Source organism: Mesorhizobium sp. WSM3868, from assembly GCF_002294785.1.
Lineage (GTDB): Bacteria > Pseudomonadota > Alphaproteobacteria > Rhizobiales > Rhizobiaceae > Mesorhizobium.
In genome coordinates this window covers 1-83287 of the sequence record NZ_NSGB01000023.1, presented here as the reverse complement: position 1 = coordinate 83287, position 83287 = coordinate 1, and the positions used below count along the sequence as shown (strand labels likewise).

The following is an 83287-nucleotide window of genomic DNA, read 5'->3' as shown; positions in this document are numbered from 1 at the left end:
TATAAACGTTTCATTCGCCGTCCCCAAAGGCTTCTCCCATGGAGCCCAACGCGTCCCAGACGCGATGCTCCCTTTCTTGAACCGCCATGGCCTCCTGCCGGATGCGGAAAAGCCGGAATGGAACTACGAGATCAAAGGCCACGGAAACACCGCCGAGAGGCCGGAAGGGCGCAACGACTTTTGGCTGGTCGATCGGGGTCGGACGAATGAAGCTGCAGCGGCAGCAGTACCGCCAAGGGGGCCCGCCTCGCCAGCGACCGCCAGACTGTCAGACACCTATCGCGGTGTTCCGTTGGTCGATCTGACCACCTCCTCCGATGCTCGGATGGGAGCGCTTCCGTCAGCTTCGTCCAACTTCCCCCCGGGGGCGGTGCTCGGCCCCGAGCTGCTGGATGACGCCCATATCAGCAGGGATTACCAGTTGCTGGAGCAGAACCTGCAGGCGGCCCACCCAGCTCTCGCCGCCCGAACGCGACTGGTTGATCCCTTGGTCTCCCAGCAACTGCGCCGTCCCGACCGGGACCCACAACTTACATTGCGGTCCATCTATCATCACAGCGACGTCGCAGCCGACTTCGTGTTCCTGCCCGTGAACAGTGGCAATCCCTTGGCTACAGTGGAGAATGAGGGACCCCCTGAGCATTGGTCGCTGCTTCTCGTTGATCGCCGCGACCCGGAAAGAGCGGTCGCCTATCACTACGACTCGATCCCTCAGCGCGATGGACGGGGGTACAATGACGCACCTGCACGAGAGCTCGCAGCAAGACTGGACGCGACCACCTTGGTGACACCCGCCATGGCCCGGCAGAACAACGGTGTTGATTGCGGCGTCTTCGTGGTGGACGGTACGCGCGCGCTGGTTCAGAGATTGGCGAACCAAGAGTGGCCGGAACGGCAGCGGCCGCTGCATCTTGACAACCTCATCGCCGATCGGCAGGCGCTGCAAAACCGACTGAGGCAGGGCCGCTTGCCGCACGAGCTTGCCGCAGTCCGCGCGGAGGCTCTTGGAGTAGTCGGGTCGCAGGTGCAACACGCCGTGTTGCAAGAGCAGCAAGCCCGACAAGTCGCGTCAGCGCCGTTTGACCAGCACTTGAGCAAGTCGCGCGGGGCCAAGAACGAGATGACGAGTACACTTGACAGGAGCAACCGCGTGAACAGCGGGGGCGTCATCATCAACAATGAACATTACACAGCGCTTTTGAGACCAGGGGAGAGGCAGAAGACCGATAATCGGCAAAGCCTCGCCATCGGGCAGCTGGGCGAAGCAACCGCAACGTCCATCAGCCAAGCCCCCGATCAAGCCCGAGCTGACCTGATGGCTTCCTCCAGAAGCAGAGAGCGCTCCGACGCGGGACGTTGAGCTCCATGGGTGGGTCAAGCAGAACAGCTCTTTCGACGACAGAGGCGCTGACGCAATCTCCAGACCGGAGCTCTTGCCGAATTTTTTCAGGCTGGCACTGTTGGAAGGCGATGTAGGCTTGGAACCCGCCAACGGCAGTCAGGAACTTGCGCATGTTCGCTAGACTAGCCTGCTTCGAGATGCTGGTCAGCGAGTTCGTCACGGGCAAGTAGACGTTATGATGCCAGAGATGCCATTTGATCCTGCGCAAGGTTTCAAGCAGGTCCTGTCCGGCCTGCTCGTCGTGGTCTTCGAGCCCTTGCACGAACTGGCGAAGGATCGTGATGCGCATGCTGATAAGGAATCAATCGAGGGCATGCTCGCTCGCCGGTGCAATCATTTCCGCGAGCGAGCAGACTTCTTCCCACCGTCGGTGATGAAGGTATGATGAAGGTAAGCCTGGACGCCTGCTTGTTGGATGGTCGAGAATGCGCCGTTGCAGCTCGCGATCATCGCCGTGGACGAAACCGATGTAGCGCGAAGCGCCGTCTTCAGGTAGCGAGCGGCCGGCGATCAGCTTGATTTTTCTTCCGATCACCACGGTGGCGGATGTACTCGGGAAACTCCAGAATAGCTCCCGGTCAAGCGGCCGAGGTGCCTCCGTAGCTGACATCCACGTCAGCGTTGAAGAAGTACCCTGCACCACGGGATGTTTTGACCAGGCGAGGATTGGCCGCGTCAACCTCCAGCTTTCGGCGCAGGCGCATGATCATGACATCCACACTTCGATCAAAGACCTCTTCTCCACGCACACGGCTCGCGAGCAAAAGCCGTTCTCTGGATAACACGTTGCGTGGGTTCTCCAGGAACGCCATCAAGAGATTGAACTCGCATGCGGTAAGCTTGACCTCGCCACGCACCTCACAGATCAGTCGCCGCTGCTTGACGCTGAGCTTCCAGGCCCCAAAGCGAAATGAGCGCTGATCTCTGGTTCGCGGAATGCGCTCGCGTAACGCTACGCGAATGCGGGCCAAGAATTCGCGCATTCCGAAAGGCTTGGCAATGAAATCGGTTGCGCCGAGCTCCAGTGCAACCACTTTTTCCGCCTCATCTAGCCGGTCGCCGCTAATCACTATGATCGGAACGTCCGACTTTGTCGCCAGATTGCGGACGATCGCAAGTCCATCCTCCCGGCCTAGGTTAAGGTCAACAATCACGAGATCGACTGGCTCATGTGCAAGAACATAGTCAAACTGCTTGCTATCGCGCACCACGGTTACTTTCAAGGCATGCATCGTGAGGTACTCGGCGATGAGGCGCCGCATTGCGGCATCGTCATCGATGACAAGAACATGTTTCAACGGCTCACCTTCAATCTCGAATCACTGGTCTAAGCTGTTTGCCGAGCAATTCTAGGGCACCGACATACAACAGCTGCCCCTTGGTCCCACCCGCGGCTGCAGGCGGCCAGCAACGAGGGCCTCGGTCGTCCAAAATCGGTAACAAAGCTGGTCTTGTCGATCGCGAATTGGCGACATGCATCCAGCCGTGAGGCCAGACAGGTTCAAGCGCCGTGATTCCCCGTTTTGTCAGTTTGGATACGGGCCTGCTCACACTATTCGGGTTCGACGGTGCCGACTCGCCTCCAATGTGGTTGCATGATCGTCACGTTATGTGGCGCTTGCGGCCCTAATCGACATCGTCCGACTCGTGTGAGTCCGATGTGGTTGAGCAGCGCCGCGTTCTCCCTGAAAGGTCGTCGGCGTAAGGACCAACGTGATTCGCTATAGCGGTTTTGTGCCAAATAGCATGTCGCCTGCCAAGCCGGGTTCTTCCGAGATGGCCGGCGGCATCGCATCTTTTTTTGGCAGAGAACGATCACCGTCCGACCTAACATTTCTCATCTTACGCGAGACCTCCACATTGAGCCTGTCACGTTACGGGCAGCACCTCGAACTCGATAGCGCCAAAATCGAATCTCGTGATTGAGGCTGGCGATAGCCCGTCGGATTCCGTCAAAGGCCTGCGGTTTTCTGCCGATGGGATCTTGTATGATCACCTCATTTCAGAGCACCGCCGAACAGCTGAACGAGGTTCCCCAGCGTCACTCTGTGACCTTGGGCATGGACGGCCTTTATGCCCACCTCGGCTGCGATTGTTCCGGCTCCTTCCAGAAGTTCCGCATGCTCATCATACTGCTGCCAACTCAGCCCAGCGCCTTCGCCCTGAACAAATGTCTTTTGTTTCAATTGATACCAAAAGGCTTAACTTGAACATCACACAGTAACAAACCTCCCCGATAAGAGCGTGCCGGAAGGGCAAGAAGCTGTCCGGCGGCTTGGAAAGGTAGGTGAGAGGAAATGTTTATTGCAGTTTGGCCGCTGGCTATTGCCCTGTTGACGTCGATGTCACTTCCGGCCGAGCCCGCGCCACTTTCGCCCCGTGAGTTCCATCGCCTTTCGCGCGAATGCGCTCCCTGGGTTGCGCCGTCCACCCTTGCCGCGATTGCCAAGATTGAAAGTGGCTTTGAAACGCTGGTGGCTCATGACAACACCACAGGCGAGCAGCTTCGCTGGATAAATCACCTGGAAGCCACCCGGGGCATCAAGGACCGCCTCGAAGCACAACATTCTGTCGATGTTGGATTGATGCAGATAAACAGCAAGAACTTTCCCATGCTCAGTCTCACGCCGGAAAAGGCTTTCGAGCCCTGCGCCTCCCTTTCGGCTGCCGGCCACTTGCTTGAAAGCCGGTATGCCGGCGGCACGACTGCTCCGGCGCAGCAACTGGCGCTTCGCCGTGCCATCTCGGCCTATAACACCGGCGACGTCACGCGTGGCTTCGCCAACGGTTATGTACGCAAGGTAGAGTCGGCCGCAAAGGACATCTCAAGTCACTTTGAGCGAATGCTGGAGCCGACCGCCCGAGATGCGTCACATCTTGAGGCACCAGGTCGCAAAGCCGTGCCGTCTCTGCTCCAACAGAGCCAACAGGCCAATACAAAGCAGCCCAACCAAAAGTCCTGGGACATCTGGGGCTCCTATCAGCCAAACCGCTCCGGGGTCGAACCCTCCGGTCCGACCGGCAGGCAGGCTGCGGAAGAACTGGAAACCTCGAGCCCGAACAAGCTCGTATTCGATTGAATCGTGGAGTTACAATGATGAAGCCTCTCAGAATACTCCGTGCGCTTAAAGCGCGTGTTCCTTCTCCTTTTTCCATGCTGCGCATGACGGCTGAATATGTACCGGCCGCTGCTGCATGCGTGGCGTGGACGGTCTTCTCCAGCGGGCCAGCCGCGGCCCAGGTGACCGGAGGGACGGATCCTGCCAAGATGATCCAGAATATCTGCACCTTCATCCTTGGCCCCTTCGGACAATCACTGGCCGTGCTCGGGCTGGTGGCTATCGGTATCTCCTGGATGTTCGGTCGTGCTTCACTTGGCCTGGTTGCGGGTGTCGTTGGAGGGATCGTCATCATGTTTGGCGCCAGTTTCCTGGGCAAGGCGCTCATAGGCGGTGGCTGATGAGCGACGATTAGAAGTGAGCACCCTCTATGTGGCGGCGACACGCCCCGCACTGTTTCTAGGGGTGCCGCTCACGCTGGCCGGATTGCTGATGATGTTGGCGGGGCTCGTCATCATTATCCTCAAGAACCCACTTTATGAAGTCGTGCTTGTGCCACTCTGGTTCGGAGCACGGCTGATTGTTGAGCGTGACTATAACGCCGCAAGCGTCGCGTTCCTCTATTTGCAGACGGCCGGCAGAAGCGTGGACGGGCAGGTGTGGGGCGGCGCGAGCGTAAGCGCCAATCCGATCAGAGTGCCGAAACGCGGAAGAGGAATGGTGTAATGTTTGGCGCCAGTGGCCGGACCGAAAGATCTGGCGAGATCTATCTTCCATATGTCGGTCATCTAAGTGACCAGGTTGTCCTTCTGGAAGACGGGTCGATCATGGCCATGGCACACGTGAACGGGCTGCCCTTTGATTTGGAAGACGCTGAGATGCGCAACTCGCGCTGCCGCGCGTTCAACACTCTCTTGCGCAACATCGCCGATGACAATGTCACGCTATACGCTCATCTTGTGCGAAACAAGGATGTGCCGGAGCCGGGATCGCGCCAGTTTCAAAGTGCATTCGCTGGCAGTCTAAGCGAGGCCTACGAGAGCCGTGTGCTGTCGGGCAAGCTCTTTCGCAACGATCACTTCCTCACTGTCGTCGTGTTCCCCCGCACCGCAATCGGCAAGATCGGCTGGCGCATTGCCAAATCCGCCAGGCGCAATGACAACGATCTGGCCACACAAATGCGAAGCCTGGAGGACCTCTGGCAGATCATTGCTGGGTCACTCGGCGGTTACGGTCTGCGCCGGTTGGGTATTCGTGAGAAAGGCGACGTGCTCTTCACCGAAATCGGTGAGGCACTTCGGCTGATAATGACTTGCCGGTTTCTTCCGGTTCCGATGGTTACCGGCTCACTTGGCGCCTCGATCTACACTGACCAGGTCATCTGCGGGAAGCGGGCGCTTGAGATTCGAAGTCCCGGCGGTAGCTCGGTGGGGTCATTGTTTTCGTTCCGTGAATATCCGGCGAAGACACGGCCAGGCATGCTAAATCCGTTGCTGTCCGCCAATTTCCCGCTTGTCCTCAGCCAGAGCTTTTCCTTCCTCACTCGGCCACAAGCTCATGCGAAGCTTAGCCTTAAGTCCAGCCAGATGACGAGCGCCGGCGACAAGGCTCTCACCCAGATCAATGAACTGGCCGAAGCAGAGGACGCACTGGCAAGTAACGAGTTCGTCATGGGTTCACATCATTTGAGTCTGTGCGTCTATGCCGACAGCCTCAACAGCCTTGCAGATCGGGCAGCAAATGCCCGCGCAAGGCTGGCCGACGCGGGCGCCGTTATCGTCCAAGAGGGTATCGGCATGGAGGCCGCGTACTGGTCCCAACTTCCGGGGAACAACAAGTGGCGCACGCGCCCCGGCGCGATCACCTCGCACAATTTTGCCGGGCTTGTCTCTTTTGAGAACTTCCCAAGTGGTTCCATTTCCGGCCACTGGGGCAAAGCTGTTGCGCGCTTTCGCACCAACGGTGGAACTTCTTTCGACTACATCCCCCATGAGAATGACGTCGGCATGACGGCGATATTCGGGCCTGTCGGCAAAGGCAAGACGACGCTGATGACCTTTATCCTCGCGATGCTTGAGCAAAGCATGCTCGATCGCGATGGTGCCATCGTCTTTTTCGATAAGGACCGGGGTGGTGAACTGCTGGTGCGAGCCACCGGAGGGACATATCTAGCGTTGCGCAGAGGCGCTCCGAGCGGCTTGGCCCCTCTGCGTGGACTGGACAATACCTCCGCCTCGTTGGACTTTCTGCGCGAATGGCTGGTGGCTCTAATCGAGAGTGACGGCCGTGGCCCGATCTCGCCGGAGGAAAGCCGTCGACTGGAACGTGGCATTGTTCGTCAACTTTCGTTCGAACCCGTCATGCGCTCAATTGCGGGCCTGCGCGAATTCCTACTGCACGGCGCCTCCGAGGGCGCAGGAGCGCGGCTGCAGCGGTGGTGTAGAGGGAATGCGCTTGGATGGGCCTTTGACGGCGATGTCGACGAAGTAAGGCTGGATGCCTCCATTACGGGCTTCGACATGACACAGCTCCTGGAATTTGAGGAGGTCTGTGCGCCGGCCGCCGCATATCTTCTGCACCGCGTGGGCGCTGTTGTCGATGGCCGCCGGTTCGTCATGAGCTGCGACGAATTTCGCTTCTATCTGCTTAACCCCCAATTCTCGGCTGTTATCGACAAGTTCTTGCTCACAGTCCGCAAGAACAACGGGATGTTGATACTCGCAACGCAGCAGCCTGAACACGTGCTTGAATCGCCCCTCGGAGCCAGTCTCGTTGCACAATGCATGACGAAGATTTTCTACCCATCACCGACGGCGGATCGGGCTGCGTATGTCGATGGCTTGAAGTGCACCACGCAGGAGTTCGAGGCAATCCGCCAGGGAATGGCAATTGGCAGCCGCAAGTTTTTGCTCAAGCGCGACAGCGGGAGTGTCGTTTGCGAATTCGATCTTGGCCAGATGCGCGAATATGTAGCTGTGCTCTCGGGGCGGGCCAACACCGTGCGCTTTGCCGACCAGCTTCGTGACCAGCACGGAGATGCCCCAAGTGCGTGGCTCGACAAGTTCATGGCTCGTTATCACGAAGTTCAAGACTGACGGAGGAATATTCATGAGATTTGCCAAGCTTGCAGCAACGACGATTGCTGCTTCCTTTCTGCTGAGCACGCAGGCCCGGTCGCAATTCATTGTCAGCGACCCGGCAACAGAATTACAATCGGCCTTAACAGCGGGTTCCACTGCGGCGATCCTTATAAAGTCAGCCCAGACGCTCGCTACCACGATCGAAATGGTTGAGTTGCTGAAGTCGTCATTTGGCGTCACGGGACTGCTGGGTGCACTGAACCAAGGAAATCACTATCCGTCGAGCAACAAACTGGAGGGGCAGATGTTTGATGCTCGGGCGCCAGTTTCTACCATGGCGCGTAACATTGCGCAGGACCCAACTAGGATAGTCACCGGCACCGATGCGGAAGGGAAACTGTTAAAGGGGCAAATCACTGGTGCCGCCAATGCCGCAGCTCTTGCAGCCGACACTCTGGAAGTAATGGACAAGCGCCTTAAGAACAACGCCGACACGCTTGATCAGCTTTCCCGCTCTCGAAATATTGTGCAGGCCACAGTGACCAACGGTCTGGTCCTCAAGCAGATTCACGATGCGATCATCCAAAATGTCCAGGCCACGAGTCTGCTGACGATGGCCACTGCACAAGGGAGCCTTCACGCCGTGGAGGAGGCCGCAACGCAGCGTCGCGAACGCCAGGACACCGCCAAGATGTTCAACATCCTCCCGTGAACGACGCAGAGTTCATCCGGCTCAGTTGCGCTGATCAGGGACAAATCAGGCTCAGGCCATGAATTTCAAGATTCCCGCGCCATTCACGGCCATACACACGATCTTTCATCTGGCCTTTACGTCAGGGCTGCACAACGTGCTTAAAAAAATCCAAGAGGCGATCAGCGCGCCTCTGGTCGCGTGTGTGACGCTTTGGATAATAATCCAAGGCTGTCTGGTCATGCGGGGTCAAGTCGATGCGCGTGGAGGTATCACGCGCGTAATCATGGTGTCGATTGTCGTCAGCCTTATCCTAGGACAGGCCAACTACCAGATATACATTGAAACGGTCTTCGACGAAACGATTCCGAGATTTGCTCACGGCATCAGTGGCAGCAACTTGCCTTTCATCGATATTCCTCAGAAGCTCGACTGGATGTTTGCGTCAACTCAGTATGCCTTCCAGATGATTGCTTCCGAAATTGGGCCAATGAACAGCCAGGACATAATTGCTTTTGAGGGAGCGCAATGGATTTTCTACGGCTCGCTGTGGACAGCATTCGAAATCTATGATGCCGTTGGAATTTTGACGAAGGTGCTGTTGGCGATCGGCCCTCTGGTTCTTGTCGGCTACCTTTTTGATCACACTCGAGACATGGCCACCAGATGGATCGGCCAACTGCTCTCGTACGGGCTGCTGCTTCTCCTTCTCAACATCGTTGCGACTATAGTTATCGCGGCCGAAGCAGCCTCGCTGGTAGCCATGCTTTTGATGATCAGACTCTCGGGCACGACAGCAGCCAAGATCATCGGACTTTACGAACTCGACATGCTTTTCTTGGCTGGCGACGCTCTGATCATCGCACTTCCGACGATCGCCAGTAGCATCGCCGGCGGCTCTTGGGCAGGGGCGAACCGATCCTTAAACAACCTCAATCGCCACTTTGCCAAAACGGCGGGTCGTTAATCACTCAACAAGCGCGGTGCGAAAAACATGAAACGCTTTCTACTTTTGTCAATCCTCGCTTTGGCGGCCTGCAAGACAACCGATCGGCTTGCGACTTGCACGGGTACGCCATTCCAACTGAACGCGGGACAATGGGAAACCACCCCTGAGGATCTTCAGGTCGAGTGCGCGGAAGAGCCCAAGTGAAATTTCCTGAACATGCCCTTCTGGTGGAGAGAGAAACGCTAGCCGCTCACTACAAGAAGGTGGAAGCGTTTCAAACTACACGAGCGAAGTCTGCGCGTCGCCTGTCAAAGGCCCTTATAGCCTTTGCGGCGGTGGCGGTGCTAGGAAACGTTGCCCAAGCATTTACCATCGCTGCCATGGTCCCGTTGGCCAAGCTCGTACCTGTGTTCCTCTGGGTACGGCCGGACGGGACCATTGACAGCGAAGTGTCAATTTCTCAACTGCCCGCAACCCAAGACCGAGCCGTCATAAATGCTTCGCTGTGGGAATATGTACGCCTGCGCGAGGGCTACACGGCAGATACGGCCCAATACGCCTATGACCTCGTATCCAGTTTCAGCGCACCGGCCGTGCAACAGCAATATCAAGAGTTCTTCAACTATCCGAATCCCACTTCGCCGCAAGTCACGGTCGGCAAGCGCGGCAAGCTCGAGGTCGGGCATATTTCTTCAAACGACATCAGTCCCGACGTTCAGCAGATCCGATACAAACGTATGCTTGTTATCGATGGGCAGTCGCCGATAGTGACCACCTGGACAGCTACCATCCGCTACGAGCGCCTGACGGGTCTGCCGGGGCAATCCAGGCTCACCAATCCGGGAGGTCTACTGGTCACGTCCTATCAGGCCTCGGAAGATACCGTATCCAACCTGGGCAATGCGCAGCCATGACAAAAAGAGCGTTTCTCGCGCTGGCTTGTTCACTCTTCCTGACGATGCAGGCGTTTGCGGAAGACACACCACTTGCCGGCAAGCATGATGCCCGGATGCGCTACCTTGCTTACCGGCCCGACGAAGTGGTGCACCTATCTACCGCCGTGGGGGCAACGCTGGTTGTCACATTCGCGGCCAATGAGACCGTCGCAGCCGTGGCTGTGTCCAATAGCAAAGACCTGGCTGCGCTCCCACGTGCCAACTACCTCTTTTTTAAGGCCAGCCGGATCCTCGCGCCGCAGCCGGTCATTGTGCTGGCCGAGAGTGAGTCGGGTACACGGAGATACGTCTTCAGTATTTCAACCAGAGCGATGCCAAAACTCGACGAGAAGCAACCTGACCTATACTACAGTGTGCAGTTCACCTATCCTGATGATGAGGCTGCTGCTCAGAGAAAGGAAGCAGAAAGGCGCGCGAGTCTTGGTCAGGCCCGCGCGAAAGTGCTGCAGCAACAGAGAGTTCAGGATTTGTTCAATCGGCCTGCGGCAACGGCCAGTCCGGACGAAAGCAATTTCCACTACGTCGCAAAGGGCGATCGATCGCTGGCGCCGCTAGAAGTTTTCGATAACGGCTTTACGACCGTATTTGGCTTCGCAAGAAATTCCCGCATACCCTCTCTCTACGTAATTAATCCCGACGGCAAGGAAGCAGCTGCCAATTACACGGTCAAAGGGGATTATGTTGAAGTATCCGCAGTCGCCCGGGAATGGCGTCTGAGAGATGGAAATACGGTGTTGTCCATTTTCAACAGGGCTTATGATTCTTTGGGACGAGCGCCAGTGACCGGTACAGTGACACCCGACGTGTGGCGCGTTTTGAAAGGCTCGGGCCGATGAATGAAACCGGCCCACAGGCGGGACATGATGTCCATGCATCCGGATCGATGGTCTCGGAGCCGACCCGCCGGCATGTTTCGGGATCGCAAAAGTTGGCCGTCGCTGCTCTTGTTCTCGTCTCATCTCTATCGCTCATCTGGCTCGGAGGTCGTTCCAGCACACAAGACGAGCCATCTCAGCCAAAACCGCCAATTGTCGCCAACGCCGAGCCATTCCGCCCCGCGCCAATTGAGATTGCTCCCGAACCTCAAGCACCCGAACAGGCGGTGCAGGCGGCAGATCCTGCACCATCCACGTCGCCCCCAACGGCGCCAACTGATGCGCCGCCGGAGGAAACACCAATTTTCGCATACACTAGCAGCAGTCAAATGCCCAGTGACGGTCAGCGGAGCGAAGACAACCATAAGGATGCTCCCACGACACAGGATGAGATTTCAATCGATGGCGAGCTGTCAGGCCGATTGAAGCCCGATATACAGGAGCCGAGCCGGGCCACACTTTTGCCGCACCCTGATCTCGTGATCACTCAAGGAACGATCATTTCCTGCATTTTGCAGACGGCGGTCGATACAAATTTGCCCGGCTATGTGAAGTGCGTCTTACCTAATGACGTCCGCGGCACAACCAACAATGTCGTGCTCTTGGACCGTGGGACGACCGTGATTGGCGAGATCCAGCGCGGTCTCCAGCAGGGGGATACGCGTGTCTTCGTGCTGTGGACGCGCATCGAAACACCCGACCATGCCCTCGTTTCGATAGCATCGCCCGGCGCTGACGAGCTCGGCCGCTCCGGAATGCCTGGCACGGTGGACAGTCACTTCCGGGAACGCTTTGGCGGCGCGATTCTCATGAGCGTCATCCAAGGCGCGTTTCAGGCGGCCGGTCAATACGCGGCTAGCTCTGGCGGAGGAAGCGGCATCAACAGCTTCCAGAGCAATGGTGGACAAGCGGTCGAGGCGACACTGAGAGGGACGGTCAACATTCCGCCAACGCTGAAGAAAAACCAGGGAGATGCAGTATCCATCTTTGTGGCTCGCGACCTCGATTTCTCAGATGTATACGATCTTAGAGCCACTGCCGCGGCGCCAAGCCGCCAACATCGCGAACGCAGGAGAGACAACAATGCGATCGGAGGCTGACCCTCAGTTGCGTTTGCTTCTTGAGCCTGTTCTAAAATGGCTTGAGGAGCCAAGAACCGAAGAGGTCGCTATCAACCGGCCTGGGGAAGCCTTTGTCCGACAGGCCGGCGTTTTCACGAAACATCCGCTACCGCTATCTTATGACGATCTGGAAGACATCGCGATACTCGCTGGAGCGTTGCGCAAGCAAGATGTCGGACCCCAAAGCCCCCTATGTGCGACTGAGTTGCCGAACGGAGAGCGGCTGCAGATCTGTTTGCCGCCCGCAGTACCCTCAGGAACAATAAGCCTGACGATACGGCGTCCCTCAAGTCGTGTGACCGAACTCAAGGAAGTTTCTTCTCGCTACGAATACTCGCGTTGGAATCAATGGCGGTCAAGAAAAGAGCGCCAGGAGCGGCAGGACGAAACGATTCTTCAGCACTACGACCATGGTGACTTGGAGGAATTTCTGCGGGCCTGCGTTTGCGGGCGACTTACGATGCTGCTTTGCGGACCTACTGGAAGCGGCAAAACGACAATGAGCAAGACTCTGATCGACGCTATACCCCCGCAAGAGAGGTTGATCAGTATCGAGGATACGCTCGAACTTGCAATCCCACACGAGAACCATGTCCGGTTACTCTATCCGAAGGACCGAGCAGGCGTTGGTACGGTGACAGCCGAGCAGCTATTGCAAGCCAGCTTGCGCATGCGCCCTGATCGAATATTGCTTGGCGAAATGCGCGATGATGCTGCTTGGGCCTACCTTAGCGAAGTCGTCTCCGGCCATGCGGGATCGATATCAACGATTCATGGGGCTGATCCGGTCCAAGGTTTTAAAAAGCTCTTTTCACTCGTCAAGAGCAGCGCGCAAGGAGCCGCTGTGGAAGACCGCACGCTTCTGGACATGCTATCGGCTGCTATTGACGTCATTGTACCGTTCCGTACCCAAGGCGACGTGTATGAGGTGGGAGAGGTATGGCTCGCCGCCGATGCCCGTCGACGGGGAGAGACAGTAGCCGACCTTCTCAACAAGCACTAAGGCTGGAATAACGTAGATCCATAAGTCGGCGACGAGACGCGTCATTTGTTCTGCATCGATATCTCTTTTGACGGGGCTTGTCAGATTGCTTGGGTAGCCTGAACAAGTCGGCGGCATCATGCCATCATCATGGTACGAACCGCATGCTCCATTGTCCGGGACGAGACAGGCTGCGATAACCAAAAGACGAAGGCCTGATTATCAAATGTGACCGGCATGGGGTCGATCTCACCGACGACTATGACAGGCACCGCCATGAGGGTGGGGCATATGGGTTCGGCCTGTACTCGCTCGAGGAAAGGCGCTTTACCCAAGATCAGCAGGTCGGCTGCCTTCCCACTCTCGATCCAGCCGCAAAGGCTTTTGAAGGTCGCGAAGCCGACCGGCTTATAACCCAGCGCGGCGATTTTCTTCGTGTAGGTCTCCAACTCTGCTGGGTCGCGCTCCACGACTGCAATGATTTCTCCGCTGCCAAGTGATCCGTCGTATGGGCCGACCGCGATGTCAGCGCTGACTGGCTCCTCCTCGGAGGCCGGTAAGTAGATATCGAAGCGGGTACCTCGGCCAACAGCCGAGGTGACGTCGAGGCATCCTGCGAGCGCGCTCACGTGCCTGTCAACCGCAGCAAGACCCAGCCCGGTCCCGCCGACGCGAGAGCGGGTGGTAAAAAAGGGCTCAAAGACACGCGGAAGTATCGAAGTTGCAATTCCTGGACCATCGTCGCTGATGGAGAGGAGAACGTAATCTCCACGTCTCAAGGTGCCCTGAGCCAGCGGCTTTGTTTGGCACACCTGGGCGCGAGAAACGCTAATCTCGACACGGCCCTGGTTCAAGACAGCCTCCGACGCGTTCTTGCACAAATTCATAAGGATCTGCTGTATCTCGGTTGGGCTCCCCTCGACCACCGTTTGCCACTCGTCGATCTTGAAGTTCAACTGAATACCCGCACCAACTGTAACCCGCAGCAATGGCGCAAGACCCATAACAATCTCGGAGACGCTGATAGGCGCTGCCACGCGCTTTTGATTTCGGCTGAGTGACAAGATCTGGTCAACGATCAGCTTGGCTCGGTGTCCAGCTAAGATGATTTGGTCGATGTGGTTCCGAATTCTAGAGGGACGACGTACAAGACCTCGGGCAACCTCTGAATATCCGATTATTGCGCCTAAAATATTGTTGAACTCATGTGTGGCACCGCTTGCGATCGTGCCGACGGTCCTTAGCCTTTCCAAATGCTCACATCGACTCACCAGAAGGTCGCGTTCGGCATTTACACGTTGCATCTCAAGATGGTGGCTCAAACGCACAATAGCACTGCCAAGAACCCGGAGGTCGTCAGCTGAGGGGAGTGAGCGAGCTCGTTCAAAAACAAGGATGCAAACCGCAGCCTGCTGAGCGGAGGCCCTGCAAGCAACAATTTGACAAACACCGGAAGTGCCTATGGCGGTCCGAACCACTTCGGCCGCAGGAACTACGCGAAACACTGGCCGTCCGGCGCAGACAAGTGAAACGACTTCATCAATAAGGGCGAGGTTCCAGACGGGTATGCACGTGTTTGCCACAAAGCACTCAGTATGCATGCTGAGGCTCGGATCAACCAGAGCAAGCGCGCATTGATCCGCATCGAAAACGCGTTGAACGAATCTGAGCGCTGCTTCGGTGGAAAAGCGCGCCCCGTCGTTCGTTGCTCTACTGTCGTTGAAGCGAGCTTCGATCTCGCTCATCGCCTCTTCAAGCTCCAACCGCCTTTTCAGTCGGTTCGTCCGCAGACGCCGTCTGGAGGATCGAATGATCGCAAACAAGCAGATGCATATGGACAGCAAGCCAAAGAAAAGTCGCGCACGCTGCGCTTGCGCGCTGGCCAGGCTGTAGCCTTTCAGATGCTCTCGCTCCAGCTCGGCAGCCTTGGAGGACGTGTCGAGGAATGCGATCTGATTGGCAGCTTGGTCCAACCTCCATAAGGAAGACACCGCAGCGCCGGCCTTGCCCACAACATCCGCGGCAGCCCGGGCCTGCCTGGCAAATCGCTCGAGAGGATGATCCATATGTGATGCGAGGTTGAGCCACAGCACTAGCTTGGAAAGTTCAAGCCTGCCCTCTCCAGGGAGAAAAATCGAGCGAGCAAGGTCTGCGACAGAGCTTTTCATGAGCTGATTTTGCTTGACCCAGGCTGAGATGGCCGCCTCAGTGTTTTTGATCGAGTTTTTAAGCTGCGCGAGCAGTGCGGATTCCCTGGAGCTCTCATCTGGCGAAATCTCCAAATGGTGTTGCAAGTTTTCGACGTCGCTTTGCAGCGCCTGTCCCGCAGACGCAACCGAACGGAAGTCCAATGCCATATCGGTTCGCGCGCGAGCGACGTCCCGCTGGAGCAATGCATCGTTGATCTGAATAGTACGCAGCTGGCTTAGGACCGCGTCGTTGATCTCGGGAGCCTGCCACTGGGTTCCGACCAAGAGCGCAACCGAGGCGGCTAGGCCAATTAGAATTGCCTTATCGGAACTGAGCCATGTTTTCCAAGGAAACGGCGTTTGATCCGTCGTGCCCGCCTGGCGGCGGTCCGACGAGAATTCCGGCGCCACCCGGGTTCGGTATGCGGCCGGATGCTGCTGGAACAGGAAAGCCACACCTACCTCTCTCCTTGGACGGCTTAAACACCGTTGCCGAATTTGGTCATGGTCCGCTTCCAGGACCAGAATGAGCGCCCAACGGGCGCCTTACGATCTTGGAAGCAGATGAATCTCCGCGCAGGCGGCGCTTCGCTCCCTCACGGCGGCAGGGGCCTCAGGGGAGGCCCAGGATGAAGCGCCGATTGGGCGAACGGATAGGGCGCGCGTTCCGGGGATAGAGCGAGGTAAAGCGCTTGATGTCCGCTGGGTCGACCTCAACCGGTTCCGTCGCCACCATCCAGTCGACGTTTTCGGTGCATGGCGGCGTCGTTAAAGATCCTTCATATGTCCAGTAGCCAAGCGAAGCCGGCAGAAGCCCGTTCGGGTCGACCTCGTCGACGGCTGCCTCTTCGCCTGATGTTGCGGGAAATGCTGCAGCAAGCCTGGCAAAGCTGGCATTTGTGTCGCCTGGCACTAGAAAAACGCCCAGCACACCCAGAGTGTCGCTGTCGGTGTCCTTATGGACAAAATGCGCTTCCATCGGGAAGCTCTTGCCCGCGACGTGGTGCTCGCTTGGCGCATGGAAATGGAACTGGAGCAGCTCATACACACGATCCCCTCGAGTGAGCGTGCTGCCTTGCGGCAGGTTGATCTGAATGGTGTGGCCGTTGTTCACCATCCTGCCGCCGCCGCTGTGCCAACCTATGGCGATGCGCGGAATATCCGCTTTGACCGCGCCCTTGATATCGACCGGCGATTGCTGTGTGCCCGCCGAGCAGACGAAATTTGTCTTATCCAGATCGCCCCAGTGTTCGGGCCCGGCCGGGCCGGCATATCCCCAATGGGTGCTCGCCGCCCCCGCGGCATCAGCGCAAATGGGACACGCGCCGAGTGCAACGAACCCTTTGATCAGACTACGACGATGCATATTGCTTTCGCTCCTGGACGTGAACTAAGTTTATCATTTGCGGTTGGCATGGCGGGAACTGCGCTCGCAACCACCATGATGTGGCAACATGATCGCAACTACCCCGAACAACTCGGCATACGACCAGCGCGTCACGCAGCGCTTCATGTCGGCGCACAGACGACATCCTCGTCGGGACCGCCGCTGAGCTTGTCATTGTCCTCACCGGCGGTATGCGGTTGGTAGCGGCCATTCTCACCTGGTCCGAGCTATCTGCGCCAATACGTGGTTGTTGCTTCCCCGACCCTCTGGTGGCCTGGGTATCCAGATCGCATCCTCGGCCTCGTGACGCCTTCATATTCATCATCCGTCGACCAGAGAAATCGATTGCTTCAATTACGAACATTCACGTTTTGGATGCATTCACGCGCAATCCGCGGTACTGACCGCCTCACTTCGGCGGGTGCTATCGAACCTTCGCCCGCTCAAGCAGCTCAGGGCCGCCCCGTGTCGAAGCTGTTGACGGCGAGTCTCGATTCGGCACCCGTGACCGCATCAAGCGAGCACCCTGCCATTCTCGCTTCGGAGCGCACGATCCATTCGCGGATGTTGTGGATGTTGCGCCGGGTCAAGAGGTCCATCACCGTATCGGCGCCCCAGCGGATCGCCCACACCATCTTCTCGACCTCCTCGGCCATCGACGAGCTGACGGCGGAGTTGCCGATATTGGCGTTGATCTTCGACCAGGAAATTGCGGCCGATAATCTCATCGGCTCGCTTTCCGGGTGGTAAATGTTGGACGGGATGATGGCGCGGGCGCGCGCCACCTCGTCGCGCACGAATTCCGGCGTGACGAAGTCAGGGATCGCGGCGCCAAAGCTTTCGCCATCGCGTTGAAGTGTCGAACGCAACTGCTCACGGCCGAGGTTCTCGCGGATGGCGACGAACTCCATCTCAGGCGTGATGATGCCGGCGCGCATAGGCAATCTGCGTCACGGCCTTGGCGGACTTCGCTCGCAGCGGCCGGTTGCGCATCGGAAATTCCAGCGTCAGGCTTTCGCCCGTCGCAGATCCATTGTCCTCCGGCCTGACATGGCGGCCGTCATAGGCCTCGACATCGCCGCGCGCCATGATCCATTCCTGGCATGGGCGGGCAGGGCCCATTTCGATGCAGGTTTCGACTGCCGGGTCGGTGTACGGGCCGGACGGATCGTAAACGGCCACGGACGGCTCGCCGGCCGTCGGATGGAGGGAGATCTCCCGCATCGGCACCCTGATGTGCGGGTGGATGGCACCGGGCTTGTGGATTTTCGCGAGGTGGGCAGTGGTCCCGTCGACACGGCGGGGGTGAGGGCAATCTCTTGAGGCTCCTTTGCTCATGCATTGGAGACCCAGCTCTGTGCCGGAAGGATGAAAAGACGCTTTGGTCGCCCTGCTCGAAACAGGACCTCGGGCGTAAACCCCGCGAAGCGCTTGCACCATCCTACGCTAGTATGAACTGAATCAGGTTCAACGGGTCACTGCGCCGCGACCAGCAGTATCTCAGCCCTTGCCGGGACCCCCTGGTGACTGCCTCTGTTGGACAGGCGGGCCCTATCTCGTCAAGCGCAGTGAAGAGGAATCGGCTTACTTAACCTCATCGATCATCAACGCTTCCAATCGTCACTAAAGCCCTTACGCAAAATGCATCGCGACATTCCGGATCGCCTGGCTCAAAGACTATTTGTCCGCCCGGCGGCACTGAAGCGCTCGATTGTATAGGGTTCGAGTGGTATTGGCGGGTCACGCCCAGACAGCAGATCGCCAACCAGTTTGCCCGTGGTCGGGCCTTGTGTGAGGCCCAGGTGACCGTGCCCGAACACATACAGAATGTGAGCATCGGTCGCGGAGCGGCTGATGACCGGTAAGGTATCCGGGGTCGCGGGCCGGTGGCCGCTCCACACCATGCCGCCGGGACCATCCAGGGCCGGGAGATAAGCCTTTGCAAGCTCAACCAAGCCTTTCGAGCGAGCAAAATTCGGGCTGGCTCGCAATCCTCCGAACTCGGCCGCACCGCCGATGCGTAAACCGATAGAGAGAGGTGCTGCCACGAAGTTGCTCTCTGCAAAGATCATCGTCCGGTTGAGTGCGATCTGGGGTGCAGCGATTGTGGTGTTGTAGCCGCGCTCGCTTTCGAGCAAGGGCATGGTCGCCAAGCTGGCGAGAAAGTCTAGTCGCGCAATCGACCACCGAGAGTTCATTCAATTAGAATGACCGGTTGGAAACTGAGGATGCCGCCGAGGCAATCTTTTTTGTCAGCCTTCGTCGAATTCACGTTCGAAGGGTCGACCATGCCGATGCCGTAGTGGCCGTAGTCGATTTCGACCGTCGCCGTGAAACCGGCAACGAGCGTGTAGACGACGTTTGCGGCCACACCATAGTTCTTGAACTGACCGCCCGAGATCTGAAGGTTGAACGAAGTTTTCTCGTCGAGTGCGTGAGTGGAGCCGGCCCAGAAGGCCCAGTTGCCGCTCCAAGTTTTGTAGAAGCCGCGACCGTGAGCGGCGATTGCACTGGTTGGATCATCGTTGATAACGCCAATGGAGCCATAGCCGAACATTCCGAATAGCGACAGCACATCCGTGACATTGACATCGACGCGGATCTTGCCGCCCAAAGCATCGTAGTTGCTGTCACGAGCGATTACGCTGGTGATCGCGCCCCAGCCCTGCGTTTGTTTTACGCCGAAGACGACGTGCGGGACATGGCTGTGGTTAGTACCGACTACACCCGACCCTTGTTCAAGTGAAACCAGAGCCGAAAGGCCATTGTCGGCATCGAAGTAATACTGGGCCACGTTGGTATCGAAGTCGCCGTACGGAACGAGTACGTTGATGAGGTCCGGCGTAGCCTGTAAGCGTGTCGAAGGGCGAATGGTCCTTACCAACTCGGAGGCCACCAAGCTGGAACCAGGCGGAAGTCAATTTGACGCCGCTATTGAAGCCATAGTTTTGAGGACTGTCCGGGCCTGGATAAGCGTTGCGGTTGCCGAAATTCACGCGGTTTTCAGTGTAGGTCCTCAGTGCGCCGAGTTCGGTCTCCTGGCGCGTCCAAGTTTTGAACGTGAAACGCGTGTTGTGGTGCCCTGAACCTCGCCAGTTCTCACATCGGTGGTTCTTGCCCCGTCATACGATCGGACATCGCCGAAGCCGACGTCGTAACGGATGTAGCCCCCGATGCGCAGGCAGGTCTCGGTGTCGGTGCGCAGGGGGCGCGGCAGCGCAGGACCCATGCCCTCCTTCCGTCAAGCGCCGCCTCGAGGCCCGCCGCGGCATGGATATTCGCGAGAGAGGGACGTACGCATAGCCTCGCCTACCGGTGATGCGGGCTTCGCGCTGCTCGAAGTCGACCGGCGCGGCAGGTCCCAATGCACGATGGGTTCGTGATCACGTCACCTCGGAGGACGAGAAACGATTGCTGAGGCACGGGTTCGAGCTGCCTCAGTCGTTCGTTCGATCGAAAGCATTGTTTGTGGAGGACGCTCTCCATCATGCAGCGCCAGGAGACGCTGGCTGACTTCCTTATCCGCTGCCGTGAGCCGATGATTCAGGCGAAGAAAGTCCATCCAGGTTGGCGTGCGGAATGTCTCTGTCCAAATCGAAGGCGCTTGAAGATTGCGCTGCAGTGTCCAGTTTCGCGCCCCGGCACGGCTCTGAACATGGCGCCTTGCGCGCATGTAACCCAGAAAGGACTCGATATTGTCTTCCGATATAAGATACTCGACCTTGACCACTATGGGACCACTCCTGGGCTTCAACTCGAGTGCCAGCTCAGGCGGGTGAAAATCCGAACTCTCCTGATCCGTTTCTTCCCATGGACGGACCGGCAACACTATTCCCGCAGCAGCAACGAGCAACAGAGCGCCCGCGGCACTCTCCAAAGCGCAGCCTAAGGAGTAGTTCTGTGCGATAGTCCCCCAGATCCAGCTGCCGGCCGCCATCCCGCCTGCGCTCAAGGCGTAGTAGATCGATAGTGTGCGGCCCACCACCCACCTTGGGCTTGCCAGCTGAACCGACACGTCAATGCCCGTCCAGGTGATAAGCCAACCCGCGCCACCAAGTGCCAGCGAAATGGCCGCCACAGCGACTGACGATGTCAGGGAAAGGGAAAGGCAACATGCTGAACAAGCAACAGAGGCGAACGACACCAGCCTGTCTTGAGACGTGATCCGCCTTAGAAAGCTATTGCTCATGCCGGCCATGAAAGCACCCATGCCGAAGCCCGCCAGCAAGATGCCGTAGATGATTGGGCCGCTTTTCAGCTGGTCCCGGACGAATAGCGGGAGCAGCGCAAGGATGGAGATGCTTGCCAACCCGAAAAGGGCTGCACGGGCAATCGCTGCCCTGATTTCCAACGACATGAGCGTGAAGCGCACTCCGTCATGAATTGCCATCGTCATTCGCTCACGCGGGAGAGGTGACGTGCGAACATCCCATGTAGTACGCCATATTGCGGTTAGCGGCGCCAGGTCGCTCAGCGCTGCCAACGCGAAAGCGGCCAGCGGTCCAAAAAATGCCAGGACCACGCCACCCAAAGCCGGACCAACGCTGCGCACAATGTTGTATCCGACAGACATAAGCGTCACAGCGGCCGGGATGTCGCGCTTGTGAAGGATATCGCCAACCGAAGCGTGCCAGGCCGGATCATTCAAGGCAAAGCCGCAGCCGGCCAGGAACCCTAATCCGAGAATTAGCCAGGGACCGGCAAATCCCAGGCCCACGGAAATCATCAGCGTCGTTGACGCCAATGCTATCAGGCAGTGTCCCGCAAACATCACCCATCGGCGGCTGAAGTTGTCGGCGATGGCTCCGGCCAAGATCGAAAGAAAGAACACCGGCAACGTCGATGCGGCCTGCACGAGTGCAACCATCAGATTCGAAGCGGAAATCGTGGCCATCAGCCAACTGATGGCGACCGTTTGCACGAGCCATCCGAGGCTGGATATTTGCGTGGCCGTCCAGATCGAGCGAAACACCTGGTTTCGAAATGGAGCGAGCGTTGTTGAGACAGGCAGATGAGCATTTTTTTCGGACTGCATGACGATTGACGCCTTCCAGCGGCCGCTTATTCAATTCAGGACTGCCCTACTGCCGTTACGATGTTGATCAATGCATCAGAAGGGCCGACCTATCGAGTCGGATGACTTCATCGCAATGAGGATGGCCCGCATGAGCTCAGATAGCTCCGCTTTCCTGGACTGGCGCCAACCACTTCTCGCCCAGCAAGGAAGCCTCGCCGATCGTCCCTGCTCGACAAGAACCGTCTGCAGGGTGATCGCTCTTGTTCACCGAGCCAGCGCCCATGTAACTTGCCGGCGAGTAATTTTTCGCATTGGGTTCGTGTTGCTAGTATCATTCGTGACCAATCCTGTTCATGGCCGTCGTACCCCTAAATTCCGAGGATGAGCGCGCCTCCGGTGAGGCCGGAACCCGCCGCCGCAAGGAGAACCTTTTCGCCCGCCCGAAATGGCTGCGTTTGATGGGCGAGCGACAGCGAGAGCGGGATGGTCGCGGCGGAAGAGTTGCCGTACTCGGCGATCGTCTTGACGATTACCTGATCCGCTATTGCGAGGTTCCGTCCGACGGAATCGAAAATCCGGGCGTTGGCCTGATGTGGCACGAACCGATCGATGTCCTGCGGCCGCATTCGGGCAGCAGTGAGTGCGTCTTGCGAGCATGCGGTCATCATCTCCACGGCCTTAGCAAATACTTCGCCGCCGTCGGCGATCGTCATACGCGTTTGCGCAAGGTCGAGGCCACCATGGAACGGTCTGTTGCTTCCTCCGGCGGGTATCTGGATCAGCCCGTAGCGCGAGCCGTCCGAATCCATCGCGGCGCCAAGAATGCCTTGGTCGGTATCCTTGCACGGACCAATCACCACGGCGCCGGCGGCATCGGCAAACAGCACGGCGCTGGCGCGCTCGGTAGGATTGATGCGGCGGCTGAGGATATTGGCGGCGATGACCAGGGTCGCTTTACAATGGACGCGGGTGAATCCGTCGGCGAACATCAAGGCATAGATGAAGCCGGCGCAGGCGCCCGTGAGGTCAACCGCACCGGCGCGGCCGAGTCCGAGCCGATGTGCGACCAGGGGCGCGCTTGGCGGCAGAAGATGGTCGGGCGTCGAGGTGGCAAGCAACAGCAGACCGATGTCGCTGCGGTCGATGCCGGCGTTCGCCAGCGCCATCTCGCCGGCAGAGGCGGCAAGGCCCGACAGCGTGTCTTCGTCCGCTGCCCAAAAGCGCGACCGAATCCCGGTGCGCCGTTCGATCCAGCCGGGTTCAAGCCCGAGACTGTTTTCGATCTCCGGGTTCTCGACCTTGCGCGTTGGTGCATGATGACCAAACCCGAGAAGGCGCGACGACCTGTTCACGGATTCGAACCGAAGCGCTCGCCGGCTTCCTCGATCGCGTTGTAGAGCCCGTCCAGCTCGTTGCCAGTGATGCAATAGGGCGGCAGGAGGTAGAGCACATTGCCGAGCGGGCGCACGAGCAGACCGTGGTCGAGGAAGAATGTTCGCAGCTTGGGCCCGATCTCAGCCAGATAACCGGCGGAGCCGGTGCGCAGGTCGAGGGCCGCGATCGTGCCGGTCGCCCGGCTGTCGGCGAAGTAGGGATTGTCCCCAAAGCGCCGAACCCCGGCGGCCTGTCTCGCGCTCAGGGCCGCGATACGCTCGGCCACCGGCTCGTCACGCCAGATCTCGATATTGGCAAGTGCGGCCGCGCAGGCGATCGGATTGGCGGTATAGGAGCTCGAATGAAAGAAGGTCTTCTGCCGGTCCGTCGAATAGTGAGCCTGGAACATGGCGTCGGTGGCGAGCGTGGCCGCCAGCGGGATGACACCACCGGTCAAGCCCTTCGACGTGCACAGGATATCAGGAGAGATGTTCGCCTGCTCGCAGGCAAACATGGTTCCGGTGCGTCCCCAGCCGGTCATCACCTCGTCGGCGATCAGCATGGTGCCGGAGGCCTCGGCGATCCTCTTCAATTCGCTGAGAACCCAGGCCGGGTACATCAGCATGCCGCCGGCGCCAAGCACGAGCGGCTCGACGATCAGCGCAGCCGCGCGCTGGTCGCGCGAGACTGCTTCGAAACGATCCAGGGTTTCCTGCTCACGCCCTGCGGCCGGGAAGGGGATGGTGTCGACCTCGAACAGCAAGGGCTCGTAGGCGGCGTTGAATACACCGCGGGCGCCGACGCTCATCGTGCCGATCGTGTCGCCATGGTAGCTATGCTCCATGACGACGATGCGCGAGCGCGGCGCGCCGATGTTACGGAAATAGCCGAGCGCCATCTTCAATGCGACTTCGACGGCGGTCGAACCGCTGTCGGAATAGAACACCCAGTCGAGGCCGGTAGGAGCAAGGCCGACGAGCGCTTCGGCCAGCCTTTCGGCCGGCTCGTGGGTGAAGCCGGCAAAGATGATCTGGTCGAGGCTCGACGCGGTCGTCTCGATGGCCTTCCTGATGCGGGGATGGCGATGCCCATGCGTGACGACCCACCAGGAAGAAATCGCATCCAGGATGCGCGCGCCGTCGGCCTTGTGGAGATAGGCGCCTTCGGTCAGTACGATTTCAGGGATGGCTGGTTCAAGCGCGTGCTGGGTGAACGGATGCCAGACATGGGACCCCAGCATCATTCGCCTCCGGCGATCAGGGCAACGTCGAAGCCGGCAACCATCGCGTCTCTCAGCGTTTCACCCGTCAGTGGATGGAGGTGTGGCAGCCTGCCGAGCTGTTGCACGCCGCCCAACTCCACGATTGTCCTTTGGGTATCGGCCACCTCTTCGCCGATGAAGGCGATGCCGAGGAGCGGGATGGAACGGGCCCGCAGCGCTTCTATCGAGAGCAAGGTGTGGTTGATCGTACCGAGCGCGGTGCCGGCGCACAATATGATCGGCAGCCCCCACTGCGCGAATATATCGATGAACATTGTCTGTCGATTGAGCGGCACCATCAGCCCGCCGGCGCCTTCGATTACGAGCGGTGTCGGTAAAACCGGAAAGGCAAGATCCGCCGCTTCGATGGCGACGCCATCGATCTCGGCCGAGCGATGCGGCGAGAGCGGGCTTTTCAGGCGATAGGCCTCCGGCAGGACGCGCCCCGCGGGCAAGCCGGAAAGCCGGGCAATGACCTCGCTGTCGGTCTCCTCGTCGAGGCCCGATTGCACCGGCTTCCAGTAGAAGCCGTCAAGCAAGCCGGCGATTCCCGCTGAAAATACCGTCTTGCCAATTCCGGTGCCTGTTCCGGTGACGACGAGGCGCTTGGTCATGCCGTCGCCAACACCTCGACGAGGGCCTCGACCATGGCGCAAATGGCGGCTTCGCCGACGTTGAGCGTCAGCGAAATGCGCAGGCGTGATGTACCCTCGGGCACCGTCGGCGGACGAATGCCGCGTATGTCGAAACCGCGGGCCTGCAGTGCCGCCGCCACCGCCATGGTGCGCCTGACATCGCCGATGACAAACGGCTGGATCTGCGAGCCGCTAGGCGTCACGCCGCACTGCTCGGCCAATTGCCGGCCCGCGAAGGAAATGCGCTCGCGCAACTGAGCGCGGCGCGTGGGCTCGTCTGACAGGATGGCGAGCGCTTCGCGCGCCGCGACCGCCATCAGGGGCGACGGTGCGGTGGCGTAGATGAATGGCCGGCACCGGTTGATGAGATAGTCGCACAGCGTTCGCGGTCCTGTGACGAGCGCGCCGTACGCGCCGAGTGCTTTGCCGCATGTGTGGAGCGCGACAATGTTGTCGCGGCCCTCGAACGCAGCGGCCAGCCCCCGGCCACCTGGCCCACAGACGCCGGTGGCATGCGCCTCGTCGACAATAAGGAATGTCTCGTGCCGATCGGCAAGCTCGACGAGGCTCTCCATCGGCACACGGTCGCCATCCATGCTGTACAGGCTTTCGACCGCGATCCAGACGCGCCCCATGCCGCCTTCGGAGCGCCAACTGGTGATCGCATCCTCGACGGCGTTGACGTCGTTGTGTGCGGCCAGCTTGAACTCGGCGCGTCCGGCCTGCGCGCCCTCGTGCATGCTGGCATGGGCGAGCGCGTCGAGGATCAACAGATCGCCCTTCTGCGGCAATGTGCTCAGCAGTGCAAAGTTGGCGATGTAGCCACTGCCGAAGAACAACGCGCGTTCGGTCCCGAAGAATGCCGCCGCGTCCACCTCCAGTGCCTCGTGTTCGGGTGCATTGCCGCGCAATAGCCGCGATCCGGTAGCGCCGACCGGAGTACCCCGTCCGATCGCCCCCGCGACAGCATCGCCAAGTCTCCTGGAGGCGGCAAGTCCGAGATAGTCGTTCGAGGAGAAATCGAGCCCGGTGCGGGGCGAAAGCGTCCGCAGGCGATCCTTGCGCGCCAACCCCTGCAAGGTCGCCTCAAAGCGAGCAAGCGGCGGCTCGTTCATCTGGCCTCACATTCCATCGGCTCGATGCCGAGACGCTGAAATAGAAGCCTGTCCTTGTCCTCGTCGGGATTGTCCGCCGTCAACAGCGTGTCCCCGACGAAGATCGAGTTGGCGCCGGCAAAAAAGCACAGCGCCTGCGTCTCGTCGGTCATGCCGGTGCGACCGGCGGAGAGCCTTACATAGGACTTCGGCATCAAGATGCGGGCGAGCGCAATGGTACGGACGAACTCGATCGGATCGATGGGTTTGGACTGGCCGAGCGGCGTGCCATCGATCGGGATCAGCATGTTGATCGGCACGCTTTCGGGCGGCTCAGGCAGCTTTGCGAGCGTGATCAGCATGTCGATGCGGTCGGCCTTTTCCTCTCCCATCCCGACAATGCCTCCACAGCAGACCTTCATGCCGGCCTCGCGCACATGCTCAAGCGTTTCCAGCCGGTCGGCGAAGGTCCTGGTCGAGACGACCCCACCGTAATGGCGCTCGGAGGTGTCGATGTTGTGGTTATAGTAGTCGAGGCCTGCCTGTTTTAGACGTGTGGCCTGCTCAAGATCGAGCATGCCGAGAGTCATGCAGGTCTCCATGCCGAGCGCCTTGACCCCCTCGACCATCGCCACGACCGCATCCATGTCGCGCGCCTTGGGCTTTCGCCAGGCAGCGCCCATGCAGTAGCGCGTGGCTCCGGCCTCACGCGCCTTGGCCGCCTCGGCGATGACACGCTCGACCTCCATCAGCTTCGACGCTCTCAGGCCAGTTGCGTGATGCGCAGACTGGCTGCAATAGCCGCAATCCTCCGGACAGCCGCCGGTCTTGATGCTCAGCAGCCGGCTGAGCTGCACACGGTTTCGATCGAAGTTCTGCCGATGGATGGTCTGTGCCAGGAAGAGCAGGTCGTTGAACGGCATGCCGTAGATAGCCTCGGCCTCTTTGCGGTTCCATCGCGCCAGCACTCTGTCCATCGGTCCCAGGGCTTTGTTCATCCCCACTTCTTTCCAATCGTCATCGTCAAAAATTCTTTGTTTCTGGTCCACGAACGCATGCCGAAGTCTGTCGGTCGGCGAGCCTGTTACGACATGAGCCATCGATCAGCGCAATGCGCGCGGGGGTGCAGGCTCCTGCAGCACCTGGTCTGCGCCTGCAGCTGCGAGGCTCTTCCTTTTTCGTTTCCATCAGTTCAGGCTGCAGCCGTACCCGTGGGCCGGCATATCCAGGCCGATGTCGAGGATCGGCGCGCTGTGTGTCAGCCATCCGACGGAGATGAGATCTACTCCGGTCGCCGCGATCGCCGGGGCCGTGATCGGTGTCACCCGACCGGAAGCCTCGGTGATGACGCGGCCATCGACCGTCGCCACGGCGCGCGCAAGATCTTCGACCGACATATTGTCGAGCAGCACTGCGTCGATTCCCAGTGCGAGCGCTATATCGAGCTGCTCCAGCGTGTCGACCTCGACCTCGATCTTCACCATATGGCCCGCGGCGGCGCGCGCTCGCTCTATTGCCGTGCGAATGTCGCCGGCGATGGCGATGTGGTTGTCCTTGATCAGCACGGCGTCATCGAGCCCGAAACGGTGATTGGCGCCGCCGCCGACACGCACGGCGTACTTCTCAAGTGCGCGCAAACCGGGCGTCGTTTTTCTTGTGCATACGATCTTTGCCTTATGGCCACGCACAGCCTCGACCATCGCGGCTGTGGCCGTGGCAATGCCGCTCAGGCGGCAAAGGAAGTTAAGCGCCGTGCGCTCGGCCGTGAGCAGGCCACGCGCCGGTCCGCACAGCTTGGCAATGATCTCGCCGGCCGCGACATCGCTGCCGTCCGGGCGCCAGATTTGCATTTGGATCGCAGGCTCGACGAGCAGCAGGGCGAACGCAACCAGATCGAGGCCGGCGATGATTCCCGTTTCGCGCGACTTGAGCATCAAAGTGGCCGTGCAATCATGCGGGATCACCGCATCGCTGGTCAGGTCGCCGCATCTGCCCAGGTCTTCCAGGAGCGCACCGCGCACGATCGGTTCAATCAGGGTCGAGGGCAGGGGTGCGAACGGTTTCATATCAGGTGCTCCGTGTCCGTGCCTGCCACCCAATTGCGAGTGCGACCCGCACTGCGCCGCGGAGTGTCAGCCTGGCGAGGCACGCCTCTGCATCGCGCCAGGGAATCAGTGCGGAAGTGCGAACCACGGCTCTCTTGGTCAGCCACACGGTGAAAGATTTCGGCGACTGGTAATTGTGCGCCAGGATGACCGCATTGCGCGCGCGCTTCAGCGCGAGGATCGCTTCAATGTCGTCGGCAAAAGCCGACCATTCGAATGGCGGGATCACCCGCCTGACGCGCTCATTTAGGGACGCGGCCATAGGTAACGCCCAGTCATCAGCGCCTCCGATTATATTCGATGTGACAATAAGGGGAATATTTCTAGCTTGACTATAAGCTGTGTCAAGCCCGAGACATTGGCAATTTTGTCCCGGCGAAAGCTCTTTCATCGAGCACGGCACGGCGGAAGCGATAGAGCTTTGCGGGCCGCCCACCCGTATCGACTGAAGTGTCGCCAGTCTCCTCGACCAGCTCTTGTTGCTCAACAAGCCTGCGGAAGTTCGGCTTGTCGATCAGTCTGCCAGCCAATGCTTCCACCGTCCGCTGCAGCTGGAGCAGCGTGAAAGTCGGTCTCATGAGCTCGAATACGACTGGCCGGTATTTGATCTTGGAGCGCAACCGCGTAACGCCTGTCGCCAGGATGCGGCGATGATCAGCGACCATCGCCTTGCCTGAGACGGCCGCAGACGGAGGCGCGGCCTTCCCGTCGCTAGCCTCTTCGACCAATCCTGCTTCGTAGAGCAACTCATAGCGTTGGAGCGTGAGCTCCTCGTTCCAATGGCGGTCGTCAAAGCCGAAGGCGATCGCCACCCTCTGCCGGCGTTCGCGCTGCCTGGCCGGATCGCCAGCGCCGTCTGCCCATTCCATCAAGCGCGCTCGCAGAATATCCAGGCCCATCGGCGGCGAGCCGGAGCGGTGATCCTCCCATGGAAAATATTCGTACCAGCTTTGCCAGCCGCACGTGGATGAGGCCGTCCCCTGTTCCTTCCGGGTGAGTGCGAGATAGCTGATCGAGATGACGCGCTGCTGGCGCTCGGGGCCGGCACGGTCCCGATCGGCGAACGTGTAGAGTTGCTCGATATACCCAAGGGGATGGCCGGTTTGCTGTTCGACCCACCCCCTCAAACCGGATTGCGGCGATCGGTGCTCGAGCGCAAATGGTCCGGAGGGCAAGGTGTCCGCCTGACCGATTGTGAGAAGACAGGGCTCACCGCCATTTACGGCGACGACCACCGCGGTCAGGTCCACTTTGGCTTCGTCGGCCTTATCCTCGGCTCTGTCTTTCCCGGGTCGTGTTCGTTGCTCTTCCATATCTGCGAACTTGGTTGGCCCCAGCTCGGCGAGACTCTAATCGATTTAGTGTAAGCGTGACTTCCTGCACGTCAACACCCCACAGCTGGACGGCATTCTTATCTCTTCGCACTTGCACTAAAATGTGCCAAACGCGACTCCGGCGGTTGGTAACGCAACGGAAGGAGGCCTAGATTGAGCGCTCCGAGTGATGCGTAGGCAAATACGCCACCGGATATCCCCTCGCGGAAAGGCCAGGCCCCACTCGTCCGCCTCACTGCCTATACACCCCGGTCGCCAGGATGGCCGATCGACATTGCGACATTGGCCTCGTCGGGGACACGTCGGCATGATAATGCACAGGCTATCCTCGGCGCTGGGGGGGCAGCCTCGAAAGGATGATCATGCACGGCCGCGGCCTGCAACACGCGCTGATGGTCGTCGACATGCGGTTCGGTTCTACCAAGAGGGGCCGCAGCAGGCCTTCCGCAAAGCGGCCGCCTTATCGCAGAGACCGGATGTGCAGCGGTGAAGCTCGAGGGCGGCCGGTCCATGGCCCATACAATTCGCCTTCTCACCGCCCGCGGTGTACCTGTAATGGCCCTTGTCGGCTTGACCCCGCAGGCAGTCAACATTTTCGGCGGCTACCGTGTCGAGCGGCGGGGAGACGATGCCGAGCGGATCAGGCGCGACGCTGCTGCGGTCACGTAGTTAGGCGCTTTCTCAGTGGTGTTTGGAGAAATTCCCCGAGCCGATCGCACGCCGCATTAGCGCAGAGATCGAAATCCCCACTATCGGCATCGGCGCCTCGCCAGCCTGCGGCGGCCAGTTCTGGTGAGCGACGACATGCTCGGCCTCTTTACCCCTGTCCGGCCGAAATTCGTCAAGCGCTACGCCGAACTGGGCGACCAGGCCGATGCGGCGATTGCGGCTTATGCCGCCGGCGTGAGGGAACGGCGCTTTCCGGCGGCCGAACATCTTTAGCGAACGAGACCAAGGCCGGAGACCTCACATGAGTCGTGCCGATCGTTGGAACCGTTGCCGAGCTCCGCGCTGTTGCAGCGGGATGGCATCGTGCTCAGGGCGCCCGTGTCGCCGTTGTGCCGACCATGGGGGGCCTGCCTGAAGGCCATCCGAGCCTCGTGCGTGCCGCGCTTCAGAAGGCTGAGGCGGTAGTCGTGACGCTGTCGTCAATCCTAAGCAGTTCAACAGTGCCGCCGACCTTTGCCGCCTATCCCCGCACGGAAAACGAAGATGCCGCCGAGCTCGTGACGACAGGCGCACATCTGCTCTATGTGCCGGATTAAGACGAGTTGTATCCAGCTGGCGTTGACACGACCGTTTCGGTGTCCACTCTCAGCGAGGGCCTGTGCGGCGCCTTCCGGTCCGGCCATTTCGACGGTGTGCGACGGTCGTGGCCAAGCTCTCCCTGCAGACGGCGCTGACTTCGCCTGTTTGGCGAAAAGAAATTCCAGCAGCTTCAGCTTGTCAGGCGCATGGTCCGGGACCTCGATATTCCGACGCCGTGGTCGCATGTCCAACAGTCCGCGAACCCGATGGTCTTGCGCTATGTCGCGCAACGTCCGGCTCTCGCCAGCAGAACGCGTCATCGCCCCAAGGCTCTTCGGTCTTGCTCGACACGGCGGAGCGGCTTGCGCGCGGCTTTCCTGTCCTGCCCATGCTTGATGAAGCGCGTGCAGCAATTCTGCCAGCGGGTTATCGCGGGGTCGAGTACCTGGAACTCCGTGGGGAGACGGACCTGCAGCCATTAGCAAAGTTTGGGCGCTTATCTACTTTACAAACAGACCAATGGTCGGTAGTAACGCGCCGGATTACAACTGGAGCGATTCGATGGCTGCAATTGGCGATATTTTCAAACCTGGTGACAAAGTTCAGCACTCGGGTATATACCAAGTTGTTCACGACAAGAACCATGCCAAGGAACATGAAGTGACTTGCGTGTTCGAAAAGACGTTTCCGCCATGTCGCGGCTGCTCTCACCCGCGCTTCAAGCTCCTAAGAGCCGCTCAGCACATCGATAATAACGAACACTTCACGGGGAAGTAGGATCATGGTCGTCGATTGAAACGGCTAGCAATCGGTGGCCGCCGAGGCCTTTTGACACTGATTCGCAAATTATCGTCATGCTCTGCTTCAGTTAGCGCAGCATTGATATGCTCCTGAATCTCTTCCAAGCTGTAGCAAAGCGTTCTCGTTTGAACGGTCCATTGGTCCTCTCCATCAAAAAGCCCGCTCATCGCGGGCTTTTTTCCTTTTCCAGTCGGCCTGTGTTTTGGGTCTGGCGGGGTGTGCGCCAGCTTGCCAATACTTTGCTGTTTCCGGTTGAAGCGAACACCGCGAAGCTGGCCACGTGCCAACCGGGGATGTTGAGACGTTATCGATGAGGCGTGTGTCGCCGAGCCAAGCCGCGACAAGCAAGGCGATGATGGCGAAGTCGTCCCCGTCGCGTCGGTGCGGGGTCGTTAGACCAAGTCTCAGCCTAATCATCGAGCAACACTTGAGAAGGTTGCGCAAAGGGCAGATCTATCGCGTGTTTGAAAACTCGTCGAGCAACTCTCTGCAAGCGTCGATGCTGTCGATCTCCATGAGGCAATGCCGCCGCAGCCGGATTCAATTTTCCGCTCTTCGCCTATTTCAACCGTCCGCCTCCGGCCAGACGTCCCTCACAGCAGGAATTCTGGAAAAAGCAGCTGAGTTTGGCTGACGCCGCGGGAGTTTGAATCACGGACATAGGCAGCGCGCGGTAAGTCGGCCTGGGATATCAGCTGGATCCTTGCCGTCTCGAAGCGCACCGTGACGTTCCACCTGGAAAACACCAAGGCAAAGCTTGGCGTGCGAACCATCAACCAGTGCGTGGCGCGACTGACTGCTTCCGCCAGTGGAAATCCTGACCCGTTTTTTGTCCGATAGCTGTAAAGGTCTACAGGCTGCATCAATGTCGGCTTTGCTCTTCAATGGCGGGAACATATCCTGCCCGGAGGCGACAAATGATGCAGCTGATAACACCTGAACTCTACGGCGAATTTCCAAACGAGCTCAAAGAAATGCACGGGGTCAGGCATCGGGTCTTCAAGGAAAGGCTGGATTGGGAAGTTGAGACCGAAAGCGAGATGGAAACAGACGCATTTGACAGCCTGAACCCCGTCTATCTGCTTCTCAAGGGATCCGACTGGCGAATTTGCGGTTGCGTCCGTCTTCTGCCGACTACCGGACCGACAATGTTGCGCGACACATTTCCGATGCTGCTGGGTGAGACTGCGGCGCCCGCGAGTGCCTGCATTTGGGAGAGCAGTCGTTTCGCACTCGATCTACCTCCATCAGCGCCTAAGGCTGGTGGACTGGCGCAAGCAACCTACGAACTCTTCGCCGGCATGATCGAATTTGGCTTGGCGAACAATCTCACTCGGATTGTGACAGTGACCGATACACGCATGGAGCGGATCCTGCGTCTTGCAACGTGGCCGTTGTCGCGCATCGGACAGCCAAAGCCAGTCGGTAACACGGAGGCAGTCGCCGGCTTTCTCGAGATTTCCCACGCTAGCCTCTTGCGCATCCGCTGGAAGGGACGTCTGAACGGACCGGTGTTATGGCAACCGGTTTTCGGCCTGTCGGCATAGGCTAACGATGCTCAGCCTGACCAATGCTCCTGCCCGCGGGCGCTACGAACTGTCGATTGCTGACCAGACTGGCGTAGCTGCGAAGGTTACGACCTTCCAGTCAATTCATCGACGGGTGAATGGTGGCTCCGACACGGCCAGGGAGCTGTCACGACGGCCTTGGATTCAGCGCTCCGCAAGCGTCGAATTCCTGCCCAAGAGGTTCGGCGATGAGCAGCCGCCGGGATCGCGCAGCGACTGGTACAGCCGATCAGGCCATCTTAGGCAGGCAGGTTCTTCGGACTTGATCAGAACCAGTTGAACCGCCATATACCGGTCCGGCCGCCATTCAGGTTGCCCATGGACGAGACCGAACCGGTCGAATTGATGTCCATCTATTCGACTTGCTACGAGCGCCAACTCGGGTGGAACTCTCCCGAGCTGTCAGGCGCCTCTGCTCTCCTTCGAGGTGATATATGAAAGATCCGCGCATTCCCGAGCCAGTCTTGAAGGCTATGTTGGGGGGAACCCACATCATCCGTGCTTATCGTGAGCACCTTGGATATTCCGTCGACGACCTGGCGGTGGCGTGCGGCCTAGCCGCTGAGGAAATCCTGAACATTGAGTCCGGTCTGAGATACAACAAGGGTTATCGAGATCGGATCGCGAAATCGCTGTCACTACCCGTGGGAATTCTTGAGGCGGACATACTTGACGCGGCCTAATCAGGGGAAGACTTGTTGCCCGTTAGGTCTGTGGGGAGCAGGTCGCGTACAAACCAACTAATTGGTGTTCCGATGGCGACAGGATTAATAACAGAACGGAACCACCAGCAAGCACATGATGCATCTTTCCCTCTCAAGCTACCACTGCTGATCTGTCAATTTTAGCCGACCGGGCAGCACGGAACGGCGCTTTCGCCGAAGCGCCGTCCTTGCCTCGAGGAGTTGCGCGAGCGCACAACCTCCAGACTCGATAATCAACACGCCGCTCTAAAGCGGCGGCACGCGGATTGAAGCGTGTCTTTTGTGCAGAGTTCGGGCGCGCCCGAATTGCGCTTTTCCGATTGCGCTTTTCCGGCTGAGCATACGCTTGGGCTTGGAATCCACGAACGAGGCTCAGCCCCGCTGTCGGGAACCCTGCTGCACCACCTTCTGCACCACGGCACGTCAGCGCATAGCGCATCAGACTAACACCGGGTTCACATCATTGACTCGCTGAGATAGGAGGAGCGCAGAGAAATCTCCGGTCGCAGCCTTACCCGGTCAAAACAAGGATCCCACAATGAAGACTCTCGTTATCTGTTCCGGAGGATTAGACTCCGTGGCCCTTGCTCACAGCGTGGCAGCGGAGCACGAACTCGCCGGCCTCCTGTCTTTCGATTACGGCCAACGGCACAGGAAAGAATTGGGCTTTGCCGCTCTCTGCGCGGAGCGACTGAACACTTTGCACCAGATCATCAACATCCCCGAAATTGGCCGCGGCCTTTCCGGTTCAGCGCTGACCGATGATGTCGACGTGCCGGACGGACACTACGCCGAAGACACGATGAAGATCACGGTGGTGCCGAACCGGAACGCCATCATGTTGGCGATCGCCTTCGGTCTCGCCGCCGCGCACAAGGCAGAAGCGGTGGCGATGGCCGTACATGGTGGGGACCATTTCATCTATCCAGATTGCCGTCCGGCCTTCATCGAAGCTTTCCAGGTGATGCAAGACCGCGCGCTCGACGGCTACGCCGACATTCGCCTTTATACCCCCTACGTCAACCTCACGAAGGGCGACATCGTCGGGGATGGAGCAAGAAACGGAACCCCATTTGCGGAGACCTGGTCGTGTTACAAGGGCGGCGAGCTTCACTGCGGACGGTGCGGGACCTGCGTGGAGCGGCGCGAGGCGTTTCATCTCGCGAGGCACGCTGATCCAACCGACTACGAAGACGCCAACTTCTGGCTCGAGGCGCTGCGGAGGAGGAGGGCCTGATGTTCCGCATCACCAAGGAATTCCACTTCTCGGCCTCGCATCAACTAACCTCGTTGCCACCCGATCATCAGTGTGCACGCCTGCACGGGCATAACTACATCGTCGAAGTGGAGCTATCGGCGAAAGACCTAAACGCGCACGGCTTCGTGCGCGACTATCACGATCTGGCGCCGCTCAAACGCTATATAGACGACAGCCTCGACCATCGGCACCTCAACGAAGTGCTGGGACATGAGCAAGTCACGGCGGAATACTTGGCCAGACATTTCTATGAATGGTGCAAGGAACGTCTGCCGGAAACCGCCGCCGTGCGGGTAAGCGAAACCCCGAAAACCTGGGCGGAATACCGGCCGTGACGGACACGCGTCCTGCAATTCGTGTGAGCGAGATATTTGGGCCCACCGTCCAGGGCGAGGGAGTGCTCATTGGTTTGCCTACAGTCTTCATCAGAACCGGCGGGTGTGACTACCGGTGTTCCTGGTGCGACAGCCTCCATGCGGTGGACAACCAATTCCGCCGCGAATGGGAGATGATGCCGATCGATATGGTGTGGCAAAGCGTCGTTGGGCTTTCCGGTGGCCGGCCGGTGATGGTGTCGCTGTCGGGCGGCAATCCGGCGATTCAGCCGTTCGCTACGCTGATCAAGCTTGGCCATGGTGAAGGCTACCGTTTTGCGCTGGAAACCCAAGGTTCGGTGGCCAGGGACTGGTTTGCGGATCTTGACGTGCTGGTTCTCAGCCCAAAGCCGCCGTCAAGCGAGATGAGGACGGATTGGGCTGCATTCAAAGCGTGCACAGAAGCGGCGCAGGACAAGCCGCAAATCGTGCTCAAGCTCGTTGTTTTCGACGAGAGTGACTACGCATACGCCAAAGATGCTGCCGCGCGATTTCCACACCTTCCGGTTTATCTGCAACCCGGCAATCACACGCCACCGCGCCTTGGCAATGGAGACGCACCTGTCGACCTGAACGGAATAATCAAACGCATGGAGTGGCTTGTGGAAAAGGTAACACGCGACAGGTGGTTCGAAGCGCGCGTGTTGCCGCAGCTGCACGTTATGCTCTGGGGAAACAAGCGAGGCGTCTAGTCTCGCCTGTACGGGAAATGCGCCTGCGGATCTTCGGTTCGACGGTGGCTTCTATCTGGCGGCGCTGCCGAGTACTTGCGGAGGTGCTTGAGGCCAGGCAGCGGCTTCGGCCGCCGACAGAGTTCGACAGAAGGCAAGTCCCCGATCGTCGTTGCTCCGTTTTCGAATTCCAGCCTGGGGGATTGGCCGGTCGAAAATTTCGGCTTGTCGCAGCTCTTTCTCGCCGGTAGCGCTGAACATCTTCCTTGGGCGATCACGATGTCCTGGCGATGCAGGCCTGAAAGAGTTCGATGGTGTTCGCAAGCCCGACCCACAGCATGAACTTGCCCTGCGGAAGGTGACCTTTGTGCCTTGCGCTATCCGGCAGCGTTTCGTCGAAATCGGAAAGCGAGCGCGAGGCGCTGAGCATGTAGGAGTGCCCCGTGCCGAGCTTTGCGTGGGGTGCCAATGCGGGATGCATCTGTAGCATTATCTCCCGCAACCAGAGGGCTTACCGGATCGCTTGAAATGTATCCACGGGGTAGATGCGTCTCATCGAAACAAACGATTTTATCAATCCTCCGGAATCTCGCATCTGACGACAGCACCTTACAACACACTGATCACCCGCTACCACTATCGTGAACGACTGCGAAAAAAGGGCCGGAAAGGACAATCTATCCATGAGCTCAGACGTGCGACGGAAGTTGTGCTGGGAAAATGAGTTGTAGCTGGCCGCCGTTTCGAACTCTCCGACTTCCCGGAGAACCTATGGACTGACTGGGGTCTTCATCCAGACCCACTCGAAGGCGGCCGAGCCGTTTGACGACGGTCCACTTTGCACATCCGGGATGCCGGCGTGCCGGCGCTAAATCGGGTGCCGGCAAGGCTTTCGTCATCGACCCCTACCCCGCAGACCATCTCTAATCAATCGGTACTCGTGAGTGGCACAAGCCTGGTCAGGGACGATTTTCGCGACGCGTGGCAGAGGCATGGCGCCGCGCTCCACGTCAAAATAGGTGAAATGGAAAGGAACGGAAATGACTGATCAACTCACAACGGAAATCATTGCCATAATAAAGAAACGCGTCGAGTCAGAGAATGGTGAGGGGACCAAGCTATCCGTCGGCGAAATAACCACTACGACGGAACTGACTGGCCTCGGCATCGATTCACTGGGGTTAGCGGACGTGCTCTGGGACCTGGAGCAGGCGTATGGCATCAAGATCGAAATGAACTCGGCCGAGGCTTGGTCGGGTGTCCAGAATGTCGGCGGCATCGTGGAAGCTATCCGCAGCTTGCTTGCCAAGGCCGCTTGAATGGACAGACGCGTTGTCATCACCGGTATAGGCGGGCTGTGCGGGCTAGGCACCGATGCCACCTCGATTTGGACAGGCATGCGCGAAGGCCGCTCGGCCATCGGCCCGATTGTCAATTCAGAACTTCATGGTCTGGAAGGCATAATCGGCGCCGAGATCAAAGCATTGCCTGAGCACGACATTGAGCCCAGGCAACTCGTCTCCATGGGCCGCTGCAGCCTGCTTGCCGTGCTTGCGGCGCACGAAGCCATGCGCCAGGCCGGACTTTCCTGCGATGAAGGAAATGCCCATCGCTTCGGCGCTACAGTGGGCGTCGGCTTCGGTGACTGGGAGGCGACCGAAAAGGCCTACCGCGCCCTCCTTCTGGACGGCGCGGCGCGCGTGGGTCTCTTGACTGGAGTAAAGGGGATGCCGAGCGCAGCTGCCTGCCATGTCAGCATGAGCCTCGGCCTGCGTGGGCCGGTCTTCGCCACCACCTCCGCATGCGCCTCGGCCAACCATGCGATCGCATCGGCCGTCGACCAGATCAGGTACGGGCGAGCCGACGTGATGCTTGCCGGAGGCAGCGACGCGCCCTTCGTATTTTTTGTGGTGAAGGCATGGGACGCCATGCGCGTACTCGCTCCGGATACTTGCCGGCCCTTCTCCGCCGACAGAAGGGGCGTAGTGCTGGGCGAGGGTGCGGGCATGGCCGTGCTGGAAAGCTATGAGCATGCCACGGCGCGCGGCGCCACGATCCTTGCCGAGATCGCAGGCATCGGCCTTTCCGCTGATGCCTTCCACATCGCCGCGCCGGCTGTCCATGGACCGGAAGCGGCGATGCGCGCCTGTCTTGCCGATGCCGGGCTGAATGCCGAGGATGTCGAGTACCTAAACGCGCATGGCACCGGCACCAAGGCCAACGACGAAATAGAAACGGCGGCGATCAAGCGCGTCTTCGGTGACCATGCTAACTCGCTGTCCGTCTCCTCCACCAAGTCCACACACGGCCACTGCCTCGGGGGAGCGAGCGCGCTCGAAATGATCGCCTGTGTGATGGCGATCCAAGAGGGTGTTGTTCCGCCGAGCGCGAATTATCGCGAGCGGGATCCCAAATGCGATCTCGATGTCACCCCCAATGTTGCCCGCGAGCGCAAGGTGCACGTGGCCATGAGCAATGCTTTCTCCATGGGTGGCTTGAACGCGGTGCTGGCATTCAAGCAGGTGTAGAACCCATGCGAAATGCCTCCCGTAACTCTACCTCTCGTATCCAAATGCTTGCCGGATCACAGTTGTGAGGGGCTGCCTTTGGACCGTTTCGGTGAATGCGCCAAGTGGCAGCGGAAGCTCGACGAGCCTGGGCCCCGTTTTTGCAGATTTCTCAACTGAAGCGATTTGGACGTACCGCGGAAGGTTAAGCGACGCCTTCGGTTCGGCTCGAGGGTTTGTCCAAAGCTTTACCCGACAATGTCTGGAGGCACGCAGGGCCGCCAGTGACCGCTTCCGTGCGAAGCCGGTCCTTAGAAAGGGAATCGATAAATGTTCGATCTGACCGGCCGCAAGGCGCTCGTCACCGGAGCAAGCGGTGGAATCGGCGAGGCCGTGGCGCGGGCGCTTCACGCGCACGGCGCAACCGTCGGCCTGCACGGCACGCGTGTCGAAAAGCTCGAGGCGTTGGCTGCCGAACTTGGCGGGCGGACAAAACTGTTTCCGGCGAACCTTTCGAACCGCGACGAGGTCAAGGCCCTGGGCGCAAACGCGGAAGCCCAACTCGAAGGCGTCGACATACTGGTCAACAATGCGGGCATCACCAAGGATGGGCTTTTTGTCCGCATGTCGGACGCGGACTGGGACGCGGTACTCGAGGTCAACCTGACCGCCGTGTTCCGGCTCACACGCGAACTGACCCATCCGATGATGCGCCGCCGCAACGGCCGCATCATCAACATCACCTCCGTGTCCGGCGTAGCCGGCAATCCCGGCCAGGCGAACTATTGCGCCTCAAAGGCTGGCATGATCGGCATGTCGAAATCGCTGGCGCAGGAGATCGCGACACGCGGCGTGACGGTGAACTGCGTGGCGCCGGGCTTCATCGAATCGGCCATGACCGACAAGCTGAACGACAGGCAGAAAGAAGCGATCATGGCCGCCATTCCGGCCAGGCGCATGGGCACCGGCTTGGAAGTCGCCTCGGCTGTGGTCTACCTAGCCTCGAACGAGGCCGCGTACATCACCGGCCAAACCATTCATGTCAACGGCGGCATGGCAATGATTTAGCCTAAAAAGTTCAGTGCGCCCCGATGACGCGTATCAACAGGGCAGGAAGGTTCCCACCCAGATAGCGGTCGGTTGGTCTGGCAACTGACGACCCGGTCGGTGGGGCAACTGGCGAGGTCGAGCGTCGTGATCAAGGCCGCCTTGGGCGGAGGCTTAGATCAAGTTCTTTGAAGCGCATGCTTTCCTATCCATAGCGTGGATGCATTCATTCGAAACAAACGATTTTGCCAATTCTGCAAAACGTCGCATAGCGAGATTTCAAAGAATGCAAGCCAAAGGGCAATTATCCATGTTGTATTGGCTCCGAGCAGTTTTTTCCGGCGTACGCCTGACGGTGTGCTCGCAACACAACGGAGTCGCTTGGTCATTGCGGCTAGTTTCCTCGGTGACCTGCGCAAGTTGCATCGAGCCGGCTCGATGCGACAAGCATCCCCCTGCTAGGCGCTTCCCAACAAAACAGCAACAAAGATGAGGTGTTTCCATGTGCTCTGACGTGCGGTGGAGGTTGTGCTGGGAAAGTGACTTGCAACAGACCGACCATGTCGAACTCTCCGAGTTCTTCCAAAAAACCTACGGACCGACTGGGGCCTTCAACTCAAAGCCATTCGAAGGCGGCCGTAGCTGGGCCGGTGCGAGGCCGGAGCTCCGCGCAATCGGCTACGACGCGCACGGCGTAGCGGCTCATATCGGCATACTCCGCCGTTTCATCAAGGTTGACGAGGTCGAACTCCTGGTGGCCGACCTGGGGCTGTACGGGGTGCGTCCGGATCTTGAGGGACAAGGGATCAGTCATTCAATGCGCGTTGTATATCCGGTATTGCGGCAGCTTGGGGTTCCATTCGCTTTCGGCACCGTCCGGCGCGCGATGCGGAACCATATGGAGAGGTTCTGCAGAGACGGCATGGCGGCGATTGTGTCGGGCGTTCGCGTGCGGTCCACTCTCCCAGATGTGTATCTGGACCTGCCGCCCACGCGCGTCGAGGACGTGCTCGTCGTGGTTGTGCCGATTGGACGCTCGATGAGCGAGTGGCCATCCGGCACCCTGATTGATCGGAACGGTCCGGAGCTATGAAACATCTTGAAGTGCCGGGTGATCGCACTGAAGGCACCGCAGCGGCGGGTTTTTGCAGAGCTGCTCGGACTGAATACGCGATCCCATTCACGTTAGCTGTGGGCAATCGAGGCTGAATTAACATGCAAAATCCGCGCATCTAAATCGTCCGGACGCGGGGTTCCGCGCGCACAGACGTTCCGGACCCTCTTCGCCGTCACCAGATGCGAGACATTGCGGCATCCCACGAAGGCATGCGGTGCCGAAAGCGCTGTGGGTCGGCCTTTCGAAGCTGAGCGTCAGCCACTTCGTGGAAGACGCTCTTCGGCGCCGAGCAAGTTGCAACGAGGCGAAGAAGCTCGCACATCTGCTGAGCGCGGCTCACGCCCCGGAGACGAGGGCAGGAATGATCAAAGGCTCATTCGCCTCGTCAAGAACGGAGAAACTGTACCGGCCATCTGTGTCAAGATCGACGGAGTAGCTCAGGCGGTCGAGTATGTAGTTATCCTGGTCGAACGTAACGATCCGCGGCTTCAGCGAGGTGATATGCGCTTCGTCCAGGTAGATGGAGTTGCAGACAATAATCGGGTCGTCGGGCTGACAGGTACGAGCCGCCGCTCCGTTCAGGATGCAACAGCGTGAACCGCGCTCGCCGAGGATGACATAGGTCGAAATCCGCGCACCGGAATTTCTATTCCATATCTCCACGAATTCCATCGGCAGGATGCCGGCTGCCTCGCAGTGGTCGGGGTCGAGCGTTATCGAACCGTGGTAGTTGAGGTTCGCTTCGGTGACGTGGATGCCGTGCAGCTTGCCGGCCACTATTTTTCGCATTGTTGTCCTCATCAGCATACGAGGTGAGTCTTGGCAACGCCCGGCTAATCACAACGGCCAGCGCACCGCCGCTGAGACCCGCACCCGCCGCCCCCAAAAGAATTTTATCGCCCGGCCAAAATGGCTGCGCCCGATGGGCGAGCGAGAGCAAGATCGGATCGTCGCGGCGGAAGAGTTGCCATAGTGACGATTGCGCGATCGGCTATGCCGAGTTTCTCCCGACCACGACGAAAAATCGAACATTGGTCCTGATGTTGCACGAACCAATCGAGGTAGCGGTGCAGGTGAAGTCATATCAACAGCTCCGTTCGGATGTTTGCCAACTGATCGTGACGGCATTCTCAAAGGCTGTGCAGAGCGTCAGTCGTGAGGGGAGGGCAGCAGCATGGCGCCGGGGGAAATCGGATCGGTAATGTGAACCGCGGCTCTCCTCGCGTCGAAGGGCTGCGATAGCCATCAACAGTGTCACCAGCGCCGGATCGGCCGCGACCGTCTCGCCGACAGAGATCGGCAGCAGTGTCGCGACCGTATCGCGCATAGATTTGCCATTCCGAACAATGCCAAGCGCTTTCGACACGAGCGGGCGTATGGGTGAAGGGTCGGGCCGGACGGGAATGGTTGCGGGAAGCCTGGGCCACTGCCAACCCGCGCAAGATCCAGCCACGCTTGCCGCGACCCAGACTGCTGTCGCAACAGCTTCCGCGAGAGAGTTGCTGGCAAGCCGGTTGGCGCCATGCAGTCCCGTGCATGCGACTTCGCCGCAGGCCCACAGGCCGCCAACGGAACTGCGCCCTTCGGCATCAACGGCCACTCCGCCCATGTGATAGTGAGCGGCGGGACGCACGGGAATAGGCTCCACAGCCGGATCGATGCCGGCCTGCTTGCAAATAGCGTCGATCGCCGGAAAGCGTCTTGCGAATTTCTGCCCGAGGCAATGTCGGGCATCGAGATAGACGCGATGCCCGACAGCGAGCTGATCCGAGATCGCCCTCGCAACCACGTCGCGCGATGCGAGTTCTGCTCCGGGTGTGTCGGCCAGGAAGCGATGGCCGTCTTCGTCGATCAGCACCGCGCCTTCGCCTCGTACCGCTTCGCTGACAAGCGGCATTGGCCGGCGCGGACCATCGAGCGCGGTCGGGTGGAATTGCACAAATTCGAGATCGGCGAGCTCCGCTCCAGCACAGGCGGCAAGCGCAAGACCATGCCCGAATGAGGAGAGCGGGTTCGTTGTGTCGCAAAACAGCCCGCCTATCCCACCGGTCGCCAGCACCACGCGGCGTGTGGGGAATGCGAGCACGCCGCCGTGCAAGACTGCCACCAAGCCCACAATGCTGCCCTCCGACACAACCAAGCGAAGCGCTGTCATGCCTTCCATGATCGTGATCGAATGGGTTCGCCGCGCCACGCCGAGCAGCGCCCGAAACAACTCGCGGCCGGTTGCGTCGCCGGCGGCGTGGACGATGCGGCGACGCGAATGCGCCGCTTCCAGGCCGAGCCGCAGCCTCCCGTCGAGTGAGCGGTCGAAGGGAACGCCGAGACGGATGAGATTCTCGATGGCTTTAGGTGCGGCCTCAATCACCCGCCTGGCCATCTGTTCGTCGCAGTGTCCGTCGCCGGCAGCAAGCGTATCGGTGAGGTGGAGTTCCGGCGTATCGTCCTCGCCGAGGCTGGCTGCGAGCCCCCCCTGTGCAAGCGTGCTCGAGGTGTCGGTTCCGAGCGGGGTTCTGGAGAGCAGAACGACCGGTTGGGGCGCCAGATGAAGCGCCGTCAGCAGGCCGGCGAGGCCAGCGCCGATAATGACCGGCGCCCCACCAATGTCATGGATGGCGGGCGTCATACGAAGAGCATGCGTTCCACAGCCCAGCGGGCCCGTTCAGTGACGTGCGGATCGATGGTGATGACGTGACGGTTCTCTTCGAGCGCGGTGCGGATGTTGGCGAGCGTGATGCGTTTCATGTGCGGGCACAGATTGCATGGACGCACGAAATCCACGTCCGGATGCTCGACCGCGACATTGTCGCTCATCGAACATTCCGTCATCAGCACCACACGCGCCGGCCTATGCCGCGCGACATAGTCGGACATCGCCGCCGTCGAGCCGGCGAAGTCGGCTTCGGCCACGACCGCGGGCGGACATTCGGGATGGGCAAGTACGCTGATGCCGGGATGCGCCTCACGCAGCTCGCGGATGTCGGCCGCTTCAAAGCGTTCATGCACCTCGCAGTGCCCCTTCCAGGCGATAATCTCAACCTTCGTCTGTCGCGCGATGTTCTTCGCCAGATATTCGTCGGGCAGCATGATCACGCGCGGCACCCGGAGCGACTTCACCACTGCGAGCGCGTTGCCTGAGGTGCAGCAGATGTCTGACTCAGCTTTCACCGCGGCGGAGGTGTTGACGTAGGTGACGACCGGAACACCGGGATAACGCTGCCGCATCAGGCGCACGTCTTCGGCCGTGATCGAGTCGGCCAGCGAGCAGCCGGCGGCGAGATCCGGGATGAGCACGGTCTTGTCGGGATTGAGGAGCTTGGCTGTTTCAGCCATGAAATGCACGCCGGCTAGTACGATCACATCCGCGTCGACTGTCATCGCCTTGCGGGCCAGCTCCAGGCTGTCGCCTACAATGTCAGCCACGCAGTGAAAAATCTCCGGCGTCTGGTAGTTATGCGCCAGGATGACCGCGTTGCGCTGTCGCTTCAGTTTCAGTATCGCGTCGATGTCGTCAACGAAGACCGGCCACTCGATCGGTGGGATAACGCGCCGAACGCGGTGGTATAGCGAGGCGCTCGAAGGCAGGACGGCGCTCATCGAGCCTCCAGTTATAGTCAACGCGATTATAAGGCCTATAATCGTTGTGACTATAAGTGGTGTCAACCCCGTACGAGCGGCAATTTTGTGCCGGCCACAGGCCTCTCGTCTAGAATAGCATGGTGGAAGCGGTAGAGCTGCGCCGGCCGGCCGCCGGTCTCGGCGGTCGTCGCTCCGGTCTTCTCAACCAGCTCCTGCTGCGCTATGAGCCGGCGAAAGTTCGGCTTGTTGATGAGCCTGCCGGAGAGCGCCTCCACGGTTCGCTGTAGCTGTAAAAGCGTGAAGAGCGGCGGCATCAGTCAGTTCGAACACAACAGGCCGGTATTTGATCTTGGAGCGCAGCCGCGCAATAGCCGTTGCCAGAATGCGGCGATGATCGGCCCTCATCGATCTCCCCGGCACCGGCGCGAGGATGGCAGAATCTCCGCCGCGCTTTGCTTCCTCCACCAGGGCGGCTTCGTGGAGCAGCTCGTAGCGCTGCAGCGCGAGCTCTTCGTTCCATGCCCGGTCGTCCATGGCAAAGGCGACCGCCGCTCGCCGCCGGCGCTCGAAGCGCGTCGCGCCGTCGTCCGCGCCTTGCGCCCATTCGATGAGGCGCGGCCACAATTGTTCCAGCATCGGGGGCCTGCCGTAGCGATGATCCTCCCAGGGGAAATAGTCGTACCAGCTCGCCCAGCTGCGCCTGCCCGAGGCGCCCGCATCTTCTTGGCGGGTGAGTGCGAGATAGCTGATCGAGATCACGCGCTCGTCGCCGCCGGTCCGATCGCGATCGGCGAAGGTGTAGAGCTGCTCGATGTAACCGAGAGGCTGGCCGGTCTGCAGTTCCACCCATGCCCTGAGGCTCGACTGGAGCGAACGATGAGCGAGTTCAAACGGGCCCGAGGGGAGGGCGGCCCCTTGTTCGATGGTCAGAACACATGGTCCAGCGTCGTTCACGGCGACGACGACTGCGATCAGGTCCGCGTTGACGTCGTTGGTCTTGCCTATAGCTCTGCCTTTCCTCGGTCCCTTTGCCTAGTCCATAAGTCAATGGCCTACTTGGCAAGCTCCGCCCCGTCTAAACCGATTTAGCTCTGTGTTTTATCATACCACTCGTCGCGTCAACACCACGCGAGTGGCGATTATATCTCTTCGCACCCAGACAAAAATATGCCAAACGCGACAGTCGCCATGGGTAACGCCGGGTGAGGAGAGACGTGGATTGAGCGATCTCAGCCTGTCGGCCGAGCGGCGCGTGGCAGCACCGAAGCTCGCCGAAAGCGGGCTGTTCTTGATAGCAGCCGGCGTCAACAGGAAGGCCGCACCGCCTCACCGAGTCGGAGCCGAACAGCCAATCCTTGATTTGTCCCAGCTATTCGCCTCGCTCGGTATGTTGCGGCCCCGGCATGTCGGAAGGCCGGCTCAGAGACACTTGAGCTCGATATCGTGTTTCCTCAGGGCGTAGCCAATCTGGCGCGGCGTCAGTCCAAGCAGGCGCGCTGCCTTTGCCTGTACCCAGCCGGATCTTTCCATGGCCGCGATGAGACGCTCGCGATCGGTCATCTTCCCGTCGCTTACGAGGGCCACCCGAACAGGCGCTGGCAGTGCCAGATCACTGTAAACAGGCGGGGCCCCAAAGGCGGCCGAAGCAACAGCACCAGGCGATTGCATGGCCGGGTTCAGTGGCGATGGTGCGATCGGCTCCGATTTCGTCGCAGTCTCCGTCAATGCGTGCTTCCAGAGCATCGCGGAAAGGCATCGGCCGTGGCAGCAATCAAAATCGCTTCTGACGATTGACGCTCCCGCTGACAGGGTCGCTGTCCGCTGCACGCAATTTTCAAGCTCGCGGACATTTCCGGGAAAAGCACAGTTCATCAGCACTTCAGTCCCACTCGCATCGAAGACCAGGCTGCGGCCGTTCTCGCTGTTGAACTTCTTGAGAAACTCAGCGGCAAGCAGCGGAATATCACTGCGCCGTTCGCGCAATGCCGGCACCAGCAAGGGAACAACGCTGATGCGATAATAAAGGTCGGCGCGAAACTCGTTCCTTGCAACAGCGTCTTCCAGGTTCCTGTTCGTGGCAGCAATCACGCGAACGTCGACCTTAATCGTCTGGTTGCTGCCGACGCGTTCGAACTCCTGCTCCTGCAGAACGCGCAGCAGCTTTGCCTGGAACGAGGCAGAAATCTCGCCGATCTCATCCAGAAACAACGTTCCCTTGTCGGCGAGCTCAAAGCGCCCCTTGCGCGAGTTGAATGCACTGGTAAAGGCACCCTTTTCATGACCGAACAGCTCGGATTCCAGGACGGTCTCAGGGAGCGCTGCGCAATTGAGCTTGATGAACGGCCGCTTGGCGCGCCCCGACAACTCGTGAACGGCCTTGGCGACCAGCTCCTTGCCGGTCCCGGATTCCCCGCGCAGCAAAACGGTACTGTTGGACCTGGCTACTAACGCGACCTTCTCAAGTAGCCTGCGCAGCGCCGGGCTGTCGCCAATGATCCCCTTGACAGGAGCCCTTTTGCCCTCGTGCCCAGGCTGCTTGAGCTCGCCGAATTGCTTTTGCATCCGGATTTTCTCGGCCATCGGTCGCTCGCGGTCGGACGCGAACAGGCGATGCAGCTTCACTGTCTGCCCAACCAGATTGGCGATCGTGGTGAGGAGGCGGAGGTCGTAATCGAGGAGGGAGGCTGATTTGTTGTCCAGGATGCGATCGATGGTCAGCGTGCCCACGACGTTCGCATCGATGCGAATGGGGACGCCGATGAACGACACTTTCACGTTGTCGGACGCCCCGAGCACGTCCTTGTCGGCGGCGTTGAAGGCCGGATCCACCGCTATGTTCTCGGCGACGAGCGCCATGCCCGTCGTTATGATCCGGTCGATCGCCGCCCGTGGCAGATGCTTTCGGTGGCGATCATCGCTGCCTTCGCTCAAGCCGGCGCCGACGATCATGTCCGGTATGCCGGCACCGTTGAAGAGCGAGATGATGCCGTGCCGCACCTGCAACAACGATGGCAGGAGACCGACGACGTTGGCCAACGTGGCTTCGAGCGCAGCGGGGGCGGTGAGTGCTTTCGATGTTTCGAAGATATCTGGCGCCCTCTCGCGCAGCGGCACAAGAGACACCACGTGATTCGTCTCGGATTTTGAATTAGGTGTTTTCATTTCTGGAAGCGATATGCAGCGTGACGAGATCTGCCTGGCACTTTGCTCGCAGCTGCGAGCATCGTGCTGCATATGATCATCCATCTCGCGCCGTGAAATCGTTGCTCGAGGCAAGTGCGCCTATTGTCCGGCGCGCGGATATTCTTGGCCAATCGCATTGGCGGGCGTCTTCGCTCTGCAGGCCACTGCACAATCGACGAGTTTGCTCGCCTCGGCCTGGTACGCGGGAATTCATTTAAGCAGGAAAAGGCGTTGATGAAGACAGTCTTGACGATTGATCGGCCAGGGAGTGGGACGTCTGCAGCCGGCTCTTCGTGACCAATTAGGTGGCCGCCGAGATGATAGTCGATGTCGATGCCAGTCAGGCCCGGGTCGCGGGCAAGTGCGGCCCTGGCAAATTGGGGCGGGGTCATGCGGTCGATCGCAAAGCGGAGCGATGCTTGACGCATGGCTTTCCTTTCTCTTCCATGAAGTGCGGGTCGTCGTTCTCGGATGACTTGCTTGCGCCGCGCAGCAATCATTCGTTGTTAAACGAGACCGGAATGAAGGAGGTGAGTCAACCAAACTCCCGCCGCTTTCCTTTCATCGATGAAAGGAAATCAGGTTCCCATGATAGTATTTTATCACTCTTTCAGACGTTTTCCGGCAGATAGATCTCAAATGGTAGAAAAGTCTCCCCAGGGGTCTCCGAAGTGCCGACCTTGATGGCCTGGGCCATCAGCGTCATCAATTCCTGGCAAAGCAGGCGCTGGGGCGTGCCGACCGACATCGTGATCGTGCCATCTGCGAGTGCTGCCCGCGACTCCGGCGTGATCTCGTTGACGATCGCGACGAGGCCCCGGCTTTCGCCTTCTTCACGGAGCGCGGAGATCGCTCCCTCCATACCTCCGCCGGCCACATAGAAGCCGGTGAGTTCGGGTTCCCGTTGCATGAGATCCAGCGTTGCCTCGTAGGTGATCTGCCGTGCCTCAAGGTTCACGAGCGGATCGAGCAGCTCGAATGTCGGTGCATTCTCACGGAAATAGGAGCGAAAGCCGACCTCCCGCAGCTCCTGCCCCTGAAAACGGTGGCTGCCGACAAAAATCGCCACCTTGCCCGGCCGTCTTGCAACCTTTGAAAGCATCCACGCTGTCGTCCGCCCGACCTTGCGGTTGTCGAGGCCGATATAGCCCTCACGAACACCTTCGGCGAAATCGGAAAGCAGCGAGAAAACCGGTACGCCTTTTTCCTTGAGTTCTTGGACGGCTGCCGTGATCGCGGGATGGTCCGGCGCCACCATGGCGATCGCGTGGCAGCGCGCGCCGAATTCCTTGAGCAGTGGAACAAGGTCGCAAGGCATGTGCGACGGCGCGAATTCGATGAGCGAAGTGCCGTGGAAGCACTTCGCCGCGTTGACCGCCGCTTCAACCTCAAGCGCGAGGCGCTGGTAGAAGTGGTGAGTCGGTTTTCTCAGGATGAAGCCAAGCCGATATTGCGGCAGGTCCCGCTGCAGGCGCTGCTTGATAAGACCTGCGGCGTGATATCCGATGGCCTGTGCCGCGGCTAAGACCCGCTGCGCAGTCTCCTCCCGCACCGGATGACGGGCATTCAGAACTCGATCAACGGTGGCAACACTGAGCCCGGCTTCCCGGGCGATATCAGCAATTGTGGGTCGCTTAGCCATGGTCTGAGTCTGATGAAAACGACATCAGGAAGAAGCCCAGTAAAGGTAAGATTTTTCAATAAAATCTGTCATTCCTGCATGATCCTGTTCGCTACCGGGAATTCTTGTCGTGGCGGGGTGGGAGGCAGAAGCCGAAACCTGAACCACGCGCCTTCCGACCGTCTTCGACATCATCGATGCCCATAGATCATTGATCCCTCTGTGCCAAGGTCGCTTTCGTTGCTTAGAGCGTGGGCGAATTGCTCAGCCGTGTCGACGAGAGCTGACCGCGGGGCTCCGATTGAGTTCCGCGCCCGGTTTCATGAACCGTCGCAATCTTCGTAAGCCCTTAAGCGCGTCGTCGATGGCTTGTGTGTCGTGACCAGTGCGGGACCTTCGCAAGGCACACATGATTTTGCACTCACCGCATGTTGGGATTCTTGATTTCATTGGCCCGCGCGAGGCTGTTTGGAACCCGCGGCTCGATTGTCAGGCGTTTGCGACCAGCCAGGCGATTCAACCGGTGGCGATGCTGCCGCCTTGCACGGTGCGGGTGCCGTCAGTGGCTGGCCGGTTGATGTCTCGGCGGGCTGGTGGCCGAAGAAGGCAGCTTGCAAATGCGCCTGATCCAATTCGCCTTCCCAGCGGGCGACGACAAGCGATGCGACCGCGTTACCGATCAAATTGGTGAGTGCCCTGCATTCCGACATGAAGCGGTCGACGCCAAGGATCAGCGCCATTCCAGCAACGGGAACAGTCGGCACTACGGACAGCGTAGCGGCCAACGTGATGAAGCCGGCACCTGTGACACCTGCTGCACCCTTCGAGGAAAGCATTGCGACGAGCAGCAGGAGGACCTGATCGCTAACTGACAAATCCGTATTCGTCGCCTGCGCGATGAAAAGGGCCGCCAGGGTCATATAGATATTGGTGCCATCCAGATTGAAGGAATATCCGGTCGGGATGACCAGGCCCACGACCGAGCGCTTGGCCCCGGCCTTTTCCATTTTCTCCATGAGAGAGGGCAGCGCGGCCTCGGAGGAGGAAGTTCCGAGAACCAGCAGCAGCTCTTCCTTGATGTAGCGGATAAGAGAAAAGATCGAGAAGCCGTTGTAACGGCAGACTGCACTGAGAACCCCGAACACGAATAGAAAGGCGGTGAGATAGAAGGTCCCGACCAGCATCGCAAGGTTGGCAACCGAACCGATGCCGTATTTGCCGATCGTGAAGGCCATTGCTCCGAAAGCGCCGAACGGTGCGGCTTTCATGAGGATGCTGACCAATTTGAAAACGGGTGCAGTGAGGTCCTGAAGAAAGGAAAGAACCGATTTGCCCGATTCTCCGACCGTCGCCAGCGCGATGCCGAAGAGGACGGAGAAGAACAACACCTGGAGAATGTCGCCTTCCACGAAGGCGCCGACAATCGTGGTCGGGATCATGTTTATCAGGAAGCCGGTCACGGACTGCTCATGGGCCTTTGCGGCATAGCCATTGACGGCTTGGACGTCGAGCGAGGCCGGATCGATGTTGAGGCCGGCCCCAGGCTGAATGACATTGCCGACGATGAGGCCGACGAGAAGAGCGAGCGTCGAGAAGGTGACGAAATAAGCCATCGCCTTGCCGGCAACACGGCCGACCTTCTGAAGATCGCTCATGCCGGCAATTCCGGTCGCCACGGTCAGAAAAATAACGGGCGCGATGATCATCTTAACGAGCTTGATGAAGGCATCGCCGAGCGGCTTCAGGTGTTCTCCGATTTGCGGATAAAAATGGCCAACTGCAACTCCGAGGATGATTGCGACAAGCACCTGCACGTAAGGCTTGGCACAAAGAGTCTTGCCGGATGCGCGGTTTGCGCCGGGGGCCAGTGGGGTCAACATGTTATTCTCTCCCTGACCGGTTTGGGGCGGGCCCTTCCTCCCTTCCCGCGCTTCTCCCATCGCGGCGCTCCGGTCGAACGCTGCTTCGGTGCCGGTCGCAACAGTCGTGCCAAGCCAAGAAATCGCCCGGTCTCAGGTATTTGCTACAATTGCAGAGCAAGATTGGGTGGTTTTGTGCACTGATCGCTGGCGGGAGACCCAAAGTTCCGAACCAGCCCGCTTGCAATCGGTTAATTCCAGCAACGCAAAGTTCTGACTTTGAAGGACCCAAAGCGCGTGCACATGGTTCTGCCGGGCTCACAACAGGTCGTCCTTAGACGGTGGTTCGCCACGGGGGAAATGCTCCGGCGTAGAGGCGGGCGAAACTCCGAGCGAGCGCTTCCTCGCTATGCTCGAGATGAGCAGCCGTCAGGTGTTAGCAGTGAGTAAGCAGTTGACCGTCCTTCCGCCGCTACTAGCGCACTCCGTTACTTCCAAGCGACAACCAAGATCGACATCTCCGTCGGAAACCTGGCCTTGCCGCCGTGGATTTGGCCGCTTGTCCGGCGGCGAACCCTTTCAGATTGGTCGATACATCAGAACCCGACCCGTCGGGATCAGCTGCAGTAAATAGTCGAAATCGCTGATGTTGCCCGTTAGAACGGTAAATCCCAATTTCTGCGCATGCAGGAACAGCACGCAGTCCTGAAGTGCCCGAAGCCTTGAATCATGCTTGTAGCCTTGGAGGCGACACAGCATTCCTGACAGAAGGGCGGCTCGGCCCAAGACATCGGGATCTGGCGCAAAAACCCGATGGGGCGGCATATCCTTGATCATGGTCCCGATCTGCTTGATTGCCTTGCCGGTGCCCGAATGTTTCGGGTCAAGGACACCGACTGTGTGCATCAGCTCTTGGATCGCTACGGTGGAATGGTTGATCTGCCTGACATCGAGGAGGTCGGCAACTGCTTCAGGCGCCCGGCCTTGCAAACCGTCGATGTAGACGCAGGTGTCCAGCAGCAGTTCTTGCCCCGCCCGGACCAGGTTGCCGATGATCGGCAGCTCCATGTCGGGGCGGCGGCTTAAGGTTTTTTGGGGATCAAATCGCGACCATCTTACGGCCACACTAAAGTCGAAATCAGCCAATTCAGAATCCGAGCTTCAGCGTCGGATCCACAGTTCCCCGTGTTTTCCTGAAGGTCTCGGCGAAGTTGTCTTCCAGAGCCACATTAGCCAACGCAAATTCGACGAGTTCGGTATCAGACATCAATCCGGTTCGAGCTTTGGCCTTCTTGATTAGATCAGCACTCACCCGCCCCGCAATCCTGCCGTCCTTCTCAGCGCGCAGGCCGGATTCTTCCGCCCTCTGCAGGACGGCCTTAATCCTGGCCAAGCGACGGACCTGCAATTTCTCAGCCAGTTTGGAAAGGGTTCTCGTCCGCTTGCCCACTGCCCCTCGGCCGCGACGCATACGTACAGCAGTCTTCGTCATCGCGACTCCTCGCATGTCCGTTTAACAAAATTCGAATTTAGTGAACATAGCAGGCAGGGTGAATTTTTCAAATCGAAAGGTGCGAAGACATCCCGATCCTCTCGCCGGCCGACCTGGGGCAAGGCCCGCCGACTGACGCCGTCAACAACGCCTCCTGGACCGCCAATGGCGAGCGCGCCGGCATCTCATGGGGAACGCACACGGGAGCAGCTGGGCTATCTCTCGGGCTATTATGGCCGCACCCCCGTCACCCGTGTCGGCAAGCTTGAGCTGCGGGTTCCGCAGGATCGCGCCGGCCGCTTCTCCACCGAGTGTTCGAAGCGCCTCGGTGGCCACCCTAGCGGAGATGTATGTGCAGGCCGTGTCGACCAGGAAAGTCAGGGTGATCACGGCTGAGCTGTGCGGCCATGCGTCCTGGGCGGCCTCATCGATCTTGGCCATCAACAAGCGACTGCACGAGCCTGAAGACCTTTGCCGAGCGCCCGCTTCGCGGGCCGTTTGCTTACTTGGACGAGCAGCCTATCCCTTATCCATAGCGTGGATGCTCGCGATCTAAACAATCGATTTTACCAATCCGAGCCTGTCGTACATAGACCGGCTAAGTGACATGCACCGCCGCTGCTCTATCGCGTGAGGTGCACAAACGAATCCAATTGCTGGGAGAATGAGTTGCAGATTGCCGACCCACCTCGAACTCTCTGATTTCTTGAGAACACTGCGAGCCAGCCGGGGTCTTTAACGCAAAACCGTTCGAAGGCTCGACGTTGCGCCGGTGCACGGCTGAGGTCCGGTTAAACCGTGCTTGCAGATCTGCTCAACCGATCGACGGCAGACCAGGCGTGGAGCTCTCGCAAAGGAGCTGCGGCAATTGCGGAAGCAGCGCTGCGTTCGGTTGCGCCACATAGATCCTGTAGTATCCATCAACACAGCGGTCAAGGGCCGAAAGGATCAGCGGCCTCTACGAAAATGGCTTGGCCAGTTCAAGGCAGTGATACGAAGACTATGCAAATGCAATTGGCAACGACCACTATCGTTGGCTATTGGTCCGCGCGGGAGCGAGACAGCCAACCCTCCTAATGCTTATGGTGTTCTGAAGGAGACAATGTAGATGCGTGTTAATGGCTCGAGAATGGGTCGGTTCGTTGTTTCTCGACGGCGCGAGGGTCTCGGTGACTGCCTGTGGTCTCTCGCATCGGCTTGGGACTACGCACGTCGGACGGGACGAGCTTTAGGAATAGATTGGCGCGGCTCTTGCTACCTTGACGATCCTTTTGCGAATGCCTTTCCGGTTTTCTTCAAGCCAATTGAGGAGATCGGTGGTGTACCGGTCATTTGCGATGACCAAATCAACCACGTCTCATTCCCCGGACCGTTCTTCCCGTCGTGGTGGAACAAGCCATCCATTGACTGCGTGTACCGTCCGGATGAGCAAATTTTCCAAGAACGTGATGAGCTTAGCGGTCTCTTCCGGGCCCAGGATGATTGTGAAGCGAACACGGTAATTTGTGATGCTTGTTTGATGTGGCGTTGCGATGAGGAAGCCGAGCGAACGATATTTCGGAGCATCACGCCGAGGGCCGAAATCGAGGATCGGATTGAAGCGCTTTACCAAGAACACTTTGCCGGCCACAGCGTAATTGGAGTCCATGTCCGCCACGGCAACGGCGAGAATATTATGGATCACGCCCCCTACTGGGCTGATCAAAAGATTGCCTTAGAGCAGGTATGCACTGCCATTCGTATGGCCAAAGCGCAACCGCATCCAAAGCCTGTAAGGGTGTTCTTGTGCACAGACAGCGCCAAGGTTGTTGATCACTTGTCGGGCGCATTTCCCGAACTTTTCACTGTCCCAAAACGCTTCCAGGCGGATCAGGCCGGCCCGCTACACAGTGCAGCACTGGGCGCGGAAGGGGGTTTCTCCGCTCTCGTTGAAATGTATCTCCTTGGTCGATGCGACACTGCAATTCGCTTTCCTCCGACTAGCGCCTTCAGCCGCTATGCCCGCCTCTTCGTGCCGCGCATTATTGAATTCGATTTGAATGACCCACGTCGTTTGATCTCGAGTGATAAGGCCTTCGAACGTTCCCCGGCTCCATGAAAGCGTTGGCATGCCTTTGCGCAGCGTCGCCGTTCGCCTCGCCCAATTCGTCCCCTTCTCGCCACGCAACCCCGCCGCAGGCATGCAGGTTCTTGGGCCCGTCAAAATCAAAAAAGGATTGAAGCTTGTCGCAGAGAAAAGTAGCTTTGATCACCGGGATCACGGGGCAGGACGGTTCCTACCTTGCAGAACTGCTTTTGAAAAAAGGCTATTCTGTGCACGGGATAAAGAGACGCTCGTCCCTTTGCAATACAGATCGTATTGACCATCTCTATCATGACTCTCATGAAAGTGGTGTGAACCTTACACTTCATCACGGTGATTTGACGGACTCGTCCAGCCTTACGCGCGTGATCCAACTTGTTCAGCCGGACGAGATTTACAATTTGGCCGCTCAGAGCCATGTTGCAGTCTCCTTTGAAGAACCAGAATACACCGCGAACTCCGATGCGTTGGGGGCGCTGCGTATCCTCGAGGCAATTCGGATCCTGGGGCTCGTCAAGCATACGCGCTACTATCAGGCCTCGACCTCCGAGCTTTACGGGCTGGTGCGGGAAACGCCACAGACCGAGACTACACCGTTCTATCCCCGGTCCCCCTACGCCGTGGCCAAATTGTATGCTCACTGGATGACCGTGAACTATCGAGAAGCTTACGGTTTGTATGCATGTAACGGCATTTTATTCAATCATGAATCACCGGCGCGCGGAGAAACCTTTGTAACGCGCAAAATCACGCGCGCCTTGGCTCGGATTAAGCTTGGAATGCAGCGGAGCCTCTTCTTGGGCAACCTTAATGCGCGTCGTGATTGGGGGCACGCGCGAGACTACGTCCAGATGCAGTGGTTGATGCTTCAGCAGGAGCAAGCTGAAGACTTTGTGATCGCTAGCGGTGAGCAACATTCGGTGCGCGAATTCGTCACCGTCGCGGCCGCTGAACTCGGCATGGATATTCGTTGGGTGGGGGAAGGGGTCGACGAAGAGGGGTACGATGCAAAGACCGGCGCTCTGATCGTAAAGATAGATCCCCGTTACTTTCGTCCTGCGGAAGTCGAGACACTTCTTGGCGATGCGCGCAACGCCAGGGAAAAACTTGGGTGGGAGCCCAAAATCTCCTTCATTGAATTGGTTAGGGAGATGGTTCGGGAAGATTTGCGCATGGCAGAGCGTGACGCAGTGCTGATGAAGCAAGGTTATTATTCACACAGTCCACGAGAGTTATGCTGACAACGGCGGCGCCATGCGGGCTTGTTGTCAAGTGCTATGGCGGCCTTCTTAAGGAGCGCTTAGAGCGCGATCAATGGAAAATAAAAAAATGAAGAAAGTTTATGTAGCAGGCCATCGCGGCCTTGTTGGATCCGCCACGATGAGAGCCCTCGAGGCGTTGGGATCCTATGAAATAATAACTCGCACTCACGATGAATTGGATCTATTTGATCGGAGCGAGACGCGCAGGTTCTTCATGTCGCGGCGGCCTGATTACGTCGTTATGTGCGCCGCAAAGGTTGGTGGTATACTGGCGAACGCGAGCTCCCCCGTCGATTTCCTTCATAACAACCTGGCGATTCAACTCAGTGTTTTTGATGCCGCTTACGCTTCCGGCGTCGAACGGATGATTTTCCTTGGCTCCTCGTGTATCTATCCACGCGACTGCCCGCAGCCGATACGTGAGGAATACCTTCTAACCGGTCCGCTTGAAGCGACGAATCGTCCCTACGCTTTGGCAAAAATCGCAGGAATCGAATCATGCTGGTCTTTTAACCGGCAGTACCAGACGCGCTATCTCACGTTGATGCCGACCAGCTTATATGGTCCCGGCGATAATTATGACCCCAAAAATTGCCACGTTCTGCCTGCTCTGATACGCCGTTTTCATCAAGCTAAAATGAACGGCGACTCCTCGGTTGAGGTCTGGGGATCCGGAAACCCGCGGCGAGAGTTTATGTATTCGTCGGATGTAGGCGATGCCATAGCATTCCTCCTTGGCCTGCCAGATTCAGATTTTGACGCCTTAACGGCTCCTGACACTGCGCCCCTGATCAATGTTGGCGTTGGCGAGGACGTCACGATTCGCGAAGTGGCGGAACTCGTCAAGGCGGCGGTCGGCTGGGAGGGCAATTTGGTATTCGACACGACGAAGCCAGACGGTACTCCGCGCAAGTTACTGGACGTAACGCGCATGCGTAACCTTGGCTGGAAAGCCAAAACGTCCCTTGGTGCCGGGTTGCGAGCGATGTATGAGGATTTTCTCCGCGTTCATGCGGCTTGATGTTGATGCGCGCATCCTGGTCGGACTGCGTGCCCGAACGGGTGCAAGCTTGTTCAGTCAGGCCAAATAGAAGAGAGGGACGCATACGGCCTAGGCGGCCACAATATTGGCCTGCGCTAACGGTGCAAACCGGACCTCTTTGCGACCGGCGATGCAGGGGATCAGTCGGAAGCTTGCCCAAACCAATGGGGAGGCCGCATTACCGGCCGCACCTGGAGGCTGTGCGTGAGCGCCGTCGACTCAAGCCGCCGGTTAGACTGCTCGACCTCGCGGGAGCCGCGGCTTAGGAACCTGCCATCGCTACGAACGCAACCGGGGCCCGCCATGCCTCGGGCAGGGCTTATCCCAAGGCGGTCCGGTAATGGCGGACGTGGATGTATGCTATTCGCAGGCGCGGGATCGTGTCCCCCTAGGTGGTGTAGCTGACGGCATTGGTCGCCGTGTTCTCCGTCTGGGAATGGATCAAGCGATTGCACTTTTGCTTTCATGCAATGTCTTGCCCAGTCCGACCAGACGGGCCGCCGCTTGACCCGTCGGCATGTCAATGACCGTGATTGCCCTTTCTGCAAGGAAGCGCCGCTCGTTCCTGGTCAGCGTTGCTGTATCGATTGCCGCAAAATGTGGGCCATGGGAGCGCTTCATGATCTGTCGGGCATAGGTGCGCAGCATCTGATCGTTGAAGCGGCAGCCGAGGAAGAATAGACCACGGCTGGCTCGCCGTTCCTTCACCAGGTCAGGGATCGGCGTTTGGATGTCGATTTCGCTCAGCACTTCAACGTAGTCGGAATCTGCGACGAGGAAGTTTGCCGCCGGCCTGGCACCGCCGTGAGGGGCGTAGAGAACCGTCTTCGCCGCTGGTGCGGATTCGAGTAATATCCCGGCCAAATCGTAGGCTTTCGTCCAAATGTCACCGATCTCGTGCGCCCGTGTCACGCCCTGTATTTCGACGACGTCCGTTCGGCGGGTCTGTATTAGAGCCGCGCGCATAGCACCGTCGTACCAGCTGTCGACGATCAGTGAGAGCGGCAGCGTTGCAAGCCAGGCATGCAAGATGGTCGGAACCACAGGGGTCGCGAATATTTCGGCCATCCAAACTTGAAGGGTCCGGCGGTGCCGGCGCTGTTCGATATACTGCGCTACCGACCACATGTTGGTGCGAATCTTCGAAGGGGCTGGGGTGCGCTTGTTGAGCGCTGCGGCAACGGCTTCGGGGGTATGCGGTACGGGCGGCCCCGCGGAGCGGATCTCAAGCAGACCTGGGCCGAGATAGGGGATGACCTCGTCGGCCGCGAGCGCTTTCTTCAAAAGGTCAAGCTGCCTTTCGGCAAAACTGTCCCGAACGACCACGAGGTGGCCCGAGGTCATTGTGTTCATGCTCGTATCCCTTTGCCGCTCTCTTTGTGTCAACCCGGAGTCAGTCCTCGTCGGAAATCTTTCTTGCCTCCACGGTAATCGGCAAAGCCGTATCCCGCGGAAGGTCGGGCAAGACTAACCGCCAGCCGTTCTTCAGCGTCACAGCCCCACCCCACAAGTGTTCGTTGTCGACCTTGATGATCGGCTCTTCGAGATCCTTTTTGGGAATATATGCCGACAAGCCAGCACCGGTCCTGCGGATCATTACCCTCATCGGGTCGTTCCTTCGTCAAAACCAGCATCGATTTCGGCAGTGCAAGAAATGCCAGCCGTCTCAAGGCTCATGAGTTCACGCGCACGCATGCCGACGATGGTGCCGCGATCGATCCATTCGACCGCATAGATGTAGAATTGCTGGAGAAAGGTGCCGATGTCGCGCACATAGCCCTCGTCGCCTTTGCGCACCAGGTTTTCGCCGATCTCCTTGCCAGGATAGGTGCCGTCATTTTTTATGTGGCGTGTGGCGCGGACCCGCTCACCCGGCATGAATCGCGGGGGTGTACGGATTTCGATGTCCTCTTCGCGTCCGAGGCTCATGGCCGTTCCTTTCTCTCGGCTGCAGCTTTCCAACAGGAGGTCGATGGTCCTTCGGAGGCCTGACCCGGTCGGTAGCCGAAATGGAGGGTCAGGCGGGGACGCAAGTCTTCGACACCGGACATACCGAGGCGCACTGCTGCGTTTCGAAGGCCCCCTCGCATTCGGTGCACTTTTTTGGATCGATCACGTAGCTCTCGCCCTTGAACTTGATCGCGCCGGAAGGGCATTCGAACTCGCAGGAGCCGCACTGGGTACATTGGGAAGCGATGATCTTATAGGCCATTTTCAACTCCGGTCGGTTTGAATGAGACGGCTCAGGCCGTCGCAGCCAGTGGCTCACCCCCAAACTCGGCTGCGTAAAGCGCGCCGATGGCGGTCTCGATGTAGTCATACCCGTAAGCATCCGTTGCTCGGATACCGCCCTCCTTGAGTCGATCCTCGGGGCAATTTCCAATTCTCGCGCACAGCACGATGTCTACGCCTTCGAGCGTAGAAATGACGCCGTCGAGGCTCGTGTCCTCGGCCCGGCCGCCGAGGCAATACTGCTCGACCTTGCGATGACCGACGAAGCTGATCCCTTTCGGCGAGGCCTCGTAAACCTGGAATTCCTTCGCATGGCCGAAATGCTCGTTGATGCGGCCGCCACCTTTGGTCGCTACCGCGACCAGAAGCGACTTGCCGGAGCCCGCGGTCTTGACCATCCCGAGCGCCTCGCTCTTGGCCGCCATGCGATCGCCCCGCTCGCGCGCGACCACCGTCCGATAGGCCTCGCGCTTGCTGGCGTCGTAGGTGACCTTGTCGGGAAGCCGGTCGAGCGTGAATTCCTGGCCACGATCCTCGCCCAGCATGCCGACAGCATCGGCCCGGCACTGCCGGCAGTGGCGCATGAGCTTGGCGCCGCCTTCGAGACGATCCTGAAGGGTCTTCAGCTCCATTGCCGTGGGGCCGCACTGCCCGCTCAAGCCGTAGTGCGTACCGTGTACCGGGTCAGAAATCAGCGGCATGACATTGTGCAGGAATGCGCCGCGCTCCTTGACCCATTTATTCACCTCGATTAGGTGCTCGTCATTAACGCCGGGGATCATGACCGAATTGATCTTGGTGAGGATGCCGCGCGCCGTCAGCATCTCCAGCCCCGACATCTGTCGTTCGTGCAGGATCGTGGCTGCCTCGACGCCGGCATAACGGCGGTGATCATAAAAGATCCATGGGTAGATCTTGGCACCGATCTGCGGGTCGACCATGTTGATGGTGATCGTCACGTGATCGACATTCATTTCGGCAAGCTCGGCGACGTGGTCTGGAAGCGCGAGGCCGTTGGTGGAGATGCACAGCTTGATGTCGGGGATTTCCTTGGCGACCAGTTCAATTGTCGCCTTCGTCTTCTTCCAGTCGTAACAGGCATCGCCCGGTCCGGCGATGCCAAGTACGGAAAGCTGCGGCACTTCGTTGGCGACCTCGATCACCTTGCGCAGCGCCTGGTCGGGCGTCAGCCTCTCCGAGACGACCCCGGGCCGGCTTTCGTTGGCGCAGTCATATTTGCGATTGCAGTAGTTGCACTGGATATTGCAGGCCGGCGCGACCGCCACATGCATGCGCGCGAAATAGTGGTGCGCTTCCTCTGAAAAGCAGGGATGATCTTTGATCTTCTCCCAGACAGCTGTGTCCATCTCGTGCGGCTTTGCGGAGGAGCCGCAGGATGAAGATGCGCAGCCAGCGGACCTCGCTCTGGCCGGCAACTGATCGAAGGATGTCGTGCCGGAAAGGCCCTTCAGCGAAATCATCGGTGCGGACATTGAAGGGCTCCGTGCGTAGTGGACTCCGCACGTCCGAGCGCAAGAGATATGCCAACTCCAAAAGCGGGTTTTGTCCGTCAATGTTGGCTTTACGTCCGCCTTTGTGCCCCGCTGTGTCCGTTTCGCTGCGACACGGTTGTGTCAGGTCCCCGACGACGGACAAAACGTGGTCGCGAAACGTACCCGTGTTTGTCTCAGTTTCGCCTATTGCGGGGAGCAGCCGTGCCCCCAAATGTGGTGCATCAATGACGTTTAGAACTTCTTCACGCCGATACGATGCCTGCGCAAAGCATAGCCGACCTGCCGCGGCGTGAGACCGAGGAAACGAGCCGCCTTGGCCTGAACCCAGCCGGCTTTTTCCATAGCCTCGATTAGTCGGTCACGTTCCGTCAGACGCGGGTTCATTGCAGGGCAGGCGGGATGGTTGGGGTCGCAGGTCTTGCCGGGCGATGCCTCATTGTGGGAAGCGCCGCCTCGCATGGCAGGCAGCGGTGACCCAACCGGCATCATATTGCCACGTGCGAACTCGTCGACGGCATAGCCGCCTTGCGAACCGCCGACTCCTTTCCACAGAAGAGAAGAAAGGCACTGGCTGTTCTGGCAGGCAAAATCCGCCGGACTTATTGTCTTTGAGCGCGCAAGTGTGGCCGTCCGTCGCACACAATTCTCCAACTCACGCACGTTGCCAGGGAAATAGCATTGCGAGATCAGGTCAAGCGCCGACGGCGTGAAGGCAAGATCGCGATGGTTCTCCTTGTTGAATCGGTCGAGGAGAGATTTCGCAAGGCGCGGAATATCGCCCGGGCGTTCTCTGAGGGGAGGCAGGACTATTGGCACCACGTTGATGCGGTAATAGAGGTCGGCTCTGAACTCTCCATTCCGGACAGCCGTCTCGAGGTCCTTGTTGGTGGCGCATATGAGCCGCACGTCAACCTTTAGGGTCCTGGTGCCACCCACTCGCTCCAGTTCTCCTTCCTGCAAGACGCGCAACAGCTTGGCTTGAAAGGCAGGCGAAATCTCGCCGATTTCATCAAGCAGCAGGGTTCCGCCATTAGCCAATTCGAACCGGCCGGCGCGCTGCAGGATAGCCCCGGTGAAGGCGCCCTTCTCGTGGCCAAAGAGCTCCGATTCCAAAACGCTTTCGGGCAGTGCGGCGCAGTTCAATTTGACGAAGGATTTCTCCCTCCTGTGCGAAAGCTTATGGATGGCCTGTGCAAAGAACTCCTTTCCGGTACCGCTTTCGCCTCGCAGAAGCACGGTGGAATTGGTCCTGGCCACGACCGAGACGATCTCGAGCACTTGCTTGAGCGCGGGACTTTCTCCGATGATTCCGTCGATCTTGACATGCCGATGCCGGGCCGGATGGGTCCCGTCCTCGTCGAGCGACTGCTCTGGTCTCGGTTGCTTTTCGATAAGTGACTGACGAGCCGTGCTCAAAGTGCGATGGAGGCGGATGGTCCGAGCGACCAGATTGGCGACCATGGCCAGGAAGCGTAGGTCCTCCTCGCAGCCGAACATGGTAGTATCGTTCTTGACGCGGTCAATCGATAGTGTCCCGAAGATCCTTTCCTCAGCCTTTAGCGGGACACCGATAAAGGCAGTTGCGATCGTACCGCTGCTGGATTGAGGATCAGCCTGGAATAGCTCTGACGTGCTTGTGTCTTGTATGACAATCGGCACTCCAGTAGCGACGATTTTGTCTATTACGGCCTGGGGTACGACGCTGCCGGCGCCTGATTGAGTGACAGTGCCGCCGCTGGTTGCGCTAATCTGCGGCTGTCCTTCAGCGCCCAGGACGACGATTGCACCATGACGAATATGCATAAACGAGGAGAGGACATTCGCGACATTGGTAAGCGTAATCTCCAGCCGGGCCGGGGCAGTCAGAACCTTCGATATCTCGTAGATTCCCCCGAGCAAGCTGTCCGCGCCGCGCACCGCTTCGACCGCAGGTTCAGGCGGAGTGTGTCGTGATCCAATTTCACCGACCTGATCTGGAGGCATGTGAGCCATGCGAACACCTCAAGCGTTGTCTAAGGTGGTCCCTCCCGCGCCCTTTTTGTATTTTGCGTTCGAGAAACATAGTCGGTAATTGCGACCAATATTGACGGTCTTGACCGCAATTTGCGAACCTCTCGTTCTCGCACTTTGCGCCAGTCATCCGAACTTGAAGAGAACGCCGAAGCCGCCGCGCGGGTAATTCCACACGATCTCACCGCTGGCCTCGCAAAGCACGCGACACGTGCCGCATTCCATGCAGCCGTCGAAAGTGGTCTCCACCTGGCCCTTGTCGTTCTCCTCATAGCACTTGGCCGGGCAGATGTATGTCAGCGCCAGCAGGTTCGCGCTCGGCCTCTCGTGCGGTTGCACTTTGATATGCGGGCGGCCCGGATCGACTAGATAGCGATTCTGATAAAGCTTCTCCTCGACGCGTAACTTCGTCACAGCGATCGTCATCCTGTTTCTCCTTCAGCGCCATGCGAGTGCCAGGCGGACCACATCGCTGATCAGCCCCCAGCGCGAACGCGCCTTGATGAAGGCAGCAGTGGTCGCCTTTTCCTTCTCGATTTTCGGAGTGCCGTCGACACGCATGAAATTCTGCGCGGCCTGCGACATCAACTGCGGGTAAGTCATGAAGAAATTTCGGGAGTTGGTGTGTATCAGGGCCGGCATGTCCTTATATTTCCGCAGGTCTTTGACTACGAAGGACTTGTCCAGCATGGTCTTGTAGAGGGCCAGGTTCTTCCTGATCATCGGCTGGTTGCGGCCCTTGATCTCAATGATCGCTTCGCCCGCGATGCGACCGGAAGTCATGGCAAGGTTCGAACCCTCGCGGTGAATAGCGTTGTTCAGTTGGGCGGCATCGCCGACCGCGACCCAACCGTCGCCGAAGAGCTGCGGAATTGCCTTGTAGCCACCTTCGGGAATGAGATGCGCGGAATACTCCTTGACTTCAGAGCCCGCGATGAGCGGCCGGATCGAAGGATGGTTTTTAAAAGCATCGAGGAGGACGTATGGGCTCTCCATTGTCTTGGCGAAATCGGAGACGAGGCAGCCGATGCCCAGAGAGATCGACTCCTTATTGGTGTAGAGGAACGCAAGTCCAGCCATGCTGCGGGAGATCGTGCCCGCCGCTTCGATCACGCAGCCTTCGTCCCCTTGGAGGCCGAATCGCTGCTCAATGACCTCATCGGGTAGGAAATGCATCTCCTTGACAGCGAGCGCCACGCTTTGTGGCTTCAGCATCTTGCGCAGGCCGGCCCGTGTACCGAGCAGTCCGTTGACACCTTCTGCGAGCACGACGACGTCCGCGTAGATCGGCCCGCCAGCCCGGTCGGTGCGCACGCCGATCACCTTACCTTTGGCATTGCGGACTAGGTCGGTCACTGTCGTCTCGCACAGAACCGTCGCGCCGGCCTCGCGCACCTTGCGCGAAAACCACTTGTCGAACTGGGCGCGGATGATTGTGTAGCGATTAGGCTTCGCCTCGTTGAAATCATCCGATCGATACTGCATCCCGGTGTGGGAGGTGTCGTCCATCACCCAAAGTCGCTGCTCGACCAGATGCCGCTCGAGAGGCGCATCATTCCGGAAATCCGGGATGATTTGCTCCAACATGTCTGCGTACATGATGGCGCCCTGGACATTCTTGGAGCCCGGATACTCGCCGCGCTCCAATTGCAGCACCGTCAGGCCCTGTCTTGCCATAGTGTAGGCGGCCGCGTTTCCGGACATACCGGCGCCGACGACGATGGCGTCGAATTCTTCTTCGATCATGGCCGTCTCCCTTAGCTCGCAAGCTTGTCGTGGCTGTGCGGCGACAGCCGCCGGGTGAAAGCTTCCGTCAATGCCGGCAGGAAACGGATCGCATCGGTGACGATGCCGAGGTGGGCAAAGTCGAAGATCGGGGCGTTCGGGTCGGTGTTGATGGCTACGATCAAATCAGCCCCCTCCACGCCAACCCGATGCTGGATAGCGCCCGAAATCCCGGCCGCAATGTAAAGCTTTGGCCGGATGGTCTTGCCCGTTTGGCCAATCTGCCGATCGGCCGGCATCCAGCCCTTCTGGACCAGCGGGCGCGAACAGCCATATTCGGCGCCGATTGCGCGCGCTAAATTCGTCACAAGCTGTAAATTCTCCGCTGAGCCGAGGCCGAGGCCTCCGGCAACCACGATGTCAGCGTAGGCGAGATTTGCCTTTGCCGATTGGCGATCGAGCTTGAAGCCAAGGACTTTGGTAATGATCTCTTCCTCGGTCATCGACAGCTTGTGACGGATGACACGCCCAACCGGCTTATCCGTTCGCGGTGGCATGGCCATGACCCTCGGTCGTACGGTGGCCATCTGCGGCCGGTAGTTGAGCGTATAGATCGTGCATAGCAAGGAACCGCCGAAAGTCGGACGGGTCGCGGCGAGCGAACCGTCGACATCCACATCGAGTTCGGTACAGTCGGCAGTGAGCCCTGTCAGCAAGGTCGTTGCTACTGAGCCGGCGAGATCCCTGCCGAGCGTGGTCGCACCGAGAAGCAGAATTTCCGGTTTGTGCGTATTGACCAGATCCGTCATCGCCTTGGTGAAAGGCTCGTTGCGATAGTCAGCAAGCAGCGGTGCCTCGACGAGGTAGACAAGGTCGGCCCCGTAAGCGAAGGCCTCGGCAACGGCATGCTGGGTGGCCTCACCCGGCGGTCCGAGCACGATTCCCGCAAGCTGAATGCCAAGCTTGTCGGCGAGCTTGCGGCCTTCGCCAAGCAGTTCGAAGGAGACGGGATGGACCTCGCTGCGTTCCAGTTCGATGAAAACCCAGACATGCCGATAGTCCCTAAAGTGCTCAGGCAATTCCTTCTTGATTCCGGCACGGCCGGCGGACGGAGGAGCTTCGCGTTTCGCCTTCAACATCTCTCTCCTTGCCGTCCCGTCACTGGCCGCCGTCGAAGGCGAGTTCGTGTTCCAGCGCTGGCTGGCGGGTGAAGATTGCGGCAATCAGTTCGTCAGCGACGCCATGCTGCGTCTTGTCGGTCATGTCGATCTGCGTCGCCTTTTCCGCCCGCGTGGTAGGGGCGAAAACGCGCTTGACGACCGTCGGCGAGCCGCGCAGGCCGCATTTGGTGAGGTCCTCAATGCCAGCTTCGGCCGCGCTCCACTTCACGATCTGGCTGCGTGCGGCGCGCATGGCGTCGTCGAGCGAGCCCCTGCGGATTTCGTTGGTGCCTTCCAGCATTGTGATGAGGCAAGGCAGCCGGCTTTTCAGCGTCTGCGTACCGCCTTCCGAACGGCGCTTGACGGTGATCTCGCGCGCGTCGAGATCGATAGAGGCGATCTTCGGCACATAGGTGAACTGCAGGAGGCCGAGGCGCTTGGCGATGCCGGGCCCGACTTGGGCGGTATCGCCGTCAATCGTCTGCTTGCCCGCGAAGACGATGTCCGGCGCGCCGAAGGTCTCGCCAATTCTCACAATTGCCCGAGAAAGCGCAAAGGACGTCGCCAGCGTGTCGGAGCCGGCAAAGCAGCGGTCGGTCAAGAGTACCGCGCGGTCAGCGCCATAGGTGAGCGCCTTGCGCAGCGCATCTTCTGCCATCGGCGGACCCATGGTAAGCACGGTGACCTCGCCGCCATGGGCGCCGCGCAATCTCAGTGCCTCTTCGAGGGCGAACAGGTCGTAAGGGTTGATGATGGTTGGCACGCCCTGGCGCATGATCGTGTTCGTCACCGGGTGGACACGTATCTGCGCGGAATCCGGCACCTGCTTGATACAGACTACAATGTGCATTGCTTCCCTCTCGGCTCTAGTCCGCAAGCCGCCCTGGCGTTCATCTCCTAAGCAGCATCATTCGTGCCAACCGTTCTGCGCTGCTCTGTCCTCCTTGAGATCGGGTCGTTTTGTTCCGAAGGTGCCGTCGTGATGACCGGTTTTGTCGGCTTTTCGTCATTGTCGCGTCGCAACTTTGTCGCGCTCATTCTGTCCCGAAACGCCTCAGGATCGCATCGAACGGTACAAAGGCGCGGTCCCGAGTGGCGGGCTTGTCCGGATCGTGCTCTTTGAGCACCTTGAAGACCCGTTGCGTGAGTGGCGAGGATGTCGCGAAATCCTCATAAGCGCGTTCCAACGTCGCACGCGCCCGCGCGGCGATCACCCCGTCGGGAAGACCGGCGAAATCCTCTTCAGCGAGGTACTGGCCCATGCGCTTCATGATATGGAGCCGCGATACATTGAGCACCTTCGAATCATAAGAGATGCCAAGGACCTCGAAGAACTCCTCCGCAGCCGACAGGCTCTTCAGCCGGGCGAGGATGTCGGTGACATCGATGGCACGGCTTTCAGCAAAACAGCTGCGCATTGCATTTTCCTTGGCCGGAGACGGCGGTCGGGGTTGCGTCGTCGCTGGTGAAGACCGGGACAGGTCACGCAGCTTCTTAACGATCCCGGGCATGACCTCGAGCACCCGGTCGACATCCTCCTCGCCGTTGTTGCGCGAAAAGGAGAAACGGATTGCGCCGTGTGCCGCGCTATCGGGGATATTCATCGCCACCAAGACATGGCTCGGCTCCAGCGAGCCGGAGGCGCATGCAGAGCCAGAGGAGCAGGCGATGCCCTCGCGATTGAGGAAATGCAGTATGCCCTCACCTTCGATGTGTCCAAAGGCGATATTTGCAGTGTTCGACAACCGCGCTCGTAAATCGCCGGCCACGAAGGCGTCTGGGATGTGCTGGAGAAGTTCTTTCTCGAGGCGGTCTCGCAATGCCTTTACCCGTGTGTTCGCGTCGTCCATGAACTTCAAGGCAAGATCGGCTGCCACGCCGAGGCCGACGATGCCTGGCGTATTCTGCGTGCCCGCGCGGCGGTTGCCCTCCTGGCGTCCCCCTTTGATCAGCGGACAGAAGCGCACGCCGCGCTTTACATAAAGTGCCCCGACCCCTTTCGGTCCGTGTAATTTGTGACCGGAGAGAGACAGCATATCGATTGCGGTCGATTTCAAGTCGATCGCAAGCTTGCCGACCGCTTGCACCGCGTCGGTATGGAAAAGGGCGCCGACGTCCTTGGCCAACTCAGCAAGCTCGACCACCGGGAAGATCGTTCCGGTCTCGTTGTTCGCCGACATGATCGAGACGATCGCCACGCGCGGGGTGAGGGCGGCCTTATAGGTGTCGAGGTCGAGCCGGCCGTGACGATCCACCGGAATCCTATGCACCTTGATGCCGCGCGTCTTCTCAAGGTGGGCACAAAGCGTCAGCACGGCCGAATGCTCGACTGCGGAAGTCACGATCTCAGTGCGCTCAGGCATCACCCCGAGCGCCGAAAGGAACGCCGTGTTGTCGCTTTCCGTCCCGCCGGAGGTGAAGGTGATCTCGTCGTCGAACTCCGCGCCGATCAGCGTTTGCACCTGCAGGCGCGCCTTTCTCACCGCCGCCCCGGCGGAAACACCAAAATCGTGGCTCGACGAAGGATTGCCGAATTGCTCGGTAAAAAACGGCAGCATTGCTTGAACGACTTCAGGATCGACCCGTGTCGTTGCGTTGTTGTCCAGATAAACAGGCCTCATGGATGTGATCCTTCTCCTGAGGGCAATTACGCAAAGCGCACGCCCTGACTGTCATGATGATGGCTAACCGAAGGAGTTGCCGCGGCCATATTCGGCCCGCGGTTCTTGGGGTCGACGCGGCCACTCGCCTCGACTTAGTGCGCCAGCCCTGCACCGGCCTGGGAAGGCCCGGTCTTTAGGCCACGGCGTTTTCGGTCCGCTGGGCGTGGACTGTTTCTCCTTCAGGCCGGGACGCGTCCTCGAAAAGCTACGCATGGACCGTGCCAAACAAGGAGATCATTTCGAAACAATAAGGTGGCTCCAACACTGCTATGTCGCATGTCCGACATCGGCGGGCATTGTTCGACGGTGAACGCCGTTGGATTGGGCGTGAATTCCGCTTCGCGTGAGGAGCAATCCTGTCGGGCTGTTCGCCAAGGATGCCCCGCGCGACCGATGCATCCTGCCGGTTTGTCGAGCACGCGACGCGGCGCTGTCCGCCCCCGTCGCCTGCTGAAATCTCGTTGTCATTGAAGAATATGCAGAAAATTCTTCTGGGCTGTCTGAGCCTTTGGCACGGCCATTGCGATTCTCCCCTCGTAAGGCAGCCACGTGCCCGTGGCCGATATTCATCTCGCTGGTGACATCGCGGTCGATGGAACGAAGGAAAGAAAGCAACATGTCAGGTCCAGATCGGCCACCCGCGTTCCGGGCGATGTTTTCGTCCTCACTCAGATCTTCCATTTCAGGTTTCTTGAGACCGGGCGTCCTCGTGCGCTCGTTCAAAGCCAGGCGTCGTTTTCACATCGGTCTGCGCGGCGCCGCCTTTCGCGACGTTTTCGCCTTCACCGTGCGCCACTGCAGCAGGCAGCCGATCCGGCTCGCGATCATTATGATCGCGGTGCTTGGCGCAACGCTCCTTGACGTTCTGACGCCGCTCTATTCCGGACGGCTGGTAGACGCGGTCGCCCAAGGAGCGGCAGCCGACGCGATCGTGTGGGATGCGGCACTTGCGGCCTTTTCGATTTTGATTGCGCTCGCACTCGGCGCCGTCGTCATGCGCAACATCGCCTTCATTGCCATCAATGACTTCATTCTGAAGATGATGTCGGACATCGCCAGCGACGCGTTCCATCGTGTCCAGCGCTTTTCGGCCGATTGGCATGCGAAAACCTTCGCCGGCTCGACGGTGCGCAAGATCACGCGCGGCATATGGGCGCTCTGCCTCTTCAATGACACGATCCTTTTCGCGTTGTTCCCTTCGCTCATTATGCTCGTAGGCTCGAGCATTCTGCTCGGCTGGTACTGGCCGATGATGGGGCTGATCGTCGCCTGCGGCTCTGTTGGCTATGTGGCGCTGATCGTTGCGCTGTCGCTCGGCTACGTAGCGCCAGCGGCAAGCCTTGCCAATAATTGGGATACGAAGCTTGGCGGCTCGCTTGCCGACGCGATCAGCTGTAACGCGGTGGTCAAAGGCTTCGGCGCCGAGGTGCGGGAAGATCATCGCCTCGCGAAAGTCATCTCCAAGTGGCGGCACCGCACTCGCCGGACGTGGGTGCGCGGCACGATCAGTGCTGCATTCCAGGGCATCATGCTTCTTGCGATGAGAGCGGCTTTGATCGGCTATGCCTTATTTTTGTGGGCGCGCGGCCAGGCTACCCCCGGCGACATCGCCTTTGTGCTCGCGTCTTTCACCATCCTGTATGGCTACTTGCGTGATGTTTCCAGACACGTGCGCAACATCCAGCAAGCTGTAAATGAGATGGAGGAACTGGTCAAAACCTGTAGCCAGCCGCCCGACGTGGCGGATGTTCCGGGCGCCAAGGCGATCCGGATCACGAAGGGTCACATCGATTTTGAGAGCGTCCATTTCCACTACGGCAATCATTGGTCACCGTTCTACAGCGACTTGTCGATTTCGATTGAGGCCGGCGAACGGATCGGTCTGGTCGGCCCCTCTGGCTCCGGCAAGACCACCTTCGTCAAGCTCATTCAGCGGCTCTACGACCTAGATGCTGGACGAATCTTGATCGATGGGCAGGACATTTCGCGGGTGACGCAGGGCTCGCTGCGCTCGCAGATCGCGATCGTGCAGCAGGAGCCTCTCCTGTTCCACCGCTCGCTGGCCGAGAACATAGCCTATGGACGGCCGGGTGCTTCTCGGTCCGACGTTGAGCAGGCGGCGCGGCTCGCCAGCGCGCATGACTTCATCGCGCGTCTGCCGAACGGCTACGGTACGCTGGTCGGCGAACGCGGCGTGAAGCTTTCAGGCGGCGAGCGCCAGCGTGTGGCGATAGCGCGCGCCTTCCTCGCCGATGCCCCGATCCTGATTCTGGACGAGGCGACATCGAGCCTCGACTCGGAATCGGAGGTGCTGATCCAGAACGCGATGGAGCGCCTCATGGTCGGGCGCACCACGCTCGTCATTGCGCACCGGCTCTCCACGGTGCGCGAACTCGACCGGCTGCTTGTCTTCGACCGTGGTTGCATCACCGAGCAGGGCGACCATGCCGCACTGATCCGTCGCGACGGCATCTATCGCCGCCTGTTCGAGCGGCAGGTCTTGGAGCAGACAAAGGGCTGGAATGAGACTGTGCAGCGCGGTTGAAGGCGGCGTGACTTCAACTTGCCTCCCCAGCAATCCTGTCGGACCGTTCTTGAAAGGCGGCCGCCACTGTCGTTGGATCTTTCGATCCCACGACACGCCTGGGGCCGACCTTTCTCCTGCCGCGCTCTCGAGTAAACCGATGACTGGAATGCAGACAATTTTTTATGAGCTTCTCCCTGCGTTCCCGTCGCGGAGGTCGAGACTTACTCCTGAGGCGGCAGAGGAGCGATCACTTAGATTCCCGTTGATGCCATCAATGGAGAGAAGGAAAGCAACGCGCGGGGTCCCCGCTGCACACTCGTTCTCTGGAATTGGGTGTCGCCAAAATCGACGCCCCCCAGCAATCGTTCACCGCCTGCGTCGACATCGGGCACAAGATCTTGAATGTCGGCTGCGACCCACCGAACTTATGCCGAACTCGAGACGTTCTGGAAAATCGCCGAGGCCGGCACGCCGGCGATGCGGTCGCGGCCATCGAAGCGCGTCCCGAGATGGCGCGAGCGTAAGAAACCCGGCTTGCGAGGAAGGGAACATGTCAGAGTTGGAGATGAAGAAGCTCCGCAAGCTGCAGGCGCGCGCCCGAGACGCCAAGATGGACTTGCACGACCTTGCCGAGGACCTGGCGGTCAACTGGACCGAGATCGAGGCGGTGGCCAGGAAAGCCTTCGAGATTTTTGCCGAGTTGGATGCCGCAAAGGAACAACTCGCGGCGTTGGAGAATTCACAATGACGAACGTCACCCGCGACGGCTCTCCCTGGACGCCGCACTATCTGACGGCGATCGATGGCGCGACCTGCATCGGTTGCGGCCGCTGCTTCAAGGTCTGCTCGCGCGAGGTCATGCACCTTCATGGCGTCGATGACGCGGGCGAAATACTCGGCATCTGCGCGGGCGAGGATGACGACTTCGACGGCGAGCTCAACCGCATGGTCATGGTTGTCGACCAAGCCGGCCGCTGCATTGGCTGCGGCGCCTGCGGCCGCGTCTGCCCGAAGAACTGCCAGACCCACCTTACGGCTGACAAGCTTGCTGCATGAGCTGGGGACACGACCAGGAGAACGGCGCCACAGTCGCCGATCACCGTGGTTGTTTCAGCACCAGCCAATGGCCGCCGACAGGCTTGGGGGCGGCGTTCGACCGGCATGCGCTTGCCTGTGTTGCCTACCTCGCGTTCGAGGAGGTCGAGGCAGGCAAGGCGACCGCGACCGAAGCAACCGGCCTTTCGCGTGCCGACCTGCGAGATGTCATGACACGCTATTTCCCGACTGTGCCCGTCAACGCCTTGGCGCTGGAAAAGCTGGCCGATCCTGAGCCGGATGTGGAGGAAGAGCTTCTGCGCGGCCTGCTCATTGGGCATGCCAGGCCGGGCGATCCGGCGAGCACCCTCTTCGCCAAGATCATCGCCAGGCGTAGTTTGCGCAATGACCATCTGTGGCAGGACCTTGGCCTTTTCAATCGGGCCGAACTCAGCCGCTTGATCGCCAGGCATTTCCCGGCGCTGGCGGCCGGGAACACCGAAAATATGAAATGGAAGAAATATTTCTATCGTAAGCTATGCGAGGCAGAAGGCTTTTCGCTATGCACCGCGCCCAGTTGTCAGGAATGCCGCGATTTCGAAAGCTGTTTTGGCCCGGAGGAAGGCGAAAGCCACTTGGCACGGATCAAGAACGGGTTCGCTTTGGATTAAGAGCCGCCTTCGTCGCCGCCTCCGCCTGGGCTTGATTGGCATCGAAGCTGCACGCGCTTCTCCCGGCGACGTCGCGCGGAGGATGGGATGTTCAGCGCCTCACGATATTTCGCAACGGTGCGGCGAGCAATGTCGATCCCGGTGTCCTTGAGCCGGGTGGCGATGTCGTCGTCAGAAAGCACTTCGTCGGACGATTCCGCGGCAACCATCGTCTTGATTTGATGGCGGACAGCTTCGGCGGAGTACGCGTCGCCGCTTTCGCAGGAGCCGATCGCGACGGTGAAAAAATACTTCAGTTCGAACACGCCGCGCGGGGTCAGCATGTACTTGTTGGACGTCACCCGGCTTACCGTCGATTGGTGCACGTTGATCGCATCCGCGACAGTCTTGAGATTGAGAGGCCGCAGGTGGGCGACCCCATGTTCAAAAAAGGCGTCCTGCTGGCGGATGATTTCAGCCGTTACCTTGAGGATCGTCTTGGCGCGCTGATCAAGGCTGCGGATTAGCCAGTTCGCTTTTTGGAGGCATTCGTTGAGAAATGACTGGTCTTTGGAATTTTGGGCGCTAAGGCGGGAGACTTCGGCAAAATAGTTCTGGTTCATCAGCAGCCTGGGCAGCGTGTCTGGATTGAGTTCGATTTGCCACCCACCTCCGGGCGAGGGCAGGACCAAGACGTCTGCTATGATCGATTCAGGCCCCCCGGATTGGAATCGGTTTCCAGGCTTGGGATCGAGCGCGCGGATTTCGTGCAACATGTCGAGAAGGTCGTCTTCATCAACACCACAGTGGCGCTTCAATGTTTGAAAATCGCGTCGCGCTAGCGCTTCAAGATTGGCGACCAGCGCTGCCATCGCCGGGTCGAACCTGTCTAGCTGCCGCAATTGTATCTCAAGGCATTCGCTGAGAGTTCGCGCAAAAATCCCCGGTGGATCGAACTGCTGCAAAGTTCCGAGAACCCGTTCCACGTCAGCCTCCCGGACATTCAGGCTGCTGGCCAGTTCCGAAAGGTTCACCTGAATGTATCCGGTGTCTTCCAGATGACCGGCAAGCTCGCCAGCTATTCGCCGCTCCAGCGGCGCAAATGCGCTGAGAGCGATCTGACGAGCGACATGGTCGTGCAGTGTTTCGGTGGAGGCGCAGTAGTTTTCGAGAGCATTGTTTCCCCCGGGTGCGACATTGTTTTTGCCGCGGATTGATTTCCACTGCGAGGCCCGATCCGATACTCCGCCCATCGTTGGCCCGATGTGCGGGGTTCCGGCCGAAATCGAAGGAATGTCCTTCGGCGCCTGGTCTGATGCCCGTTCCAGAAAGGGGTTCTTCTCGATTTCCTGATCGACGAACTGATGCAGTTCGGGATGCGCCAGTTGCAACAGGCGAATGGACTCCATCATTTGCGGCGTCAAAACCAACGATTGCTTCTGACGCTGAAGCAGGCTTGCTGAGGACTGCATGGTTAGCGTGAAACTCCTACCGAGCGACCCTTGGCCTTGTGCAATGGGATTTTCGAGACGTAGGTCATGCAGCCGTCTCGGCTTTGGCGGCTTTCAGCGTTTCAAGAATGTTCTGGGGGGAGGAGACGCAATAGGGGTCGGTCTCGCAGTTGTCAGAAAAACCTTCCTCCTCGAACCACCGCTCCACCAAGCCATTGTTGATCAGAGCGGCGTAGCGCCAGGAGCGCATACCGAAGCCGAGATTATCCTTGGCGACCAGCATGCCCATCTTGCGCGTGAACTCGCCTGAGCCGTCCGGAAGGAGCTCGACCTTCTGCAGCCCCAAGGCCTTCCCCCACGCATTCATGACGAAGGCATCGTTGACGGAGACGCAGTAGATCGCTTCAATTCCCAGCTTCTCAAATTCGTCATAGAGCTCTTCGAAGTTGGGCAGCTGGTAGGTCGAGCAGGTCGGGGTGAAGGCGCCTGGCAGCGAGAACAGTATGACGCGCTTGCCGACAAAGTAGTCGTCGGATGTCTTTTCTTCCCAACGGTATGGATTTGGCCCTTGGACTGAAACATCGCGAACACGCGTTAGAAAGGTGACGAAAGGAACCTTTTTTTTGACGGTCATCAATGTTGCTCCTGGAGTAAAAATTGAGGCGCTGCTTTTTCGCTTGAAACTGCATCGGTCTCGGCCGGCAATTCGGCCGAGCGCCGCGCGTTTGAGTGTCGGCCTTGGATCAGCCGTGGCAAAACCGCTCGCGAGCACGGGCGGCTGAAGAAAACGAGGTCTCTATTTGCGGCGGCAACGAGAACGGTTTCACTACGCTCTTGTACGGGGTGTCGCGATGTCAGCAATGGTCTTACTCCTGGCCACCTTGTGATGGGTTCTGCCGAGTAAGACGCAAGCGCCATGCCATTCGATTTTAAGGCCGGGGTCACACTGGTTTTTGCAGCGACACTCTTTGCCTTGAGCGGCCAGGACCGTACCTTCGCCAGGACCGAATGCCCCCACGATCACCTGATCGTGAGCTCTGGCTAGAGCGCAGCCCCTTTATACGCTCAAGCCTCAAACCTTTTTTGTCCGTAGCTGGACAAAAATGTCGGAAGTCGGACAGGGGGGCCTCGGCGCGGAGAACAGGTGGCTCAAATTAGAACCGGAGAAATCTGGGGCTGATCACAGGAGTCGATCGGGGTTAACCCGACGAGGGTCCCTGTGGCCTTCGTTCTCAGGTTTGAGACGGCTGACGGGGCTTACGCGTTTCGCCCTGTCGACGCTCTCCGATCGTGTCCCGCGGGTGGTGTGGCTGGCGGCATTGGTCGCCGTGCTCTCCCGGCAAGGGCCGGGCTGGTCAGCGCGCCACGGCTGGCAGGCTGATCAGGGGATCATCGCTCATCTGGCTGATCGTTTCCAGGGTCATATATCTGGCCCGCTGCACTGCCCATTCATCGTTCTGTTCGAGCAGGATTGCGCCGACGAGGCGCGCTGATCGCATCGTCATTTGGGAAGATTCCGACGACCTCGGTGCGCCGCTTGATCTCGCCGTTGAGACGCTCGAACGGATGCGTCGAGTGCGGCTTCATAACCGCCGAGCTACACCACCTGATGGGACACGCCCCGCTCTCCACAAAGCTTCGAAATTGACAATGATTACAAAAAACCCAACACGTCCATTGGCAAGGTGCCATGTGCATCTTCCTGAACGGCGCCCGCGTGATGCGGGCACGGTCCCGAGGTGACGGGAAACCGCCGTGCACTCGCGGAGCATTTTGAATCTGCCGCGACTTTGCTGTCGGCTTTGTCATGTCCGCGACACGGCTGTGCTCCGCCAAGCTTGCGGCTGCGCATTCGTTCAAGCCTTGAAGGATATGTAGAAATCTCCTGCAGGGCTCTTTCCGCGCCGCTGGCACGACTTTTGAAGCTCTCTCGTGAGACGGCGGCAGCTACCGCGTAGCGTTCATGTTGTGGGTGACATCGCGATCAATGCAGCCAAGGAACACAACATGTCGGGTCCGCGTCGAGCGGCTCCAAGGCACTGCCTGTGAAAGCCCGACCGGCGTGACTGGCGTGGACACCCGCAATTCGCCTGGCAACGCCAACGGCCATCGATCGAAGAGGAGATGAGATTCGACCCGCATGTTTGCTCACGCCCTCATGGCGTGCGCTCGTGGAAATCGAGGAAAGTGATGTCGACGGGCACCGCCTCTCGCGTGCCGTGCTACGGACATCCTGAAGAGATGACTGGCCTGAATCCGTTGTGGAGAAGAGCTTATTTCCGGCTCGCCGGTCGAAGCTGGAAAATGCCGCGTCTCCGACTAATTGCTCGTCGCTCTTTGGCGGGGCAGGCAGCGGTCTGGCCAAGAGGGTTGCAAGCTAGCCGGATGGCCAAGATGCCATGCCGCGCGGCCTTAGTTAGGGATTAGACGGCAGGAGAAATCCAATGGCGATCAACCCGGTTCCAGATCATGTCCCGCCCGAAATGGTGAGGGACTTCAGCCTGTTCACGTCGCCAGGCATGCCACCAACGCCCAACGGGGATCCACACGCAGCGGTCGCTTGCGCACATCACGGGCCTCCGATCTTCTATTCCCCCTACAACACGCAAGATGGCCGGGGTACCTGGGTCATCACCCGCGCCGCAGACCAGCGTAAGGTGCTCCAGGACGCTGATACCTTCTCCAGCCATCGCAGCATCTTCTCCTCCATACTGGGCGAAACCTGGCCGACGATCCCGCTTGAGCTCGATCCACCGGCCCATGGCGTCTTTCGCTCGCTACTTAGTCCGCTGCTTTCGCCCAAGCGTGTGACGGCACTGGAACCTGCTGTCCGTGAGCTAGCGAGCGCCCTGATCGACGGGATCACCGCATCAGGCACCAGCTGCGACGTCATGAAGGATTTTGCCTTTCCGTTCACTGTCGGCATCTTCCTCCGCTTTCTGGGGTTGCCGGATCAGGGACTGGATACATTTGTCGGCTGGGCGAAAGATCTGCTCCACGGCGACGAAGTGGAACGACCTGTGGCTGCCCGCAAGATTGTGGCCTTCATCGATGAACTTGCAACCAATCGCCGCAAGGATCCGGCCGACGATCTCATGACATTCATCGTGCACGCACGGGTCGAGGGCCGCCGGCTAACCGAGGAGGAAATCCGTGGCATCGGCGTGCTTGTCTTCGTCGCGGGACTTGACACCGTGGCAGCAGCTATAGGCTTTGACCTGGCTTATCTAGCGCGCAACCTCAAGGATCAGGAACTGCTGCGCAGCGAACCAGATCGCATCCTGCTCGCAACCGAAGAATTGCTGCGGGCCTATCCGCCCATTCAGTTGATCCGCGTGGCTACGAAAGATGTCGACTTCGAAGGCGCGCCGATCCGAAAGGGGGACTACGCTTCCTGCGCCACGATGATTGCAAATCGCGATCCGGAAGAATTTGAATCCCCCAACACGGTCGATCTGGCGCGAGAGCACAACCGCCACGCCGCCTTTGGCTATGGTCCCCACCGTTGCCTTGGCTCACATCTTGCCCGGCGCGAGATTGTCATTGGCCTGGAGGAGTGGCTGGCGCGCCTTCCGACCTTCCGGATCAAGGAAGGTACAGCGCCCATCACCTGTGGCGGCCATGTGTTCGGAATCGAAAATCTGATCCTGGACTGGTCATGACCATGGCCGTCCCGAGCCATGGCAAGACAATGGAGGTCAGCGCTATGCGCATTATCGTCCACAATGCCAAATGCCAGGGTCACGCGCGATGCTCGGCGCAAGCGCCAAGCATTTTCACGCTTGATGATGAGGGATACGTCCTGCCTGGCGATATCAATGTGGCGCAAGGGGACGAACTGCTCGCGTCACGCGCCGTGCGATCCTGCCCCGAACGTGCGCTAGAACTCGACCGCACAACCGCCGCGCGGTTCGATCCGGGCACCATTCAACCAAAAGCTGGCGAAGCTTAGGTGGAATCGACGAGACGTGGCCTCACACCCTCCAGCAAGGCGTCCGGCCGCTTCCCTGCCTACATTCTCTCCGGCGTCAGACCTCCATGACACGCGCGACACATGAAGTTGCCTCCTTTCTGGCTCTTCAATTGCCGATCGGATCGTCCTTGCACGGCCCCTAGAGACACAAACGCCCCTCCCAATCTCAGAATTTGCGACAGAGCGATGGACCAGGCAAAAATCACCCGACTGCACGACCGCGAGGCGATCCGCGACTGCCTTTATCGGTACTGCCGCGGCATGGACCGCGCGGATGCGGCTGCGCTGCGCAGTGCGTATTGGCCCGATGCGCATGACAGTCACGGCGCCTATTGTGGCCCAGCCGGGGGCTTCATTGAGTTTGCAGTTGATGTCTTCAAGACTGGACCGCGCTTAATCCACCAGATCACGAACGTATTGATCGAATTCATCGATCCGGCGGAGGCCGTGGTCGAAAGCTATTTCACCGCGCTGCAACGCGGACCAGATAACGACGGAGAAGTACGCCAGGTACTGCTCTGCGGCCGTTACTGCGATCTGTTTCAGAAGAGGGAAGGGGTTTGGCGCATTGCCGAACGGACCGTGGTTTACGATTGGGTCGAAGAGCAGACCCCAGCAGCGGTCCCCGAAGCAGAACGGTTCGGCTTGCGGCAACCGATCGGAACAGCCCATCCCAATGATCCGGTTTACGCGCTCAGGAAGCGCCGTAGCTTGTCATCAAAATGAAAATGCAATGCATGTCACCACAATGCTTTCCAAGGCTCCCAACTGGAGAAACGCATCGCGGGAGCGGTCCCGGAACCCAGTCGTCTATCAGGTGGTCGGAGAGCGCGGCCACCAATCCAAGCAGCGTATGGAACGAGTTTTGCGTGGCTAGTTTGGAAAAATTCGAGCGTTACCCGCTCACCTTTGGACCCACACCCATCGAGAAGCTCGACCGGCTGGGCTAAGCATCTGGGCCGTAACGTGGAGATCTATGCCAAACGCGAGGACTGCAACTCCGGTCTGACGTTCGGCGGAAACGAACTCCGCAAGCTCGAATACCGTCATGAATGGCTTCAGGCCCTCAAGCAACAGGTGGCCGCAATCCATTGAATCGAGCCTGCTCAGGCCGGGCGCGAATTGCTCGAGGATAAGATTTGATGCATGGGGCTAGCCTTCGGAGCGGCCGGCGCCTGCCCCGTCAGACAATCGACTGGATTGTAGCTAAGGAGCCAAAGAGTCAAAGTGAATGGAGACCATTACGTTTGCTCAACAGGAGATCCTCATCGGCCTTCGTAGGATACAACCGGCCGATGAGGATGCCTTGTTCCCTTCCGAAATTGCTGCCCTGGGGGGAGCTGTTGCGAAGGTCCGTCGCCGAAGTGGTTCCGCCAGGATCATCGCTCGAACGCTGCTTGGCGAACTGGGGTTTTCGCCAAAGCCCATCCTGAAGACCCGGCTTGGTGTTCCGATCTGGCCAGATGGCGTGATTGGATCTTTAGCCCATCACGACACGGTGGCCGCCGCCGCCGTCGCAGACAGGAAACATATTGCTGCACTCGGTATCGATATTGAACCAAATGAGCCTCTTCCGGACGGTCTGATCGATTTGATCGCAACGCCCAAAGAGCGAAGCATGTACGGCCTGCGCCTGCTTCGGCGGCGGGACCTTTTCGTCCTTAAGGAGGCGGTTTACAAAGCGTATTGCCCAACGCACAATGAAATACTCGAATTTCAAGACGTTGAAATCGACATTGGCGCCGGATCAGGTGCCGTTCCCAAGGCAAATTGTTCCTTCTCAGTTAAACTCGTTCCATCAAGGAATGTCCTGGGTTTGGCCTATCTGAGCGCTCGTGCGTCGTCTGAAAGTGGCCTCCGTTCAAGCGATTTTGTGTAAAGTTCGCGAGACTACCGGTCTCCCCGGCGGGACCTGCGGGAATGAAGCCCTTCGATGGCCAGTCTGCTCTCTCAAGAGCCTCACCTGTGAGCCTCGAACCACCCGATCGGGCGATACCACAGACGTGCGCCACAAAAACCGACGTCCGGTTTCCGTCGAATCGAAGGCGTCCTCCCGAAAGCACCAAACCCCATTCCACAGTAACGTTTTAGGCGTGTCTCCCATCACGGGCATCGGCGGCCGGCGGTCTTATCCAAGCCGTCAACAACTCCCCGCACACGGGTGAGCGCTTTCGTTCTTCCGCTCTTTCAACCAAGCTTTGCACCGTTTGTGGCACGCTGATTGCTACGAGACACCAGCATCCGCAGGACTATGGCGGTCCTCGGCCGCGCCGCCCAACACAGACACACAAAGCTTGTTCAACTTATGCCATTCACTGCCATAGATACTGCACTCCTTGGTGCGGTTCCGCCAAAACACTTCGCGTCCATCGAGACGCCGCTGTCGTTCGTCGCGCAAGGCTACCAGCTCAACTCAATCCGCATTCAGCACGGAACTTTCGAGCAGCTTCTGACCGGTGGGGTAGGCCGGACGGGGCGCCTTCGATGGAAGCAGTTCATGCGCTTCGATGGATTGGCGGAGGGATGAAAATGGTACGTCGACCTCCTCCGATGCGCACAGATGCTGGCGAGCCAAGCGGGTATGGTAGACTGCAAGCTACAACGCGGCCAATTTGTTCTAGCGTTATTGTCGGCGGCGGCACGCTGGCGATCAGCTGTGCGCAGCTGGCTATGGAGATGGGCCACGATATTCGCGCGGTGCTATGTGCCGATGCGACATTCGCCAACTGGACGGATCGCGCCAATCTCCCATGCCTGTCAAGCGTGGAAGAGCTGTCGAGCTTCCTCAAAACCGAGCCGGTGAAGTGGCTCTTTTCCGTTGCCAATCCGTTCATCTTGCCGGCCGATGTGTTGGGACGGATCAGTCAAGGTGCTTTCAACTATCATGATGGTCCCTTGCCGCTCTACGCCGGAACTCACGCGACGTCTTGGGCGCTGCTGGCCCAAGAGAGCGAGCATGCCATCACCTGGCATTGCATCAATGATGGGCTTAATCCAGGTGATATAGCGGTTCAGCGCAAAGTGCTGGTTGCGCCTAGCGAAACGGCGCTGACCCTGAACCTCAAATGTCATGAAGCCGCCGTCGAGGGCTTCCGCGAGCTGCTGGGTGGCTTGGCGGGGGGCAAGCTCACTACCCGTCCACAGGCGCGGGAATACAGAAGCTATTTTCCCAGGCGCCAGCGGCCAGATGCGGCGGGTATTCTGCGCTGGGATCGATCCGCGCAAGATCTGTCGGCGATGGCGCGGGCCTTGGATTTTGGGCCGCATCATTCCAATCCATTGTGTTTGTGCAAGGCCCTGGTAGCGGAAGAGGTTGTCGCCGTCAGGCGCTTGGACGTGCTGCCTCGCCGCTCGGGCTTTGAGGCAGGTCGCCTGCTTGAAATCCATCCGAGCCATTGGCGTGTGGCGACGGCTACGCACGATGTAGAGGTCTGGTTTGGCAGTTTGGACGGTGAGCCGCTGGAGGCACAAGCACTCGCCAGCCGCAATGATCTGGCTGAAGGCGATGCCCTTCCTGTCCTCAGCGACGATCAGGCGCGACGCCTGACAGCCATCCACGAAGAAATAGCGCCTTCGGAGGCTTTTTGGGGACGACGGCTTGAGCAGTTCAAAACTGTGCAGCTGCCTTACCTGTCGTCCGGCACAGCAAATGCGCCGCCGGCCTGGCAGTCGAGTTCCTGGCAAGTGTCGAATGCCGTGGCGGAGCTTCCCCCTGCCGATGGGGTGGAATACCTGCTTACGGCATGGCTGATCTATCTGGCCCTCGTTTCGGGCCAGATAGATCTTCAACTGGGATGGAGGCCAGCGCCGAAACCGGCGCGAGCCAGGGTGAAGGCGGCGGGGGCAGTTATCGCTTCCGCCGTGCCAATGGAAGTCACCCTCGATCTCGCATGGGACTTCAAGCAAACACGCAAGGCAGTCGCGGCCGAGATCGCTGATCTCAGCAAGCACGACAGCTTTGCGCGCGATCTTGTCGGTCGGTCTCCGCCATTGCGCTATATCGAGGCGCTGCGGTCGCAAAGGCCCTGGCCGGTTGGTGTGGCGATTGCGGGACAAAACAGTTCTGTCGGTCCCAACTCAGCTTCGACCGGCAGATTCGAGGCAGCGCTGCCGGGCGAGCTGGTGACATTCGAGGTTTGCGCCATCGACAGGCGCTTTCGGTGGCATTTCGATGCCAATCGATTGGCCCCGGAGCAGATCGATCGCATGACCCGGCATTTGGAGACCTTGTTGGCTGATGTGGTTGCCGATGCCGCGCAGCCGGTGGGCCGCATCGAGCTGCTGCCGCGCGAGGAGCGGACTTACCTTTTGGAGGAGCTGAACCGGACGGAAGCGGACTATCCGTCGCACAAGTGCATCCACGAGCTGTTCGAGGCGCAGGTGCGTCAGGGGCCCGACAGGGTGGCGCTGGTGCATGAGGCCGAAGCGCTGAGCTATGGCGAGCTCAATGCTCGCGCCAACCGGCTGGCGCATCATCTGATCGGGCTTGGGGTGAAGCCTGCCGATCGCATTGCGACACTACTGGACCGCTCCGTCACGCTTGTGGTGGCGCAGTTGGCCATTCTGAAAACGGGCGCGGTTTATGTGCCGATCGATCGCGCTGTTCCACTCGCGCGACAAGAATGGCTGATGGCTGATTGTGCTGCACGCCTGGTTCTCAGCGAGAGTAAGCGGGTTGATCTCGCCGAGGTGACAATCCCTGTTGTGCCTATTGAGCCATTAGCGGCCGATCCAGAACTGAGCACCGATCCTGGGCTGAGATTGAGCCCCGAAGATGCCGCTTACGTGATGTACACTTCCGGCTCGACCGGCCTTCCTAAGGGAGTTGTTGTTCCTCACCGTGCTGTCAACCGGCTCGCGATCAATAATGAATATTTGACAATCGATGCCGGCGACCGTGTAGCCTGGGCGGGCAATCCCGCCTTCGACGCCAGCACATTTGAAGTGTGGGCGCCGCTGCTTAACGGGGGCTGCGTGGTTGTAATGAATGCCACCACCGTCTTAGATGCATCGAGTTTTTCCAAGGCGCTCGAACGTCAGAAAGTGACATCTCTGTTTCTGACAACAGCGTTATTCAACCAGTATACGTCATCGATTGCCCCGACGTTATCACAACTTAAATACCTCCTTTGTGGAGGCGAGCGGAATGACCCCTCCGCCTTCCTAAGGTTGCTGAGAGAAGAAGGCCCTGTACGTCTCATTCACTGCTATGGTCCGACCGAGACGACGACATTTGCGGCTACCTATACTGTGGGTCCAATGCAGGAGAAGGCCCTAAATGTCCCGATCGGCCGCCCGATTGCGAACACGCGGGTCTATCTGCTGGATGCTCATGGCACGCCGGTTCCGTTCGGGGCGGTGGGCGAGCTCTATATCGGCGGGGCGGGCGTGGCGCGCGGCTATCTCAACCGGCCCGAGCT

Annotated in this window: 69 protein-coding genes, 14 pseudogenes and 1 riboswitch; of the genes and pseudogenes, 40 read left to right on the top strand and 43 right to left on the bottom strand. The window is 59.2% G+C overall.

The window, feature by feature from the left end:
- Nucleotides 1-1360: Ulp1 family isopeptidase (locus CK221_RS26860; protein ID WP_245420667.1), on the top strand; the 1360-nt coding region annotated here is incomplete at its 5' end.
- A 106-nt stretch (nucleotides 1361-1466) separates the two neighbouring features.
- On the opposite strand, the pseudogene CK221_RS30935 reads toward CK221_RS26860, so the two are convergent.
- Nucleotides 1467-1953 (bottom strand): annotated as a pseudogene (locus tag CK221_RS30935) (ISKra4 family transposase); the annotation flags it as partial.
- A 27-nt stretch (nucleotides 1954-1980) separates the two neighbouring features.
- Complete coding sequence (locus CK221_RS26850; protein WP_095779909.1) at nucleotides 1981-2700, bottom strand: response regulator; 720 nt, start codon at nucleotides 2698-2700, stop codon at nucleotides 1981-1983.
- 690 nt (nucleotides 2701-3390) lie between these two features.
- On the opposite strand from CK221_RS26850, the gene CK221_RS26845 reads away from it, so the two are divergent.
- From CK221_RS26845 to virB11, 12 genes are all read left to right on the top strand, one after another.
- Nucleotides 3391-3612, top strand: coding sequence for a hypothetical protein (locus CK221_RS26845; RefSeq protein WP_095779908.1), 222 nt, complete (start codon nucleotides 3391-3393; stop codon nucleotides 3610-3612).
- Nucleotides 3613-3699: 87 nt separating this feature from the next.
- The gene (locus CK221_RS26840; RefSeq protein ID WP_095779907.1) at nucleotides 3700-4482 is read left to right on the top strand and encodes a type IV secretion system lytic transglycosylase VirB1; all 783 of its coding nucleotides are present in this window, start codon (nucleotides 3700-3702) and stop codon (nucleotides 4480-4482) included.
- A gap of 74 nt (nucleotides 4483-4556) precedes the next feature.
- Nucleotides 4557-4862 (top strand): pilin major subunit VirB2, encoded by a 306-nt coding sequence (virB2, locus tag CK221_RS26835; RefSeq protein ID WP_245322506.1) that lies wholly within the window; start codon nucleotides 4557-4559, stop codon nucleotides 4860-4862.
- The gene (locus CK221_RS26830; protein ID WP_095779905.1) at nucleotides 4855-5187 is read left to right on the top strand and encodes a type IV secretion system protein VirB3; all 333 of its coding nucleotides are present in this window, start codon (nucleotides 4855-4857) and stop codon (nucleotides 5185-5187) included. The genes virB2 and CK221_RS26830 overlap by 8 nt, the downstream gene beginning before the upstream one ends.
- Entirely contained in the window at nucleotides 5187-7556 is a 2370-nt protein-coding gene (locus CK221_RS26825) for a VirB4 family type IV secretion/conjugal transfer ATPase (protein ID WP_095779904.1), read from the top strand. The genes CK221_RS26830 and CK221_RS26825 overlap by 1 nt, the downstream gene beginning before the upstream one ends.
- A gap of 13 nt (nucleotides 7557-7569) precedes the next feature.
- Nucleotides 7570-8253 carry a type IV secretion system protein VirB5 gene (locus CK221_RS26820; protein ID WP_095779903.1) on the top strand — a complete coding sequence of 228 codons (684 nt, stop codon included), beginning with the start codon at nucleotides 7570-7572 and terminating at the stop codon, nucleotides 8251-8253.
- A 58-nt stretch (nucleotides 8254-8311) separates the two neighbouring features.
- Nucleotides 8312-9199 carry a type IV secretion system protein gene (locus CK221_RS26815; RefSeq protein WP_095779902.1) on the top strand — a complete coding sequence of 296 codons (888 nt, stop codon included), beginning with the start codon at nucleotides 8312-8314 and terminating at the stop codon, nucleotides 9197-9199.
- A gap of 27 nt (nucleotides 9200-9226) precedes the next feature.
- Nucleotides 9227-9385, top strand: coding sequence for a type IV secretion system lipoprotein VirB7 (locus CK221_RS26810; RefSeq protein WP_095779901.1), 159 nt, complete (start codon nucleotides 9227-9229; stop codon nucleotides 9383-9385).
- Nucleotides 9382-10095: a type IV secretion system protein VirB8 gene (locus CK221_RS26805; protein ID WP_095779900.1), complete on the top strand. Its 714-nt coding sequence runs from the start codon at nucleotides 9382-9384 to the stop codon at nucleotides 10093-10095. Before CK221_RS26810 ends, CK221_RS26805 begins: the two co-directional genes overlap by 4 nt.
- Complete coding sequence (locus tag CK221_RS26800) at nucleotides 10092-10973, top strand: TrbG/VirB9 family P-type conjugative transfer protein (protein ID WP_095779899.1); 882 nt, start codon at nucleotides 10092-10094, stop codon at nucleotides 10971-10973. Before CK221_RS26805 ends, CK221_RS26800 begins: the two co-directional genes overlap by 4 nt.
- The gene (gene virB10, locus CK221_RS26795) at nucleotides 10970-12112 is read left to right on the top strand and encodes a type IV secretion system protein VirB10 (RefSeq protein WP_095779898.1); all 1143 of its coding nucleotides are present in this window, start codon (nucleotides 10970-10972) and stop codon (nucleotides 12110-12112) included. Before CK221_RS26800 ends, virB10 begins: the two co-directional genes overlap by 4 nt.
- Nucleotides 12096-13136, top strand: a complete 1041-nt coding sequence (gene virB11, locus CK221_RS26790) for a P-type DNA transfer ATPase VirB11 (protein WP_095779897.1) — start codon at nucleotides 12096-12098, stop codon at nucleotides 13134-13136. Before virB10 ends, virB11 begins: the two co-directional genes overlap by 17 nt.
- Nucleotides 13137-13252: 116 nt before the next feature.
- Here virB11 and CK221_RS26785 read toward each other — a convergent pair whose 3' ends face one another.
- The 14 genes and pseudogenes from CK221_RS26785 to CK221_RS26720 form a co-directional block, all read right to left on the bottom strand.
- Nucleotides 13253-15760 carry an ATP-binding protein gene (locus CK221_RS26785; protein ID WP_095779896.1) on the bottom strand — a complete coding sequence of 836 codons (2508 nt, stop codon included), beginning with the start codon at nucleotides 15758-15760 and terminating at the stop codon, nucleotides 13253-13255.
- 157 nt (nucleotides 15761-15917) lie between these two features.
- Nucleotides 15918-16670: a carbonic anhydrase gene (locus tag CK221_RS26780; RefSeq protein WP_095779895.1), complete on the bottom strand. Its 753-nt coding sequence runs from the start codon at nucleotides 16668-16670 to the stop codon at nucleotides 15918-15920.
- A gap of 563 nt (nucleotides 16671-17233) precedes the next feature.
- Nucleotides 17234-18033: pseudogene (locus tag CK221_RS30930) on the bottom strand (phosphomethylpyrimidine synthase ThiC); the annotation flags it as partial.
- Nucleotides 18034-18112: 79 nt separating this feature from the next.
- Nucleotides 18113-18223, bottom strand: a riboswitch (TPP riboswitch).
- A gap of 138 nt (nucleotides 18224-18361) precedes the next feature.
- Nucleotides 18362-18835, bottom strand: coding sequence for an FAD-binding oxidoreductase (locus CK221_RS26770; RefSeq protein WP_245430753.1), 474 nt, complete (start codon nucleotides 18833-18835; stop codon nucleotides 18362-18364).
- Between the two features lie 50 nt (nucleotides 18836-18885).
- Nucleotides 18886-19884, bottom strand: a pseudogene (locus CK221_RS26765) (porin); the annotation flags it as partial.
- Between the two features lie 195 nt (nucleotides 19885-20079).
- Complete coding sequence (locus CK221_RS26760) at nucleotides 20080-21726, bottom strand: MFS transporter (RefSeq protein ID WP_095779894.1); 1647 nt, start codon at nucleotides 21724-21726, stop codon at nucleotides 20080-20082.
- 350 nt (nucleotides 21727-22076) lie between these two features.
- Nucleotides 22077-23060 carry a beta-ketoacyl-ACP synthase III gene (locus CK221_RS26755; RefSeq protein ID WP_095779893.1) on the bottom strand — a complete coding sequence of 328 codons (984 nt, stop codon included), beginning with the start codon at nucleotides 23058-23060 and terminating at the stop codon, nucleotides 22077-22079.
- Nucleotides 23057-24322, bottom strand: coding sequence for an adenosylmethionine--8-amino-7-oxononanoate transaminase (locus tag CK221_RS26750; protein WP_095779913.1), 1266 nt, complete (start codon nucleotides 24320-24322; stop codon nucleotides 23057-23059). Before CK221_RS26750 ends, CK221_RS26755 begins: the two co-directional genes overlap by 4 nt.
- Nucleotides 24322-24957, bottom strand: coding sequence for a dethiobiotin synthase (bioD, locus tag CK221_RS26745; protein ID WP_095779892.1), 636 nt, complete (start codon nucleotides 24955-24957; stop codon nucleotides 24322-24324). Before bioD ends, CK221_RS26750 begins: the two co-directional genes overlap by 1 nt.
- On the bottom strand, nucleotides 24954-26093 hold the full coding sequence (locus CK221_RS26740) for an 8-amino-7-oxononanoate synthase (protein ID WP_095779891.1): 1140 nt from the start codon (nucleotides 26091-26093) through the stop codon (nucleotides 24954-24956). Before CK221_RS26740 ends, bioD begins: the two co-directional genes overlap by 4 nt.
- Entirely contained in the window at nucleotides 26090-27070 is a 981-nt protein-coding gene (gene bioB / locus CK221_RS26735; protein ID WP_095779890.1) for a biotin synthase BioB, read from the bottom strand. The genes CK221_RS26740 and bioB overlap by 4 nt, the downstream gene beginning before the upstream one ends.
- Before the next feature lie 189 nt (nucleotides 27071-27259).
- The gene (nadC, locus tag CK221_RS26730) at nucleotides 27260-28138 is read right to left on the bottom strand and encodes a carboxylating nicotinate-nucleotide diphosphorylase (RefSeq protein ID WP_095779889.1); all 879 of its coding nucleotides are present in this window, start codon (nucleotides 28136-28138) and stop codon (nucleotides 27260-27262) included.
- 1 nt (nucleotide 28139) lies between these two features.
- Complete coding sequence (locus CK221_RS31295; RefSeq protein WP_348628449.1) at nucleotides 28140-28439, bottom strand: hypothetical protein; 300 nt, start codon at nucleotides 28437-28439, stop codon at nucleotides 28140-28142.
- An 82-nt stretch (nucleotides 28440-28521) separates the two neighbouring features.
- Nucleotides 28522-29490, bottom strand: a complete 969-nt coding sequence (locus tag CK221_RS26720; RefSeq protein WP_095779888.1) for a hypothetical protein — start codon at nucleotides 29488-29490, stop codon at nucleotides 28522-28524.
- A 216-nt stretch (nucleotides 29491-29706) separates the two neighbouring features.
- Between CK221_RS26720 and panB the strand changes: the two are divergent.
- The 9 genes and pseudogenes from panB to queE all read left to right on the top strand — a co-directional run bounded on the left by panB (nucleotide 29707) and on the right by queE (nucleotide 36156).
- Nucleotides 29707-30453 (top strand): annotated as a pseudogene (gene panB, locus CK221_RS26715) (3-methyl-2-oxobutanoate hydroxymethyltransferase).
- Between the two features lie 35 nt (nucleotides 30454-30488).
- Nucleotides 30489-31241: pseudogene (locus tag CK221_RS30010) on the top strand (pantoate--beta-alanine ligase).
- Nucleotides 31242-31320: 79 nt separating this feature from the next.
- Nucleotides 31321-31536, top strand: coding sequence for a hypothetical protein (locus CK221_RS30445; protein ID WP_141247142.1), 216 nt, complete (start codon nucleotides 31321-31323; stop codon nucleotides 31534-31536).
- 648 nt (nucleotides 31537-32184) lie between these two features.
- A pseudogene (locus CK221_RS26700) lies at nucleotides 32185-32400 on the top strand (helix-turn-helix transcriptional regulator); the annotation flags it as partial.
- Nucleotides 32401-32477: 77 nt separating this feature from the next.
- Nucleotides 32478-33107: an acyl-homoserine-lactone synthase gene (locus tag CK221_RS26695; RefSeq protein WP_095779886.1), complete on the top strand. Its 630-nt coding sequence runs from the start codon at nucleotides 32478-32480 to the stop codon at nucleotides 33105-33107.
- Between the two features lie 455 nt (nucleotides 33108-33562).
- A complete protein-coding gene (locus tag CK221_RS26690; RefSeq protein WP_095779885.1) occupies nucleotides 33563-33811 on the top strand; it encodes a helix-turn-helix transcriptional regulator in 249 nt (82 codons plus the stop codon).
- A 559-nt stretch (nucleotides 33812-34370) separates the two neighbouring features.
- On the top strand, nucleotides 34371-35069 hold the full coding sequence (gene queC, locus CK221_RS26685) for a 7-cyano-7-deazaguanine synthase QueC (protein ID WP_095779884.1): 699 nt from the start codon (nucleotides 34371-34373) through the stop codon (nucleotides 35067-35069).
- Nucleotides 35069-35425: a 6-carboxytetrahydropterin synthase QueD gene (gene queD, locus CK221_RS26680; protein WP_095779883.1), complete on the top strand. Its 357-nt coding sequence runs from the start codon at nucleotides 35069-35071 to the stop codon at nucleotides 35423-35425. Before queC ends, queD begins: the two co-directional genes overlap by 1 nt.
- Nucleotides 35422-36156, top strand: a complete 735-nt coding sequence (queE, locus tag CK221_RS26675; RefSeq protein WP_095779882.1) for a 7-carboxy-7-deazaguanine synthase QueE — start codon at nucleotides 35422-35424, stop codon at nucleotides 36154-36156. Before queD ends, queE begins: the two co-directional genes overlap by 4 nt.
- A 253-nt stretch (nucleotides 36157-36409) precedes the next feature.
- Here queE and CK221_RS30005 read toward each other — a convergent pair whose 3' ends face one another.
- The gene (locus CK221_RS30005) at nucleotides 36410-36616 is read right to left on the bottom strand and encodes a hypothetical protein (RefSeq protein WP_141247141.1); all 207 of its coding nucleotides are present in this window, start codon (nucleotides 36614-36616) and stop codon (nucleotides 36410-36412) included.
- 559 nt (nucleotides 36617-37175) lie between these two features.
- Between CK221_RS30005 and CK221_RS26670 the strand changes: the two genes are divergently transcribed.
- Both CK221_RS26670 and CK221_RS26665 read left to right on the top strand, forming a co-directional pair.
- Entirely contained in the window at nucleotides 37176-37454 is a 279-nt protein-coding gene (locus tag CK221_RS26670; RefSeq protein ID WP_067318693.1) for an acyl carrier protein, read from the top strand.
- On the top strand, nucleotides 37455-38663 hold the full coding sequence (locus CK221_RS26665; RefSeq protein WP_095779881.1) for a beta-ketoacyl-[acyl-carrier-protein] synthase family protein: 1209 nt from the start codon (nucleotides 37455-37457) through the stop codon (nucleotides 38661-38663).
- Here CK221_RS26665 and CK221_RS30925 read toward each other — a convergent pair.
- Nucleotides 38650-38804: pseudogene (locus tag CK221_RS30925) on the bottom strand (LysR family transcriptional regulator); the annotation flags it as partial. The gene CK221_RS26665 and the pseudogene CK221_RS30925 sit on opposite strands and share 14 nt — an antisense overlap.
- A gap of 168 nt (nucleotides 38805-38972) precedes the next feature.
- Between CK221_RS30925 and fabG the strand changes: the two are divergent.
- Together fabG and CK221_RS26655 are read left to right on the top strand one after the other, a co-directional pair.
- Nucleotides 38973-39710 carry a 3-oxoacyl-[acyl-carrier-protein] reductase gene (gene fabG / locus CK221_RS26660; protein ID WP_095779880.1) on the top strand — a complete coding sequence of 246 codons (738 nt, stop codon included), beginning with the start codon at nucleotides 38973-38975 and terminating at the stop codon, nucleotides 39708-39710.
- Nucleotides 39711-40191: 481 nt separating this feature from the next.
- Entirely contained in the window at nucleotides 40192-40782 is a 591-nt protein-coding gene (locus CK221_RS26655; RefSeq protein ID WP_095779879.1) for a NodA family N-acyltransferase, read from the top strand.
- A gap of 360 nt (nucleotides 40783-41142) precedes the next feature.
- On the opposite strand, the gene panD is transcribed toward CK221_RS26655, so the two are convergent.
- The 10 genes and pseudogenes from panD to CK221_RS26600 form a co-directional block, all read right to left on the bottom strand.
- Complete coding sequence (gene panD, locus CK221_RS26650) at nucleotides 41143-41595, bottom strand: aspartate 1-decarboxylase (RefSeq protein WP_095779878.1); 453 nt, start codon at nucleotides 41593-41595, stop codon at nucleotides 41143-41145.
- A 46-nt stretch (nucleotides 41596-41641) separates the two neighbouring features.
- Nucleotides 41642-41807 (bottom strand): annotated as a pseudogene (locus CK221_RS30920) (3-oxoacyl-[acyl-carrier-protein] synthase III C-terminal domain-containing protein); the annotation flags it as partial.
- Nucleotides 41808-41890: 83 nt separating this feature from the next.
- Entirely contained in the window at nucleotides 41891-43432 is a 1542-nt protein-coding gene (locus CK221_RS26640) for an L-aspartate oxidase (RefSeq protein ID WP_095779877.1), read from the bottom strand.
- Nucleotides 43429-44403: a quinolinate synthase NadA gene (gene nadA / locus CK221_RS26635; RefSeq protein ID WP_095779876.1), complete on the bottom strand. Its 975-nt coding sequence runs from the start codon at nucleotides 44401-44403 to the stop codon at nucleotides 43429-43431. The genes CK221_RS26640 and nadA overlap by 4 nt, the downstream gene beginning before the upstream one ends.
- A gap of 62 nt (nucleotides 44404-44465) precedes the next feature.
- Nucleotides 44466-45390: pseudogene (locus CK221_RS26630) on the bottom strand (hypothetical protein).
- Nucleotides 45391-45804: 414 nt separating this feature from the next.
- Nucleotides 45805-47547 carry a nif-specific transcriptional activator NifA gene (gene nifA, locus CK221_RS26625; RefSeq protein WP_245322504.1) on the bottom strand — a complete coding sequence of 581 codons (1743 nt, stop codon included), beginning with the start codon at nucleotides 47545-47547 and terminating at the stop codon, nucleotides 45805-45807.
- A 631-nt stretch (nucleotides 47548-48178) separates the two neighbouring features.
- Entirely contained in the window at nucleotides 48179-49210 is a 1032-nt protein-coding gene (locus CK221_RS26620; RefSeq protein WP_095779874.1) for a LacI family DNA-binding transcriptional regulator, read from the bottom strand.
- 605 nt (nucleotides 49211-49815) lie between these two features.
- Nucleotides 49816-51069 (bottom strand): annotated as a pseudogene (locus CK221_RS26610) (dicarboxylate/amino acid:cation symporter); the annotation flags it as partial.
- A gap of 558 nt (nucleotides 51070-51627) precedes the next feature.
- Complete coding sequence (locus tag CK221_RS26605; RefSeq protein WP_095779872.1) at nucleotides 51628-52194, bottom strand: DNA-binding protein; 567 nt, start codon at nucleotides 52192-52194, stop codon at nucleotides 51628-51630.
- A gap of 1 nt (nucleotide 52195) precedes the next feature.
- A complete protein-coding gene (locus CK221_RS26600) occupies nucleotides 52196-52540 on the bottom strand; it encodes a hypothetical protein (RefSeq protein WP_095779871.1) in 345 nt (114 codons plus the stop codon).
- A gap of 180 nt (nucleotides 52541-52720) precedes the next feature.
- Here CK221_RS26600 and CK221_RS26595 point away from each other — a divergent pair.
- The 4 genes and pseudogenes from CK221_RS26595 to CK221_RS26580 form a co-directional block, all read left to right on the top strand.
- A pseudogene (locus CK221_RS26595) lies at nucleotides 52721-53049 on the top strand (transposase); the annotation flags it as partial.
- 599 nt (nucleotides 53050-53648) lie between these two features.
- Complete coding sequence (locus CK221_RS26590) at nucleotides 53649-54638, top strand: nodulation protein NodZ (RefSeq protein WP_095779870.1); 990 nt, start codon at nucleotides 53649-53651, stop codon at nucleotides 54636-54638.
- A 125-nt stretch (nucleotides 54639-54763) separates the two neighbouring features.
- Nucleotides 54764-55864 carry a GDP-mannose 4,6-dehydratase gene (gene gmd / locus CK221_RS26585; protein ID WP_095779869.1) on the top strand — a complete coding sequence of 367 codons (1101 nt, stop codon included), beginning with the start codon at nucleotides 54764-54766 and terminating at the stop codon, nucleotides 55862-55864.
- A 73-nt stretch (nucleotides 55865-55937) separates the two neighbouring features.
- Nucleotides 55938-56906 (top strand): GDP-L-fucose synthase, encoded by a 969-nt coding sequence (locus CK221_RS26580; RefSeq protein ID WP_095779868.1) that lies wholly within the window; start codon nucleotides 55938-55940, stop codon nucleotides 56904-56906.
- Nucleotides 56907-57368: 462 nt separating this feature from the next.
- Here the strand turns inward: CK221_RS26580 and CK221_RS26575 are convergent, their stop codons facing one another.
- From CK221_RS26575 to nifS, 12 genes and pseudogenes are all read right to left on the bottom strand, one after another.
- On the bottom strand, nucleotides 57369-58280 hold the full coding sequence (locus CK221_RS26575; RefSeq protein WP_095779912.1) for an SIR2 family protein: 912 nt from the start codon (nucleotides 58278-58280) through the stop codon (nucleotides 57369-57371).
- A gap of 40 nt (nucleotides 58281-58320) precedes the next feature.
- Nucleotides 58321-58533 carry a putative nitrogen fixation protein NifT gene (gene nifT, locus CK221_RS26570; RefSeq protein ID WP_067318665.1) on the bottom strand — a complete coding sequence of 71 codons (213 nt, stop codon included), beginning with the start codon at nucleotides 58531-58533 and terminating at the stop codon, nucleotides 58321-58323.
- Nucleotides 58530-58856 (bottom strand): nitrogen fixation protein NifZ, encoded by a 327-nt coding sequence (locus CK221_RS26565; RefSeq protein ID WP_095779867.1) that lies wholly within the window; start codon nucleotides 58854-58856, stop codon nucleotides 58530-58532. The genes nifT and CK221_RS26565 overlap by 4 nt, the downstream gene beginning before the upstream one ends.
- An 88-nt stretch (nucleotides 58857-58944) precedes the next feature.
- Entirely contained in the window at nucleotides 58945-59139 is a 195-nt protein-coding gene (locus CK221_RS26560) for a 4Fe-4S binding protein (protein ID WP_095779866.1), read from the bottom strand.
- Between the two features lie 31 nt (nucleotides 59140-59170).
- Nucleotides 59171-60652, bottom strand: coding sequence for a nitrogenase cofactor biosynthesis protein NifB (gene nifB / locus CK221_RS26555; RefSeq protein WP_095779865.1), 1482 nt, complete (start codon nucleotides 60650-60652; stop codon nucleotides 59171-59173).
- 252 nt (nucleotides 60653-60904) lie between these two features.
- Entirely contained in the window at nucleotides 60905-62665 is a 1761-nt protein-coding gene (nifA, locus tag CK221_RS26550) for a nif-specific transcriptional activator NifA (protein ID WP_095779864.1), read from the bottom strand.
- 144 nt (nucleotides 62666-62809) lie between these two features.
- Nucleotides 62810-63109, bottom strand: coding sequence for a ferredoxin family protein (locus tag CK221_RS26545; RefSeq protein WP_095779863.1), 300 nt, complete (start codon nucleotides 63107-63109; stop codon nucleotides 62810-62812).
- Between the two features lie 12 nt (nucleotides 63110-63121).
- Nucleotides 63122-64429, bottom strand: a complete 1308-nt coding sequence (locus tag CK221_RS26540) for an FAD-dependent oxidoreductase (RefSeq protein WP_095779862.1) — start codon at nucleotides 64427-64429, stop codon at nucleotides 63122-63124.
- An 11-nt stretch (nucleotides 64430-64440) separates the two neighbouring features.
- Nucleotides 64441-65547 carry an electron transfer flavoprotein subunit alpha/FixB family protein gene (locus CK221_RS26535; RefSeq protein ID WP_095779861.1) on the bottom strand — a complete coding sequence of 369 codons (1107 nt, stop codon included), beginning with the start codon at nucleotides 65545-65547 and terminating at the stop codon, nucleotides 64441-64443.
- Between the two features lie 19 nt (nucleotides 65548-65566).
- Nucleotides 65567-66418, bottom strand: a complete 852-nt coding sequence (locus CK221_RS26530; protein ID WP_095779860.1) for an electron transfer flavoprotein subunit beta/FixA family protein — start codon at nucleotides 66416-66418, stop codon at nucleotides 65567-65569.
- 184 nt (nucleotides 66419-66602) lie between these two features.
- Nucleotides 66603-66986, bottom strand: coding sequence for a nitrogenase stabilizing/protective protein NifW (nifW, locus tag CK221_RS30915; RefSeq protein ID WP_095779859.1), 384 nt, complete (start codon nucleotides 66984-66986; stop codon nucleotides 66603-66605).
- Between the two features lie 51 nt (nucleotides 66987-67037).
- Nucleotides 67038-68189 (bottom strand): annotated as a pseudogene (gene nifS, locus CK221_RS26520) (cysteine desulfurase NifS); the annotation flags it as partial.
- Between the two features lie 694 nt (nucleotides 68190-68883).
- Here nifS and CK221_RS26515 point away from each other — a divergent pair.
- The 4 genes from CK221_RS26515 to CK221_RS26500 all read left to right on the top strand — a co-directional run bounded on the left by CK221_RS26515 (nucleotide 68884) and on the right by CK221_RS26500 (nucleotide 72464).
- Nucleotides 68884-70776, top strand: a complete 1893-nt coding sequence (locus CK221_RS26515; RefSeq protein ID WP_245322503.1) for an ABC transporter ATP-binding protein — start codon at nucleotides 68884-68886, stop codon at nucleotides 70774-70776.
- Nucleotides 70777-71308: 532 nt separating this feature from the next.
- The gene (locus CK221_RS26510; RefSeq protein ID WP_095779857.1) at nucleotides 71309-71506 is read left to right on the top strand and encodes a CCE_0567 family metalloprotein; all 198 of its coding nucleotides are present in this window, start codon (nucleotides 71309-71311) and stop codon (nucleotides 71504-71506) included.
- Complete coding sequence (fdxB, locus tag CK221_RS26505; protein ID WP_095779856.1) at nucleotides 71503-71814, top strand: ferredoxin III, nif-specific; 312 nt, start codon at nucleotides 71503-71505, stop codon at nucleotides 71812-71814. The genes CK221_RS26510 and fdxB overlap by 4 nt, the downstream gene beginning before the upstream one ends.
- Nucleotides 71811-72464, top strand: a complete 654-nt coding sequence (locus tag CK221_RS26500) for a nitrogen fixation protein NifQ (protein WP_095779855.1) — start codon at nucleotides 71811-71813, stop codon at nucleotides 72462-72464. Before fdxB ends, CK221_RS26500 begins: the two co-directional genes overlap by 4 nt.
- On the opposite strand, the gene rpoN is transcribed toward CK221_RS26500, so the two are convergent.
- The 3 genes and pseudogenes from rpoN to CK221_RS26485 form a co-directional block, all read right to left on the bottom strand.
- Nucleotides 72461-73915 (bottom strand): RNA polymerase factor sigma-54, encoded by a 1455-nt coding sequence (gene rpoN, locus CK221_RS26495; RefSeq protein WP_095779854.1) that lies wholly within the window; start codon nucleotides 73913-73915, stop codon nucleotides 72461-72463. The genes CK221_RS26500 and rpoN overlap by 4 nt on opposite strands.
- 64 nt (nucleotides 73916-73979) lie before the next feature.
- Nucleotides 73980-74528 (bottom strand): peroxiredoxin, encoded by a 549-nt coding sequence (locus CK221_RS26490; protein WP_095779853.1) that lies wholly within the window; start codon nucleotides 74526-74528, stop codon nucleotides 73980-73982.
- Between the two features lie 721 nt (nucleotides 74529-75249).
- Nucleotides 75250-75472 (bottom strand): annotated as a pseudogene (locus CK221_RS26485) (transposase); the annotation flags it as partial.
- 866 nt (nucleotides 75473-76338) lie between these two features.
- On the opposite strand from CK221_RS26485, the gene CK221_RS26480 reads away from it, so the two are divergent.
- From CK221_RS26480 to CK221_RS26445, 6 genes and pseudogenes are all read left to right on the top strand, one after another.
- The gene (locus CK221_RS26480) at nucleotides 76339-77556 is read left to right on the top strand and encodes a cytochrome P450 (protein ID WP_095779852.1); all 1218 of its coding nucleotides are present in this window, start codon (nucleotides 76339-76341) and stop codon (nucleotides 77554-77556) included.
- A gap of 44 nt (nucleotides 77557-77600) precedes the next feature.
- Nucleotides 77601-77846: a ferredoxin gene (locus CK221_RS26475; protein WP_095779911.1), complete on the top strand. Its 246-nt coding sequence runs from the start codon at nucleotides 77601-77603 to the stop codon at nucleotides 77844-77846.
- A 207-nt stretch (nucleotides 77847-78053) separates the two neighbouring features.
- The gene (locus CK221_RS26470; RefSeq protein ID WP_095779851.1) at nucleotides 78054-78593 is read left to right on the top strand and encodes a nuclear transport factor 2 family protein; all 540 of its coding nucleotides are present in this window, start codon (nucleotides 78054-78056) and stop codon (nucleotides 78591-78593) included.
- A gap of 143 nt (nucleotides 78594-78736) precedes the next feature.
- A pseudogene (locus tag CK221_RS26465) lies at nucleotides 78737-78911 on the top strand (aminocyclopropane-1-carboxylate deaminase/D-cysteine desulfhydrase family protein); the annotation flags it as partial.
- A 187-nt stretch (nucleotides 78912-79098) separates the two neighbouring features.
- Nucleotides 79099-79746, top strand: coding sequence for a 4'-phosphopantetheinyl transferase superfamily protein (locus CK221_RS26460; RefSeq protein ID WP_095779850.1), 648 nt, complete (start codon nucleotides 79099-79101; stop codon nucleotides 79744-79746).
- A gap of 797 nt (nucleotides 79747-80543) precedes the next feature.
- The coding region (locus CK221_RS26445) for an AMP-binding protein (RefSeq protein ID WP_176477756.1) at nucleotides 80544-83287 on the top strand (2744 nt) is incomplete at its 3' end.

Coding starts and splice junctions, on each gene's coding strand:
- CK221_RS26845 (WP_095779908.1), top strand. CDS start 3,391: ATGATCACCTCATTTCAGAGCACCGCCGAACAGCTGAACGAGGTTCCC.
- CK221_RS26840 (WP_095779907.1), top strand. CDS start 3,700: ATGTTTATTGCAGTTTGGCCGCTGGCTATTGCCCTGTTGACGTCGATG.
- virB2 (WP_245322506.1), top strand. CDS start 4,557: ATGCTGCGCATGACGGCTGAATATGTACCGGCCGCTGCTGCATGCGTG.
- CK221_RS26825 (WP_095779904.1), top strand. CDS start 5,187: ATGTTTGGCGCCAGTGGCCGGACCGAAAGATCTGGCGAGATCTATCTT.
- CK221_RS26820 (WP_095779903.1), top strand. CDS start 7,570: ATGAGATTTGCCAAGCTTGCAGCAACGACGATTGCTGCTTCCTTTCTG.
- CK221_RS26815 (WP_095779902.1), top strand. CDS start 8,312: ATGAATTTCAAGATTCCCGCGCCATTCACGGCCATACACACGATCTTT.
- CK221_RS26810 (WP_095779901.1), top strand. CDS start 9,227: ATGAAACGCTTTCTACTTTTGTCAATCCTCGCTTTGGCGGCCTGCAAG.
- CK221_RS26800 (WP_095779899.1), top strand. CDS start 10,092: ATGACAAAAAGAGCGTTTCTCGCGCTGGCTTGTTCACTCTTCCTGACG.
- virB10 (WP_095779898.1), top strand. CDS start 10,970: ATGAATGAAACCGGCCCACAGGCGGGACATGATGTCCATGCATCCGGA.
- virB11 (WP_095779897.1), top strand. CDS start 12,096: ATGCGATCGGAGGCTGACCCTCAGTTGCGTTTGCTTCTTGAGCCTGTT.
- CK221_RS26780 (WP_095779895.1), bottom strand. CDS start 16,670: ATGCATCGTCGTAGTCTGATCAAAGGGTTCGTTGCACTCGGCGCGTGT.
- CK221_RS26770 (WP_245430753.1), bottom strand. CDS start 18,835: ATGCCCTTGCTCGAAAGCGAGCGCGGCTACAACACCACAATCGCTGCA.
- CK221_RS26760 (WP_095779894.1), bottom strand. CDS start 21,726: ATGCAGTCCGAAAAAAATGCTCATCTGCCTGTCTCAACAACGCTCGCT.
- CK221_RS26750 (WP_095779913.1), bottom strand. CDS start 24,322: ATGCTGGGGTCCCATGTCTGGCATCCGTTCACCCAGCACGCGCTTGAA.
- bioD (WP_095779892.1), bottom strand. CDS start 24,957: ATGACCAAGCGCCTCGTCGTCACCGGAACAGGCACCGGAATTGGCAAG.
- CK221_RS26740 (WP_095779891.1), bottom strand. CDS start 26,093: ATGAACGAGCCGCCGCTTGCTCGCTTTGAGGCGACCTTGCAGGGGTTG.
- bioB (WP_095779890.1), bottom strand. CDS start 27,070: ATGAACAAAGCCCTGGGACCGATGGACAGAGTGCTGGCGCGATGGAAC.
- nadC (WP_095779889.1), bottom strand. CDS start 28,138: ATGAAACCGTTCGCACCCCTGCCCTCGACCCTGATTGAACCGATCGTG.
- CK221_RS31295 (WP_348628449.1), bottom strand. CDS start 28,439: ATGGCCGCGTCCCTAAATGAGCGCGTCAGGCGGGTGATCCCGCCATTC.
- CK221_RS26720 (WP_095779888.1), bottom strand. CDS start 29,490: ATGGAAGAGCAACGAACACGACCCGGGAAAGACAGAGCCGAGGATAAG.
- CK221_RS30445 (WP_141247142.1), top strand. CDS start 31,321: ATGGCTGCAATTGGCGATATTTTCAAACCTGGTGACAAAGTTCAGCAC.
- CK221_RS26695 (WP_095779886.1), top strand. CDS start 32,478: ATGATGCAGCTGATAACACCTGAACTCTACGGCGAATTTCCAAACGAG.
- CK221_RS26690 (WP_095779885.1), top strand. CDS start 33,563: ATGAAAGATCCGCGCATTCCCGAGCCAGTCTTGAAGGCTATGTTGGGG.
- queC (WP_095779884.1), top strand. CDS start 34,371: ATGAAGACTCTCGTTATCTGTTCCGGAGGATTAGACTCCGTGGCCCTT.
- queD (WP_095779883.1), top strand. CDS start 35,069: ATGTTCCGCATCACCAAGGAATTCCACTTCTCGGCCTCGCATCAACTA.
- CK221_RS30005 (WP_141247141.1), bottom strand. CDS start 36,616: ATGCATCCCGCATTGGCACCCCACGCAAAGCTCGGCACGGGGCACTCC.
- CK221_RS26670 (WP_067318693.1), top strand. CDS start 37,176: ATGACTGATCAACTCACAACGGAAATCATTGCCATAATAAAGAAACGC.
- CK221_RS26665 (WP_095779881.1), top strand. CDS start 37,455: ATGGACAGACGCGTTGTCATCACCGGTATAGGCGGGCTGTGCGGGCTA.
- fabG (WP_095779880.1), top strand. CDS start 38,973: ATGTTCGATCTGACCGGCCGCAAGGCGCTCGTCACCGGAGCAAGCGGT.
- CK221_RS26655 (WP_095779879.1), top strand. CDS start 40,192: ATGTGCTCTGACGTGCGGTGGAGGTTGTGCTGGGAAAGTGACTTGCAA.
- panD (WP_095779878.1), bottom strand. CDS start 41,595: ATGCGAAAAATAGTGGCCGGCAAGCTGCACGGCATCCACGTCACCGAA.
- CK221_RS26640 (WP_095779877.1), bottom strand. CDS start 43,432: ATGACGCCCGCCATCCATGACATTGGTGGGGCGCCGGTCATTATCGGC.
- nadA (WP_095779876.1), bottom strand. CDS start 44,403: ATGAGCGCCGTCCTGCCTTCGAGCGCCTCGCTATACCACCGCGTTCGG.
- nifA (WP_245322504.1), bottom strand. CDS start 47,547: ATGAAAACACCTAATTCAAAATCCGAGACGAATCACGTGGTGTCTCTT.
- CK221_RS26620 (WP_095779874.1), bottom strand. CDS start 49,210: ATGGCTAAGCGACCCACAATTGCTGATATCGCCCGGGAAGCCGGGCTC.
- CK221_RS26600 (WP_095779871.1), bottom strand. CDS start 52,540: ATGACGAAGACTGCTGTACGTATGCGTCGCGGCCGAGGGGCAGTGGGC.
- CK221_RS26590 (WP_095779870.1), top strand. CDS start 53,649: ATGCGTGTTAATGGCTCGAGAATGGGTCGGTTCGTTGTTTCTCGACGG.
- CK221_RS26580 (WP_095779868.1), top strand. CDS start 55,938: ATGGAAAATAAAAAAATGAAGAAAGTTTATGTAGCAGGCCATCGCGGC.
- CK221_RS26575 (WP_095779912.1), bottom strand. CDS start 58,280: ATGAACACAATGACCTCGGGCCACCTCGTGGTCGTTCGGGACAGTTTT.
- nifT (WP_067318665.1), bottom strand. CDS start 58,533: ATGAGGGTAATGATCCGCAGGACCGGTGCTGGCTTGTCGGCATATATT.
- CK221_RS26565 (WP_095779867.1), bottom strand. CDS start 58,856: ATGAGCCTCGGACGCGAAGAGGACATCGAAATCCGTACACCCCCGCGA.
- CK221_RS26560 (WP_095779866.1), bottom strand. CDS start 59,139: ATGGCCTATAAGATCATCGCTTCCCAATGTACCCAGTGCGGCTCCTGC.
- nifB (WP_095779865.1), bottom strand. CDS start 60,652: ATGTCCGCACCGATGATTTCGCTGAAGGGCCTTTCCGGCACGACATCC.
- nifA (WP_095779864.1), bottom strand. CDS start 62,665: ATGGCTCACATGCCTCCAGATCAGGTCGGTGAAATTGGATCACGACAC.
- CK221_RS26545 (WP_095779863.1), bottom strand. CDS start 63,109: ATGACGATCGCTGTGACGAAGTTACGCGTCGAGGAGAAGCTTTATCAG.
- CK221_RS26540 (WP_095779862.1), bottom strand. CDS start 64,429: ATGATCGAAGAAGAATTCGACGCCATCGTCGTCGGCGCCGGTATGTCC.
- CK221_RS26535 (WP_095779861.1), bottom strand. CDS start 65,547: ATGTTGAAGGCGAAACGCGAAGCTCCTCCGTCCGCCGGCCGTGCCGGA.
- CK221_RS26530 (WP_095779860.1), bottom strand. CDS start 66,418: ATGCACATTGTAGTCTGTATCAAGCAGGTGCCGGATTCCGCGCAGATA.
- nifW (WP_095779859.1), bottom strand. CDS start 66,986: ATGCGCAGCTGTTTTGCTGAAAGCCGTGCCATCGATGTCACCGACATC.
- CK221_RS26515 (WP_245322503.1), top strand. CDS start 68,884: ATGTTTTCGTCCTCACTCAGATCTTCCATTTCAGGTTTCTTGAGACCG.
- CK221_RS26510 (WP_095779857.1), top strand. CDS start 71,309: ATGTCAGAGTTGGAGATGAAGAAGCTCCGCAAGCTGCAGGCGCGCGCC.
- fdxB (WP_095779856.1), top strand. CDS start 71,503: ATGACGAACGTCACCCGCGACGGCTCTCCCTGGACGCCGCACTATCTG.
- CK221_RS26500 (WP_095779855.1), top strand. CDS start 71,811: ATGAGCTGGGGACACGACCAGGAGAACGGCGCCACAGTCGCCGATCAC.
- rpoN (WP_095779854.1), bottom strand. CDS start 73,915: ATGCAGTCCTCAGCAAGCCTGCTTCAGCGTCAGAAGCAATCGTTGGTT.
- CK221_RS26490 (WP_095779853.1), bottom strand. CDS start 74,528: ATGACCGTCAAAAAAAAGGTTCCTTTCGTCACCTTTCTAACGCGTGTT.
- CK221_RS26480 (WP_095779852.1), top strand. CDS start 76,339: ATGGCGATCAACCCGGTTCCAGATCATGTCCCGCCCGAAATGGTGAGG.
- CK221_RS26475 (WP_095779911.1), top strand. CDS start 77,601: ATGCGCATTATCGTCCACAATGCCAAATGCCAGGGTCACGCGCGATGC.
- CK221_RS26470 (WP_095779851.1), top strand. CDS start 78,054: ATGGACCAGGCAAAAATCACCCGACTGCACGACCGCGAGGCGATCCGC.
- CK221_RS26460 (WP_095779850.1), top strand. CDS start 79,099: ATGGAGACCATTACGTTTGCTCAACAGGAGATCCTCATCGGCCTTCGT.